General features: G+C 69.1%; 101 protein-coding genes, 1 other RNA gene and 1 pseudogene (2 of these 103 only partly in view). 68 read left to right on the plus strand and 35 right to left on the minus strand.

Annotation, left to right across the window (positions count from 1 at the left end; translation table 11 throughout):
* Nucleotides 1-7,889 carry the 3' portion of an amino acid adenylation domain-containing protein gene (locus ACIBL3_RS35080; RefSeq protein WP_396358164.1) on the plus strand. 2,707 nt of this gene lie to the left of the window's left edge, so only the last 7,889 of its 10,596 coding nucleotides appear in the window; its start codon lies off the left edge, out of view; its stop codon occupies nt 7,887-7,889.
* Between the two features lie 73 nt (nt 7,890-7,962).
* Here ACIBL3_RS35080 and ACIBL3_RS35085 read toward each other — a convergent pair whose 3' ends face one another.
* Together ACIBL3_RS35085 and ACIBL3_RS35090 are read right to left on the minus strand one after the other, a co-directional pair.
* Nucleotides 7,963-8,358: a hypothetical protein gene (locus ACIBL3_RS35085; protein WP_396358165.1), complete on the minus strand. Its 396-nt coding sequence runs from the start codon at nt 8,356-8,358 to the stop codon at nt 7,963-7,965.
* 340 nt (nt 8,359-8,698) lie between these two features.
* Complete coding sequence (locus ACIBL3_RS35090) at nt 8,699-9,628, minus strand: ROK family protein (protein WP_396358166.1); 930 nt, start codon at nt 9,626-9,628, stop codon at nt 8,699-8,701.
* Nucleotides 9,629-9,921: 293 nt separating this feature from the next.
* Between ACIBL3_RS35090 and nagZ the strand changes: the two genes are divergently transcribed.
* On the plus strand, nt 9,922-11,412 hold the full coding sequence (gene nagZ / locus ACIBL3_RS35095; protein ID WP_396358167.1) for a beta-N-acetylhexosaminidase: 1,491 nt from the start codon (nt 9,922-9,924) through the stop codon (nt 11,410-11,412).
* Here nagZ and ACIBL3_RS35100 read toward each other — a convergent pair.
* A complete protein-coding gene (locus ACIBL3_RS35100; RefSeq protein WP_396358168.1) occupies nt 11,393-12,607 on the minus strand; it encodes an ROK family protein in 1,215 nt (404 codons plus the stop codon). The genes nagZ and ACIBL3_RS35100 overlap by 20 nt on opposite strands.
* Nucleotides 12,608-12,865: 258 nt before the next feature.
* Here ACIBL3_RS35100 and ACIBL3_RS35105 point away from each other — a divergent pair, with 258 nt between their 5' ends.
* From ACIBL3_RS35105 to ACIBL3_RS35130, 6 genes are all read left to right on the plus strand, one after another.
* Complete coding sequence (locus tag ACIBL3_RS35105; RefSeq protein ID WP_396358277.1) at nt 12,866-14,398, plus strand: glycoside hydrolase family 13 protein; 1,533 nt, start codon at nt 12,866-12,868, stop codon at nt 14,396-14,398.
* A 194-nt stretch (nt 14,399-14,592) separates the two neighbouring features.
* Nucleotides 14,593-15,735 carry a Nif3-like dinuclear metal center hexameric protein gene (locus ACIBL3_RS35110; RefSeq protein ID WP_396358169.1) on the plus strand — a complete coding sequence of 381 codons (1,143 nt, stop codon included), beginning with the start codon at nt 14,593-14,595 and terminating at the stop codon, nt 15,733-15,735.
* A 25-nt stretch (nt 15,736-15,760) separates the two neighbouring features.
* Nucleotides 15,761-17,248 carry a hypothetical protein gene (locus ACIBL3_RS35115; protein WP_396358170.1) on the plus strand — a complete coding sequence of 496 codons (1,488 nt, stop codon included), beginning with the start codon at nt 15,761-15,763 and terminating at the stop codon, nt 17,246-17,248.
* Between the two features lie 118 nt (nt 17,249-17,366).
* Nucleotides 17,367-18,080, plus strand: coding sequence for a zinc ribbon domain-containing protein (locus ACIBL3_RS35120; protein ID WP_396358171.1), 714 nt, complete (start codon nt 17,367-17,369; stop codon nt 18,078-18,080).
* A 76-nt stretch (nt 18,081-18,156) separates the two neighbouring features.
* Nucleotides 18,157-19,287 carry a bifunctional RNase H/acid phosphatase gene (locus ACIBL3_RS35125; RefSeq protein WP_396358172.1) on the plus strand — a complete coding sequence of 377 codons (1,131 nt, stop codon included), beginning with the start codon at nt 18,157-18,159 and terminating at the stop codon, nt 19,285-19,287.
* Nucleotides 19,288-19,483: 196 nt separating this feature from the next.
* Nucleotides 19,484-20,920 (plus strand): RNB domain-containing ribonuclease, encoded by a 1,437-nt coding sequence (locus ACIBL3_RS35130; protein ID WP_396358173.1) that lies wholly within the window; start codon nt 19,484-19,486, stop codon nt 20,918-20,920.
* Here ACIBL3_RS35130 and ACIBL3_RS35135 read toward each other — a convergent pair.
* On the minus strand, nt 20,917-21,486 hold the full coding sequence (locus ACIBL3_RS35135) for a TetR/AcrR family transcriptional regulator (RefSeq protein WP_396358174.1): 570 nt from the start codon (nt 21,484-21,486) through the stop codon (nt 20,917-20,919). The two genes, ACIBL3_RS35130 and ACIBL3_RS35135, sit on opposite strands and share 4 nt — an antisense overlap.
* 52 nt (nt 21,487-21,538) lie before the next feature.
* Here ACIBL3_RS35135 and ACIBL3_RS35140 point away from each other — a divergent pair, with 52 nt between their 5' ends.
* Nucleotides 21,539-22,024, plus strand: a complete 486-nt coding sequence (locus ACIBL3_RS35140; protein ID WP_396358175.1) for a GNAT family N-acetyltransferase — start codon at nt 21,539-21,541, stop codon at nt 22,022-22,024.
* Here the strand turns inward: ACIBL3_RS35140 and ACIBL3_RS35145 are convergent.
* From ACIBL3_RS35145 to ACIBL3_RS35160, 4 genes are all read right to left on the minus strand, one after another.
* Complete coding sequence (locus ACIBL3_RS35145; protein WP_396358176.1) at nt 22,021-23,157, minus strand: hypothetical protein; 1,137 nt, start codon at nt 23,155-23,157, stop codon at nt 22,021-22,023. The two genes, ACIBL3_RS35140 and ACIBL3_RS35145, sit on opposite strands and share 4 nt — an antisense overlap.
* A gap of 248 nt (nt 23,158-23,405) precedes the next feature.
* The gene (locus ACIBL3_RS35150) at nt 23,406-25,016 is read right to left on the minus strand and encodes a TROVE domain-containing protein (RefSeq protein ID WP_396358177.1); all 1,611 of its coding nucleotides are present in this window, start codon (nt 25,014-25,016) and stop codon (nt 23,406-23,408) included.
* Nucleotides 25,017-25,317: 301 nt separating this feature from the next.
* Nucleotides 25,318-25,714: RNase P RNA component class A (gene rnpB / locus ACIBL3_RS35155), an RNA gene on the minus strand.
* 9 nt (nt 25,715-25,723) lie between these two features.
* On the minus strand, nt 25,724-26,092 hold the full coding sequence (locus ACIBL3_RS35160) for a DUF952 domain-containing protein (protein ID WP_396358178.1): 369 nt from the start codon (nt 26,090-26,092) through the stop codon (nt 25,724-25,726).
* Between the two features lie 91 nt (nt 26,093-26,183).
* On the opposite strand from ACIBL3_RS35160, the gene ACIBL3_RS35165 reads away from it, so the two are divergent.
* The 4 genes from ACIBL3_RS35165 to ACIBL3_RS35180 all read left to right on the plus strand — a co-directional run bounded on the left by ACIBL3_RS35165 (nt 26,184) and on the right by ACIBL3_RS35180 (nt 30,078).
* On the plus strand, nt 26,184-27,761 hold the full coding sequence (locus ACIBL3_RS35165; protein ID WP_396358179.1) for an alkaline phosphatase D family protein: 1,578 nt from the start codon (nt 26,184-26,186) through the stop codon (nt 27,759-27,761).
* 63 nt (nt 27,762-27,824) lie between these two features.
* A complete protein-coding gene (locus tag ACIBL3_RS35170) occupies nt 27,825-29,324 on the plus strand; it encodes a S10 family peptidase (RefSeq protein WP_396358180.1) in 1,500 nt (499 codons plus the stop codon).
* On the plus strand, nt 29,321-29,608 hold the full coding sequence (locus tag ACIBL3_RS35175) for a hypothetical protein (RefSeq protein ID WP_396358181.1): 288 nt from the start codon (nt 29,321-29,323) through the stop codon (nt 29,606-29,608). Before ACIBL3_RS35170 ends, ACIBL3_RS35175 begins: the two co-directional genes overlap by 4 nt.
* A complete protein-coding gene (locus ACIBL3_RS35180) occupies nt 29,608-30,078 on the plus strand; it encodes a GNAT family N-acetyltransferase (RefSeq protein ID WP_396358182.1) in 471 nt (156 codons plus the stop codon). The genes ACIBL3_RS35175 and ACIBL3_RS35180 overlap by 1 nt, the downstream gene beginning before the upstream one ends.
* Before the next feature lie 70 nt (nt 30,079-30,148).
* Here the strand turns inward: ACIBL3_RS35180 and map are convergent, their stop codons facing one another.
* On the minus strand, nt 30,149-30,997 hold the full coding sequence (map, locus tag ACIBL3_RS35185) for a type I methionyl aminopeptidase (RefSeq protein WP_396358183.1): 849 nt from the start codon (nt 30,995-30,997) through the stop codon (nt 30,149-30,151).
* 53 nt (nt 30,998-31,050) lie between these two features.
* Here map and ACIBL3_RS35190 point away from each other — a divergent pair, with 53 nt between their 5' ends.
* On the plus strand, nt 31,051-31,239 hold the full coding sequence (locus ACIBL3_RS35190; RefSeq protein ID WP_396358184.1) for a hypothetical protein: 189 nt from the start codon (nt 31,051-31,053) through the stop codon (nt 31,237-31,239).
* 134 nt (nt 31,240-31,373) lie between these two features.
* Here ACIBL3_RS35190 and ACIBL3_RS35195 read toward each other — a convergent pair whose 3' ends face one another.
* Entirely contained in the window at nt 31,374-31,976 is a 603-nt protein-coding gene (locus ACIBL3_RS35195; protein ID WP_396358185.1) for a histone H1-like repetitive region-containing protein, read from the minus strand.
* 330 nt (nt 31,977-32,306) lie between these two features.
* Here ACIBL3_RS35195 and ACIBL3_RS35200 point away from each other — a divergent pair, with 330 nt between their 5' ends.
* Nucleotides 32,307-33,056 (plus strand): helical backbone metal receptor, encoded by a 750-nt coding sequence (locus tag ACIBL3_RS35200; protein ID WP_396358186.1) that lies wholly within the window; start codon nt 32,307-32,309, stop codon nt 33,054-33,056.
* A gap of 80 nt (nt 33,057-33,136) precedes the next feature.
* A complete protein-coding gene (locus ACIBL3_RS35205) occupies nt 33,137-33,313 on the plus strand; it encodes a hypothetical protein (RefSeq protein ID WP_393153693.1) in 177 nt (58 codons plus the stop codon).
* 27 nt (nt 33,314-33,340) lie between these two features.
* Here the strand turns inward: ACIBL3_RS35205 and ACIBL3_RS35210 are convergent, their stop codons facing one another.
* Nucleotides 33,341-33,838, minus strand: coding sequence for an NUDIX hydrolase (locus tag ACIBL3_RS35210; protein WP_396358187.1), 498 nt, complete (start codon nt 33,836-33,838; stop codon nt 33,341-33,343).
* Between the two features lie 90 nt (nt 33,839-33,928).
* Here ACIBL3_RS35210 and ACIBL3_RS35215 point away from each other — a divergent pair, with 90 nt between their 5' ends.
* On the plus strand, nt 33,929-34,831 hold the full coding sequence (locus ACIBL3_RS35215) for an aldo/keto reductase (RefSeq protein ID WP_396358188.1): 903 nt from the start codon (nt 33,929-33,931) through the stop codon (nt 34,829-34,831).
* 114 nt (nt 34,832-34,945) lie between these two features.
* Here the strand turns inward: ACIBL3_RS35215 and panB are convergent, their stop codons facing one another.
* From panB to ACIBL3_RS35230, 3 genes are all read right to left on the minus strand, one after another.
* Complete coding sequence (gene panB / locus ACIBL3_RS35220; protein WP_396358189.1) at nt 34,946-37,300, minus strand: 3-methyl-2-oxobutanoate hydroxymethyltransferase; 2,355 nt, start codon at nt 37,298-37,300, stop codon at nt 34,946-34,948.
* Nucleotides 37,301-37,448: 148 nt separating this feature from the next.
* Nucleotides 37,449-39,290, minus strand: coding sequence for an NAD+ synthase (locus tag ACIBL3_RS35225; RefSeq protein ID WP_396358190.1), 1,842 nt, complete (start codon nt 39,288-39,290; stop codon nt 37,449-37,451).
* A gap of 65 nt (nt 39,291-39,355) precedes the next feature.
* A complete protein-coding gene (locus ACIBL3_RS35230) occupies nt 39,356-40,528 on the minus strand; it encodes a VOC family protein (RefSeq protein ID WP_396358192.1) in 1,173 nt (390 codons plus the stop codon).
* Between the two features lie 251 nt (nt 40,529-40,779).
* Here ACIBL3_RS35230 and ACIBL3_RS35235 point away from each other — a divergent pair, with 251 nt between their 5' ends.
* Entirely contained in the window at nt 40,780-41,022 is a 243-nt protein-coding gene (locus ACIBL3_RS35235; RefSeq protein WP_396358193.1) for a DUF418 domain-containing protein, read from the plus strand.
* Here the strand turns inward: ACIBL3_RS35235 and ACIBL3_RS35240 are convergent.
* Nucleotides 40,968-41,639: a peptidoglycan recognition family protein gene (locus ACIBL3_RS35240; protein WP_396358194.1), complete on the minus strand. Its 672-nt coding sequence runs from the start codon at nt 41,637-41,639 to the stop codon at nt 40,968-40,970. The two genes, ACIBL3_RS35235 and ACIBL3_RS35240, sit on opposite strands and share 55 nt — an antisense overlap.
* 64 nt (nt 41,640-41,703) lie before the next feature.
* Here ACIBL3_RS35240 and ACIBL3_RS35245 point away from each other — a divergent pair, with 64 nt between their 5' ends.
* Both ACIBL3_RS35245 and ACIBL3_RS35250 read left to right on the plus strand, forming a co-directional pair.
* Nucleotides 41,704-42,186 carry a hypothetical protein gene (locus tag ACIBL3_RS35245; protein WP_396358279.1) on the plus strand — a complete coding sequence of 161 codons (483 nt, stop codon included), beginning with the start codon at nt 41,704-41,706 and terminating at the stop codon, nt 42,184-42,186.
* The gene (locus ACIBL3_RS35250; protein ID WP_396358195.1) at nt 42,183-43,127 is read left to right on the plus strand and encodes a hypothetical protein; all 945 of its coding nucleotides are present in this window, start codon (nt 42,183-42,185) and stop codon (nt 43,125-43,127) included. The genes ACIBL3_RS35245 and ACIBL3_RS35250 overlap by 4 nt, the downstream gene beginning before the upstream one ends.
* Here the strand turns inward: ACIBL3_RS35250 and ACIBL3_RS35255 are convergent.
* Nucleotides 43,053-43,460 (minus strand): hypothetical protein, encoded by a 408-nt coding sequence (locus tag ACIBL3_RS35255; protein ID WP_396358196.1) that lies wholly within the window; start codon nt 43,458-43,460, stop codon nt 43,053-43,055. The genes ACIBL3_RS35250 and ACIBL3_RS35255 overlap by 75 nt on opposite strands.
* Nucleotides 43,461-43,576: 116 nt before the next feature.
* Here ACIBL3_RS35255 and glnA (ACIBL3_RS35260) point away from each other — a divergent pair, with 116 nt between their 5' ends.
* Both glnA (ACIBL3_RS35260) and ACIBL3_RS35265 read left to right on the plus strand, forming a co-directional pair.
* Nucleotides 43,577-44,917 carry a type I glutamate--ammonia ligase gene (gene glnA / locus ACIBL3_RS35260; RefSeq protein ID WP_396358197.1) on the plus strand — a complete coding sequence of 447 codons (1,341 nt, stop codon included), beginning with the start codon at nt 43,577-43,579 and terminating at the stop codon, nt 44,915-44,917.
* Nucleotides 44,918-45,479: 562 nt separating this feature from the next.
* Nucleotides 45,480-45,809: a hypothetical protein gene (locus ACIBL3_RS35265; RefSeq protein WP_396358198.1), complete on the plus strand. Its 330-nt coding sequence runs from the start codon at nt 45,480-45,482 to the stop codon at nt 45,807-45,809.
* A 55-nt stretch (nt 45,810-45,864) separates the two neighbouring features.
* Here the strand turns inward: ACIBL3_RS35265 and ACIBL3_RS35270 are convergent, their stop codons facing one another.
* Complete coding sequence (locus ACIBL3_RS35270; protein WP_396358200.1) at nt 45,865-46,311, minus strand: peptidylprolyl isomerase; 447 nt, start codon at nt 46,309-46,311, stop codon at nt 45,865-45,867.
* A 10-nt stretch (nt 46,312-46,321) separates the two neighbouring features.
* Nucleotides 46,322-46,810, minus strand: a complete 489-nt coding sequence (locus ACIBL3_RS35275) for a hypothetical protein (protein ID WP_396358201.1) — start codon at nt 46,808-46,810, stop codon at nt 46,322-46,324.
* Between the two features lie 254 nt (nt 46,811-47,064).
* On the opposite strand from ACIBL3_RS35275, the gene ACIBL3_RS35280 reads away from it, so the two are divergent.
* Both ACIBL3_RS35280 and trmB read left to right on the plus strand, forming a co-directional pair.
* Nucleotides 47,065-49,971: a bifunctional [glutamine synthetase] adenylyltransferase/[glutamine synthetase]-adenylyl-L-tyrosine phosphorylase gene (locus ACIBL3_RS35280; RefSeq protein WP_396358280.1), complete on the plus strand. Its 2,907-nt coding sequence runs from the start codon at nt 47,065-47,067 to the stop codon at nt 49,969-49,971.
* A 13-nt stretch (nt 49,972-49,984) separates the two neighbouring features.
* Complete coding sequence (gene trmB / locus ACIBL3_RS35285) at nt 49,985-50,695, plus strand: tRNA (guanosine(46)-N7)-methyltransferase TrmB (protein WP_396358202.1); 711 nt, start codon at nt 49,985-49,987, stop codon at nt 50,693-50,695.
* On the opposite strand, the gene ACIBL3_RS35290 is transcribed toward trmB, so the two are convergent.
* A complete protein-coding gene (locus ACIBL3_RS35290; protein WP_396358203.1) occupies nt 50,676-53,282 on the minus strand; it encodes a family 78 glycoside hydrolase catalytic domain in 2,607 nt (868 codons plus the stop codon). The genes trmB and ACIBL3_RS35290 overlap by 20 nt on opposite strands.
* 193 nt (nt 53,283-53,475) lie before the next feature.
* Between ACIBL3_RS35290 and ACIBL3_RS35295 the strand changes: the two genes are divergently transcribed.
* From ACIBL3_RS35295 to ACIBL3_RS35320, 6 genes are all read left to right on the plus strand, one after another.
* Entirely contained in the window at nt 53,476-53,562 is an 87-nt protein-coding gene (locus ACIBL3_RS35295) for a putative leader peptide (RefSeq protein ID WP_396358281.1), read from the plus strand.
* Nucleotides 53,563-53,619: 57 nt separating this feature from the next.
* Entirely contained in the window at nt 53,620-54,516 is an 897-nt protein-coding gene (locus tag ACIBL3_RS35300) for a sulfite exporter TauE/SafE family protein (protein ID WP_396358204.1), read from the plus strand.
* Between the two features lie 65 nt (nt 54,517-54,581).
* A complete protein-coding gene (locus ACIBL3_RS35305; RefSeq protein ID WP_396358205.1) occupies nt 54,582-55,652 on the plus strand; it encodes an ABC transporter substrate-binding protein in 1,071 nt (356 codons plus the stop codon).
* Between the two features lie 22 nt (nt 55,653-55,674).
* Nucleotides 55,675-56,481 carry an ABC transporter ATP-binding protein gene (locus ACIBL3_RS35310; protein ID WP_396358206.1) on the plus strand — a complete coding sequence of 269 codons (807 nt, stop codon included), beginning with the start codon at nt 55,675-55,677 and terminating at the stop codon, nt 56,479-56,481.
* Complete coding sequence (locus ACIBL3_RS35315; RefSeq protein WP_396358207.1) at nt 56,468-57,349, plus strand: ABC transporter permease; 882 nt, start codon at nt 56,468-56,470, stop codon at nt 57,347-57,349. Before ACIBL3_RS35310 ends, ACIBL3_RS35315 begins: the two co-directional genes overlap by 14 nt.
* Before the next feature lie 102 nt (nt 57,350-57,451).
* Nucleotides 57,452-57,889, plus strand: a complete 438-nt coding sequence (locus ACIBL3_RS35320) for a PLD nuclease N-terminal domain-containing protein (protein ID WP_396358208.1) — start codon at nt 57,452-57,454, stop codon at nt 57,887-57,889.
* A gap of 59 nt (nt 57,890-57,948) precedes the next feature.
* Here the strand turns inward: ACIBL3_RS35320 and ACIBL3_RS35325 are convergent, their stop codons facing one another.
* The 6 genes from ACIBL3_RS35325 to ACIBL3_RS35350 form a co-directional block, all read right to left on the minus strand.
* Nucleotides 57,949-58,242, minus strand: a complete 294-nt coding sequence (locus ACIBL3_RS35325; RefSeq protein ID WP_396358209.1) for a WhiB family transcriptional regulator — start codon at nt 58,240-58,242, stop codon at nt 57,949-57,951.
* Between the two features lie 201 nt (nt 58,243-58,443).
* Nucleotides 58,444-58,806, minus strand: a complete 363-nt coding sequence (crcB, locus tag ACIBL3_RS35330; protein ID WP_396358210.1) for a fluoride efflux transporter CrcB — start codon at nt 58,804-58,806, stop codon at nt 58,444-58,446.
* Nucleotides 58,803-59,201 (minus strand): fluoride efflux transporter FluC, encoded by a 399-nt coding sequence (locus tag ACIBL3_RS35335; protein WP_396358211.1) that lies wholly within the window; start codon nt 59,199-59,201, stop codon nt 58,803-58,805. The genes crcB and ACIBL3_RS35335 overlap by 4 nt, the downstream gene beginning before the upstream one ends.
* Nucleotides 59,194-59,748 carry a histidine phosphatase family protein gene (locus tag ACIBL3_RS35340; RefSeq protein WP_396358212.1) on the minus strand — a complete coding sequence of 185 codons (555 nt, stop codon included), beginning with the start codon at nt 59,746-59,748 and terminating at the stop codon, nt 59,194-59,196. Before ACIBL3_RS35340 ends, ACIBL3_RS35335 begins: the two co-directional genes overlap by 8 nt.
* A gap of 3 nt (nt 59,749-59,751) precedes the next feature.
* A complete protein-coding gene (locus tag ACIBL3_RS35345) occupies nt 59,752-60,084 on the minus strand; it encodes a hypothetical protein (RefSeq protein WP_396358213.1) in 333 nt (110 codons plus the stop codon).
* 63 nt (nt 60,085-60,147) lie between these two features.
* A complete protein-coding gene (locus tag ACIBL3_RS35350; protein WP_396358214.1) occupies nt 60,148-60,657 on the minus strand; it encodes a GNAT family N-acetyltransferase in 510 nt (169 codons plus the stop codon).
* Between the two features lie 261 nt (nt 60,658-60,918).
* Here ACIBL3_RS35350 and ACIBL3_RS35355 point away from each other — a divergent pair, with 261 nt between their 5' ends.
* From ACIBL3_RS35355 to ACIBL3_RS35370, 4 genes are all read left to right on the plus strand, one after another.
* The gene (locus ACIBL3_RS35355) at nt 60,919-62,013 is read left to right on the plus strand and encodes a 3-deoxy-7-phosphoheptulonate synthase (RefSeq protein WP_396358215.1); all 1,095 of its coding nucleotides are present in this window, start codon (nt 60,919-60,921) and stop codon (nt 62,011-62,013) included.
* Between the two features lie 9 nt (nt 62,014-62,022).
* Nucleotides 62,023-63,054 (plus strand): LacI family DNA-binding transcriptional regulator, encoded by a 1,032-nt coding sequence (locus ACIBL3_RS35360; protein WP_396358216.1) that lies wholly within the window; start codon nt 62,023-62,025, stop codon nt 63,052-63,054.
* A gap of 75 nt (nt 63,055-63,129) precedes the next feature.
* Nucleotides 63,130-65,136: a hypothetical protein gene (locus tag ACIBL3_RS35365; RefSeq protein ID WP_396358217.1), complete on the plus strand. Its 2,007-nt coding sequence runs from the start codon at nt 63,130-63,132 to the stop codon at nt 65,134-65,136.
* Nucleotides 65,137-65,146: 10 nt separating this feature from the next.
* Nucleotides 65,147-67,222, plus strand: a complete 2,076-nt coding sequence (locus ACIBL3_RS35370; RefSeq protein ID WP_396358218.1) for a phosphocholine-specific phospholipase C — start codon at nt 65,147-65,149, stop codon at nt 67,220-67,222.
* A gap of 1 nt (nt 67,223) precedes the next feature.
* On the opposite strand, the gene ACIBL3_RS35375 is transcribed toward ACIBL3_RS35370, so the two are convergent.
* Nucleotides 67,224-68,303 (minus strand): LacI family DNA-binding transcriptional regulator, encoded by a 1,080-nt coding sequence (locus tag ACIBL3_RS35375; RefSeq protein ID WP_396358219.1) that lies wholly within the window; start codon nt 68,301-68,303, stop codon nt 67,224-67,226.
* Between the two features lie 114 nt (nt 68,304-68,417).
* On the opposite strand from ACIBL3_RS35375, the gene ACIBL3_RS35380 reads away from it, so the two are divergent.
* From ACIBL3_RS35380 to ACIBL3_RS35390, 3 genes are read left to right on the plus strand one after another with little or no spacing between them, the layout of a single operon-like run.
* The gene (locus tag ACIBL3_RS35380) at nt 68,418-69,494 is read left to right on the plus strand and encodes a substrate-binding domain-containing protein (protein ID WP_396358220.1); all 1,077 of its coding nucleotides are present in this window, start codon (nt 68,418-68,420) and stop codon (nt 69,492-69,494) included.
* 31 nt (nt 69,495-69,525) lie between these two features.
* Entirely contained in the window at nt 69,526-70,557 is a 1,032-nt protein-coding gene (locus tag ACIBL3_RS35385) for an ABC transporter permease (protein WP_396358221.1), read from the plus strand.
* Nucleotides 70,554-71,369 (plus strand): ATP-binding cassette domain-containing protein, encoded by an 816-nt coding sequence (locus ACIBL3_RS35390; protein ID WP_396358222.1) that lies wholly within the window; start codon nt 70,554-70,556, stop codon nt 71,367-71,369. The genes ACIBL3_RS35385 and ACIBL3_RS35390 overlap by 4 nt, the downstream gene beginning before the upstream one ends.
* Before the next feature lie 18 nt (nt 71,370-71,387).
* On the opposite strand, the gene ybaK is transcribed toward ACIBL3_RS35390, so the two are convergent.
* Both ybaK and ACIBL3_RS35400 read right to left on the minus strand, forming a co-directional pair.
* The gene (gene ybaK, locus ACIBL3_RS35395; RefSeq protein WP_396358223.1) at nt 71,388-71,876 is read right to left on the minus strand and encodes a Cys-tRNA(Pro) deacylase; all 489 of its coding nucleotides are present in this window, start codon (nt 71,874-71,876) and stop codon (nt 71,388-71,390) included.
* Nucleotides 71,869-72,549 (minus strand): helix-turn-helix transcriptional regulator, encoded by a 681-nt coding sequence (locus ACIBL3_RS35400; RefSeq protein WP_396358224.1) that lies wholly within the window; start codon nt 72,547-72,549, stop codon nt 71,869-71,871. Before ACIBL3_RS35400 ends, ybaK begins: the two co-directional genes overlap by 8 nt.
* Before the next feature lie 75 nt (nt 72,550-72,624).
* Here ACIBL3_RS35400 and folE point away from each other — a divergent pair, with 75 nt between their 5' ends.
* A complete protein-coding gene (gene folE / locus ACIBL3_RS35405) occupies nt 72,625-73,236 on the plus strand; it encodes a GTP cyclohydrolase I FolE (protein ID WP_396358225.1) in 612 nt (203 codons plus the stop codon).
* A 5-nt stretch (nt 73,237-73,241) separates the two neighbouring features.
* On the opposite strand, the gene ACIBL3_RS35410 is transcribed toward folE, so the two are convergent.
* Complete coding sequence (locus ACIBL3_RS35410) at nt 73,242-73,541, minus strand: hypothetical protein (RefSeq protein ID WP_396358226.1); 300 nt, start codon at nt 73,539-73,541, stop codon at nt 73,242-73,244.
* A gap of 334 nt (nt 73,542-73,875) precedes the next feature.
* Here ACIBL3_RS35410 and ACIBL3_RS35415 point away from each other — a divergent pair, with 334 nt between their 5' ends.
* The 12 genes from ACIBL3_RS35415 (at nt 73,876) to ACIBL3_RS35470 (ending at nt 88,531) form a co-directional block, all read left to right on the plus strand.
* On the plus strand, nt 73,876-75,285 hold the full coding sequence (locus ACIBL3_RS35415) for a 3' terminal RNA ribose 2'-O-methyltransferase Hen1 (protein WP_396358227.1): 1,410 nt from the start codon (nt 73,876-73,878) through the stop codon (nt 75,283-75,285).
* Entirely contained in the window at nt 75,285-77,810 is a 2,526-nt protein-coding gene (locus ACIBL3_RS35420) for a polynucleotide kinase-phosphatase (protein WP_396358229.1), read from the plus strand. Before ACIBL3_RS35415 ends, ACIBL3_RS35420 begins: the two co-directional genes overlap by 1 nt.
* A gap of 395 nt (nt 77,811-78,205) precedes the next feature.
* On the plus strand, nt 78,206-80,062 hold the full coding sequence (locus ACIBL3_RS35425) for a glycoside hydrolase family 127 protein (protein WP_396358231.1): 1,857 nt from the start codon (nt 78,206-78,208) through the stop codon (nt 80,060-80,062).
* 10 nt (nt 80,063-80,072) lie between these two features.
* Nucleotides 80,073-81,767 (plus strand): ABC transporter substrate-binding protein, encoded by a 1,695-nt coding sequence (locus ACIBL3_RS35430; RefSeq protein WP_396358232.1) that lies wholly within the window; start codon nt 80,073-80,075, stop codon nt 81,765-81,767.
* Between the two features lie 3 nt (nt 81,768-81,770).
* The gene (locus ACIBL3_RS35435) at nt 81,771-82,232 is read left to right on the plus strand and encodes a hypothetical protein (RefSeq protein WP_396358234.1); all 462 of its coding nucleotides are present in this window, start codon (nt 81,771-81,773) and stop codon (nt 82,230-82,232) included.
* Nucleotides 82,229-82,744 (plus strand): ABC transporter permease, encoded by a 516-nt coding sequence (locus ACIBL3_RS35440; RefSeq protein WP_396358235.1) that lies wholly within the window; start codon nt 82,229-82,231, stop codon nt 82,742-82,744. Before ACIBL3_RS35435 ends, ACIBL3_RS35440 begins: the two co-directional genes overlap by 4 nt.
* Complete coding sequence (locus ACIBL3_RS35445) at nt 82,741-83,724, plus strand: ABC transporter permease (protein WP_396358236.1); 984 nt, start codon at nt 82,741-82,743, stop codon at nt 83,722-83,724. Before ACIBL3_RS35440 ends, ACIBL3_RS35445 begins: the two co-directional genes overlap by 4 nt.
* The gene (locus ACIBL3_RS35450) at nt 83,721-84,521 is read left to right on the plus strand and encodes an ABC transporter ATP-binding protein (RefSeq protein WP_396358237.1); all 801 of its coding nucleotides are present in this window, start codon (nt 83,721-83,723) and stop codon (nt 84,519-84,521) included. The genes ACIBL3_RS35445 and ACIBL3_RS35450 overlap by 4 nt, the downstream gene beginning before the upstream one ends.
* A complete protein-coding gene (locus tag ACIBL3_RS35455; RefSeq protein WP_396358238.1) occupies nt 84,518-85,342 on the plus strand; it encodes an ABC transporter ATP-binding protein in 825 nt (274 codons plus the stop codon). The genes ACIBL3_RS35450 and ACIBL3_RS35455 overlap by 4 nt, the downstream gene beginning before the upstream one ends.
* A complete protein-coding gene (locus tag ACIBL3_RS35460; protein WP_396358240.1) occupies nt 85,339-86,619 on the plus strand; it encodes an alpha/beta fold hydrolase in 1,281 nt (426 codons plus the stop codon). Before ACIBL3_RS35455 ends, ACIBL3_RS35460 begins: the two co-directional genes overlap by 4 nt.
* Nucleotides 86,620-86,683: 64 nt before the next feature.
* Nucleotides 86,684-87,358, plus strand: coding sequence for a GntR family transcriptional regulator (locus ACIBL3_RS35465; protein WP_396358241.1), 675 nt, complete (start codon nt 86,684-86,686; stop codon nt 87,356-87,358).
* A gap of 66 nt (nt 87,359-87,424) precedes the next feature.
* Complete coding sequence (locus tag ACIBL3_RS35470; RefSeq protein WP_396358242.1) at nt 87,425-88,531, plus strand: CapA family protein; 1,107 nt, start codon at nt 87,425-87,427, stop codon at nt 88,529-88,531.
* Here the strand turns inward: ACIBL3_RS35470 and ACIBL3_RS35475 are convergent.
* Complete coding sequence (locus tag ACIBL3_RS35475) at nt 88,518-89,498, minus strand: carbohydrate kinase family protein (RefSeq protein ID WP_396358243.1); 981 nt, start codon at nt 89,496-89,498, stop codon at nt 88,518-88,520. The genes ACIBL3_RS35470 and ACIBL3_RS35475 overlap by 14 nt on opposite strands.
* A gap of 93 nt (nt 89,499-89,591) precedes the next feature.
* Between ACIBL3_RS35475 and ACIBL3_RS35480 the strand changes: the two genes are divergently transcribed.
* From ACIBL3_RS35480 to ACIBL3_RS35525, 10 genes and pseudogenes are all read left to right on the plus strand, one after another.
* The gene (locus tag ACIBL3_RS35480) at nt 89,592-90,227 is read left to right on the plus strand and encodes an O-methyltransferase (RefSeq protein ID WP_396358244.1); all 636 of its coding nucleotides are present in this window, start codon (nt 89,592-89,594) and stop codon (nt 90,225-90,227) included.
* Nucleotides 90,224-90,865, plus strand: coding sequence for an ATP-binding cassette domain-containing protein (locus ACIBL3_RS35485; protein WP_396358245.1), 642 nt, complete (start codon nt 90,224-90,226; stop codon nt 90,863-90,865). The genes ACIBL3_RS35480 and ACIBL3_RS35485 overlap by 4 nt, the downstream gene beginning before the upstream one ends.
* Nucleotides 90,862-92,415, plus strand: coding sequence for a DUF6297 family protein (locus ACIBL3_RS35490; RefSeq protein ID WP_396358246.1), 1,554 nt, complete (start codon nt 90,862-90,864; stop codon nt 92,413-92,415). Before ACIBL3_RS35485 ends, ACIBL3_RS35490 begins: the two co-directional genes overlap by 4 nt.
* Before the next feature lie 85 nt (nt 92,416-92,500).
* A complete protein-coding gene (locus tag ACIBL3_RS35495; RefSeq protein WP_396358247.1) occupies nt 92,501-93,562 on the plus strand; it encodes an LLM class flavin-dependent oxidoreductase in 1,062 nt (353 codons plus the stop codon).
* A gap of 55 nt (nt 93,563-93,617) precedes the next feature.
* Entirely contained in the window at nt 93,618-95,495 is a 1,878-nt protein-coding gene (locus tag ACIBL3_RS35500) for a DUF222 domain-containing protein (protein WP_396358248.1), read from the plus strand.
* A gap of 265 nt (nt 95,496-95,760) precedes the next feature.
* Nucleotides 95,761-96,696 carry a hypothetical protein gene (locus ACIBL3_RS35505; RefSeq protein ID WP_396358249.1) on the plus strand — a complete coding sequence of 312 codons (936 nt, stop codon included), beginning with the start codon at nt 95,761-95,763 and terminating at the stop codon, nt 96,694-96,696.
* A 97-nt stretch (nt 96,697-96,793) separates the two neighbouring features.
* Nucleotides 96,794-97,246: a hypothetical protein gene (locus tag ACIBL3_RS35510; RefSeq protein WP_396358251.1), complete on the plus strand. Its 453-nt coding sequence runs from the start codon at nt 96,794-96,796 to the stop codon at nt 97,244-97,246.
* Between the two features lie 31 nt (nt 97,247-97,277).
* Nucleotides 97,278-97,583 (plus strand): pyrophosphatase, encoded by a 306-nt coding sequence (locus tag ACIBL3_RS35515; protein WP_396358253.1) that lies wholly within the window; start codon nt 97,278-97,280, stop codon nt 97,581-97,583.
* A 228-nt stretch (nt 97,584-97,811) separates the two neighbouring features.
* Nucleotides 97,812-99,046, plus strand: a pseudogene (locus ACIBL3_RS35520) (DUF2252 domain-containing protein).
* Between the two features lie 100 nt (nt 99,047-99,146).
* Nucleotides 99,147-101,027 (plus strand): glycoside hydrolase family 76 protein, encoded by a 1,881-nt coding sequence (locus ACIBL3_RS35525; RefSeq protein WP_396358254.1) that lies wholly within the window; start codon nt 99,147-99,149, stop codon nt 101,025-101,027.
* A gap of 66 nt (nt 101,028-101,093) precedes the next feature.
* On the opposite strand, the gene glnA (ACIBL3_RS35530) is transcribed toward ACIBL3_RS35525, so the two are convergent.
* Nucleotides 101,094-102,518, minus strand: coding sequence for a type I glutamate--ammonia ligase (gene glnA / locus ACIBL3_RS35530; protein ID WP_396358255.1), 1,425 nt, complete (start codon nt 102,516-102,518; stop codon nt 101,094-101,096).
* Nucleotides 102,519-102,709: 191 nt separating this feature from the next.
* Here glnA (ACIBL3_RS35530) and ACIBL3_RS35535 point away from each other — a divergent pair, with 191 nt between their 5' ends.
* On the plus strand, nt 102,710-103,171 hold the full coding sequence (locus ACIBL3_RS35535) for an RDD family protein (RefSeq protein ID WP_396358256.1): 462 nt from the start codon (nt 102,710-102,712) through the stop codon (nt 103,169-103,171).
* A 3-nt stretch (nt 103,172-103,174) separates the two neighbouring features.
* On the opposite strand, the gene ACIBL3_RS35540 is transcribed toward ACIBL3_RS35535, so the two are convergent.
* The 3 genes from ACIBL3_RS35540 to lipA form a co-directional block, all read right to left on the minus strand.
* The gene (locus tag ACIBL3_RS35540) at nt 103,175-104,470 is read right to left on the minus strand and encodes a class I SAM-dependent methyltransferase (RefSeq protein WP_396358257.1); all 1,296 of its coding nucleotides are present in this window, start codon (nt 104,468-104,470) and stop codon (nt 103,175-103,177) included.
* Between the two features lie 174 nt (nt 104,471-104,644).
* Nucleotides 104,645-105,340 (minus strand): DUF4191 domain-containing protein, encoded by a 696-nt coding sequence (locus tag ACIBL3_RS35545; RefSeq protein WP_396358258.1) that lies wholly within the window; start codon nt 105,338-105,340, stop codon nt 104,645-104,647.
* Nucleotides 105,341-105,357: 17 nt separating this feature from the next.
* Nucleotides 105,358-106,314, minus strand: a complete 957-nt coding sequence (lipA, locus tag ACIBL3_RS35550) for a lipoyl synthase (RefSeq protein ID WP_396358259.1) — start codon at nt 106,312-106,314, stop codon at nt 105,358-105,360.
* A gap of 57 nt (nt 106,315-106,371) precedes the next feature.
* Here lipA and ACIBL3_RS35555 point away from each other — a divergent pair, with 57 nt between their 5' ends.
* Complete coding sequence (locus ACIBL3_RS35555; RefSeq protein WP_396358260.1) at nt 106,372-107,760, plus strand: sensor histidine kinase; 1,389 nt, start codon at nt 106,372-106,374, stop codon at nt 107,758-107,760.
* Entirely contained in the window at nt 107,757-108,434 is a 678-nt protein-coding gene (locus ACIBL3_RS35560) for a response regulator (RefSeq protein WP_396358261.1), read from the plus strand. The genes ACIBL3_RS35555 and ACIBL3_RS35560 overlap by 4 nt, the downstream gene beginning before the upstream one ends.
* Here the strand turns inward: ACIBL3_RS35560 and ACIBL3_RS35565 are convergent.
* Nucleotides 108,392-109,576, minus strand: coding sequence for a low temperature requirement protein A (locus ACIBL3_RS35565; protein ID WP_396358263.1), 1,185 nt, complete (start codon nt 109,574-109,576; stop codon nt 108,392-108,394). The genes ACIBL3_RS35560 and ACIBL3_RS35565 overlap by 43 nt on opposite strands.
* A gap of 133 nt (nt 109,577-109,709) precedes the next feature.
* Between ACIBL3_RS35565 and ACIBL3_RS35570 the strand changes: the two genes are divergently transcribed.
* The 5 genes from ACIBL3_RS35570 to ACIBL3_RS35590 all read left to right on the plus strand — a co-directional run.
* Nucleotides 109,710-110,450 carry an SDR family oxidoreductase gene (locus ACIBL3_RS35570; RefSeq protein WP_396358266.1) on the plus strand — a complete coding sequence of 247 codons (741 nt, stop codon included), beginning with the start codon at nt 109,710-109,712 and terminating at the stop codon, nt 110,448-110,450.
* Nucleotides 110,447-110,647, plus strand: a complete 201-nt coding sequence (locus ACIBL3_RS35575; RefSeq protein ID WP_396358267.1) for a hypothetical protein — start codon at nt 110,447-110,449, stop codon at nt 110,645-110,647. The genes ACIBL3_RS35570 and ACIBL3_RS35575 overlap by 4 nt, the downstream gene beginning before the upstream one ends.
* Before the next feature lie 178 nt (nt 110,648-110,825).
* Nucleotides 110,826-111,707, plus strand: coding sequence for an ABC transporter ATP-binding protein (locus ACIBL3_RS35580; RefSeq protein WP_396358268.1), 882 nt, complete (start codon nt 110,826-110,828; stop codon nt 111,705-111,707).
* Nucleotides 111,704-112,876 (plus strand): ABC transporter permease, encoded by a 1,173-nt coding sequence (locus tag ACIBL3_RS35585; protein ID WP_396358269.1) that lies wholly within the window; start codon nt 111,704-111,706, stop codon nt 112,874-112,876. Before ACIBL3_RS35580 ends, ACIBL3_RS35585 begins: the two co-directional genes overlap by 4 nt.
* Nucleotides 112,877-112,985: 109 nt before the next feature.
* On the plus strand, nt 112,986-113,338 hold the beginning of the coding sequence (locus ACIBL3_RS35590) for a LysR substrate-binding domain-containing protein (RefSeq protein WP_396358270.1). The gene runs 613 nt beyond the window's last position; the window shows 353 of its 966 coding nt (coding positions 1-353); the start codon lies at nt 112,986-112,988; its stop codon lies off the right edge, out of view.

The raw sequence follows: 113,338 nt of genomic DNA on the forward strand, positions 1-113,338 counted from the left end.
ACGCCAACACCGAGCCACCCACCGTCGAGCCGGGCGATGAGCCCACGGAGCAGGTAGCCGCCCAGTTGGCCGATCAGGCCGCCGCACAGTCGGGCGAGGCCGAGGTGCCTGGTGAGGCTGAGGCGAGTGCAGAGTCGGCCGTCGTCGAGGCGTCGGCTGAGCCGGAACCTGCTTCCGCGCCCGTCTCGGAGGACGCTCGCGGCACGGACGGCGAGGTCACCGCCGAAGACGAGCCGGTCGCGACCGGTCAGGATCCCGAGTCGAGCGATCAACCCGTGGAGCCGGTGGCACAAGCTGCCGAGGTCGAGTTGCCCGGGGACGCGGACCTCAGTGCCGAGCCTGGGGCCGACGCCAACCCAGCCGCTGTCCAGGCGACCGCCGAGCCGAGCGATCAGCCCGTGGAGCCGGTGGCACAAGCTGCCGAGGTCGAGTTGCCCGCGGACGCGGACCTCGGTGCCGAGCCTGGGGCCGACGCCAACCCAGCCGCTGTCCAGGCGACCGCTGAACCGAGCGATGAGTCCGCCGAGCGGGGCGCAGACGAGGGAGCCGAGGACGAGGCATCTGAAGGCGAGCCGTCTGCAGAGCCTGAGGCCAGTGCCGAGTTGGCCGCCGTCGAAGCACACGCAGAGTCGAAGGAGGTCTCCGAGCCCGACTCGGAGGCCGCCCGGGTTGGGGACGAAGGGGTCATTGCGGAGGCCGAATCGGAGACTGGGACCCAGCTCGGCAACATCGAGCCCGGCGACGGGTCTGCGGAAATCGAGTCGAGCGGCGGGCCTGCGGAGCAGGTTGGGCAGGCTGCCGAGACATCCGCCGATGCGGCTGCGGGGTCTGCGATTGAGTTGCCGGCCGACCTCAACGCTGAGGCGGGAGCGGTGCCGGTCGCCGTACGGGCGTTGGCCGAGGAGGGCGATGCGTCCGCCGAGCAGGTTGCTGCACAGGCGGTGGAGGACGAGGGGCTTGATGGGCCGGAGGTTGTCTCCTGGCCTGCGACGGCGGATGACCAGGCCGCGGACGTCGAGGTTGCCGCGGACGTCGAGTTGGTCGCTAGCGGGGAAGGCGGCGAGTCGGGTGACCAGGCAGCGGGGCCGGTAGCGCAAGCTGCCGAGAGCGAGTTGCCTGTCGAGGTGGACCCCGGCGCTGAGGCTGAGGCGGGAGCTGAGCCGGTCGCCGTACCGACGTCGCCTGAGCCGAGCGATGCGTCCGCCGAGCAGGTCGCAAACGAGGCAGCAGAGGACGAGGCTGCTGAAGGCGAGGCGTCACCAGAGCCAAAGACCAGCGCCGAGTCGGCCGCTGTCGAGGCGGCGGCTGTCGAGGCGCGTGCTGGGGCGGAGGACGTCTCTGGGCCCGGCTCGGAGGCTTCCGAGGCTGAGCACGAAGAGGTCGCCGCGGAGGACGAGGCGGGCGGTGAGCCTCGGGTCGGCACGGTCGAGCCACAGCCTGAGTCGAACGACGGGCCTGGGGAGCAGGTTGCCGGGGCTGCCGAGGTTGAGTCGTCTGGTGAGGCGGAGCTGAGCGCCGCGTCCGAAGGCAGCGCGGAGGGTGAGTCGGGCCCCGAACCCGAGTCAGGTGCGGAGCTCGAGGCTGGCAGCGTCGAGCAGCGGATCGAGTCCAGCGACGTGCCTGCGGCGCAGGTCGTGGAGGCTGCGCAAGCGGCTGGCGGCGCGGAGGTCGCGGGTGACGGCGCGGCGGAGGATGAGCCCGCGGTGGTTAGCGAGCTCGCCGTAGAAGGCGAGTCGGTTGTTGGCACGCCAGAGCGTGAGTCGGGCGATGGAACTGCGGAGCTGGTTGCCGAGGGCGACGAGGTCGGGGCGCCTGCTGAGCAGGACGCGGCTTCGGAGTCGGCGTTGGAGGATGCCGACGTCGTCGCGGAAGGTGAGCTGGGGCGCGAGGCGCAGGTAGGTGGGGAGTCCGGGGCCGCATCGGGTGAGGAGTCGGGCGCGCAGGAGACCGCGCTCGCGGGGTCTGGGGTAGTCGCCGAGGCCGAAGCCGGTGAGCTGGACGCTGCCGCGGAGGTTCAGCCTGCGGTGCCTTCTGGGGGGAAGGGGAAGGCGGCGGTTGTTGAGCCGGTTGCGGTGGTGGGGTTGGCTGGGAGGTTCCCGGGCGCTGAGGGGTTGGAGCAGTTCTGGGACAACCTGGTGGGTGGGGTCGAGAGTATTCGGCGGTTTTCGCCTGATGAGGTGAGTCAGGCGGGTGGGCATCCGGATGACGGGCTGGTGGCGGTCAGTGGGGCGCTGGACCAGGTGGAGTCGTTCGATGCGCGGTTCTTCGGGTTGGGGGATCGTGAAGCGGAGTTGATGGATCCGGCTCTGCGGTTGTTCCTCGAGGTGTGCTACCAGGCGCTGGAGCACGGTGGGTACGCCGGAACCTCCAGCCGCGTCGGCGTCTTCGCGGGTTCCGGCATGAACCTCTACGCCAAGCAGAACCAGTCCCGCGACTCCCTGGCCGCCCGCGTTGCCTACCGGCTCGGGCTCACCGGCCCGGCGATCGGGGTCCAGTCGGCCTGGTCGTCGTCGCTGGTCGCCGTACATCTGGCGTGTCAGGCCCTCAGGTCCGGTGACGCGGATCTCGCGCTCGCCGGCGCCGCCGCCGTACAGGTGCCGCAGGCAACGGGTTACCACCCGTCCCCGGAGTCGATCCTGTCCCCGAGCGGCCAGGTGCGCGCGTTCGACGCCACCGCAGACGGCACAGTCGGCGGCAACGGCGTCGCCGCGGTTCTCCTCAAGCGTCTCGACCAGGCGGTCGCCGACGGCGACACCGTGTACGCCGTCATCCGCGGTACGGCGGTCAGCAGTGAGGACGCCCCCGCCGGCAACCAGGTCGAGCTCATCGAGCGCGCGCTGGAGCGGGCCGGTTTCGCCGCCGACTCGCTGAGCTACATCGAGGCCAACGCGATCGGGAGTACGACGGCGGACTCGGCCGAGGTCAAGGCACTCACGACCGCGCTGCGCCGGCACACCGACAAGGTCGGGTTCTGCACGCTCGGCTCGGTGAAGCCGAACATCGGCCACCTGGACAGCGCCGCGGGCATGGCCGGCCTGATCAAGACCATCCTGATGCTGCAGCACCGGACGCTGGTCCCGACGATCAACTACAGGGAGCCGAATCCGCAGCTCGCCCTCGACGGCAGCCCGTTCGTGATCGGTACCGAGGCCCGCGACTGGGAGGCCGGTACGACGTTGCGCGCAGGCGTCAGCGCACTCGATGCCGGCGGCACCAATGCGCACGTGATCCTGGAGGAGGCGCCGCGGCAGATCCGCCGTGGCGACGACGGACCGGTTGTGCTGCCGCTGTCCGCACCGGACCTGGACGCGCTCGCCGACCTGGTCGAGCTGTACCGCACCGACCTCGGCCACGGCACCGGTCACCGCCTCATCGACCTCGCTGGTACGGCGGCACTCGGCCGCCCGGCGTACCGGCACCGCATCGCGGTCGCGGGCTCGTCAGAAGCCGAGCTGGTCGACGTACTCGCGACAGCTCAAGCAGCGGAGGTGCCGCGCGGCGGACCCGGGCCACTGGGCTACGCCTTCACCGGACAGGGTGCTGCACGTCGCGGCATGGCTGCTGGGCTTGCGGCGCGCTTCCCGGTGTTCCGGTCGGTGCTGGACGAGTGCGACCGCGTGTACGCCGAGGAGTTCGGCGGCAGCCTGCTAGACCTGTTGCTGACGCCGGCCGGTTCGTCTGAGGGCGTGTGGCCGACCGAGACCGCGCAGCCGGCTCTGTTCGCGTTCGAGCTGGCGTTGGCGAGGCTGTGGCAGTCGTTCGGCGTACAGCCCGCGCTCGTGGTCGGTCACAGCGTCGGCGAGTACGCCGCATTGTGCGTGGCCGGTGCGTTGTCACTGGCGGACGGCGTGCGGCTGACGGCCAAGCGTGGCGAGCTGATGCAGCGTGGCACGGCGCCTGGCGCGATGGTCGCCGTACGGGCGGATGCCGACCGGGTTCGCGAGCTGGCGCAGACGCCGGGTGTGGAGATTGCCGCAGGCAACGGTCCGCAGTCGTTCGTGTTGACCGGGTCCGAGGTGATCGTCGGGCAGTTGGCCGCGCAGCTGGACCAGTTGCAGGTCGCGTGGCAGCGGCTGGACGTCGACCGGGCGTTCCACAGCTCGCTGGTGGACCCGATCCTCAAGGACTTCGCGGCGATCGTCCGCGAGATCACGCTGAAGCCGTTGCGTACGCCGATGGTCTCGAGCTGGTCGGGTGAGCTGCTGGAGTCCGGGACTGTGCTGGACGGGGACTACCTGGTCGGGCAGTTGCGGCAGCCGGTGCTGTTCGGCGACGCGGTCGAGGCGGTCACGGCGGCCGGGTGCCGGCGATTCATCGAGCTCGGGCCGGACGCCGTACTGAGTCCGGCCGGTCGCCGGATCGCGCCGAACAGCACGTGGATCCCGGCGCAGCGGCTCGGGCAGGACCCGGTGCTGGCGACGATGAACGGGCTGGCCGAGCTGTACGAGCAGGGCACCGAGATCGCCTGGTCCAAGGTGTACGGCGACGGCGGCCGGGTGCCGTTGCCGACGTACCCGTTCCGGCGGGTGCATCACCCGATCGACACGTCTGCCGCTGTCGCGGAGAGCGCCGACGGTGCCGCCCGGTTGAGTCCGTTCGAGCGGGCGGCGCGGGCGCAGACGGTGGTCTTCGAGCCTGCCAGTGGCACGGGTCCTGCGGTGAAGAAGATCCCGCTGGACCCGCCGGTCGAGGCGATCGAGTCTGACCAGAACAAGGCCGAGGTCGAGGCAGCGGATCAGTCGGTGTTTGCGCTGCCGGCCGAGACGCATGCGGTGGATGCGGACTACTTGGCGCAGGCTGGTTCGTTGTCGGGTGACGAGGTGTCGGCCGAGGTCTATCGCGAATCGCTCGATGTGGTGCTGGATCTGACGTGCGAGGAACTTTCGCTGGATCCGTACGACCTCACGGTCGACCACACGTTCGCGGAGTTGGGCGCGAGTCCGGAGTCGATGGCGCCGGTGGTCGAGGCGATCAACGCGCGGTTCGAGGTCGGCCTGACGGCGGAGGAGTTGTTCAGCAGCTTCAGTACGCCGCACAAGCTGGCGACCGCGGTCGCGATCCAGGCGCCCAAGCCGGAGCCTGAGGTGTCCGAAGTGGTTGCCGAGGGCTACGAATCGGCTGAGATGCCTGCTGTGGTTGAGGTTGTGGACGAGGCGCCGGTCACTGATGCGCGGGCGGCGTTGGCGGTGCTGGGCACCGGGCTGGCGGAGCTGGCTGCGAAGGTTGACGAGGCCGCGGCTGCTACGAGTGAGGCTGAGCTGCCGGGGTCGGGGATGGCGGCGTTGATGTCTCAGCAGTTGCGCGTTGCCGGGCAGTTGGTCGATGGCGTGACCCAGCTGATGCGTGAGCAGCTGGCACTGCTCGAGCCCGCGCAGGAGTCCGCGAGAGCTGAGGCGCAGGAGCCCGACGAGTCAGCCGACGACGAGGACCCCGAGCCGGCCGCCGAACCACGCGACGAGGCAGAAGCCGACGAGCACGCTGGTGGCGGGGTTGGAGAGCAAGCCGAGGCAGTCAAGCCAGCTGAAGCGCGCGAGTCCGCCGGAGGCGGGGTGGGTGACCAGGCCGAGGCCGGTGGGCAGGGTGTGGTTGCGGAGCTTGCGGCGGTTGGTGGGCCGGCGGGGGTTGAGGTTTCGGAGGGGGAGCGGGAGGCTCGGCGGCGGGATCTGGCCTATTGGGATGTGGCGTTGGCCGGGGCTGAGCCGTTGGTGTTGCCCGGGGATCGGCCGGTAGGGGAGCAGGGGGTCGGCTCGGTCAAGTTGGAGTTGGCCGAGGAGCTCGGGGACGCGATCTTCGTGTTCAGCCGGGAGCGCAAGATCAGCCCGCTGATGGTGATGCTGGCCGCCGTCGGCACGGTGCTCGGCCGGTTCGCGGCCCAGGACGACGTGACGATCGGGACCGCCCCGCCCCGGCCGCAGGGCGACACCTCGACCACGGCGCAGCGACCGTTGCCGATTCGCATCGACCTGTCCGGCGAGCCAGATCTGGGCGTGCTGGCGCACCGGGTCCGCGACGTCACGACCGGCGCGTTCGACCACGCCGGCACCGATCTCGCCGTACTGGAACGCGACCCGCTGTTCCAGGTGCTGGTCGAGTTCGAGGACGGCGACACCGACCTGCCGAAGCACCTCGACCTGCGGCTGCGGTTGACGCACCACGAGTCGAGGATCACCTGTACGGCGGACTACCGCACCGGCCTGTTCGAGCAGAGCACCGTCGACCGCCTGGTCGCGTACCTGGAAGCCGTACTGCGCCGCGCGACCACGCAACCGAACCTCCGCCTGCCCGACCTGATGCTGCCGATCGACTCCGACCTGCAGAAGCTGCACGAGCTGGAAGGCGACCTCGACCCGGCCGGTCCGATCGGCCGAGTACGGCGGAACGCGGTGGTCGCCGGTGAACTCAGCGGACTGCACACCCTCTTCGAGCAGCAAGTCGCCCGGACCCCGGATGCGATCGCCTTGATCCAGGGCGATCGCGAGCTCACGTACGCCGAACTGGACCGCCGATCCAACGCGGTCGCGTGGCAGTTGGCCGACCTCGGCGTGAAGCCTGGGCAGCTGGTCGCCGTACGGGTTGCCCGAGGCACCGAACTCGTGGTCGCGGTGCTCGCCGTCCTCAAGTCCGGTGCGGCCTACCTGCCGCTGGACCCCGGCGTACCCGAGTCGCGGTGGGCGTTCATGGTCGACGACGCGTCGGCGGTTGCGCTGGTCGGTGACGACGCGGCGCTGGCGGACCGGCTGGGGCTGCGGCTGGTTCCGGTCGCGGCGGTGGACGGCGACCCGCGGTCGCAGCAGCCGCCGCCGGTCCGGTCGGCTGCCGATGACGTTGCCTACTGCATCTACACGTCGGGCTCGAACGGCAACCCGAAGGGTGTGCTGGTTCCGCACCGCGGCCCCGTCAACCTGATCCGGCACTACTTGGCGACCAGGAGCTCGCTGCGGACGTTGCAGTGGACGTCGTTCGGCTTCGACGTCCACGTGCAGGAGATGTTCACTTCGCTGGCCTCTGGTGCTCCGCTGGTGCTGATCGGTGAGGACGACCGGTACGACCCGGACGCGGTGATCGCGGCGCTGCGGGACCACCAGGTCGAGCGGCTGTTCATGGCGTTCAGCCCGTTGACGGCACTGCTCGCGACGATGCGCCGCCTGCCGGAGCTGCCCGCGCTACGTGAGATCGTCGCCGGCGGCGAGGCGATGGTCCTGACGCACAAGGTGCGGGACTTCCTCGACGCGCACCCGGACTGCCGGCTGTTCAACGAGTACGGCCCGGTCGAGGCATCGATCGTGACCACGGTGCACGAGGTCGACCCGGCCGAGGACCGGCCGTCGATCGGGCGTCCGGTCGAGGGCGTCGTCGTACGCCTGCTGGACCAGGCGTTGCGGCCGGTGCCGGTCGGCGCGGTCGGCGAGATCCACCTCGGCGGCGCGGCCGTTGCCCAGGGCTACATCGGGCGGCCGGACGAGACCGAGCGGGCGTTCGTGCCGGATCCGGGGCACCCGGGCGGGCGACTGTACCGCAGCCGGGACCTCGGTCGCTGGCGGGCGGACGGCACGCTGGAGTACCTCGGCCGCGCGGACGACCAGGTGAAGATCCGCGGCCACCGGGTCGAGCCGGGGGAGACCGAGCACGTGCTCGCGGACCAGCCCGGCGTGATCGACGCGGTCGTGGTCGCGTGCGCGGATCCGGCCGGTGACACCTGCCTGCTCGGGTACGTCGTCCTGGCCGACAGCGATCCCGCGGTTCTGGCCCGGTTGATGCTCGACCTGGGCAAGGAGCTGCCGATCTACCTGGTCCCGGCCGACCTGATCCCGATCGAGGAGCTCCCGCTCGACGACAACGGCCGCCTGGACCGCTCCCGCCTCCCCGAACCCGAGTGGCTCAAGGGGTAGCCGGAAAGCTTGTTCTGCACCGTGGACGGGGGTTGGGCCGGTGGCAGCCCTCCCTGCAACCACCGCCGACCGTTCACGGTGCAGAACCCGCGACGATCCTCATCCCTCCCGAGGATCGATCGCACTCCCTGGTGGCTCGAAGCCACGTGCTCTGCCGCGGAACAGCGATGAGGCGCTGATCACGCAGACGAGCAGGGAGTAGATCGCGAGCGCGAATCCGTAGCGCGTACAGGTCGTCGATCCGCCCACCGGAACCCGAGCCGGAGCCCAGGGGCGAGCCCGGGCGCAGACCCGTACCGGGTTCCGGTGAGCAGACCGCGGCCGCGCCGGCGACGGTCGCGGCGGGATCCGAGCCGGCGAGGGCTCGTCCGCGCAGGCAACCGTGCAGGGCGGCGACGCCGCAAGCTGCGGCGACGTTCAGCAGTAGCAGGAGGAACGCGGCGAAGAGGAGGACTAGCGCGACGTCCATCAGGACTTGTCCCTTGGGTCGAGCGTTGCCTCGGACAACGCTGGCGGACGTTGCTACCTCACCTGATCACCTACTACGCGATGGCGGCGGAGAGTCTCCTCTCCGCCGCACTCGCGTTCTGGCCGGTCCACCCCCCTGACCGGCCGTTCGGTCGGTCCGAGCCCCCTCGACCGACCCTGGATGACGTGCCCCCACCCCATCCACCCGTTGCATCGGAGACGGCGGCGCGGTCGTTACACACTTCCGGGCAACTTCGTAAAAATTGCGCAAAGCTGCTCGTGACGCCCGTTTGCGGACGCCTTAGGTGTGTGCTAAGGCTCCCCAGCGCTAGAAAACGGCCTCAGCGAAGGGCGGACCAGGCCAGGTGGGCGGCCCCGAGGAGGCCGGCGTTGTCCAGCTGGGCGGGCTCGACGCTGAGATCGGTGACGAAGGGCAGCTGGGCGAGCCGCTTGACCCAGGCCTGGACCGGGTCGAACAGGACCGAGCCGGCCTTGGAGACGCCGCCGCCGATGACGACGGTGGTGAGGTCGACGGTGACCGCGGTCGCGACGATGCCGGCGGCGAGCGCCTGCGCGCCGTCGTCGAAGGCTGCCAGCGCGAGCTCGTCCCCGGCGGCAGCGTCGGCAGCCAGTACGGCGGCGTCCACGTCCTCATCGGCTCGCCAGCCCCGGCGCTTGGCCCGGGCGACCATCCGCGGCCCGCTCGCGTACGCCTCGACGCACCCGAACGACCCGCACGCACACGCCTCGCCGTCCAGGTCGACCACCACGTGACCGATGTGCGCGGCGTTGCCCGACTGCCCGATCATCGGCTTCCCGTCGACCACCAGGCCGCCGCCGACGCCGGTCGACACCACGATGCCGAGCAGCGTCTCGGCCTCCCGCCCGGCACCGGTCCAGAACTCACCGAGCGCGAAGCAGTGCCCGTCGACCCCGAGCGTTACCGGTACGTCGCCGACCAGTTCGCGCACCCGGTCGACCAGGGGGAAGTTCCGCCAGCCGGTGATGTTCACCGGCGACACCAGCCCGTGCTGCTGGTCCAGCGGTCCGGCCGAACCGATGCCGACCGCCAGCGGCTCGGCATCGCCGCGGACGCGGTCGAGCAGCTCGGCCAGCGCGGCGAACACCTGGTCGGCGTCGCCGGGCGGGGTCAGGATCCGGTCTCCGGTCAGGATCCGGCCGTCCGCAGACACGAGAGCGGCGGCCATCTTCGTGCCGCCGATGTCGATCCCGAGAACCGTGTCCTGCGTGGTCACCGCAACGTCACTCATCGTCCCCCCGGGTCAGTGGCGGTTGTCTGCTGGGCTTGCGGTCACGGTGGCGGGCTCCGTCGACAGCGGTCAGGTCGAGAGACAACGTTATCTGTAGTCGGGCCGGACAGCGAGGGGTAAGTCGCACAAATCCGTCCGGAAACCGTCCTTGCACGCTCAAAATCGGTCTGACAATCAGCTGACAACGATCGCCCTGATCTGGTCACACGGCGCTAATTATTAGCTGTCCGTGACGGCGCACCCACAGCGGTTTCGGGTAGCGCCTGCCCCCACCGGGGCGAGAGGGTGTCTGGATGAGCGCTCACCTGGAACGTGATGCCGCCGGCGCGCTGGTCGTCGGCTTCGACGGGACCACCGCCTCCGACGACCTGCGGCGCGCGGTCGCGGCCGGGCTCGGCGCGGTCATCCTGTCGACCCGCAACGTCTCCGACGCCGAGCAGGTCCAGGCCCTGACCGCGGCGCTGCGATCGGAGCGGCCGGACCTGGTCGTCTCGATCGACCACGAGGGCGGCGAGTTCAGCCATCTCGCCCCGGCGAACCCGTGGCCGCTGGCCTCGCCGCGGATCCTCGGCGACCTCGACGACGTCGACCTGACCCGCGCCTCGGCCCGCGACGCCGCCGCCACGCTGGCGAGTCTCGGCATCGACCTGATGCTCGCGCCCTCGGTCGACGTGAACAGCAATCCGGCGAACCCGATCATCTCCACCCGCTCGTTCGGCACCACCGCCGACGTGGTCTCGCGGCACGGGGTCGCGTTCGTCGAGGGTGTGCACGAGGCCGGGATCGCCGCCTGCCCGAAGCACTTCCCGGGCCACGGCGACGTCACCGTGGACTCGCATCTCGACCTGCCCCGGGTCGACCGCTCGATCGCCGAGGTGACCGACGTCGAGCTCGCGCCGTTCAAGGCCACCATCGCGGCCGGCGCCGACGTGATCATGAGCGCGCACATCGTCTTCTCGGCGTACGACGACCAGCCGGCCACCCTCTCGCACCGGATCCTCACCGGGCTGCTCCGTGAGGAGCTCGGCTTCACCGGCGTGATCACCACCGACGCGCTCGAGATGCAGGCGATCACCAAGACCCAGTCGATCGAGGACGCGACGGTCGCGTCCGTCCGGGCCGGCGCCGACCTCGCCATGGTCGCGCTCGCCGCTGCCGATCCGCGGACGCTCGCCAAGAGCCTGGTCGATGCGGTCGGCGCGGGCACCCTTGACGCCGAGCGGCTCGCCGATGCGGCCGGCCGGGTCCGCGCGCTCGCCGAGAAGTTGCGGACTCGTCCGCGTCAGCCCGGCCTCGACGGCGCCCCGGTCCGCGAGGTCGCCACTCGGGTCGTCGCCAGCCAGACCCTGCCCGCGCTCGGATCCCAGCCGTACGTCGTCGACCTGACACAAGGCCTGCACCCGGCCTGGAACCCCTACTTCAGTGGGCTTCCGGAGGTCTTCAGCCGGATCGCACCCGGCTCGGACGGCGTGGTACTGCGCGGAGAGCACCGCGTCCTCGACGGCGCCAACTCAGAGTCCGAAGGGGCCATCGAGCGCGCCGCGGCGGCAGCGGCCGGCCGGCCATTGGTGATCGCGGTGCAGGACGCCGTACGCACGCCGTGGATGCGCGAGGCGCTGGCCAAGTTGCTTCAGGGCCGCGGCGAGAACACCGTCGTCCTGTGCACCGGTATCCCCGAGGATCGCGAGCTCGTCCCCGAAGGGATCGCGGTCGGTACGACGTCCGGCCGCAACGTCATCGTGCTCGAGGCGATGGCCAGGGCGCTCACCCGGGACGGCAGCTGAGACTCAGGTCGAGCGCGTTCTGCTCCACGTAGTTGAGGGCGTGCCGGACAGCGCCGACTGACACGATCGCGTCGCCGAGTGACGAGACGGCGACGCGTGGCGGCGTACTGGTGAAGCCGGCCAGTTGCTGCTCGATGTCGGGCAGCAGCGACTTGGCCGCTTCGGCGACCGCTCCGCCGATCACGACGAGCTCGGGGTTGAACAGGATGGCGAGCGTGGCGACCACCCGGGCGGTCCGGGCGGAGATCCGCTGCAGGATGTCCAGGGCGACCTGGTCACCGGCGTCCGCGGCGGTGAAGACCAGCTCCGCGGTCACCGGCCGGTCGCCGGCCAGGGCTCGCAGCGCCGTCTTCACGGCCGGGTCGGCGACCGCCGCGGCGCCGTCCTCGCGGGCGATCCGCGCGATGCCGTGGGTGTCCCCGACGCCCTCGACGAGCTTGAGGTAAACCATCTCGCCGGCCCCGCCGCGGCTGCCGTGCAGCAGTCGGCCGGAGTCCATCAGGCCGGAGCCGAACCGCTCACTGGCCAGCAGTACGGCGAGGTCGTCGACGTTGCGGCCTTCGCCACGCCAGTGCTCGCCGAGCGTTGCCAGGTTGGCGTCGTTCTCCAGCAGGACCGGCCAGCCGTGCAACTCGGTCAGCCGGCGGCCGAGCCCTGCGTCGAAGCGCCGCCAGAACTCGTCGTCGGCCAGGAGGTTGCCGCCCCGGTCGACCGGCGCGGCGACACCGGCGCCGGCCGCCAGCACTTGCGCGTCCGGCACCTCTGCGGTCTCGAGCGCCTCGACGACCGTCTCGTGCACGATCTCGGTCCGCTCGGCCGCGGTCGAGTCGCCGGCGACCGCGTGCACAGCCTTGGCCATCGTCTCGCCACGCAGGTCCGAGACCAGCACGGTGGTCTTGCCCGCGCCGATGTCGATCCCGACCACGTAGCCGGCCCGGCTGTTGAACTCGAACCGGCGCGACGGCCGCCCGACCGCGCTGTCGTCCCGGCCGGGGTCGTGCTCGACCACCCAGCCCATCGAGATCAGGTCGTTGCAGACCGCGTGCACGGTGGCCCGGGTCAGGCCGGTCGCCTCGATCAGGCCGGTTCCCGTCATCACCCCGGCCCGGGACAGCACGCCGAGTAGCTTCCCGGCGTTGACCCGGCGCAGCATCGGCGGCGTCGCGGTCGGCGGAGTGGCCGATGGCTTCGCCATGAAACCCCCTTGACCTGTCGTGGACTGAAGCGCAGAATACTGCAGAATCTAAATTTAGAGTATATATAAATCAGCAGGAAACATCCCCGCAACCGCCTGGACATCCGCAACCGCCTGGACATCCTGGACCCCGCGCCTTCCGACCCAAGTGAGGCTCTCTTGACCAGCACGCAGCCGCCGACCGACCGAGACTGGTGGCGCCAAGCCGTCGTCTACCAGATCTACCCGCGCAGCTTCGCCGACTCCAACGGCGACGGCATGGGTGACCTGCAGGGCATCATCAGCCGTGTTCCGTACCTCACGTCCCTGGGTATCGACGCGGTCTGGCTGAGCCCGTTCTACCCGTCTGCCCTGGCCGACGGTGGGTACGACGTCGACGACTACCGCAACGTGGACCCGCGGCTCGGCACCCTCGACGACTTCGACGTACTCGTCGGCGCACTGCACGACGCGGGCATCAAGCTGATCGTGGACATCGTCCCGAACCACACCTCCAACCGGCACGAGTGGTTCGCCGAGGCGCTGGCCGCCGACAAGGGCGCGCCGGCCCGGGACCGGTACATCTTCCGCGAGGGCGAGGGCAACGAGCCGCCGTCGGACTGGGACTCGGTGTTCGGCGGGTCCGCCTGGGCGCAGGTCGAGGACGGGCAGTGGTACCTGCACCTGTTCGCGGCCGAGCAGCCGGACCTGAACTGGGAGCACCCGGAGGTTCGCGCCGACTTCCTGCAGACACTCCGGTTCTGGTCGGACCGCGGGGTCGACGGCTTCCGCGTCGACGTCGCGCACGCCCTGGTGAAGAACCTGAGCGAACCGTTCCCCTCGAAGACCACGCTGCCGCGGCAGTCGGAGTCCAACGGAGCGCACCCGCTCTGGGACCAGGACGGTGTGCATGAGATCTACCGCGAGTGGCGCACGGTGCTGAACGAGTACGACCCGCCCCGGTCGGCGGTGGCCGAGGCGTTCGTGCCGGCCGCGCGCCGGGCCCGGTACGCGAGTGCCGACGGGCTCGGGCAGGCGTTCAACTTCGACCTGCTGCAGGCCGACTTCGAGTACGCGAAGTTCCGGCAGGTGATCGAGGACAACCTCGCGCTGGCCGAGCAGAACGGCTCGTCCTCGACCTGGGTGTTCTCCAACCACGACGTGGTCCGGCACGCGACCCGGTACGGGCTGCCCAAGGACCCGTCCGGCAGCTGGCAGGACGGCAAGGCGTGGCTGCTCAGCAACGGGACCGAGCCGACGGTCGACGTGGAGCTCGGCCTGCGGCGGGCCCGTGCGGCGACGCTGCTGATGCTGGCGCTGCCGGGCTCGGCGTACCTGTACCAGGGTGAGGAGCTGGGGCTGCAGGAGGTCGGCGAGCTGCCGGCCGCGAACCTGCAGGACCCCGCGTACTTCCGGTCCAAGGGGGCGGAGAAGGGCCGCGACGGCTGCCGGGTGCCGATCCCGTGGACGGTCGGCGGACTGTCGTTCGGCTTCGGCTCGGGTGGTTCGCACCTGGTCCAGCCGAAGTGGTTCGGCGGCTACTCGGTCGAGGCGCAGGAGGGTGACCCGGAGTCGACGCTCAGCCTGTACCGGAAGGCTCTCGCTGTACGGCGTGGGCTGCAGACGGGCAACTCGCTGACCTGGGTCGAGGGCGGCGACGACGTCCTGCACTTCATCCGGCCCGGCGGCTGGCAATCCATCACCAACTTCGGCGCCGCACCGATCGAGCTGCCCGAGGCCGCTGTGGTCCTGTCCAGCGGCCCGCTCGAGGGCGACAAGCTGCCGAGTGCCACCACGGCCTGGCTGATCTGAGCCCGTGCCGGTCATCCCGGTCGTCCCCCTGGCGGCTGTGGCTTGGCCGGGACGAACCGCCGGAACGAGTGCGGTGGCGGCGGCGGGGCGGTCGCCCCACCGAGCCGGCACCGGCGGGTGTGGTTGTGGCGGGGGCGCCGGGCGGTTGCCCCCGTCACAATCCCTGATGCCCTCGCGGTGGAAGGATGGGCCTCGTGACTCCGAGGCTTGCTGACGTGATCGCCGTACTCGACCGGCTCTACAACCCGGCGTGGGCGGAGAGCTGGGACGCGGTCGGGCTGGTGACCGGGGATCCGGACCAGCCGGTACGGCGGATCCTGTTCGCCGTCGACCCGATGCGTGCCGTCGTGGACGAGGCGATCGCCGGTGACTTCGACCTACTCGTCACGCATCACCCGCTGCTGCTGCGCGGGGTCAACAGCGTTGCCGCGACGACGCCAAAGGGTCGCGTAATCCACGACCTCATCAAGAGCAACACCGCCCTGCACGTCTGCCACACCAATGCCGACAACGCGAACCCGGGTGTCAGCGATGCGCTGGCCGCGGCGCTCGGTCTGCAGGACACCCGCCCGCTCAAGGCGATGCAGGCGGAGCCGACCGACAAGCTGGTTGTGTTCGTCCCGGTCGAGGAGACGCAGGGCATGCTCGACGCGCTGTCCAAGGCAGGCGCCGGCCGTATCGGAGACTACGACCGCGCTGCTTGGAGCGGGACCGGCGAGGGCACCTTCCGGCCGCTCGCAGGCGCGAACCCGACGATCGGGCAGGTCGGCGACATCGAGGTGGTCGCGGAGAACCGGCTGGAGATGCTCGTCCCGCGCCGGAACCGGCGTGCCGTGGTCGAGGCCTTGAAGGCAGCCCATTCCTACGAGGAGCCGGCCTTCGACATCTACGAGCTGGCCGCTCTGCCGAGTGAGCGCGGCGGTGGACGGGTCGGCGTACTCCGCGAGCCCATGCCGCTGCGGGACTTCGCCCGGCTGGTCGCTGACAACCTTCCGCGGACGGAGCACGGCGTACGAGTGTCGGGCGATCCCGACCGGATCATCGAGACTGTCGCGGTGGTCGGGGGAGCGGGCGACTCGGAGTTCGACCGGGTCCGCGCCGCCGGTGTGGACGCCTACGTGACCGCGGACCTCCGGCACCACCCGGCGACTGAGGCTCGGGCGTACGACGTGGGGCCCGCGCTAGTCGATGTCGCGCACTGGGCGAGCGAATGGCCGTGGCTGCGGGACGCCGACCGGCTGCTGCGCGAGCAACTGGAGGGTGACGTCGACACGCACATCTCCACCATCTGCACCGACGCATGGACGCTCCGCGTCGGCCAGGACCCGCAGGCCTGAGCTTCGGCGTCTCTAGGCTGAGCCGGTGATTTCCCGGCTCGGCCTGCTCTCGCTCCTACTCGTCGCACTGATCGGTTGTGACTCGCTCGCTGAGTCGGGACGCTCTGCCAGTCCGGCACCGCTGCCGTCGCCACTGCCGAAAGCTGTACATCCGCCCGCGGCCAAGCCGACCGATCGCGACCAGGCGCGCGTGATCGCCGGCCTGACGCAGGTCGATGCCTGTGCCTTGCTGGACCCAGCCAAGGCGAAGGCCCCCGGCTTCACGGTCCGCGACCGGATTCGCCGTACGGATCCTCACGAGTGCCGGATCGAGCACGGCAGCGCCTGGGTCCGGGCCGAGCTCGGCCTCGCCGATCCGTTCCGGTACGACAGCGCGGTGCGCACGCTCGCCGGTGCCAAGGCGTACGTGAAGCGGGACCAGGACTCGTGCCAGGTAACGCTGCCGGTCTCCTTCGAGCGGTCGGTCAGCTTCTACGGACACTGGCCGGACAAGGCCGCCCCGCTCGACTGCCGCACGGTCGAGGCGTTTGCGACTGCCGCCGTACCGGTGCTGAGCCGGCCGAGCCCGGCCGAGGCGCCGCTCGCGGGGTGGAGCGGGTGCGTGGCGCTGGAGAAGCTGGTTGGGCGCGCCGGCGGCCGCTTCAAGGTGGGCAGCTATCCGACGCACACCATGGATGGGTGCACGTCCTCGGCGAACGGGCAGAGGGGCACCGAGGTCAGCCTCGGCTACGGGCCGGACCTGGTGCTCTCCGAGTTCCCCAAGACCGTTCGCCTCGGCGGACGGACGGCAGGTTTCACGTACGGCGACGGGCAGTGCTGGCTGACCTGGAACCAAGGCCCGTCCGCGCAGCCGGATCCGCGCGAGCAGTGGGTGCAGATCGTGCTGCGATCGCCGAACTGCGGGACCAGCAGACGGCTCGCGGTGAAGCTGATCGCGATGCTCGACGGTCCGGTTCCGAGCGGAGCCAAGCCGCAGGCACCGCTGCTGATGAAGCCGACCGACCACGACTCGAAGCAGCCAGGGGCCTGTATCGATCTGGAGGTCACCAAGGAGTTCCCGGTGTGCGAGCGGTACGTGGCGGTGCAGCAGCCGAAGGGTGCGGTCGAGGTGTACCGGCAGGGGAGCCAGGACGGCAACGTCGTGTGCTCGATTAGTCAGGACGCCGTACGGCGGGTGCTCGGCAACGGGCTCCGGCCAGTCGTCGAGGGTTCCGCCTGCGTGTACGTCGAACCGAGTCATGCGCTCGAGGTCAGGGTCGGGGTGACCGATCGGAGGGTTGGTGCCGGAATCGCGCCGCGCAAGGTCGAGCTGGCCGGGCGCCAGGCTTTGGTCTCGACGCGGCAGTCGGACGACGACAGCAAAGAGGTCTATCTGCGGGTCGAGGACAGTACTGGTGTGGTGCTGACCGTCCAATTCACCTTCAAGCGACCGCGCGGGGGTGGCGACCTGGACACCGGGCGTGAGGCCCAGCTCGAGCCGGTGGGCCGGCAGATCCTCGAACAGTCCTTCTGACCACCATCCCGGCTTGTGGCGGCGAGGCAGTAGCGTGGAGACTCTCACAACTGAAAGCTGTTGTAGCGCCTGATCGAAGGAGCCGACCCTGAACGCCGAGCCCGCTGTCCAACGCCGGTTGCTGGACCTGCAGGAACTCGACCTGCAGCTGGATCAGGTCGCCCACAAACGCAAGTCGCTGCCCGAGCACCAGGCCCTGCACGACCTGGTCGCGGAGAAGTCGGTGGTGGACCGCGACCTCGTCACCGCCGACACCGAGGTCAGTGATCTGCAGCGCGAGCAGAAGAAAGCCGACAGCGACGTCGAGCAGGTGCGCCAGCGCAAGGCGCGCAACCAGCAGCGGCTCGACTCCGGCCAGGTCACCTCGCCCAGAGACCTGGAGAACCTGCAGCACGAGATCGGATCGCTGGACCGGCGGATCTCCGACCTCGAGGACGCCGAGCTCGAGGTGATGGAGAAGCTGGAGGCCGCCGAGGCGGTCCAGGCCGACCTGCGCACCCGGGCCGAGGCCTTCGCCGGGCGGCAGGCCGAGCTCGAGACCACGCGGGACGCCGCGATCAAGGAGCTCGACGAGCAGCGCGCTCAGATCGGCGACAAGCGGGCTACCGTCGCTGCCGAGTTGCCGGAGACGCTCGTCACGCAGTACCAGCGGCTCCGTGAGCACAACGGCGGCATCGGCGCCGCGCCGCTGGTCGGCAAGCGCTGCATGGGCTGCCGGATGGAGCTGGCGCCGTCCGACCTGAACCGCATCAAGGCTGCCGCGCCGGACGCCGTACTGCGCTGTGAAGAGTGCGGCCGGATCCTGGTGCGCACGTCGGAGAGCGCCGCATGAGGGAGCGAAGCGAGCTCATCATCAAGCACAGCGCCTCCCGTACCTCATCCGCGCCCGCAGCGAAGCGAGGACGTGGATGAGCTTGGACCACGTGATCGTGGAGGCGGACGGTGGATCACGGGGTAATCCAGGGCCGGCGGCGTACGGCGCTTTGGTGCGCGATCCCGCGACCGGCGAGGTGATCGCGCAGTCCGGGAAGACGCTCGGGATCGCGACCAACAACGTCGCCGAGTACTCCGGACTGGTCGCCGGGCTGGAGTTGGCCGCGGAGTACGCGCCGAACGCCTCGATCGAGGTGCGGATGGACTCCAAGCTGGTGATCGAGCAGATGGCCGGCCGGTGGAAGATCAAGCACCCGGACCTGCAGCCGCTCGCGCTCAAGGCACAGGGGCTCGCGCCGTTCGGCACCGAGTGGACCTGGGTGCCGCGCGCGCAGAACGCGGCCGCGGACGCGCTCGCGAACATGGCGCTGGACGGCGTGCCGATCCCGCTGACGCCCGAGGCGACGGCGTCCGGGCCGGTGGTGCCGAGAGAGCCGTCGGACCTGCAGAAGGCGTTGCAGGGCTGGGGTGCGCAGGCCGAGCCGCCGACGCAGCTCATCTTCCTGCGCCATGGCGAGACCCCGCACACGGTGGAGAAGAAGTTCTCCGGATCCGGCGGCGACAACCCTGGGCTCAGCGACACCGGACGGGCGCAGGCGCAAGCGGCCGCGGAGTACCTGTCCCGGATCGGCGGTGTGGACGCCGTCGTGACGTCGCCGATGCTGCGGACCCGGCAGACGGCCGAGATCGTCGGCTCCAATCTCGGGCTCGAGCCGATCGTCGACGAGGGCTGGGTCGAGGTCGCGTTCGGGGACTGGGACGGGCACACGTTCGCCGAGATCCAGCAGAAGTGGCCGGACGCGCTGAACGCCTGGCTGGACTCGACCTCCGTCGCGCCGCCCGGCGGCGAGTCGTTCGACGTCTGCGCGCGACGCGCCCGGTCCGCGCGGGACGGGCTGCTGGCCAGGTACCCGGGCAAGACGGTGGTCGTGGTCACCCACGTCACGCCGATCAAGCTCATGGTCCGGTCGGTGCTGCAGGCCCCGATGTCGTCGCTGTTCCGGATGGAGTTGCGTCCGGCAACGGTGACCGAGATCCACTGGTACGCCGACGGCCTCGCGTCACTCCGCTCCTTCAACGTGCAACCCTCGCTGAGCCGTGTCTGACGGTCCCACGCCTACTGCGCGGCACTCGGCACGGCATCTCGCCGCACTGGAGCAAAGACCACGATGGAACCACATCGAGGCCTTCACTCCAGCACGCCGAGCTACCGCGCCGAGCACCTGCTCGCTACGGCGTGGGACCGTCAGACACGGCTAGTCTGAGGGTCCAACGCACCGCTGAGAAGGACGGAGAGCGCCCGTGCCGTTGCAGAGGGTCCACTTTGCCGAAGCCGTGCCCGAGGTGTTCCGGGCGTCGCTGCAGGACATCCGGCGTGAGCTCGACGTACCGGCCGAGTTCCCGCCCGAGGTGGTCGCGGCGGCGCTCGAGGCGGCGCGGAACCCCCGGCTGCCGGAGCTGGACCGGACCGACATCGAGTTCGTCACGATCGACCCGCCGGACTCGATGGACCTCGACCAGGCGCTGCACATCGAGCGGAACGGCGACGGCTACACGGTCCACTACGCGATCGCCGACGTCGCCGCGTTCGTCCAGCCCGGCGACCCGATCGACGTCGAGGCCCGCCGTCGCGGCGAGACCCTCTACGCGCCGGACAAGCGCACCCCGCTGCACCCGCCGGAGCTGTCCGAGGGCGCGGCGTCGCTGCTCGCCGACCGAGTCCGTCCCGCACTGCTGTGGACGATACAGCTCGACGCGTCCGGCGAGGGCACCGGCGTCACCTGCGAGCGCGCCCTGGTGAAGTCACGCGCGAAGCTGAACTACGCCGGCGTCCAGAAGGACCTCGACGCGGGTACGGCGCGGGAGTCGCTGCAGCTGCTTCGCGAGGTCGGCCAACTGCGTGAGCGGCTGGAGCTCGAGCGCGGAGGCGTGAACCTCCCGATCCCGGACCAGGAAGTCGTCACCTCCAACCACGGCTGGGGCCTGGAGTTCCGCGCGCCGCTCCCGGTCGAGGGCTGGAACGCGCAGATCTCGCTGCTCACCGGCATCGCCGCGGCGGACCTGATGCTGAGCGGTCAGGTCGGGATCCTGCGCACTCTGCCGGAGTCGCACGAGGACCTGCGTCGCAAGCTCGGCAACACCGCCAAGGCGCTCGGCATCTCCTGGCCGGACGGGACGTCGTACGCCGAGTTCATCCACGGACTCGATCCGAAGGTGCCGGCGCACGCCGCGATGCTGGCCGCGTGCACGGTGCTGTTCCGCGGCGCCGGGTACACCGCTTTCGCGGGCGCGACGCCAGATCGACCGGAGCACGCGGCGATGAAGGCCGAGTACGCGCATGTCACCGCGCCGCTGCGCCGTCTGGTCGACCGCTGGACCGGAGAGATCTGCCTGGCGTTGTCCGCGGGGACCGACGTACCCGAGTGGGCCCGCGAGTCGCTGGACGAGATCCCGAAGATCATGGACGACGCCGATCGCCGGGCAAACGCGTACGAGCGGTCGATCGTCAGCATGGTCGAAGCCGGGCTGGTGGCTGAGCAGGTCGGGTCGGTGTTCGACGGCGTGATCACCGAAGTCGACAAGCGTGAGAACACGCGCGGCATCGTCGTACTGTCCAAGATGGCGATCGAGGGACGGGTCACGAGCGCGACGCCGCTGCCGCTCGGGCAGGCGGTTCGGGTCACGCTGGTCGAGGCCGACATCGCCAAGCGGTCGGTCTCCTTCGAGCTAACTTCCTAGGAGCTACTCAGGTAGTCCTCGACTGCTTTGGTTGTCCGCTCGAGGTCGCCGGTCGCGAGGAGGTCGAGGAGGGCGCCGCGGAGCATGGCCAGTACGGCGGTGCGCCGCGCCTCGGCCTCGGCAGTGCCTGGATCAGGCTGACTCGCCTTCAGGAGCTCGAGCCAGTCGTCGACGGTCGAGCGGCCGTAGTCCGCCCACGGTCCCTTCGGCGCGACCAGTGAACGCCCGTACGCCTCGACCCAGAACTTCATCAACGGCCGCCGTTCGGGCGCGGCCAGCCAGGTCCACAACTCCCGGGCGACCGCGGTCAGTCCGGGTGGTTCGTCGTACTGCTCGTCGATCTGCCGGAGCAGCTCGAGCTCGTCGACGCGGGCGCGGGCGAGCAGGGCCCGGATCAGGCCGTCCTTGCTGTCGAACAGGAACAGCAGCACCCGTGGGCTGGAGCCGATCGCGGTGGCGAGCGGGCGCAGCGACAGGTCGGCCAGGCCGTGGCTGAGCGAGTACGCGTAGGCGCGCTCGAGCAGCTCCTGCTGGCGCGCGGACGGGGCTGGCTTCGTGGTCGGCACCCCGCTAGTATCTCTTACTGAAACAGTCGTGTCAGTGGATTGGGTAGGGTTGATGCCGAAGCTGATCAGGAAACTGGGGGAGCCGGGTGACCTCGGCTGGGTGGTGCAGTCACACGCCGAGATCTACGCGGCGGAGTACGGATGGGGGTTTGCCTACGAGGCGTTGATCACGCAGATCGTCTCGGCGTACGCGACCGAGCACGACGACTCACGGGAGTCGGCGTGGATTGCGGAAGTGGACGGGAAGCGGGTCGGGAGCATCTTCTGCGTGCGCGGTCCGGACGAGGCCACGGCGCAGCTCCGGCTGCTGCTGGTGACGCCGGACGCTCGCGGGCTCCGGCTCGGTGTCGAGCTGGTCGACACGTGTCTGGCGTTTGCTCGCGAGGCCGGCTACAAGCGGATGGTGCTGTGGACGAACGATCCGCTGGTCGCCGCGCGGCACATCTATCTGTCGCGTGGCTTCCGGTTGACCGGCTCAGAAGCGCACAACATGTGGGGCACTGAGCTGACCGCGCAGACTTACGAGATCGATCTTTAGGTGCTGCAAGCAGGGGCGCCTGATGCGGGGACGTTGTAGATGGCGTGGGCGAGGAAGGTGCTGACGTAGCCGTTCTGCACGCGGAGTGCGTGCCGCGGTCCGGCGCTGCCGAGCGGTAGGTACTTCCGTAGCGGCAGCGCCAGGTAGTAGGCGCCGTAGTCAGTGAAGTTGTAGTGCCGCGTCCCTGGGACCGTCGCGCACCACGACGTACCAGTGCTTGCCTTGAGCAACGACAGGGCGCGGTCGCGGCCGTCGTCACCACGGGCGTCCGGGCCGCAGACGCCGGTGATGCAGGAGTCGTCGGCGCCGAGCAGCAGGATCGGCGCATGCACGCCCTTGGTGACGGCCTCGCCGTACGGACTGCCGTCCAGGTCCACCGCCGCCGCGCACCGGTCGGTGGTCCGGCAGGCTTCGAGCGCGGCCGCGCCGCCGAACGAGTGGCCGACGTACGCCGTACCGACGCTCGGCTCGGCGCTGTCCGGCAGTTGCTTCGCCACCATCGAGCCGGCGAACCGGGCGTCGGCCGCCCAGGTGTTCACGAGGAGGTCGCCCTGCTTGTCCAGATCGTCCGGCTGGGCGTCCTCCTTGGCCTCGACCTTCTGGCCGCCCAGCACGGTGAGGTCGGCGCTGTACGTCGGCGTCACGCCGGCGACCAGGTAGCCGTGACTCGCGATGTCCTCGGCGAGGCTGGCGTACATCGGCGCCGACAGGCCTAGGCCCGGCATGAGTACGACGACCGGGTACCGTCCGGGCGCGACCGCGACCCGGTCGAACGCGGGGTCCTGCAGGGTGTCGAACGGGCCCTGGAAGACCGACGCCGGCGCCTTCAGGTGCAGGTCGCTCCACAGACCCGGCGCGTACTGCACCTTGCGGCCCGTGACGTCCTTCGCGACCGGGTGCCAGAGCCACACCGAGAGCTTCCGCTGCCCGTCGCCGTACGGGTCCTTGCGGGTCGTGTCAGTCCACTCGAACGTCCGCCGGCCGACCTGGAAGTTCCCGGTCGGGTCCGGCAACGCCACCGGCTCGGACCGCTTGACCGCGATCCACCCGACGTACCCACTCCCGGCGAGCAGCGCGAACAGCACGGCAATCACAACCGCCGTGCGAACCCGTCGAACCCCGCTCCGCGCCATACCCCAAGCCTGCCACCTCGCCGGTGCCGAACCCCGCAGAACAGCTGTGGTTTGCTCACCCAGGCGACACGGGCTGCCGGCTGTCGCGGCATCTCGCGCGGTGCCGCGCGCTCCCTCGCGACTGCGAGGCCACTCCACAACGGTCCACGACTGCTCATCACGCCGGTGGCGGCTCTCGTGGTCGCTGGCAGGTTGCAGCACGTCAGCGGTCAAACAACCTGCCAGCCGACCGGCCTGGTGGCCGCGGGTTAGGGGGCTTGGGTGAAGGTGGTGATCAGGGCTGGTACTGCGGAGTCGAAGCCGGAGATGTCGAGCATGCCGGGGTCGGTGGGGTCGGCGATGGTGCTGCCGGTGGCGGTCATGGCGACGACGATCAGGCGGGCGTCGATTCCCATCGTCCGGCGGTACTCCTGGAGTGCCTGGTGCGGGTGGATGTCGCCGTACCAAGTCTCGTTGTCCGTGTAGATGACGAACGCGTCGACCGGGATCTTCCGGCGCAGCGCGTACTGCATCGGCAGGGAGCAGTCCGTGCCGCCGAAGGGCAGGTTGGACACCGACTGGATCGCGTCGTTCAGGCGCTGGCGTGGGCTGATCGCGAGGGGGAGCAGCTCGGACTTCCGGTAGTCGCCCTTGCTGGTGAACCCGACGATCTCGTACGACGACTCGGTCGCCGCCGTGACCAGCGCCAGCGCCGCACTCGCCTCCCGGCAACTGATCGGCAGACCCGACACCGACGCCACCATCGAGCCGGACACGTCCAGCGCCAGCATCAGCCGCTTCCCGGTCGGCTCGACCGCGTCGTACGCCGCGTAGAACGCCGCATCGAGCGCGTCCACGATCGGCTGCGACGGCGTCCACGTCTGACCGCCCCGCGCGCCGCGCCCCGACGCGTAGGTGCGCTGAGCAACGAGCACGTTGATCGGGTGCACGCGCGCCTTCTTCAGCCGTACGGCGTCCGACAGCTGCCCGGCCACGATCGGAGCCCACGAACCGAGCGGCTCCAGCAGCCCCAGTCGGGTCAGCCGGGGGAGCTGCCGGAGCAACGCGGTCTGTGGGAGACCGTTCGCGAGCAGCGCGTCCCAGACCTTCGGCTCGTTCAGGAACCGGTCCGGGATCATCTCCCAGGACAGTCCGCGGTTGAGCGCGATGACGTCGGCCACCTCGGTGACGTCCGTCGCCGCCTGGACGCGCTCGAACGCGGCGAGCAGAGGCAGCCCGGACAGTTCCGCCGGCCGACCGTGGATCCAGTCGAACAGCTCACGCCGTACCGGCTCGGTCGTCTTCGGGTGCGACAGGCGCAGCAGGTCCGCATGCGACCAGCCTTCGCGCTGGCGGTACTTCAGCACCTGGTAGGCGACAGCGTCGACGTCGCGCTCGGCGTCGACGTACCAGTTGCCGATCGCCCGGCGCGTGCCTCGGCCCCAGCCGCCGAACTGCTGCAGGTAGCCCGCGAACAGGAACAGGTGCGTCCCGGTTCGTGCAACCAGCGGTACGGCGGCCAGCGCGGCCCGGCGCCCGTCGTCGTCACCGAGCTTCGCAGCGGCGGCGAGGGCGAACAGCGCAGGGTTCTGCTTCGGAGCGCGGCCGGCCAGGGAGATGTCCAGTACGGCGGCCACGACGTCGGCGGCACGCTTCGTCGCCAGCTCGACGACCAGTCCGGCCGTCTCCCGGGTCAGCTCGCGTTCGGAGGCGTAGTACGTGCCTCCGGTGGTGCCGAGCGTGAGGAACCGGTGCAGCCGGGCGAGATCGTCCAGGACGAACGCGTACCCGCCGGCGCGGTTCTTCCGCTGCCGTGGGTCGGCCTGCTTGTGCTGGGGCGTCTGCCGGGTGCTGATCAAAGCCAGCGGGTCGTTGGACATTCCCTTCTCCTGTCGTCTGGGCAAACAGAAGACAGGCCTGGGCGGACGTGGTGCGCCGACCGGCGTTTAGCTGCTTTAGCCGCCTGAGCTACGCCGGACCGAAGCCCGACGGCGGGACTCGAACCCGCGACCCGCCCATGAGAGTGGTAACCGATCAACTCCGGCCCACCCAGGTCTGTCTTGCTCAAGACCATAGCCAGTTTCAGGTCGCGCTCGCGAAGCATTTTGAGACTTGTGGACAACGTGCCGGCCCTCGGTTGAGGCGCGAGTCGGTTGCCTTCACGGATGGCGAGCCGCGGGGGGAACGGGTCGGTCTGTAAGCCGGATTCTGTGGTGGCGATCATCCATCTACGGTGACCGTTGCCGGGCACCTCCAGCGGCCTACCCGCGAGCTCGGGCGGGCAGCCCTCGGACGCTCGCGCGGACGGTGGTTGCCCGCCGTCCTTCTTGGCCTTGCTCCACGTGGGGTTTACCGAGCCTCCGCAGTCACCTGCGGAGCTGGTGGTCTCTTACACCACCCTTTCACCCTCACCCGCACTTCGGTGAACCACGGGGTTCACCGAAGCCGCTGGCGGTCTGCTTTCTGTGGCACTGTCCCGCGGGTTGCCCCGGGTGGGTGTTACCCACCACGCTGCCCTGTGGAGTCCGGACTTTCCTCGGCGCCCCTCAGGGGACGACGCGATCGCCCGACCGACCCGTTCCAGCTCTCAGGATACGGCGTCCGCGGTCACTTCCGGCCATCGACCGTCTGCGCCGCGCTCATAGCGCCGTACGTCGACCACCGCATCGAGGTTCAGGGGTCCATAGATGTGCGGGAAGCTGATGCCGATCCCGTCCAGGTCCTCGTCGCACAGCGCGGACACCAGGCGTTCGGTGTCGATCACCAGCAGGCACAGCGGCTCGGGTACGTCGTCGTACACGAAGTTGGCCACCATGCCGACCTGCTCCGGGCGGGAGGCGTGGATGAACGTCGCCCCGTCGTCGAGGCTCTTGCCCCGCGTCGACCATCGGTAACACCCCGCCTCGACGGCGGCTTCCCACTGGTCCGGAAACGCGAGATGCAGAATCGTCGCCATCCTCGGAGGGTATCCGGGCCGCCGGTCCGGACCTCCGATGCGACACCCGTACGTCGTTTCGATGTCACTCGCCGGCGCTAGCGTGCCGCGCATGACACCGCCCACTTCAGAACTCGACCGTCGCAAGTTCCTCGGTGCTGTCGCAGGTGTTGCCGGCGCGGCGACGCTTGCACAGTTGCCGGTGGGTCCGGCGAACGCGACACCGCGGCCGGCCGGCGGGAACTACCCGTTCACGCTCGGCGTGGCCAGTGGCGACCCGACCTCGAGCGGTGTCGTCCTGTGGACCAGGCTCGCGCCGGACATGTTCGTCCCCGGCGGCGGGATGCCGGCCACGAGGGTGCCGGTGGAGTGGCAGATCGCGCTCGACGCCGGCTTCCGCCGGGTCGTCCGATCCGGTACGACGTGGGCCCTGCCCGAGCTCGCTCACTCGGTGCACGTCGAGGTCGAGGGCCTTGCTCCGGATCGCGAGTGGTTCTACCGGTTCAGGTACCGCTCCGACGTGTCGCCTGCCGGACGCACCCGGACCGCGCCGGTGCGGACCGGACGGCACGCCCAGGTGAAGTTCGCGTTCGCGTCCTGTCAGGAGTGGTCGAGCGGCTACTACTCCGCGCTGCGGCACCTCGCCGACGAGGACCTCGATCTGGTCCTGCACCTCGGCGACTACGTCTACGAGGGCGGTATCCCCGCTGACGGCGGCTACCGGAAGACGCCGGTGCCGGAGGCGTTGCGGCCGGCCCCGCGTGATGTCGAGCGCTGGCGGATGCAGTACGCCCTCTACCGCAGCGATCCGGATCTCCAGTTGGCCCACGCGCGTTTCCCGTGGATGGTGACCTGGGACGACCACGAGGTCCAGAACGACTACGCCAACACCCAGTCGCAGTACGAGGGCGACATCAGTGCCCTGCGTGCGGCGGCGTACCAGGCCTGGTACGAGCACCAGCCGGTACGTCGGCCCGCGCGGCCGACCGGTGAGGGTCCCCGGATCTACCGGCGGCTGCAGTGGGGCGATCTCGCCCAGTTCGACGTGGTCGACGGCCGGCAGTACCGCAGCGTCCCGCCCTGCGGCTGGGGCGAGGCCGACGCCTGTGCGGGCGGCTACGACCCGTCGATCACGATGCTGGGCCAGACCCAGGAGAAGTGGCTGTACGACGGTCTGAAGCGATCGCGGGCGCAGTGGGACGTACTGGCCAGCAACGTGATGCTCGGCCGGCTCGACCACGACGGAACCGCCGGCGACCTGCTGTGGCACGACGCGTGGGACGGGTTCCCGGGCGCGCGGCAACGGCTGATCGGGGCCTGGGACCAGGCGAACACCCGCAACCCGGTTGTCGTCACCGGTGACTGGCACTCCACGTTCGTCAACGACATCCACGCGGACTTCGACCGCCAGGGGACGCCGGTGGTGGCGACCGAGTTCGTCGGCACGTCGCTGACCAGCAACGGCGACGGCGAGGTGTACGGGCCGTACTACGGACCGATGATCAAGTACAACCCGCACATCACGTTCTTCGACGGCGACCGGCGGGGCTACGTCCGCTGCACGATCGATCGCGACGAGTTTCGTACCGACCTGCAGATGGTCACCACAGTGAGCCGGGCCGACGCCCCGAAGTACACGTACGCGTCATTCGTCGTCGAGGACGGCCGCCCCGGTGCCGTGAAACTCTGACCACCTGGTCGTCGCACCGGAAACCTGCACTGGTGGTTGAAGGCTTGGTTTAGGGTGCTCGACATGGCTAAGGATGAGAGCACCGAGTCCACGTCCGAGGCGGCGGCCGAGGAGCAGAAGCCGGCTGCGGCCAAGACGCCGATGGACGATCTGGTGTCGACGGAGCATGTGCTGTCGATCGGCCGGAAGAGGCTGAAGTACACCGCGACGACCGGGCGGATCGTGCTGCGGCAGGAGGTGCTGACCGAGGGCAAGTTCGACGGGCACCAGCCCAAGGCCGAGGTGTTCCTGACCGCCTACACGCTGGACGACGCCGATGCGAAGAACCGGCCGGTGACGTTCGCGTTCAACGGCGGCCCGGGCTCATCGAGCATCTGGCTGCACCTCGGCCTGCTCGGCCCGCGCCGGGTGGTGTCCGGTGACGCCGGTGAGCTCGCGCCCCCGCCGTACGGGCTGGTGGACAACACCGAGTCGCTGCTGCAGCACAGTGATCTGGTCTTCATCGACCCGGTCTCGACGGGGTATTCGCGCGCGGTCGAGGGCGAGAAGCCGGGCGACTACCACGGGTTCACCCGCGACCTGGAGTCCGTCGGTGAGGTGATCCGGCTGTGGACGTCGCGCAACGGGCGCTGGATGTCGCCGAAGTTCCTGGCCGGTGAGTCGTACGGTACGACGCGTGCCGCCGGACTGGCCTCGCACCTGCAGGAGCGGTACGGCATGTACCTCAACGGGGTGATGCTGATCTCGGCCGCGCTCGAGTTCGGCACGCTCGATTTCACGCCGGGCAACGACCTCCCGTACACCCTCTTCCTGCCGTCGTACGCCGCCATCGCGCACTATCACGGCCTCGTGCCGGACCGGACCCTCGACGAGGTGCTCGCCGACGCCGAGCGGTTCGCGGCCGGCCGCTACCCGAATGCGCTTGCCCAGGGCAACCGCATCCCGGCGGACTACCGGGCCGAGGTGGTCACCCGGCTGGCGTCGCTGACCGGGTTGAGCGAGGACTACCTGGACCGGGTGAACCTGCGGATCGAGCACATGCGGTTCTTCGCCGAGCTGCTGCGGTCGCGCCGCCAGGTGGTCGGCCGGCTGGACGGCCGCTTCACCGGCTGGGACGCGGACTACGCCGGCGAGACGCCGGGCAAGGACCCGTCGTTCAGCGCGATCATCGGTCCGTACACGGCTGCGCTGAACCACTACGTGCGGGTCGAGCTCGAGTACGAGAACGACCTGCCGTACGAGATCCTGAACGTGGACGCGGCCAAGAACTGGTCGTTCAAGGAGTTCGAGGGTCAGCAGATCACCGTCGCCGAGAAGCTCGCCGACGCGATGCGGGTCAACCCGCACCTCAAGGTGCATGTCGCGTCCGGGCACTACGACGGCGCCACGCCGTACTTCGCGACCGAGCACACGCTGGCGCGGCTGCAGATCCCGAGCGAGCTGGTCGGCAACATCGAGACGAAGTACTACCCGGCCGGTCACATGATGTACCTGCACGAGGAGTCCCGGATCCAGCAGTCCGAGGACCTGGCCGCCTTCATCCGCTCCGCCTCCAACCGATGACTGTTCCGGCTGAGGCCGCGGCGATCACCTCGGTGCTCGTCGGGTGGATCATCCCTTGGTACGTCCTGGGCATCCCGCGCCTCCACGCACTCCTTGCTACCGGCAACATCATCTCCAAGACCGCCGCGGGCCGGCCCGCCGCCGCCACGTTCCCGTCGTACGCCGACCTCTGCACCCGAGCCCTCAACCACCGATCCGGCCACCCCACCGACTTCACCACCGCCGACGCAACCCCCACCGTCACCTTCGGCCGAGCCGTAATCACCTCCACCCAACACCTCTGATGCTGACCCTCATCCGCCCAGCCGGCCCCATCGAGGCAGTCATACCGCCGGCTGGCGTCGTACTGCGCGCGCCGTCGCCGGACGACACCTTGGAGCTCGGGCGGTTGTACTTCGCGTCCTACGAACCAGGCGCGGCGTCCGCCACCGAGGATGAGGCGATCGACGACATCAACCTCAGCTTCGCCGGCGAGTACGGCCCGCTCAACCTCACCATCAGTCAGTTGGCGGGCGTGGGCGAGCAATTGGTTGGTGCGCTGCTGGTGGTGGAGCGGGCGCCTTGGCCGGATACGCCTGACTGTCCGTTCGTCATCGAGCTCTTCACCGCACCTACTCACCGACGGCTGGGCATTGCCAGCGCATTGCTCACGCACGCGGTCGCCGTCAGTTCAAGTCCACTGGCCCTCAGAGTCGCACCGACGAACACAGTTGCCCGCGGCTTGTACGAGCGTCTCGGCTTTCAGGAGGGGTAGATGCGGAAGCCGGTGTAGGTGCGGTGGGGGAGCACGCCCGGTAGGTGGGTGTGCTCGCACTGCGTGAGGATCACGGGAGGGTGAGGACTTCGGCGCCGGTGTCGGTGACGACCAGGGTGTGCTCGAACTGGGCGGTGATGGACTTGTCCTTGGTGGTGGCGGTCCAGCCGTCTTCCCACAGGTCGTACTCGTAGGTGCCCAGCGTCAGCATCGGCTCGATGGTGAACGTCATCCCGGGCTCGATCACGTCGTCGAACCGCTCGTCGTCGTAGTGCGGGATGATCAGGCCGCTGTGGAACGACGTCGCGATGCCGTGGCCGGTGAAGTCGCGGACGACGCCGTACCCGAACCGCTTGGCGTAGGACTCGATCACCCGTCCGATGATGCTGACCTGTCTGCCCGGCTTGACGGCCTTGATACCGCGGTTCAGCGCCTCGTGCGTGCGCTCGACCAGCAGCTTGACCTCCTCGTCGACGTCGCCGACCAGGAACGTCGCGTTGGTGTCACCGTGCACACCGTCCAGGTACGCCGTGATGTCGACGTTGACGATGTCGCCGTCCTCGAGCGGCCGGTCGTCGGGGATGCCGTGGCAGATCACCTCGTTGACCGACGTGCACAGCGATTTCGGGTAGCCGCGGTAGCCGAGCGTCGACGGGTACGCACCGCGCTCGACCAGGTACTCGTGGCCGACCGCGTCGAGCTCGTCGGTGGTGACACCGGGCTTCGCGGCAGCACCGACCGCGTGCAGTGCCTGCGCGGCCAGCTTGCTCGCGACCCGCATCCGGTCGACGACTTCCGGCGCCGTGACGTAGGAACCGTCGTACGGCGTGGGGCCCTGCTTCCCGACGTATTCGGGACGCGGGATGGACGCGGGGACTTCGCGGCGCGGCGAGATGATGCCGGGAGTGAGAGGCGACATGGTGGGAACATTGTAGTGAGCTGCGGCAAGACTCCCGGGAGGCGGTCATCCAGATGAGCGACGATCACAGCAACGAGTGGTACTACAACACCAGGACCGGCAAGGTCGAGCCTTACCAGGGCGGAAAAGCCGGCGACCGCCTCGGACCGTACAACTCCCCGGAAGAGGCGGCCCGCGCCTTGGAGAAGGTCCAGGAACGCAACGAGGAATGGGACAACGACCCCAAGTGGGACGACGACTGATCGTCACCGCTGCCCGACCCCAAAGCCTGACCCGAACGCCTGCGCCAGAACGCCCGACCCTGAACGCACCGAGGGGCACCACCGTCGACGGTGGTGCCCCTCGGTCTTTTGTTCAGCAGGTACAGACGGCCGGTTCAGCGAGCGACCCGGCGGGCGGCGGTCTTGCGGGCCGGAGCCTTGCGCGCCGGCGTCTTCTTGGCGGCGACCTTGCGGACCGGAGCCTTCTTCGCCGCGGTGCGCTTCGCCGGCGCCTTCTTGGCGGCGGTCTTCGTGGCCGTGGCCTTCTTCGCCGCGGTCTTCTTGGCGGGCGCCTTCTTCGCGACCGTCTTCTTCGCCGCGGTCGTCTTCTTGGCCACGGTCTTCTTGGCGGCCGTGGTCCGCTTCGCCGGGGCCTTCTTCGCGACGGTCTTGCGGGCCGTCGTCTTCTTGGCCGGGGCCTTCTTCGCGACCGTCTTCTTCGCCGCCGTGGTCTTCGTGGCGGCGGTCTTCCTCGCAGCAGTTGTCCGCTTCGCGGCCGTCGTCTTCTTGGCTGCGGCCTTCTTGGCGGGCGCCTTCGCTGCGCTCTTTGCTGGCGCCTTCTTTGCCGCACTCACCTTCTTCGTCACTGTCTTCTTCGCTGCGCTGACCTTGCGCGCGGACGTCGTCTTCGCGGCGCTGGTCTTCCTGGCGACAGTCTTCTTGGCGGGAGAAGCCTTTTTGGCTGTCGCCTTCCCTGCGGCTGCCTTCTTGGCTGGCACTCTGCCTCCTTGGTGCGGCTGAGGAAAACCACGGTGGATTCCTCGTCGTCATGATGATGACAACACTTGGTGCCTACGTAAAGCACCCGAAACGTCCGCAGGTTAAGGCGTCCTGGCCGCCGATCGGCGCGAAAATGCCGAAAATCCTTGTGCAGAAGGGATTCCGCCGCGCTAAGAGGATGCCCGACGGCCCGAAGAATTTCTTGGCGACACGCGCACAAAGTTCGTGTCGAACCGCCGTTTCGGCGAGTGTTGTCCTCGGCAACGGCCTGCGATCCGGAGGTGGTGAGCACCGATGAAGAGTGCACGAGACGACGTCGGGAAGGTGTGATGAGACAGCTCGCCGACGACGTCGGGAACGTCGTCGTGATGCCTTCGGAGGTGACGCGCGTGGTGAGCATCGTGCCGTCGTTGACCGAGTCGATCGCGGCGACGCACGAACACTTGCTGGTCGGTGCGACGGACTGGTGCACACATCCACAGCACCTCGACGTGACGCGTGTGCGCGGCACGAAGAATCCCGATCTCGATCTCGTCCGCGCACTCCAACCCGATGTCGTCGTCGCGAACGCGGAAGAGAATCGCGGCGTCGATCTCGACACGTTGCGCGCGAGTGGAATCGCGGTCTGGACCACCTCGCCGACCACTGTCGACGAATCACTCGGCTCACTCGAACGCATGCTGTCCGCGATCACCGGCGCCGTACCGGAGTGGTTGCGGCAAGCACATGAGGTGTGGAGTACGCCGTACGACGGAATTCGCCGGCGGGCCGTCGTACCGATCTGGCGGCGACCGTGGATGGCATTGGGACGCGACACCTTCGCGGGCGATCTGTTGTCCCGGATCGGCGTCGACAACGTGCTCGGTGATTCCGGTGAACGCTATCCGCGGATCGACCCGGATGCGTTACCCGATCACGATCTCGTCGTACTGCCGGACGAGCCTTATCCCTTTTCATCCGACGACGGTCCGGAGGCATTCACGCAGCCGGCGAAGTGTGTGTCCGGGCGGCACCTGACCTGGTACGGACCGTCACTGGTCGAGGCCCGCGACCTGCTCAGTCGTCAGCTGCGACCCTGAGCGGACGGCTGCCGTGACGTGCGCCACGATGCCTGCCCGGTCAGCTAGACGGTTAGGTATGCCTCACCTACACTCGCTGCGTGCCGTCGATGACCGCGAAGAAGAAGTGCTGCAAGGACAAGCCGAGGTGCAAGAAGTGCCCGGTGGTCCTCAAGCGGCTGGCCGATGCCGGCTGCGCGGAGCGGCTCGATCGCGTGCACTACGTCGTCGACAAGAAGATCAAGAAGAAGGTCCTCAAGGAGGCCCGCAGCCGCTGAGCGCTCGTTGCGACCGACGGCGGTTGCTCAGGAGGCGCGGCGCAGGGTGATGGCGTCGGCGGCTTGGCGGAGCAGGCCGGGGATGGTGACGTGCGCGGCCTGACCGGTCGCCTCGAGATCGTCGCCGTACCACCAGCCGTGCGCGCTGATCGTCTCCAGCTCGAGCTGCTCCTGGTTGGCGAACGTGACGTCGACACCGTCCACCGCGACCGCGAAGAACGTCTGGTGCTGGATGATCGGGCACCCGCCCCACTCGAACTCGATCGTGTTCGTCGCCACCGGCGTCCCGAGCGCGTCGATCGGCAGCTGAATGCCGACCTCCTCACGCAGTTCCCGGCTCGCTGCCTGCACGACCGTCTCACCGGCTTCCACGCCGCCACCGATCGTGAACCAGTACGGCGTCTGCGGTTTCAGCGGATCCCAGCCGTGCAGCAGCAACACCTTGCCGTCCGGTCGGACCGGCAGGACGCGGGCCGTCGTACGCCGTACGACGGTGCCAGGTGGTGGCAGACGAGGATCGCTCACACGACAAAACGCTAGACGACAAAGGGCATCCCGCGTCGGCTGATGCGGCGCGTCTCACAGTGGTTGCCGGGGACACCTAGGATCGACAGCATGACGGCGAGCATCGGTTTGGGCCTGGCGGCACTCGGCCGGCCCGGGTACATCAACCTCGGTCACGACGAGGATCTGCCGCCGGCGCGCGCGGTCGACGATCTGAGAGAGCGCACCCACGAACTGCTCGAGCAGGCGTGGAAGGCCGGTGTTCGCTACTTCGACGCCGCGCGTTCGTACGGTATTGCCGAAATCTTCCTCGGCGAGTGGCTGACTCCCGAGCGACGCGAGCACCTCACGATCGGTTCGAAGTGGGGCTACACGTACGTCGCCGACTGGCGGCACGACGTGGACACGCACGAGGTGAAGGACCACTCGCTCGCGACGTTCGAACGGCAGTGGCCGGAGACCCTTCAAGCGCTTGGTGGAGCGCCTGACTTCTACCTGATCCACAGCCTGACATCGGACAGCCCGGCGCTGGGTGATGCGAGACTGCTGGATCGTTTACGGCAGCTCGCGGACGACGGCGTACGGGTGGGGTTGTCGACGAGCGGACCGCATCAGGCGGAGACGTTGCGGGCGGCGCTCGCGTTGAACGGGCCGTTCACTGCGGTGCAGGCGACGTGGAATGTGCTCGAGACCTCGGTCGGCCCGGCGCTGCAGGAGGCGCACGACGCGGGGTGGTTCGTGGTGGTCAAGGAGGCGGTCGCCAACGGACGACTGACCGCCAAGGCCGGCGATACGCCCTTCAACGCGTTTGCTCAGCAGCATGGGGTTGCTCCTGATGCGCTGGCGATTGGTGCTGCGGTTGGGCAGCCTTGGGCGGATGTTGTATTGAGTGGCGCGAGTACGGCGGAGCAGCTTGAGAGCAACCTGGCGTACCGGGTGGCCGGCCCACTCGACGAGTTCGTCCAACAGCCCGACGAGTACTGGACCGAACGCTCCGCGTTGCCCTGGGTTTAATCACCCGGTTGTGGGGGCTTGGACAGGATCTGGTGGGCTCGCACAGGGCATGTCATGTGCGAGCCCACCAGATGGTGTCCAAGGTTCCGAGTCCCGTCAAGTTACGCGTGGGGACTAGAAGGTGTGTTCGTCGGTGGGGAAGGCGCCGGAGGCTACTTCGGCGGCGTAGGTGGTGGCTGCGGTGGTGAGGATGCCTCGGAGGTCGGCGTACTGCTTGACGAAGCGGGGCATGGTGCCGGAGCGCATGCCGGCCATGTCTTGCCAGACGAGGACCTGGGCGTCGGTGTCGCGACCGGCGCCGATGCCGATGGTGGGGATGGTGACTCGTTTGGTGATTTCGGCGGCGACGTCGCCGGGGACCATTTCGAGGACGACCGAGAACGCGCCGGCTTCGGCCAGGGCGATGGCGTCGTCGATGAGGCCGGCCGCTTGGTCGCCGCGGCCCTGGACCCGGTAGCCGCCGATGCTGTGCTCACTTTGCGGCGTGAAGCCGATGTGCGCCATCACCGGGATTCCGGACTGGGTCAGTTTCTCCACCATCGGTACGACGGTCCGCCCGCCCTCGAGCTTGACCGCGTGCACGCCCGCTTCCTTCATGAAACGTACGGAGGTGTGGAAAGCCTGCTCGGGGGAGGCCTGGTACGAGCCGAACGGCAGGTCGGCGACGACGAGTGCGCGGTCGACCGCACCGGCGACGGCGCGGGCCAGCGGGATCAGTTCGTCGACGGTGACGCGCAGGGTCGTCTCGTAGCCGAACACGTTGTTCGCGGCGGAGTCGCCGACCAGCAGCACCGGGATGCCGGCGTGGTCGAAGATCTCGGCGGTGTACTGGTCGTACGCCGTCAGCATCGCCCACTTCTCGCCACGGTTCTTCATGTCGCGGAGGTGATGGATGCGGTACCGGCGCGGCCGCTTGCTCTGCCCCGGGCCCTCAGGGGATCCGGAAGCCGGACCCGCCCCAGGCGCGGAACCCGTCAACGGCCCCGCACCCGACATCGGCCCCGCACCCGACATCGGCCCTGCACCCGACATCGACGCTGAGCCAGACGACGGCGCTGAACCAGACGACGGCGCTGAACCAGACGACGGCGCGGCAGGACCCTGCGGCGCGCCGGCAGCCGGACGCTCTGCCGAGCCCTGAGCCGAAGGGGCCGAAGAGCCCGACGGAGCCGGAGCAGGCGCGTTGCCGGCCGCGGCTTCGGCAGCGGCTTGGGCAGCCGCTTGGGCGCGGCGGGCGCGGTGGGAACCGGTGTGCTCGTTCGACACCTGGCTGGGGGCGTCCTGCTGGACGTCCGCACGCCGTCGCGCGCCGATTCGCTTGGGTTCTTCACTCACCGGTGTGTTGCTCTCGTACTCCGCGCTCGGGTCGGACGGGTAGCCGTTGTCCGACTGCTTTCCGGACTCCATCATCTCGGGCATATACGCCGTGATGGTCGGCGCGTCCAGCGAGTAGTTCCCTTGCTGCGCGGGCGCGGGCGCAGGCGGCTGCTGCTGGTTCTGGTGCTGGCTCTGCGGCTGCGCGGGAGCCGGCGGCGGTGTCGGCGCCTGGCTCGGTGGCTGCTGCTGAGTGACGCCGTTGTTGTGTGCCGCACCGTTCTGGGCGGGCGTCGGGGCGGGTCCGCTCCACGTGCCGTTGGCCGAGCCGTTCGAGGCGTGCGGCGCGGGCGGGTGCGGGGTCACGCCGTTGCTGGCGGCCTGCGGGGGAGCAGGCGGGCGCTGCGGCTGCTGTTGCGGTGCACCGGGTGCCTGCCGGTTCGGAGGTACGCCGTTGCTCCCCGGACCGAACGGGCTCGGACGGCCCTGCTGCGGCGGCGGCCCGACCGGGTTGTGCTGCGGCCGGAACGGACTCTGCTCCTGGTACGACGCCGGCCCGAAAGGCGACTCCTCGCCACGACCCGGCTCCCCACGACCAGGCTCACCCCGACCAGGTTCACCACGACCGGGTTCACCACGCAGGGCCTCACCCCGCGACGGCTCACCACGACCCGCGTCACGACCCGGCTCACGGCCCATGTCACGACCCGGCTCACGGCCGATGTCACGACCCGGCTCACGACCCATGTCACGGCCCGGCTCACGACCCGGTTCGCCGTAGTACTCCGCCCGCTGCGGCTCGCCGTACGGCCGCCCTTGGGGCTGCTCGCCGTGCGGAGGCTGCTGCGGGCGCGGCTGCTCGCCGTACCCGCGCTGCTGCTGTTGCCCGGCCGGTGGCGGCGGGGGTCCCGGCAGGTACGGCGGCTTCGGCACGTAGGGCTGCTGGGGCACCGGCCCGCGTTCGTAGGCCCTGGGGGCGTTCGGCAACGACGGCGACGGGTCGAGACCGAGGCCGTTGCCGCGGTCCCGCCAAGAGTCGTCGCCGTAGTCCGAGCGGCGGTGCTCCTCGGTTGTCCGGTTCTTCGGTCCGGTCCCGTACGGCGACGGCAGCTCGTCGTCGTCCTGGGTACCGGCCGACAGGAAGTTGTCAACCATGCCTTCATCGTCCCACCGATGCGGAGGGTGAGCGCTACCGGCTGCGCCTGAGCGATCGCTCACATCGTTCGCGGGCAGGCCGGAGCGGTCCGTGGGCTCCTCGGGGGTGCCCCACGGGGTGTCGGAGGTCGGGCGGTACCGCCACGAATCAGTCAGTGCTCTCCGCCACCTTCCGTGCCTCCTCACCGGTCGCCGGCGCCTCAGGTCCGGCGGCGGTCTTCACGTGCGCGGCCTTGCGCGCGTCCTCGCGCCAGGCGTTCGTGATCGGTAGCCGGCGATCCCGGCCGAATGCCTTGTGGGTGATCTTCGGGCCCGGCGGGTACTGCCGTCGCTTGTACTCCGCCTTGTCGACCAGCTGGATCACCTTGGACACCAGTTCGGTCTCGAACCCGGCCGCGACCAGCTCGGCGCTGCCGCGGTCCTGCTCGACGTAGTCGTCCAGCATGTCGTCGAGCAGGTCGTACGGCGGCAGCGAGTCGGTGTCCACCTGGCCGGGCCGGAGCTCGGCCGACGGCGGCTTGGCGATCGAGTTCTCCGGGATCGGCGGCTGCTGGCCGCGCGCCTTCGCGTCCTCGTTGCGCCATTTCGCCAGCCGCCAGACGACCGTCTTCGGGACGTCCTTCAGCGGTGCGTACCCGCCGACCGCGTCGCCGTAGATGGTCGAGTAGCCGACGGACAGCTCGGACTTGTTGCCGCAGGCAAGGACCAGGTGGCCGTCGGCGTTCGACAGGCCCATCCAGATCACCGCCCGGACCCGCGCCTGCAGGTTCTCCTCGGCCAGGCCGGTCAGCCCGAGGGTGTCGATGAACGGCTGCACCATCGGCTGGATCGGGATCACCCGGTAGTTCAGCCCGGTCCGCGCGGCGAGCTCGGCGGCGTCGTCGCGGGAGTGCTCGCTGGAGTACACACTCGGGTTGGAGATGCCGAAGACGTGCTCCGGCCCGATCGCGTCACACGCGATCGCGGCGACCAGCGACGAGTCGATGCCGCCGGACAGCCCGAGCAGGACGGTCTTGAAGCCGTTCTTCTGCACATAGTCGCGCAGCCCGGTGACGATGGCGCCGTACATCTCGGCCTCGTCGGCCAGTCGGGGCGCGACGGCGGAGGCGATCGGTTCGTAGGATTCCAGGGCCTCGTCGTGGAGCACGGTGTGGACGATGTCGATGCCCTCGTGCGTGCCGGACGGCGTCCCGGCCGGCGCGGGCAGGTCGAGGTCGACCACCATGCTGCCCTGCTCGAACTGCGGGGCGCGGGCGAACACCTTGCCCTCGGCGTCGGCGATCAGTGAGTCGCCGTCGAAGACGAGCTCGTCCTGGCCGCCGACCAGGTTGACGTAGGCGAGCGGGCAGCCGGCCTCGCGGGCGCGGCGGCTGACCAGCGCACCGCGGACGTCGTCCTTGTTGGCCTCGTACGGCGAACTGTTCACGACGAGCAGCAGTCCGGCGCCGGCGGCCTTGGTCACCGCGACCGGGCCACCGTCCTGCCAGAGGTCCTCGCAGATGACGACGGCGACGTCGACACCGTGGACCCGGACCACCTGGAGGGTGTTCCCAGGAACGAAGTGCCGGAACTCGTCGAAGACGCCGTAGTTCGGCAGGTGGTGCTTGACCGCGCTGGTGACGACGCGACCCTGGTGGATCACCGCGGCGCAGTTGGTCGGGGAGCCCTTCGGCCGGCCGAGCCGGTCGATGCCCATCGCCGTACCGGTGGCGCGGTCGAGGTAGCCGCAGACCACCACGATGTCGCCGAGACCCTCGTCGGCCAGCCGGGTGGCGAGATCGTGGATGCGGGCCTGCGACGCGTCCACGAACGACGCCCGCAGGGCCAGGTCCTCGACCGGGTAGCCGGTCAGCGCCAGCTCCGGGAAGGCCACGACGTGGGCGCCCCGCTCGACGGCATTACGGGTCCACGCGACGATCTTGTCGGCGTTTCCGTCGATGTCACCGACGGTCACATCGAGCTGAGCGAGGGCTACCCGAAGCTGAGGCACGGGAGCACATTACTGGTTCGTTGGCTCGAACCCACGCTCGATGTGCTCCTTGATCAAACCTGGCATCAAACCCGGCCCGCGACGAGGTCCAGTTCGTTGTTCTCCGGATCGGCCACCGTGGTCCGGCCGGGCTGCTGCCGAACGACGCGTCCGCCGATCGCGACAGCCGCTCCGAGGCGGTCCTCGAAGCGGTCCGACGGGACGACGAGCTCGAAGCGGATCCGGTTGCGTTGCCGGCGCCGGGCCTCGTCGGCCGCATCCATCTGCTGGAAGAACAGCGGCGGGTTGAGCCAGCGCGGGTCGTAGATGTCGGTGACGTGCTGACGCGTGTCTGCGGCGTACCCGAGCACCTCCTGCCAGAACGCCCGGACCGCCGCAACGTCGACCGCGTCGATACCGAACTGCACGAACCGCAGCCGGCTGGGGTCCGCGGTGAGCCCGAGGTCGTGCGCGGCAGCCTGGGTACGGCGGGCCAGGTCGGCGAACCGGTCGTCCTCCCACAAGTCCTTCCCGGTGTCGAGCGCAACGCCGTCCGGTCGTACGTCGACCATCAGCGGCAGCCCGGATTCGTCGACCAGACCTGCGACGGCGGTGACCAGGTCGACGGTCACTGCGGGCGACGTGGTCGGGTAGAAGGTCATCCCACCGAACAGCCCGCGCCAGTCGGCGGCGTCCTCGAAGTCCGCGCCCCCGACGATGTCCACCTCGTTGCCTTCCGCATCAGCTACCGTGCTGTAGTAGTCGCCGGCGAACGCTTCCCGTCCGCCGGCCCCGGCGGCCGTCTCCCTGGCCGCCGTGAGCGTCCAAGGACGCACGACATCGACATGCACGCGGTTGCGGAGCGGTCGCTCCTCATCCAGCCGCCCGAAGGTGAAGCCCGGATCCCGCCGCAGCGGATCCGCGAGACCGCCCGCGTCGCGCGCTTCGTACCCGAGTACGGCGCGCCAGAAGGGCACCACCGATTCGTCAACGGCATCGATCCGCACCTGAAGGGCCTGCAGAGCAGCGGGGTCGGGGAGGAGGTCGAGGTCCAGAGCGGCGGTCGAGACCGCCTGCGTCGTCACCGCATCCACCGGACCCCGGAACCGCACCTGCACCCCGCGGTCCCGCAGGTTCACATCCGGCAGTTCGCCGGTCAGCTCCTGAAGCCGGCCGACCAAGGCTGCGCCGGCGCTCTGCGACGACGCGCCGAACCAGGCACTCGTTCCGAACGGGAGGTCCCACCACTCGCGGCTCATGGCGACGACAGTAGCGACGAAGGTTCCACCCGTCGCTGACTTTCGGTGGATGTGACCGGCTTTGGTGACCGATTCACTGAGAGACATGACATCTCAGGGTGGGCCGACGGGGTTGAGCGAGCGGGCGCTGGGTCCGGATCTCGCTCGCGGCTTCATGCTGCTGTTCATCGCACTGGCGAACTCGCACTACTTCGTCCACGGCGCCTCGATCTTCGGCGCCGATCCGCAAGCTGCTCCGGCGGCGCAGCTACTTGGCCCAGTCGGTCGTCTGGGCTGTCGTGTTCACGCCGTACTTGCTCGATCTGTCCAGGACGCTGAGCACGACCACGACGGCACTGCTCGCCGTCGCGACGTGGCTGGCGATTGTCCTGCTGGCCGAGTGGATGCGGCAGTCCGGTTACCGCGGACCGTTCGAGATCCTGATCCGGCGGTTCACCTATCAGCCCTCCAAGACCGCGGCTACCCGGTCGCGCAACTCCGGCAGCCTGGCGTAGAAGACGTTGCCGGGGCACTGGGTCGCGTTGTAGTCGCGGTGGCCGACGATCGCCGCGTGCGGATCGAGGTTGTACTTCGTGCACAGCCAGGCGCACGTCAGCACGGACATGTCGAACAGCGCGACCGGTACGGCGGCAGTCGTGTAGAGGCCCTCGTGCTCGATGCCGATGGTGTGGCTGTTGTGGTTGGCCGTCTGGGCGCCGAGGACGTTCTGGCCGTTGTTGATCGATGACAGCGACTTGCTGCGGCCCTCCATCAGGTACCCGCCGCGGCTGATCGTGAGCTGGTTGCCGATGCCGATCCAGCCGTTGTCGTCCATGTGCAGGTCCTGGATCCAGTGCTGGACCCGGTACGCCGCCGCGAGCGAGTAGTCGGTGACGTTCGCGCTGGCGGTGTGGTGGATGACGATGTGGTCGGGCTTGCCGATCACCTGGGTGGCGGAACGGGGTGGCCGGGCGGACCACTCGGCGCGGGTGTAGCAGCGCGGTGCGGGCGCCGCGTGCGCTGCGGTCGTCGGGAGGGCGACGCCACCGAGCAACACGCCTCCGGCGGCGGCGCCGCGTAGGAGGGTGCGCCGGGACATCCGGGCGCGTTGGAAACTTTCTGGGGCGGTCATGTTATAGAAAATTCTCTACATGGGAGCCGGTGAAACCGCGGCCGGCGGTCGGGAGTGGTGTGTAATGGCGGGCGTGACGAGTGGGCAGGAGCCGGCGGGGGACATTCGGCTGGGACGGGTCGGCAAGGGGCTGCGAGTGCTCGTGGCCGTGGTCGGGATCGGGTTGCTGATCAACGGGTCGGTCCGGGCGACCGACGATGCGTGGCCGTTCGGGCCGATGTCGCAGTACGCGATGTCCGTGCCCGACGACGCGTCGATCACCTACACCCGGGTCAGCGCCCAGACCGACGCCGGCACGACGGTCGACGTACCGCTGAACATCGAAGGCGCCGGCGTCGCCCGGGCCGAGATCGAGGCGCGGACCGGGGAGATCGTCAAGGACCCGTCGCTGCTCCAGCAGGTCGCGGACGGGTGGGCGCGGAAGCATCCCGACGAGCCGAAGTACGTGAAGCTCGAGCTGATCCGGGACACCACCCAACTGGTCAAGGGCCGCGTCGAGGGCCCGCCGACGTCCGAGGTGCTGGCGACCTGGGAGGTACGGCGATGAAGGCCATCGACTGGTTCACGCCGAAGATCGCGCTGGCCCGGGTCGCCTGGCTGCGGACGATCCTCTACCTGTTCGTCATCCTCGACATGCACGCGTTCGTCCGCGACACCCGGCTCAAGGGCGAGCACCCAGGCCTGTACCAGCCGTTGCTGCTGGCCCGGATCTTCGACCTGCCCAAGCCGTCGGTCCTGAACACGACGATCCTGTACGTCGTTCTGATCGTGGCCTGCCTGGTCGGCGCGACGAACTACTTCCCGCGGATCGCTGGCTGGATCGTCGCGCCGGCGTTCACCTGGTGGGTTCTGATCGGGATGAGCGACGGCAAGGTCGACCACGATCACCTCGCCCTGGTGATCGCGCTCTGGGTTCTGCCGACCGTGAAGACCGGTAGCCGCGGGATGGCGTCGTACGGCGACCAGACCCGGTCGGAGGCGGCCGGCTGGGCGGTCCGGTGCGTGCAGATCTGCGTGATCGCGACGTACTTCCTGTCCGCGGTTGCGAAGTTGCGGAGTGCCGGGTGGGCGCTGACGTGGCCGGGGAGCGCCGTACTGACCTGGGCGATCGTACGGCGGCCGCACCCGGTCGGGGAGTGGTTGCTGCACCACCCGTGGATGCTGCACGTGATGCAGTGGGTCGGGATCGTCGCGGAGTTCCTGTCGCCGGTGATCCTGTGGCTCAAGGGGCGGTGGCAGTTGCTCGGAGCGCTGTTCTTCCTCGGGTTCCACGCGGCGAACACGGCGATCCTGCTGATCCACTTCCTGCCGACCGTGGTCTGCTGGCTGGCGTTCGCGCCGATGGAGCGGATCGTGCCCTGGTTCCGGCGGCGCCGGGACCGGCGGGCGTCGGGTGGCGACGCCGCAGAGGCGTCAGACGGCGACGCCGGAGAGGCCGAAGACCAGGCCGAAGAGGGCCGGCAGGCCAAGGAGCAGGCTGGCGCGTAGCCGGAACCGGCGTCCGCCCGGGCCCGGTGTGCGGACCACGCGGGACAGCACGGCGCCGGCGTACCCGAAGACCAGTGCGGCGAGCAGAATCTGCTGGGTCGGCAGGTTGTCGGCCTCCGGGTGGGTCAGGCCGAGCGTGACCAGGCCGGTGCAGCAGAACGCGCACATGCCGAACCCGAGCTCCGGAACCGGGAGCCAGCGCCGCCCCAGGACGTCCCGCTCGGCGGGTCGCCGGCCGCGCAGCGACTGGGCGAAGCGCGCGGTACCGAGGATCAGGTCGCTGGCACACAGGATCGCGGCCACGATCAGCGCGGCGCGAAAGACTGTCTGCACCCGGCAAACGGTAGGCCCTGATCGGTGCGTTGTCCGCACCAGCACGTAACGTCTGCTTAACAGACCGGGGGCAGACTGTGTGAGGGGCCCCGAAGTACCCGGCGAGAGGTGGACTGATGGACAAGCAGCAGGAGTTCGTACTGCGCGCGCTCGAGGAGCGCGACGTACGCTTCGTGCGGCTCTGGTTCACCGACGTGCTCGGGTTCCTGAAGTCGGTGGCGGTGGCGCCGGCCGAGCTGGAAGGCGCGTTCGCCGAGGGGATCGGGTTCGACGGTTCCGCGATCGAGGGGTTCGCCCGGGTGACCGAGGCGGACATGCTGGCCAAGCCGGACCCGTCGACGTTCCAGATCCTGCCTTGGCGGGGCGAGACGATGGGCACCGCGCGGATGTTCTGCGACATCAACATGCCGGACGGATCCGCCTCCTTCGCGGACCCGCGGTACGTGCTGAAGCGGACGCTGTCGAAGGCGGCGGACCTCGGCTTCACCTTCTACACCCACCCGGAGATCGAGTTCTACCTGTTCAAGTCGCTGACCGGCGAGCCCGGCACGAAGCTGGAGCCGGTCGACCAGTCCGGGTACTTCGACCACACCCCGCAAGGCATCGGCAACGACTTCCGCCGCGAGGCGATCACGATGCTCGAGTCGATGGGCATCTCGGTCGAGTTCAGCCACCACGAAGGCGGGCCCGGCCAGCAGGAGATCGATCTGCGGTACGCCGACGCGCTCACCACCGCGGACAACATCATGACCTTCCGGGTGGTCGTGAAGGAGGTGGCGCTCTCGCAGGGCATCTACGCATCCTTCATGCCGAAGCCGCTGTCGGACCAGCCCGGGTCCGGGATGCACACCCACATGTCGCTGTTCGAGGGTGACCGGAACGCGTTCTTCGAGGGCGGGGCGCAGTACCAGCTGTCCAAGACCGGCCGCGCCTTCATCGCCGGCCTGCTGCATCACGCGGCCGAGATCACCGCGGTCACCAATCAGTGGGTGAACTCCTACAAGCGGCTCGCCGTCGGTGACGAGGCGCCGTCCTTCATCTCCTGGGGCCACAACAACAGGTCCGCGCTGGTCCGGGTCCCGATGTACAAGCCGCACAAGGGGCAGTCCTCGCGAGTCGAGTTCCGCTCGCTGGACTCGGCGGCGAACCCGTACCTGGCGTTCGCGCTGATGCTGGCGGCTGGACTGAAGGGGATCGAGGAAGGGTACGAGCTGCCCCGCGAGGTCGAGGACGACGTGTGGTCGCTGACGTCGCGCGAACGCAAGGCCCTCGGCATCAAGCCGCTGCCGAGCAGCCTGGCTGAGGCGATCAGCGCGATGGAAGACAGCGAGCTCGTTGCCGAGACGCTTGGGGAGCACGTCTTCGACTTCTTCCTCCGCAACAAACGCGCCGAATGGCAGGACTACCGCCGCCAGGTAACCCCCTTCGAACTCAACAAACTCCTCCCGGTCTTGTAAGTCCGTCCCACGCGTGCTGCGCAGCCGCTCCGTCGTCGCTGCGCACCTCGTCACGGCCGCTACGCGCGCTCCCACCCGCCCCCCGGCCTAGCGCCGTACTTCCTCGTCGGCTTCCGCCGGATCTCCGGGCTGCCGCCCGGCGGTGTGCGCTTATCGCGCGGTGAATGCGCTGGCTGCTGTCACAGCGTAAACGTGACTGTGGTCGTGGGAGACCGCGGTGAGCGGGCGGGGACGCGGATGGATGACGCCGACGGTGCCGGGTGCGTGACGCGAGCGGATGACGCAGCTGGGCGACGCCGACGGGGAAGGGCGGAACGCGGACAGGCGACGCGGACCGGGACCGGCGGGAACGCGGACCGGGGGACGCGGACAGGACGAGAGGGGTGACGCGGATGGGTACATGGCGGGGTGGACGTACTGACCGGACGCGGTCGAGGAGCTCCGCCGGGGGCTCATCGGCACCACAACCAGCACGATCGCCCGATTCCAAAGCCGCAAACCCGAACCGCCGCGAGGCAGCGCAAGTTTGCCTGCCCCTCCGGGCGGATGCTGAGATCACCCCATGACCTCGCCATGGCCGACAGCCCTGCTCACGGCACTGCGCCGCGGGCAACTCCTGGTGGCGGAGGTCCCTGCCGCGATGTCGGACCACCGCGCCTGGATCGCCGTCTACCCGCTCGGTCACGCAGCCGCCGGCGGCTTCAACGTCTTCCACCGCGAATTCGACCGCGCCTACCTAGACAACGGCTGGTGCACCGGCCCCGACGACGGAATGATCGAGGTCCGAACGGCTCACGCAGCAGACGAAGCCGATCTGACCCAGCTCCTCACTGACTGGAACGTCACCCCTGATGAACTGAACTACGTCCATAGGTCTGACTACCCGGTCTGACATCAATCGGGCATCAGCAAAACCACCTATCGCAGAGATCATCTAGCCGGGCGTGTCACTCAGGTCCTGAGACTCGACTGTCACGGACGTCCTGAGACCCCGACGTCCTGCTCTGGCCCACGAGCACGTTGAGGATCTGGAGGGGTGGTTGTGATTGGTCCAGCACAGGCAGGCCGTTGGTGATGGTGCCGATGATGGTGGAGGTCTTTGGGAGGTCAGCCGGCATGTGGACGAAGAAGAAGGCGGTGCCGTTTCCGTTGTCGTTGCGTAGGGCAACTACGCCGCGGTGGTAGGACTCCTTGCCGGTTAGCTCCGGGGTGAAGCGGTAGCTGGGCCGGCCCGGGTCGCACTCGAGGGTCGCCCGGTTGTGGTGCGGGCACGGGGTTCCGTTGTAGGAGCGGGTCAATGCGAGGTGGGTGAAGCTGTGGACGGCGCACGGGGCGTCGCGTCGGTCTAGGCGTAGGACCAGCGTGCCGCGCCGTACGGGTGTAGCAGAATGCAACAGAGTGTGTTCAGAGGTTGGCGAGGTGGTCGTCGGAGGCGTGTTTCGAGGCCCAGCGTGAGGCGGCGGTCGAGTGCCGGTACGGCGGATCGATCGGTGGCGGCGTGGGCACGGTGAACTCGGCGAGAGCGGGGGTGGATGCCGGCAGGATCGGTGAGCCGTCGGGTGCCAGGGCGTGCACCTCCTCGACGGTGAGCAGACCGACCGGGCGGGTGCCTTCGGTGATCACCACCAGGCAGCCGGGGATCACCTGCTGGGCGCGATTTCCCTTGGCAGGCACGAGAATTCCCTCGGCTGCGGTGCGCCAGGCGCCGGGGACGAACTCGCGTAGCGCGATCCCGGCTTGGCCGTCGTCCGCCGTCCGTGGCGGGAGGTAGGCGGTGGCTGTGTAGTCGTAGTCGTAGTCCGGCTCAGGCGGACCCGACACTCGCCCGCCCTGCTGGGGCGTCAACCAGACCACCGTGCCCCGAACAGCGAGCGACCCCGTCATCATGACCATGGACAGCCATCATGCCGACTACGGAGCGAATCCGCTACACGACGCCGTGTACTGATCGCAATCTGGCTGCGATCCGGCTGAGATCCGACTTTGTGCATGAGACGAGCATATTCCGCGGCGAGAAACGCTCGGTAGGTGCACAAAGTCGGGGCCGGCGGGCGGGCGGGTAGCCTGCGGGGGTGGCTGAGGCGCGCGGGTCTTGGGAGGGGCGGCTGGTTCGCCTGGGGTTTGCGGATCCGCAGCGGGCCGGGCTGATGCTGGAGCAGTTGGACCAGCTGGAGTCGCACAGCCCGATGGCCACCGAGCAGCTGATCACCTCGCTGTCCGAATCCGCCGATCCGGACCTCGCGCTGCACGGACTCCTCGGTTTGGCCGAGGCGCTGCACCGCAACCAGTACGACGTCGCTGCGTTCGCCCGGACGCTCGAGGTCGACGACGACTTCCGGCGTCGGCTCGTGTCGGTCCTCGGTGCGAGTGAGGCGCTCGGTCGGCACCTCGGCGTGCACCCGCGGCACTGGTACGACCTGGCCGACCCGGCGCTGGCCGGCGTACGTCCGTCGGCCGAGGATGTCCGCGCCAAGCTCGCCACCGCGGTCGACGCACCGAACCCGGTCGACGCGCTGCGGGTCGAGTATCGGCGGCTGTTGCTCCGGCTCGCCTCGCGTGATCTCGCCGAAGGGCTGCTCGTCGACGAGGTGGCCGCCGTACTGGCCGATCTCGCCGGGGGAGCACTGGAGACTGCGCTGCACATCGCGCGCAACGAGTACTTCGCCGCGCACCCGGCCGCCGCCGAGTGCCGGCTGGCGATCATTGCCATGGGCAAGTGTGGCGGCCGCGAGCTCAACTACGTCAGCGATGTCGACGTGCTGTTCGTCGCCGAGCCGCACGACGGCGAGCCCGAGGCGCCCGCGCTCAAGACCGCGACGCAGCTGGCCGCCGCCGCGATGCGGATCTGCTCGGCGCACACCGCCGAGGGCACGCTCTGGCCGGTCGACGCCGCGTTGCGCCCGGAGGGCAAGTCCGGCCCTCTGGTCCGCACCCTCGAGAGCCACCTCGCGTACTACCAGCGCTGGGCCAAGACGTGGGAGTTCCAGGCCCTGCTCAAGGCGCGCCCGGTCGCGGGTGACGCGGAGCTCGGGCAGCGGTACGCCGAGAAGACCGCCGAGTTGGTGTGGTCCGCCGGAGACCGGCCGGGGTTCGTCGACGACGTGCAGGCGATGCGGCGGCGCGTGATCGACCACATCCCGGCGGCCGACGTCGATCGTCAGCTCAAGCTCGGACCCGGCGGTCTGCGGGACGTGGAGTTCGCCGTACAGCTCCTGCAACTCGTGCACGGCCGCAGCGACGACGCGGTCCGCAGTGGTACGACGCTGGTCGCGCTCGAGCAACTCACCACGCACGGGTACGTCGGCCGCACCGACGGCGCCGTACTCGCCGACGCCTATCGCTTCCTGCGGTCGATGGAGCACCGCATCCAGCTGTACCGGCTGCGCCGTACCCATCAGGTTCCGAACGAGGAAGCCGACCTGCGCAGGCTCGGCCGGTCTCTCGGGTTCACGAAGAACCCGGTCAAGGACCTGACCGCGGCCTGGAAGAAGCATGCGCTGGAGGTACGGCGCCTGCACGAGAAGCTGTTCTACCGGCCACTGCTCGCGGCCGTGGCGCGGATCCCCGGTGGTGAAGTGCGGCTGACGCCGGAGGCAGCCAAGCAGCGGCTGACCGCGCTCGGGTACGCCGATCCGTCGTCGGCGCTGCGCCACATCGAGGCGTTGTCCGAAGGCGTGTCCCGTCGGTCGTCGATCCAGAAGGCGTTGCTGCCCGCGATGCTCGGCTGGTTCGCCGAGTCGCCGGATCCGGATGCGGGCCTGCTTGCGTTCCGGACCATCTCGGACACGCTCGGGTCGACGCCGTGGTACCTGCGGCAGCTCCGTGACGAAGGCGCGTCCGCCGAGCGGCTCGCGCACTTGCTCGCAAGCGGCCGGTACGCCGTCGACCTGTTGCAGCGGGCACCCGAAGCGACCGCGATGCTCGCCGATGAACGCGAGTTGGTGCCGCGGACGCAGGAGGGCCTGCTCGCCGAGATGTCCGCGGCCGCTGGTCGGCAGGAGCAGCCCGAGGCGGCGGTGGCCGCCATTCGTGCGGTCCGGAGACGCGAGCTCTTCCGGGTCGCCGCGGCCGACCTGTCCGGAGTGCTCGATGTCGAGACTGTCGGGGAGGCATTGACCACTATCTCGGTCGGGACACTGACCACCGCGCTCGACGTGGCCCGGCGCGCCATCGCGAAGGGGGAGCCCGAGCCGACCCGGATGTCGATCGTCGCAATGGGACGGTTCGGCGGACACGAGCTCAGCTACGGCAGCGATGCGGACGTGATGTTCGTCCACGACCCGGTGCCGGGGGCTGACGAGAAGGCGGCGACTGACTTCGCCACCCAGACCGCCACCGAGTTGCGTCGGCTGCTTGCCCTGCCAGGTGCCGATCCCGCCGTCCAGGTCGACGCGGACCTTCGTCCGGAGGGTCGTCAGGGCCCGTTGGTCCGGACGTTGGCGTCGTACGCGTCCTACTACGCACGCTGGTCGGCTGTCTGGGAAGCGCAGGCGTTGCTGCGAGCCGATCCGCTGTGTGGCGACGGCGACCTGTGTGAGTCGTTCCGTGCGCTGATCGATCCGCTGCGCTACCCGGAAGACGGTGTCAGTGAGCACGACGTACTGGAGATCCGCCGGATCAAGGCCCGCGTGGACGCCGAGCGTCTCCCGCGCGGCGCCGACCGGAGCACGCACACCAAGCTCGGTCGCGGCGGTCTCGCCGACATCGAGTGGACCGTGCAACTGCTGCAACTGCGTGAGGCCCACAACGTTCCCGGTCTACGTACGACGCGCACCCTCGGCGCACTGCGGACAGCGGTGGAAGCCGGCCTGTTCCAGGCGACGGACGCCGACACGCTCCGGATCGCGTGGGAGATGGCGACCCGGATCCGCAACGCGATCATGCTCGTCCGCGCCCGTCCCGGCGACTCGCTGCCCCGCGATCCCCGCGACCTGGCCGCCGTCGCCCAGATCTGCGGCTACCCGCCCGGCGAGACCAGCCGCTTCTCCGACGACTACCTCCGGATCACCCGCCGGGCCCACAACACCGTTGCTCACTTGTTCTGGGACGACTAATAGACTCCTGTTGGTGGAAGCGGTGGATCAGGTCAGGCAGGCCGGGGTTTTCAGCCACGTCCGGCGCAGTGTCCGGATGACGGTTGGGCAGAAGCGTGTCTGGGAGACGCACTGGCCGTCGCTGGGCCGCAAGCTCGAGGATCTGCCGCCGGGCGCCGTCGATCTGGCCGACTGGTTCGGGCGGGAAGCGCCTACCGTGCTCGAGATCGGCTCCGGGATGGGAGACGCGACCGCCCAGCTCGCGGTGGGAGCGCCGGAGGTGAACCATCTGGCCGCCGAGGTGTACCCGGCCGGTCTGGGCCAGTTGATGCTGTGGGTGGAGAAGTACGACCTCGACAACGTCCGGCTGCTGCAGGGTGACGCGCTCGACTTCCTCCGGGACCACGTCGCACCCGGCGCGCTGGCCGGCGTACGGATCTACTTCCCGGATCCGTGGCCGAAGAAGCGGCACCACAAGCGGCGCCTGGTCACGCCGCCGTTCGTCGCGCTGGTCGCGTCCCGGCTGCAGCCCGGCGGAACGTTGCACCTGGCAACGGACTGGGCGGACTACGCGGACCGCATGCGCGAGGTGTGCGAGGCGGAGCCGCTGCTGCGCAACCAGTACGACGGCTGGGCCCCGCGACCCGAGTGGCGCCCGATCACGAAGTTCGAGGCGCGCGCCCAGGCCGAGGGCCGCGTGTGCCGGGATCTGCTCTACACCCGGGTCACGCCGACCGGCTCGTGAACGTCCACAGCCCAGCCGGCACCGTGTAGATCGTGTAGCCGTCCTCGTACGACGGCTCACCCACGTAAGGAGCTGGTACGGCGGTCACGTCCGAAGCCGCCGCGGACGGTACATGGACCTCCGCCGTCACGCCCACCGGGACCTGCACATCCAGCGACAGGACCCGGCTCACCTGCTTCCACGCCACCGAGACCCGGCCGCGGATCGTCTCGGTGTGGATCGCCGCCGAGTCGACCTGACCGCGAGCATCCGGACGGACCAGGATCCGCTCCCAGCCCGCGTCGAGATTGCGCAGCCCGGCGACGTTCTCGTACACCCACTGCACGACGGTGCCCTGGAAGTAGTGGTTCCGCGACCGTGAGTCCTCTTCCCACTTCTCCCACATCGTGTCCGCGCCGAGGTCGAACCAGTAACCCCAGCTCGGGTACGACCGCTGCAACGCGACCTTCGTCGCCGCGTCGGCGTACCCGTGGGCCGTCAGCACCGGCAGCAGGACGCCGACGCCGAGGCAGCCGGTGTTGAGGTGGAAGCCACGCGCCTCGACGTCCGCCGCCAAGTTGGCGGCGACACGCTCGGCCAACTCCTCGGGCACGATGCCGAACGCGAGCGGGACCGCGTTGGACGTCTGCCGGTAGTCCGGATCCTCGCCAGACTTGTAGACCGCGGCCTCACGATCCAGGAACGCGCGGTTGAGCCCGTCCTTCAGCTCGACCGCAGCCTTCCGGTACTCGTGCGGCTTGCCGATCAGGTCGCCGATCTCCGCGGCCGCGATGATCGCCCGATAGAGGTACGCCGTACCCGTGAGCCGCCGGTCCTCCGGAGCCGGCCCGCTGCCGAAGCCGGGTGGGAGCCAGTCGCCGAGGACGCTGACGGACAGGCCGTCCTCGACCCGGTCGAGTTCCCAGGACAGGTAGCGGGTGAGCGAGTCCCAGTGCTCGCGTAGCAGGCGCTCGTCGCCGTACGTGCGGTACAACTCGCGGAGCAGGAACGGGTAGACCGTCGGCCATTCGGTCGCGGGGGAGAGGTCGGTGAAACCCCAGCCGCTGGACGGCACGATCACCGGCAGCTGCCCGGACTCGGCCTGGCTGTCGCGGATGTCGCCCAGCCACTTGGTGAAGAACCTCGCCAGGTCGAGCGAGGCCAGCATCGTCGGCCCGCCCACCTGCGCGTCACCGGTCCACCCGTTCTTCTCCATGAACGGGGTGTCGGTCGGGATGCCGTGCAGGTTGTTCAGGATCGTTCGCCGCATCGCCCGGTCGAACTGCTCGTACGACGACTGCGCCGAGGTGAACCGCGTCACGGTGCGAACATCGGAGTGCACCTCCCGCATCAGCACATCGGGCCTGGTGCTGGTCCCTTCGATCTGGACGTAGCGGAAGCCCTTGTAGGAGAACCGCGGCTCCCACTCCTCGACCCCTTTGCCGGCCGCGATGTACTCGTCGCGCTGGATCCGGTCACTCTCGACGTGCACGTTGACGGCCACCACGTTGCCATCGGCAACAGTCTCGCCGTGGGTCAGGGTGATCACGGTCCCGGCCTCGGCGGTGACTGCGAGCTTGGTCCAGCCGGCCGTGGTCCGGCCGAAGTCGGCGATCCACACTCCGGGCCGCACCTCGGTGACGTCCACCGGCTCGACGGTCTCGATCACCCGGATCGGTTCGTGGGCCTGAGCGACGAGCTTGCCCTTCGGAGCATCGACCACGACAGCGGCGTGCCAGGACGAGTCGTCGAAGGACACAGTGTCCCAGCCGGGGAGCGCGCGACGGGCGTCGTACGTCTCGCCGGTGTAGAGGTCGTCGGAGACGGTCGGGCCGCCAGTGACGCGCCAGGACTCGTCCGACACCACCTCGACGCTGCGGCCGTCGTCGTACTCGATCACCAGCCGGGCGAGGAGTTGCGGCTCGACGGTCCACGGGGTCTGGTGCCAGCGCCAGGCGTTGGGAGTGGTCAGGCCGAAGAACCCGCGACCGAGCTCAGCGCCGACCACGTTGTCGCCGGACTGGACCAGTTCGGTGACGTCGTGGATGACGTAGAGGACGGTGTGGTCGTAGTCGGTGAAGCCGGGATCTAGTACGGCGTCACTCACCGACCGGCCGTTGAGTCGCAGGTCGGCGTACCCGAGTCCGCTCGCATACAGGCGGGCTCGCGTCACGGTGCCGTCGGCGGTGAACGACTTGCGGAGCATGTTGGCGCCGCCGATCCAGCGGGCGGCGCCGAAGCCCTCGTCGAGGAGTGCGGTCTCGAACCACTCGGGCTCGGCCCAGTCGCCTTCACGGTCCAGCCCGTCCCACAGGCGGACGGTCCAGTGGTACCGAGTGCGGGCTGTCAGCGGCGGGCCGTCGTACTCGATGCCGAAGCTCCGGGGCGCCGGCACCTTGCCGGAGTCCCAGACGTCGCCGAGACCGGGCTCGGAGCCGACCCGGACCTGGTACGCCGACTGCGTCGCGCCGTACCCGGGAGCGGCGGCGATCCACCCGAACCGCGGTCGCCGCACGTCGGTCCCCAGCGGGCGGACGGCGTACTCGGTCTTGAGCGTTGCGGCGGTCAAGGGACCACCGGGTGTCCATCCGTCCGGCAGCTCGTGCATCAGGCGGCTCCTCAAGCTCGTCTCGGCACCCCGAGGACGGTAGGCAGCCGACCGGCGCCGTTTCAACACCATGACCAGAACCGGCCGTAGTCAGGTCCTGATCGAAAATGATCGTTTGTCCCAATAAATGATTTGTCGTCTCGGATCGTGAAACCTGAGCATCTTGCTCGACTTTGTCCGCTTTCATGGACGCATGCAGGTCACCACGAAGGCACCCGGCGACGCCCTCACGCGGCGCCGGCATGTCGACCTGCTCCGCGTGAACTCCGCTTGCTGTTGACCTTCGGCGCACCACCTCGGTCCCGTCCACCCTGTCCCCGCCCGAAGGAACAGTTCCGTGCGTCGTCTCATCCTGATTGCCTTGCTGGGCTCGGTCGCCCAGCTCGTCGACGGCACGCTTGGCATGGCCTACGGCGTCACCGCCACCACGGCCTTGCTGATCACCGGCATCACGCCGGCCGTCGCATCCGCTTCCGTCCATCTCGCCGAAGTCGGCACCACTCTGGCCTCCGGCGTGTCGCACTGGCGGTTCGGCAACGTCGACTGGCGCGTCGTCGCGCTGATCGGTGTGCCTGGTGGTGTCGGCGCGTTCGCCGGCGCGACGTTCCTGTCCAACCTGTCGACCGAGTCGGCCTCGCTGTGGGTCGCCGCGCTGCTGCTCCTGCTCGGCATCTACATCCTGGTGCGGTTCGCGACCGGCAAGGTCCGGGCGGTCCTCGAGGGTCGGCCGGCCGGTAAGTTCCTCGGCCCGCTGGGGCTGGTGGCCGGGTTCATCGACGCCACCGGCGGTGGTGGCTGGGGCCCGGTCGCGACCTCGACGCTGCTGAGCAGCGGCAAGCTGGAGCCGCGCCGCACGGTCGGCTCGGTGAGCGCAGCCGAGTTCATCGTCTCGGTCTGCGCCAGCATCGGCTTCCTGCTCGGGCTCGGCAAGGAGAACCTGCCGCTCGGTATCGTCGGCGCGCTCCTCACCGGTGGTGTCCTCGCTGCGCCGCTGGCCGCCTGGCTGGTCTCCCGGCTGGCGACTCGCTGGCTCGGGGTCGGCGTCGGCCTGGTGCTGGTCCTGACCAACGCCCGCACGCTGCTCAAGGGCATCGGCGTCGCCGAGAACCTCCGCTACCTCGCGTACGGCGTCCTGGTCGTCGGCTGGGCCGCAGTCGTCGCCTACAGCGTCCGCACCACCGGTCGGCGTGCCGACGCTCGCGTAGAGCGCGAGCGCGAGCTCGAAACCGTCTGACCCACACCACGTAATCCGCCTGCGGTCGCAAGAACGACCGCCTGCACCACCAAAGGTGTTCACGCATGCCCAGAATCCGTCCTGCCCGTCTGCTCGCCGCCTCCGCCGCGGCCCTGGCCCTGGTCGCCGCCGCGGCCGGTTGCTCCCGCGCGGAGAGCAACGACGCTCCCGCTGCCGCCACAGACAAGGGTCCGGCCACCGAGCTGCGGCTCGGCTACTTCCCGAACGTCACCCACGCCGCCGCACTGGTCGGCCTGGACAAGGGGCTGTTCACCAAGGAACTCGGCAGCACCAAGCTGGTGCCGACCAAGTTCAACGCCGGACCCGAAGCGGTCGGCGCGCTGCTCGGCGGCTCCCTGGACGCCTCCTTCATCGGCTCCGGCCCGGCGATCAACGCCTACGCGAAGTCCAACGGCGAGGCGGTCCGCCTGATCGCCGGTACGACGTCCGGCGGCGCCCAGTTGGTCGTGAAGCCGACGATCACCAAGGCCGAGGACCTGGTCGGCAAGACCGTTGTCACGCCGCAGCTCGGCAACACCCAGGACGTGTCGCTGAAGAAGTGGCTGGCCGAGAAGAACCTCACCGGCAAGGTCAAGGTCACCAACCTGGAGAACGCGCAGACGCTGGACGCGTTCAAGAAGGGTGACGTCGACGCCGCGTGGCTGCCCGAGCCGTGGTCGTCGCGCCTGGTGCTCGACGCCGGCGCCAAGGTGCTGCTGGACGAGAAGACCCTGTGGCCGGACGGCAAGTTCCCGACCACCGTGCTGATCGTGCGGACCCAGTTCCTCCAGGAGCACCCGGAGAGCGTGAAGGCTCTGCTGACCGGTCTGGTCGCGGCGATCGACTTCTCCACCAGCGACCAGGCGGCCGCGAAGACCGTGGTGAACGCGCAGCTCAAGGAGCTCACCGGCAAGGCGCTGAAGCCGGCTGTCATCGACCGCGCCTTCGCCAACATCGAGATCACCGCGGACCCGATCGCGTCGACGTTCCCGCAGCTGGCCAAGGACCAGGTCACCGCGGGGATCGCCAAGGAGGCGCCGGCCGTCGCCGGGTTCGCCGACCTCGGCCCGCTGAACGACGTACTCACCAAGGCAGGCAAGCCGACCGTCGACGCGGCCGGTCTGGACACGAAGTAGCCGAGGAGCCGGGAGGCAGACCATGACCGCGACGATCGAGGTCGATCAGACCCACACCGATCCCGGGGCGCGACCTGTGCGGTTCCACCAGGTCGGTAAGGCGTTCGGGCACGGCCGCACCGCGGTCGTCGCCCTGGAAGGCGTCGACCTCGACGTCGCGGCCGGTGAATTCGCCTGCCTGCTCGGCGCGTCCGGGTGCGGGAAGACCACACTGCTGAACCTGGTGGCCGGTCTGGACCAGCCGACCACCGGGCGGATCGAGCTCAACTCGTCACGACCGGCGGTCGTATTCCAGGAGCCTGCGCTGATGCCGTGGCTCACGGCAGCCGGGAACGTCGAGCTGCCGTTGCGCATGGCCGGCGTAGCGAAGGCTGCACGTCGCGCGAAGGCTGCTGAGCTGCTGGAGCTGGTCAGGCTCGCGGGACTCGGTGACAAGCGGCCGCACGAGCTGTCCGGCGGTATGCGGCAGCGGGTCGCGCTGGCGCGGGCGCTGGCGTCCACCGACGACAGCACCGGCGGCGACGCGGACAAGCCCTCGCTGCTGCTGATGGACGAGCCGTTCTCCGCGCTGGACGCGATCACCCGCGACGTGCTGCAGGGTGAGCTGCTGCGGATCTGGCGTGCGACCGGTACGGCGATCCTCTTCGTGACGCACGACGTACGCGAGGCCGTGCGGCTGGGGCAGCGCGTCGTACTGCTGTCGTCTCGGCCCGGTCGGGTCGTGCGGCAGTGGGATGTCGACGGCCTGACCGGTGCGGACGAGGCCGGGGCCGTGGACGAGATCAACGGCGCGCTGCGAAAGGTGATCAGCAGTCATGCCGCAGCCTGAGGTCCAGGAGGACCTGCACGCCGTCGAGGCCGGTCTCGACGCGCTCGACACACCCGTCAACCCCAGTGAGGGCTCGCTGGCCCGGCGGATCGCCGGACGGCTGTTGCCGCCGGTCGCTGCGATCGCTCTGCTCGTTGCGGTGTGGCAAGCGCTCTGGGCGGCTGCGTTCTGGCCGGAGTTCAAGCTGCCCGCGCCGATCGACGTCTGGGGTCAGATCTGGCAGCTGGTGACAACGGGGGAGATCCTCGAGCTGTTCTGGGTCTCGGTGCACCGGGCCGTGATCGGCTTCGCGATCTCACTGCTGATCGCGGTTCCACTCGGCCTGGCGATCGCGAACATCACCGTCGTCCGGCGGGGGATCGGGCCGCTCGTGTCCGGCCTGCAGAGCCTGCCGTCGGTGGCCTGGGTACCGGCCGCCATCCTCTGGTTCGGGCTGAACGACCGCGCCATCTACTGGGTCGTGCTGCTGGGCGCCGTGCCGTCGATCGCCAACGGGCTGGTGTCCGGTCTGGACCAGGTGCCGCCGATCCTGCCGCGAGTCGGCAAGGCGCTCGGCGCCGGGCGGCTCGGCGGGATCCGGTACATCCTGCTGCCGGCCGCGCTGCCCGGGTTCCTGGGCGGGCTCAAGCAGGGCTGGGCGTTCTCCTGGCGGTCGCTGATGGCCGCGGAGCTGATCGCGACCTCGCCGGAGCTCGGTGAGGGTCTCGGCCAGTTCCTGCACAACGGCATGTCGCTGTCGGACATCTCGATGGTGTTCGCCGGCATCCTGCTGATCTTCGTCGTCGGCGTCGGGATCGAGCTGCTGGTGTTCCGGCCGCTGGAGAACTCGGTGCTGCGCGCGCGAGGCCTGACCGTCACCGCCCGCTGATCCTGGCCGGCCCAGGCTGATAAGGACTGACATGGGTTACGGCTTGGCCACTGGCGGACCCGGAGGTGCGGTGCGTTCGGCGTCGCGCCGTACTGTTGGAGCGTGGTTCGATTCCTGCCGTTCCTGATCAGCCTGGCGCTCAGCGTGTACGCGCTGTTCTCCTGCATCCAGACACCCGACGAGGACGTGCCGCACCTGCCCAAGCTGGTGTGGATCGTCCTGATCGTGTTCGTCCCGTTCGTCGGGCCGATCGTGTGGCTGCTGATGCTGCGTGCTCAGCTCGGCCGTCGCGATCGCGCCGTGCGGCAGCCGAAGCCGCCCACCCGCCCGGTCGCGCCGGACGACGATCCGGACTTCCTCAAGTCGCTGGACCGCTTCCGCGACCCGCGCACGACCGTGAAGCCACCCGAACCACCGAAGGACCCGGAGCCGGAGTCCTCGTCCGAGCCGGACGAGAAACCCGAGCCCAAGAAGCCCAAGAAGCCACAGAAGCCACAGGACGAGAACACCTCGTCAGAGCCCGACGACGGTAAGGCCTGAACTTTCGCGCAGGCCCTACCGATTCCGTCTGGGTTGTCAGTGGTGAAATCGCGACCCGGTCACGCCGATTTGCGGTGCTCGGGCAGGAGGGTGTTGTCGCGCTCGGACTCCGTGGTGCCGCCCCAGACGCCGTACGGTTCGCCGACCGACAAGGCGTGCTGACGGCACTCGGGCCGGACCGGGCAGGTCCCGCAGAGCGACTTCGCCACCATCTCGCGGGCCCTTTTGCGGACGCCACGCTCCGATTCGGGCGAGAAGAACAACTCTGGGTTGACGTCGCGGCACGCGGCTTGCGACTGCCAGTCCCACAGATCCATGAGCGGGCGGGGCAGGCGAGGCATCCCTCTCGACATGGCAACCTCCTTGACTCACCGTAAGCGCGGACGGGCGCTCGGTGAAAACTATGCTCAACTCACGCCGAGTTCAACCCTTGTTGTCTCGAACTTCGGTCCATTTGTTATCGGCAGGTGGCGTCGCAGCCCGTGATCGGGCCCTGTTCACGCGGTGAGCGTGTTCACGTCATCACCTGGTGTGACATGAGTCACTCGGTTGCCTCAGGTCAGCAGAGCGCCGAGGACGGCGGCCGCCAGACCCACACCGAGGTTGAGCACCACGTTCAGCAACGCCTTCCCGCGATGTCCGGAACTGGCCAACGCGGTCGTCTCGGCGGCGAAGGTGCTGTACGTCGTGAACGCCCCGCAGAACCCGACTCCGACCAGCAGCGTGGTCGTCCGGTCGGTCACTCCGGTCAGCAGCCCGAGCACGAAGCTGCCGAGGATGTTGACGGCGAAGGTTCCCCAGGGCAACGGTGGCTCGGTCTGCCGGCCGAGGAGCAAGCGTTCGACCATGTGCTTGTCGACGAGGAATCGCAGCGGCGCACCGACGGCGGCGCCGAGCGCGACCAGCAGGATGTTCACCGCGGCCGCCCGGCGTACTCGCCGAGGGTTGCCGCCAGCAACGCGGCCGCCAGCGTCCCGAAGAAGTAGACCAGGGCAACGACCACGTGCTCGGGCAGGAGCCTCTCGGTGTCCACGGCAAACGTCGAGAAGGTCGTGAAGCCGCCGAGGATCCCGGTGCCGAGGAACGGTCGCAGCAGCGGGTGGGATCGCGGAGTCAGCCGCGCCAGCAGGACGCCGATCGCGAAACAGCCGAGCACGTTCGTCGCGAACGTTGCCCAGGGAAACTCGCACGAACCGTGCGGCTGTGCGAGTTCGCGGGAGAAGGCCTCAGCGAGCCCGTAGCGGGCCAGCGAGCCGATGATCCCGCCGACCGCTACGACGCCCAGGATGCGAGGTAGCTCACTGTCAGACATCGTCCGCTGGATCGTAGCGGTAGTACTCATGCGCACCGTGCGCCGTACCCGTCTCGCCGGTCAGCGCACGGATCACCATCGCGTGGGTGACGGCGAGCGCCGGCCCGTCGGTGGTCGCCGCAAGCCGGCCGAGCGCGGCCCGGGCTCGTTCGCGGATCTGGGACAGCGGCTCCCAGCGACGCCGGATCCCGTCCGGCCACTCCCCGCCGTACGTGTCGAGCTCCGCCTGTGCGGCCCGAACGTCGGCCACCCCGCGCCACAACCCGGTGTGGTCCGGCAGCCAGTCCCGCAGGTCGTAGTCGACCCGGACGCCCAGCGCCAGCCGGTGCCCGATGATCGCGGCACTCTGCAGGGCGCGGGTGAACGGCGAGCTGACCAGGTACGTCGCTCCGATGCCGCTGAGCAGGTCCGCGAGCTCCTGCGCCTGCCTGGCGCCGAGTGCGGTGAGCGGGGCGGTGTCGGCCGCCGGCCCGGGCAGTCCGCGGGCGTCGACCGGTCCGTAGTCCGGCTCTCCGTGCCGGACCAGGTAGATCTGCGTCACTGGCATGTTCTACCTGAGATGGCGAGCGCCTGCCCATCCCCGGGCGTGGCTGCCCGGGAGCGGATCGGCGATCGAGGTGGGCGGACGTACTTGGTGAAGCTCGTCGAAGAGGCTGGACTTGGGCTGCTGCTCGATCCAGCGCACCTCGGTGGCGCCCTGATGGCCGTGGACCGCGAGCACGGAGTCGATGTCCGGCCAGACCGCGGTCGCCGGGTTGCTGCCGCACCAGCGCAACGCCACCGACCCGTCGCTGAAAACACATCCCTCAGCCACCACGCCGGTCCCGGACACACCACTCGGATCCCGATAACGAACCAACTCGAAGGTCCGCGGCCTCACCACGTGATGCACTCCTCGCTGTCTCGACCCGTCTTGCAGCCCTCAACGAGCCCACACCACCCGCGGTTACTCGCGAGCAACGACCCGGCGCATGAAGATCCGCTCAGCCGGATCCAGTCCCAGCGCCGCCTCTTCGGCCTGAATCGCGACCAGACCCGGCGTCAGCTCACCGAACTCCACGAACCCGAGCCGGGCGTAGTACGGCCCGTTCCACGGCACGCTCCGAAACGTGCTGAGCGTGAGCGCGTCCAACCCCTGCCCTGCGGCCCACGACCCCACGTGCTCGATCAGCGCACGGCCCAGCCCCTGCCCCTGATGCTCCGGATGCACGCTGACCTGCTCGATGTGCGCAGCCCCATCGACCAGCTTCACGAAGACGAAGCCGGTCGGCCGGTCGTGAGCGTCGGCTGTCACCCAGAGGCGGCCCGCCCGCCGGAAGTGCTCGAAGACCTCCAATGACGGTGGTGGATGCGCCGCGACGTCGGTCATGCCGATGTCGCGGAACAGGACGCCGGCGGCGACTTCGAGGGCCTGGAGGAGGGGGAGCTCGTCCTGGTGGGCGATGCGGATGGTCACCGGACGAGACAAGCAGGTCCGGGTGCTGGTTGCCAGTGCAATTCGGCGGGGGTGCTATCGTCGTTCTCGTGAAGCGTAGCTATTGGCGATTTTTTGAGTGGCCGGCCTTGGTGCCGGGCGACTCAGCCGCCTGCTGACGCCCAACCGAAGACACCAGAGCCGGCCCGAAGGCAAGGACATGAGTCCTTGCCTTTTCTCGTTCCCGCCGGCGCTGCACAGGATTCTCCTGGCGAGGCCGGCCAGACCTAAGGATCCCAGCAGATGAACACCCTCCCGCAGCGAACCAGCCAAGCGGCCGTCGTCGACAGACGGATCGAGAAGACTGTCCCGTTGATCACCCCGCTCGCGCTGCACGACGAGCTGCCCCTCAGCGACGCCCTGGCCCAGCGCGTCGTCGACGGTCGCCAGGCTGTGAGCGACGTACTGAACGGCGTGGACGACCGCCTGCTGGTCGTCGTCGGCCCGTGCTCGGTGCACGACGCCAAGGCGGCCCTGGAGTACGCCGAACGCCTGCAGCCGGTCGCTGAGCGGCTCTCCGACGGTCTGCTCGTGGTGATGCGCGTGTACTTCGAGAAGCCGCGCTCCACCCTGGGCTGGAAAGGCCTCATCAACGACCCGGGTCTGGACGGCTCCGGTGACGTGAACCGCGGCCTGCGCACCGCCCGTCAGTTGCTGCTGCAGGTTCTCGAGCTCGGCCTGCCGGTCGGCTGCGAGTTCCTCGACCCGATCACCCCGCAGTACATCGCGGACACCGTCGGGTGGGGTGCGATCGGCGCGCGCACGGTCGAGAGCCAGGTGCACCGCCAGCTGTCGTCGGGCCTGTCGATGCCGATCGGCATGAAGAACCGCCCGGACGGCAGCATCGGTACGGCGGTCGACGCGATCAAGGCCGCCTCCGTGCCGCACGTCTTCACCGGTATCGACCACGACGGCGCGCCGGCGATCCTGCACACCCGCGGCAACCCGGACTGCCATCTGGTACTGCGCGGATCTGACAGCGGACCCAACTACGACGAGGACTCCGTGGCCGGCGCGATGGAGCTGCTGCGCAAGGCGGGACTGCAGGAGCGTGCGGTCATCGACGCCAGCCATGGCAACAGCCGCAAGGACCACCGTCGCCAGCCGGTGGTCGCGGAGGAGACCGGCCGACAGGTGGCGGCCGGAAACCACGCGATCACCGGCGTCATGCTCGAGTCCTTCCTGGTCGAGGGCCGCCAGGACCTGGACCCGACGCAGGAGCTCACCTACGGCCAGTCGATCACCGACGCCTGCATGGGCTGGGACACCACGGAGTCGGTGCTGGAAGGCCTGCGAGCCGCTGCGCTGCAGCGTCGTACGGCGAGGAGCGACGGCTAGGCTCTCGGCATGGCTTCCGGACGGGATCGGTCGCTGCCGACCAGCAAGGACGTCGCCGCGCTCGCGGGTGTTTCGCAGAGCACGGTCTCGTACGTTCTCAGCGGCAAGCGGCCGATCTCGCCGGAGACCCGGCAGCGGGTCGAGGCGGCGATCGCGGAGCTGACCTATCAGCCCAACGCGGGCGCTCGGGCGCTGCGTGGCCGCCGTACCAACGTCATCGCGTTGGTGGTCCGGTTGTCGGGACACACCGACGTGCCGGACACGCTTCCGTACGTCGACACCGTCGTCGAGGAAGCCCGGAAGCGGGACTTCGACGTCATCCTGGTCACGTCCGGCGACGGACCCGAGGAGCTGACGCGGCTGGCGCGCCGGTCGATCTGCGACGCCATCGTGCTGATGGACATCAGGCGCAAGGACGACCGGGTCGCGACCGTGGCGAACCTCGGGGTGCCCGTCGTGCTGATCGGGACCACCGACGACAACCACGGGCTCGACTCGGTCGACTACGACGCACGTCGCGCCGGTGAGTCGATGGTGGCGGAGCTGGTCGCCACCGGGCATCGCCGAGCCGTCTTGATCGGCGAGAAGCCGCAGAAGCAGCGGGAGTTCTTCTTCGCGGGGGAGTTCCATCGCGGAGTGACCCGCGCGGCCAAGGCGGCAGGGCTCGACCTGCTGGAGTTGCATCGATCGGGTCCGGGATGGGCCGGCGTCAGCGATCTGGCCGATGAGCTGTTCAGCGGCGACCGGCTCGGCATCATCGCCCGGACGCCCAACGTGATCGGCTGGATCCTGCAGCTCGCGGCGCTGCGGCAGCTCGTGCCCGGACGGGACTTCTCGCTCGTCGGGCAGTGCACCGACGACACCGCTGTCGCCTACAGCACGCCGGTCAGCAACGTGTCGACCGAGCCCAAGGCCGTGTCCAGGTTGGCGATGTCGATCCTGTTCGACCAACTGGAGGGCGAAGCCGCGGCAAGCGGCAAGCACCACGTGGTCGAGCCGCAAGCGCTCACGCGCCGGGCGAGCACCGCCGACTTCTCCTGATCGCCTCCGGCGCAGCTGTGTTACGGTCGATGTCGATACGTATCGACGATTCGTTGACATCAGCATGGAGGCGACGTGAGGCGAGCGTTCGAGTTCGGCGGTGGCCGGGTGCTGCTCGGCCCGGACGGTGGGCCGGTGGCGTTCGAGCACCCGGCGGACGCCGGCCGGATCTACCTGCTCGACGAGACGCGAGAGACCTGGCACGGCCCCGATCACTTCTGGGGCACCGGCTTCGTGATCACGTCGCACGGATCCGGCCGCTGGCAGACGGCAGCCGGCCTCGACTGGACCGCCGACGGCGTCACGGTGCGGCACGCACCACGCCCCGACCTCGACCTGACCGTCGTACGACGAGCAGCCGGCGACCGCTTCACCGAGTCCTACACCTGGACCAACATCGGCGACGAGGCGATCGACCTCACCGGGCTGGCGATCAACGTGCCGATCCGCGACGTGTACGACGGAGCCGCACCGGCGCTCGCGCAGAGCTGTCACGCGCATGTCTTCACCGGTGGAGCGTGGTCGTGGCTCCTGGCCGAGCCGATGTCGGCGACTCCGCCGCTGCTCGGCGTGATCGTCCGCGAGGGCGGTCTGTGGGCGTACTCGATCGAGTCCCGGAACCGGAACACCTCGTCGGACGTGCGCGGCCACGTCGTCGTCCATCCGACCGACCACGCGCGGAACCCGGAAGCGTTCGGCGGTCAGCCGATTCTCACGCTGGCGCCGGGCGCGAGCTACACGCTGTCCTGGGAGATCGGCTGGTTCGGCAGCCGGGACGAGTTCATCAGCGCGACCGACGCGCCCGCCGTGTTGCCGGAGTTGACTGCGTCCGTCGGCGCCGCCGTACCGGTGGAGCTTGCCGAAGGGGCGAAGTTGCTGGCCGAGCCGACCGCTGAGGAGCATGGCGTGAAGCTGATCGAGCTTGAGCGGGACGGTCGGCGGAGTCGGACGGCGGTGGCATTGCTGGCGCCGGTTCGGGAGCTGGTCGAGGCTCGGATCGAGCGGATCCTCGCCGAGCACCGGCCGGTCGAGCGGCCGGAGCCCGAGCGTTTCGCGTTCCTTCCGGTGGACACCCGCACCGGGCTGCGGCAGACCGAGAACGCCTGGCCGGACTGGACCGACGGCGCCGAGCGAGTCGGAATGGCCGTGCTGCTGCAGCAGGCCAAGATGCGCGGCTGGGGTGACGAGGCGGCGATCGACGAAGCGCTACTCGGTTACGCGCGGCTCGCCCGTGAGCGCTTCATCCAGCCCGACGGGTCCATTCACCGGAGCAGCAAGCCAGGAGTCGAGCCGCTGCGGCTCTACAACACTCCTTGGGTCGCGCACTTCTTCGCGGACCAGTTCGCGCTGTTCGGCGACGCCGACGATCTCGACCTGGCGGCGTCGTTGCTGGAGTCGAGTTACGCCTTGGGCACTGCCGATCACCTCTCGATCGGGCATCCGGAGGCTGTCGTCGCGGTCGCGACGGCGCTGGAGCATGAGGGTGACGCGGCCCGGGCGAGCGCGCTGCGGGCGGCACTGCTCGACCATGCGCACCGATTCGTTGCTCTAGGCACTGATCTGCCGGCCCACGAGGTCAAGTACGAGCAGTCGATGGTCGCGCCGCTGGTCAGCCTGCTGGCGATCTCGTACGAGCTGCAGCCCGACGACCAAGCCCTCGGCGCGCTGCGGACGGCGGTCGGCTGGCTTCGCGCCTTCGGTGGGCCGCAGCCGCACGTCCGGCTCCGCGACGTCGGGATCCGGCACTGGGACGGGTACTGGTTCGGCATCGACCGGCAGTGGGGTGACACGTTCCCGCACTACTGGAGCGTGCTGAGTGCGATCGCGTTGCGGCAGCTTCCCGCCGCACTGAAGACCGCGGAGAACCAGCGGGCCGCGGACGGGATCTTCGCGGCCAACCTGATCGATTTCAGCACCGAGGGTGCTGCGACCTGCGCGTTCCTGATGCCCAGTTGCGTCGACGGTCGCCCGGCGCACCGTGCGGACCCGCTGGCCAACGACCAGGACTGGGCGCTGGCGCTCCTACTCAGGTCGGACGGTTGTTCATCTCCTGGCAGTTCGGCGGCTACAAGCCAGTCCTAGTGTCCCGGGCATGACTGAGATTTCTCGGCGCCTGGTGCTTGGGTCTGCAGCCGGGGGAGTGGCGGCTTCGCTGCTTCCTCCGTCGCTGCACACGGCGATGGCGCAACCGGTGAGGCGCGGTGGTCTGCGGGCGGTCGAGCACGTGATCGTGCTGATGCAGGAGAACCGTTCGTTCGACCACTACTACGGGACGCTGCGCGGCGTGCGCGGCTACGGCGACCGGCAGCCGCTGCGGCTGCGCAACGGCAAGTCGGTGTTCCATCAGCCGAAGACCGGCGGTGGTGAGGTGCTGCCGTTCTCGATCCGGAAGGCCGCCGCGGACGCGGGTCGCGCACCGGACGACATCCAGTACCTCGGCGACCTGCCGCACGGGTTCAACGACGCCACCCAGGCTTGGGGCAACGGCTGGAACGACGACTGGGTCCAGGCCAAGACGGCCGCCACGATGACCCACTACGAGCGCCGCGACATCCCGCTGCAGTACGAGCTCGCCGAGACGTTCACGATCTGCGACGCCTACCACTGCTCCGTCAACGGCTCCACCAACCCGAACCGCAACTACCTCGTGTCCGGGACCACGGGCTACGAGCCCGGTACGACGCAGCGCGCGGTGACGAACGCGGCGTACTCCTACGACCACAAGGGCTACGACTGGACGTCGTACCCGGAGCGGCTCGAGCAGGCCGGGGTCTCGTGGCAGATCTATCAGGAGTGGGACAACTTCACCGACAACGCGGTCGAGTACTTCAAGACGTTCAAGGAGCTCGGGCACCGGATCCTAGCGTCGGTGCCGGGTGGTTACCGGACCACCGAGGAGTTCTACGACAAGCTCTTCGCCAAGACTCCGGCCGAGCGGACCGAGGCGCTCAAGCAGTTGGAAGCGGCGGTCGCCAAGCAGCCGGCCGCGGACCAGAAGCTGTTCTACAAGGCGATGTACCGGTCGGAGCCGGAGTCGTTGGTCCCGCGGCTGCGGGACGACATCAAGGCCGGCAAGCTGCCGCAGGTCAGCTGGCTGGTGCCGTCCGCGGTCGACTCCGAGCACCCCGGCGCGTCCACGCCGGTCGGCAGCGCGAACCTGGTCTACGACCTGCTCGACGCGATCGCCTCGGACCCGGAGACCTGGTCCAAGACCGTGCTGCTGATCAACTTCGACGAGAACGACGGGTACTTCGACCACGTCCCGCCGCCGGTCGCTCCGCGGCCCTCGTCGGGCACCGGCGACGACTGGTACAACGGCCGTCCGATCGGCCTCGGCCCGCGGGTCCCGATGACGGTCATCTCGCCGTGGTCGGTCGGCGGGCACGTGAACTCGCAGGTGTTCGACCACACCTCGGTGATCCGGTTCCTCGAGCGCTGGACCGGTGTCCAGGAGCCCAACATCAGCAGCTGGCGGCGGACCGCCTGTGGTGACCTCACCTCGGCGTTCGACTTCGGCCGCGGGTACAAGCAGCCGTCGGTGGACACGCCCGGCCCGGTGCCGGCGCCGATCGCCCGGTGGCGGCCGACCCCGCCGGCCGACCAGGCCGTGCCGGGGCAGGAGCCGGGCCACCGGCTGGCCCGCGCACTGCCGTACCGGCCGTCGGTCTCCGGTTTCGTTGCTGACGGCAAGTTGACGTTGGCCCTCGGCAACAGGGGCGCCGAGTCCGCGCACTTCGCGATCTACTCGTACGGCGGTGAGCTGCCGGCTCCCGAGCATGTCGACGTACGGCGGGAACGCGTCGAGTCGATCGCGGTCGACGGCCCGTACGAGTTCGCCGTACAGGGTCCGAACCGGTTCTGGGCCGAGCTGGCCGGAACGGCGGACGGCGCCGCGGCCGGTCTCGACGTACGCGCGAAGCAGGATGGCGACTCGCTCGAGCTCGCGCTGGTGAACACGTCGCGGAAGCCGCTGATGTTGAAGGTGAAGGCCCGTGGGTACGGCAGCAAGACCGTCACCGTGGAGCTGCGCGGCAAGCAGACGCGTGAGCTGGACTGGCCGACGGACCACGGCTGGTACGACGTCGAGGTCACGGCGGCCGAGGACACGTCGTACCGACGCCGGCTGACCGGCCACCTGGAGACCGGCAAGCCCAGCATCACAGGCTGACCTAAGGCCGCGGCAAGGACCGTTGAGGCAGTCGAGGTGGGATCTCACCGCTGCCGCGCTGAACCAGGGTGGGCTCGATGACGAGATGGCGGGGTGGTCCGCCGGCTCCGTTGAGCCGGTCCAGCAGGATCGCCCCGACCTCGGCGCCGATGCGTTGCACGTCCTGCCGGATGACGGTCAGCGCGGGCTCGACCAGATCGGCCAGCGGAAAGTCGTCGAATCCGACCACGGCGATCTCGCGGGTCGCCCCCGCCGCGCGCAGCGCGCGCACCGTTCCGACGGTGATGATGTTGCGCCCGGCAAGGATGGCGGTCGGCGGGTCGGCCAGGTCGAGCAACTCCGTCACGGTGCGGGCGGCCTCCAGATCGCTGCGGACACTGTGGACGAGAAGTTCGGGGGCGAACTCGATACCCGCAGCGTCGAGCGCCGCGCGGTATCCCGCGCGGCGCTCGACGGCCGTCTCGATCTCTTCGAGGTCGCTGAGCATGGCGATCCGCCGGTGTCCGCCCGACAGCAGATGGGTGGTCGCCAGCTTCGCGCCGCCGTGGTTGTCGACGGTCACGGAGTCACAGTCGAGGCCGTGTGGCCGGCGGTCGACGAAGACCATCGGCAGTCCGGCCCGGCGCTCGCTGAGCAGGTACTCGTGGCGGTGGGTGGCCGGCATCAGCACCAGGCCGTCCGCGCGGCGGGCGACCAGATCGGACACGATGCCGCGTTCCCGCTCCGGTTCCTCGTCCAGGCTCGCGGCCAGCACCGACAGGCCGGCCGGCCGGAGGGCGTCCTCGAGCGAACGAAGAAGCCCGGCGGAGTAGCTGTTCCCGACGTCCTGGAGCAGCGCGCCGACGATGCCGGACCGGGCGTCCTTGCGGCGCAGCGTGCTGGCGCCGAGGTTGTGCCGGTAGTCGAGCCGTTCGGCGGCGTCCAGTACCCGCTGCCGTACGGCGGTCGACGCGCCCGGTTCTCCGTTGACGACTCGCGACACCGTCTTCACGCTGACACCGGCCAGCCGGGCGACGTCCTTCATCGTGGCCCGGGCCGGCCGCGGGCCGTCCGAATCGGACTGCGTCATCGTTGTCGTCACAAGGCGCAGTGTTTCTCATCGAGGCCTTGACTACAAGCGTAGCCGGATGTTGTCTTGCCCTACGTCAACGTTGACGTAAACACAAACCTCGCTGCTCGGAGAGGGACCCTGGACATGCATCTCACTTCCCGTACGACGCGCCTTGGTGTCGCCGTCGCCGCGACGGCAGGCCTGCTCGCGCTGGCGGCCTGCGGCTCGGACGACCAGCCGGCTTCCTCGACCGACAAGGTCGGTGTCTCGCTCATCACCAAGGACTCGACGAATCCGTTCTTCGTCGCGATGCAGAAGGGGGCCAAGGAAGACGCCGCCAAGAACAACGTGGAGCTGACCGTGGCCTCGGGCAAGGCCGACGGCGACGAGCAGGGCCAGGTTCAGGCGATCGAGAACGCCATCGCCCAGGGCCAGAAGGGCATCCTCATCACCCCGAACGGGCCAGGGGTCAACTCCGCGATCAAGAAGGCGCGCGACGCCGGCCTGTACGTGATCGCGCTGGACACCCCACCGGATCCCGCGGACACCGTCGACATCACCTTCGCCACCGACAACTTCGAGGCCGGGAAACTGATCGGCCAGTGGACCGCCAAGCAACTTGCCGGCAAGCCGGCCACGATCGCGCTGCTCGACCTGTTCAACGACAAGGTCGTCTCGGTCGACTACAACCGCGACCAGGGTTTCCTCACCGGCCTGGGGGTCGACGTCAAGGACGCCAAGAAGAACGGTGACGAGGACAAGTCCGGGAAGTACTCCGGCGGTTCCTACTCGATCGTGTGCAACGAGCCCACCCAAGGTGCCGAGGACGGCGGCCGGTCGGCGATGGAGAACTGCCTGACCAAGAACTCGAACATCAACGTCGTCTACACGATCAACGAGCCGGCGGCGGTCGGCGCGTACAACGCCTTGAAGGCGGCCGGAAAGGAGAACGGCGTCGTCATCGTCTCCGTCGACGGCGGCTGTGCCGGGGTGAAGTCGGTCAAGGACGGCGTGATCGGAGCGACGTCGCAGCAGTACCCGCTGAAGATGGCCTCACTCGGTGTCGAGGCGATCGCCAAGGTCGCCCGCGGTGGTGAGAAGCCGAAGACGAGTGATGGCCTGGATTTCTTCAACACCGGTGTCGCACTGGTCACCGACAAGAGCGCTGACGGCGTCGCGAGCATCGACACCACGAAGGGAACGTCGTTGTGCTGGGGCTGACCACCGAATCACCCGGCCTCCGGGTGACACGATGACCGTTCAAAGCACGACGCCTGGCGCCGCCGCACAGGAGCTCGCACGTCGCGAGCACACACTCAGCCAGCGGATGCAGCACCTGCTGCACCAACGGCCTGCGCTCAGCCCGGCGATCATCCTGCTTCTGACAGTGGTCTGCTTCACCGCGGTGAACAGCCGATTCTCGAATCCGGCGGCACTGTCACTGCTGGTGCAGCAGACCGCCGTGGTCGCCGCGCTGGCGGTCGGGCAGACGCTGATCATCCTGACCGCGGGGATCGACCTGTCGGTCGGCGCCATCACCATCTTGTCGACGATGGTGATGGCCACGCTGGCGGCCGAGAACGGCTGGCCGGCCGTTCCGGCCCTTGCCGTGGGCATCCTCCTCGGCTTGGCCGCCGGCGCACTGAACGGGACCCTGGTGACCCGGATCGGCCTGCCACCGTTCATCGTGACGCTGGGCACGCTGAGCATCTTCACGGCGATCGCGCTGCTCTATTCGAGCGGTCAGAGTATCCAGAACAACCGGCTGCCCGCGCTGCTCAACTGGACCGGCGAAAGCTTCGCGATCGGCCGGTTCCGGATCACCACCGGGGTCGTTCTCGTCGTCGCCCTCTATCTGGTGCTGGGCTACGCGCTCAGCCAGACCGCCTGGGGCAGGCATGTGTACGCCGTTGGCGACGACCCGGAGGCGGCACGCCTCAGCGGCATCCGCTCCGGCCGGGTGCTGTTCAGCGTCTACGCCGTGGCGGGCCTGATCTACGGGATCGCCGGCTGGATCCTGATCGGCCGGGCGGGAGCCGCGAGTCCGAATGCGATCGTCGACGCCAACCTCGACAGCATCACAGCCGTGGTGATCGGCGGAACCAGTCTGTTCGGCGGCCGCGGTGGCTTGCTGGGAACACTCCTCGGCGCCCTCATCGTGCAGTCCTTCACGGTCGGACTCTCGCTGGCCGGTGTCGACGCGCAGTACCGCTTGCTGGCGGTGGGGATCCTGGTCATCGTCGCGGTCTCGGTCGACCAGTGGATCAGGAAGGTGCGCTCATGACGGCAACGGCCAGTCGCGCGCAAGACACCCGGTTGCGTTCACCTGTCCTGTCCGCGCGCGGCCTGGTCAAGACGTTCGGGCGGGTCATCGGCCTGGACGGGGTCGACCTCGACCTGTACCCCGGGGAGGTGCTCGCGGTCATCGGCGACAACGGTGCCGGGAAGTCCACCCTGATCAAGTGCCTGACCGGGGCGCTGGTGCCGGACGCCGGCGAGCTCCTGCTGGAGGGGCGGCCGGTGACGTTCCGGCGGCCGCAGGATGCTCGCGCCGCCGGGATCGAGACCGTCTATCAGACCTTGGCGGTCGCACCGGCGCTGGACATCGCCAGCAACCTGTACCTCGGCCGCGAGGAGCGACGTCGTGGCGTTCTCGGCTCGGTCTTCCGGATGCTCGACCACCGTGGCATGCGCGAGCGCGCGGCGACCGCGGTGCGTGACCTCGGTATCCAGACGATCCAGAACATCCAGCAACCGGTGGAAACCTTGTCAGGTGGCCAGCGGCAGGCGGTCGCGGTCGCCCGAGCCGCCGCCTTCGGCAGCAAGGTCGTCGTCCTCGACGAGCCGACGGCCGCGCTCGGTGTGAAGGAGTCGAACCAGGTGCTGGAGATGATCAAAGGCCTGCGGGAACGGGGCCTTCCGGTCATCCTGATCAGTCACAACATGCCGCATGTGTGGGATGTCGCCGACAGAATCCACATCCAGCGGCTGGGCCGATGTGCCGGAGTCATCACCCCGGCCTCGCACACCATGAGCGAGGGTGTGGCGATCATGACGGGTGCGACCAACCTGCCCGACGCCGAGCCGGCCGACTGATCAGGTGCCGGACGGCGGTCAGCGGGCGATCGCTGCGGTGCGGGCCTTGGTGACGGTGATCAGGTCCGTGGGGGACAGGCCGATGTCGAGGCCGCGGCGGCCGCCGGACACGTAGACCGTGGCGTGGTCGGTGGCCGTCGCGTCGATGACGGTGGGAAGGGCGCGCTTCTGGCCGATCGGGCTGATGCCGCCGACGACGTACCCGGTGGTGCGTTCGGCGGCGGCCGGGTCGGCCATCACCGCCTTCTTCCCGCCCGCGGCGGCCGCGATCGCCTTCAGGTCGAGCTGCTTGTCGACCGGTACGACGCCGACCGTCAGCTTGCCGTCGACCTCGACGAGCAGCGTCTTGAACACCTGCTCCGGCGCCAGCCCGAGTGCCTCGGCCGCCTCCAGCCCGAACGACTTCGCCGCCGGGTCGTGGTCGTAGGTGTGGGCGGTGAACTCGACCTTCGCCTTCGTCAAAGCCACCGTCGCCGGCGTGCCCTGACTCTGCTTGCTCTTAGCCACGCGCCGAGCTTAGGCCCTCCGGAATCAGGCGGACGCAGCAGTTGCCGGGGGAGGGCTCGAGGCGGGCTTCGTAGGGGATGCCGAGGGCGCTGACGAGGCCGGCGAGGAGGTGCAGGTTCATGCCGCAGACCAGGTGTGGCTGATCCTTGGCGATCCGCTGGAACGGGCAGTTGGCGAGCGCGATGCCGTCCTTGTCCGGTCGCGGCTCGAAGCCGTGCGCCTTGAGGATCTGGTCCACCGACCCCTCGCCGGCGGTCCTTCCGAGGGATTCGCCGTACTCGCGGGCTCGTCGGTTCACGGCTTCGCGGGGTGAGCCACCCGACGCCTCGGCGTCCTCGACGGCGGCGGCGAGCAGTCGGCCGGCGACGGCGTACTGGCGTTCGGGGAGGGTGAGGTCGATCTCACGGTCCGAGCGGTGGTAGAGCTTCGCGGGCCGGCCGGCGCCGGGTCCGGAGCGCCCGCTGCGGCGTTCGAAGCAGGTGGCCAGCAGGCCTTCCTCGGTGAGTTTGTCCAGGTGGAACGCCACGGTCGTGCGGGGGATGCCGAGCGCGGCCACGGCCTCGTCGCGTCCGACGGGCTCCGGCTGGGCGACGACGTACTCGTAGAGCCGGCGCCGGGTCGGTTCCTCGAGCACGGCGACCGCCTGAACCTGCGCGTCCCACGACGAGTCCACGCCACGATTCTATCGACAACATCGGTTGGTGGAACAGTATGATGGCAGTTCGTTGAGTTTTCAGGGAGTGTGTTGATGGCGATTTCGGCCGATCTCGAGTCCGTCCCTCTGCACATCGTCGCCGGTCGCGCGGAGATCGATCTGCCCGCCGCCCAGCGTGCGGTCGCCGACCTGCTGGCCGCGCTCGGGCGGGACCCGCACAGCGCGCACCTGGCGGACACCCCACGCCGGGTGGCGCACGCGTACGCCGAGATGCTCACCCCGCGCGAGTTCGAGCTGACCACGTTCCCGAACGACGAGGGGTACGACGAGCTCGTGCTGGCCAAGGACATCCCGGTGCAGTCGCTGTGCGAGCACCACCTGCTGCCGTTCACCGGCGTCGCGCACGTGGGCTACCTGCCGGGGGAGCGGATCCTGGGGCTGTCGAAGCTGGCGCGGGTCGTGGAGTTGTTCGCGCGCGACTTCCAGGTGCAGGAGCGGCTGACCAAGCAGGTCGCCGACTGGCTGCAGGATCACCTGGCGCCGAAGGGCGTCGGCGTCGTGATCGAGGCCGAGCACCAGTGCATGTCGCTGCGCGGTGTTCGGGCCACCGGGTCGCGCACCGTGACGTCGTCATTGCATGGCATCCTGCGCGAGAACCTCAGTTCCCGCCAGGAGTTCTTCGCCCTGACCGGCTTGACGCCGTAAACCCGTTAGGCCGAGAACACCGCCGGCGGGTGGTGGTTGGTGTGCCGTCCGGTAGCGAGGATGTGGGCGACCTCGCCGGGGAGCAGGTCGGTACCGGGGACCGGCTCCATCTCGGACACGTCCAGCCAGCGGACGACGGTCGCGCCGTCGTGGCCGTGGACGGCGAGGATGGAGTCGAGGTCCGGCCAGACGGCCGTGGACGGATTCGCGCCGTGCCAGCGCAGCGCGACCGAGCCGTCGGTGAAGACGCACCCTTCCGCAACGACGCCGGTACCGGAAACTCCGCTGATGTCGGTGAAACGCACAAGTTCGAACGTCTGTGGTTTCACCGGCGGACCTCGCCGGGACGGTCTGGTTGATGGGGACTTCGGTGGCCTGAGCCTGAGGGTGCTGCCATGGTCCTTCCCGTGGTCGGCGTGGGTGGGCGCTCGCCACAAACCGGGACAATTACCGACTGTCAACGGGGAAGGACGGTCTGTAGCGACTCATCTCCTGTAAATCAAGCTAGATCCATTCCGGGCAACACGCCAGACCCACGGCAGCGTGTCTCACCGTTCGATCGGGGCCGCACGCCTGAAACGCCTGTAACTCCTGACAAATCGGTGGGTTCCTGAACGTCCGGCGTGATCGAATACGGACGTGTTTCTGACCCTGACCACCGACCTGGCCGGCGCCGGTCTGCCGGCCGCCGACTTCGGCTTCCTGCTGCACAAGAATCCGGCCCGGCCGCAGGGGGTCGAGATCACCGGTGGCACCGCGCAGGTGTTCTACCCGGAAGCAACCGACGAGCGGTGTACGGCGGCCGTGCTGCTCGAGATCGACCCGATCGCGCTGGTCCGTTCCCGCCGCGGGAAGGCGCCGGAGGGATTCACCCTCGGGCAGTACGTGAACGACCGCCCGTACGCCGCCTCCAGCCTGCTTGCGGTTGCGCTCGGCAAGCTCTTCCGGACCGCGATGAACGGCCGCTGCGACGCCCGTCCGGAGTTGGCCGCGCGCCCGATTCCGCTGCAGATTCACATCCCCGCGCTTCCGTGCAGCGGGGGCGCGGAGTTGGCCGAGCAGTTGTTCGCGCCGCTCGGCTGGACCGTCGACGCACGCCCGGTGCCGCTCGACCCGGAGATTCCCTCGTGGGGTTCGTCCCGGTACGTCGATCTGCGGCTGACCGGCGTACTCCGGCTGGCCGATGCACTCAACCACCTCTACGTCATGCTGCCTGTTTTGGATGACGCGAAGCACTACTGGGTCGGTCCGGACGAGGTCGACAAACTCGTCCGCGCCGGCGAGGGCTGGCTTGCCGCGCATCCGTCGAAGGAGCTGATCTCGCGGCGGTACCTGGCTCACCGTCGCTATCTGGCCGACACCGCGCTCGAGCGGCTGGCCGAGGCTGACGGTGTGGCTGAGCCGGAGGTGGCGTCGGACGAAGGTGGGCCGGTGTCGCTTGCGGTAGAGCGTCGTACGACGGTTGCCGCCGTCCTGAAGGAGCTCGGGGCGCGGCGGATCGCGGACCTCGGCTGCGGTGAGGGCGCATTGGTCGGCGAGCTGCTGAAGGACCCGATGATCGGCGAGCTCATCGCGACCGATGTGTCAGCGCGTTCTCTGATCAGCGCGAAACGCCGCCTGCACTACGACGACCTCCCGGACCGCCAGCGCGACCGCCTCCGCTTCCTGCAGTCCTCAGTCACGTACGCCGACCACCGCCTGACCGGCCTGGATGCCGCCGTCCTCATGGAAGTCGTGGAACACGTAGACCCACCCCGCCTCCCCGCCCTCGCCAAGTCAGTCTTCCAAACAGCCCATCCAGGAGCAGTAATCGTCACCACCCCCAACCGCGACTACAACCCCCGCTTCGAGTCCCTCCCCGCAGGCAAGTACCGCCACCCCGACCACCGCTTCGAGTGGACCCGCACCGAGTTCCACGCGTGGGCGACCCAGGTCGCCGATCTGTACGGCTATTCGGTGGAGTTCCGCCCGGTGGGAGTCGTCGATCCAGAGCTTGGTCCGCCCACCCAGCTGGCTCTCTTCAAGCTCCGGGAGAAGGTGACCAGCTGATGGGTGCGATTCAGATCCCGGCGCTCAGCCTGGTGGTTCTTGTTGGGGCCAGTGGGTCGGGGAAGTCGACGTTTGCGCGGACGCACTTCAGAGCTACTGAAGTGCTCTCCAGTGACTTCTGTCGCGGGCTGGTTTCGGATGATGAGAATGATCAGGGGGCCAGTAAGGACGCGTTCGAGGTGTTGCACTTCATCGCGGGGAAGCGGCTGGCGGCTGGACGGTTGACGGTGATCGACGCGACCAACGTCCAGCCCGAGGCGCGCAAGGAGCTGGTGGCGCTGGCGCGGGAGCACGACGTGTTGCCGGTGGCGATCGTGCTGGATCCGCCGGAGCGGGTCTGCGTCGAGCGGAACGAGCAGCGTCCGGATCGGCAGTTCGGCGCGAAGGTGATCACCCGGCAACGGTCCCAGCTCAAGCGTGGCCTGCGCAGCCTCAAGCGTGAGGGCTTCCGCACCGTGCACGTCCTGGACAGCGTCGAGCAAATCGATGCCGTGAGCATCGAACGGACCCGGCTGTTCAACGACCTGACCGACCAGACCGGCCCGTTCGACATCGTCGGCGACGTCCACGGCTGCCGGGCCGAGCTCGAGCAGCTGCTCACCAACCTCGGCTACAGCATCCTCCGTGACGACACCGGCCGTCCGATCGACGCCGTACACCCGGACCGTCGCGCGATCTTCGTCGGCGACCTGGTCGACCGCGGTCCGGACAGCCCCGGCGTACTGCGGCTCGTCATGGGGATGGTTGCCAACGGCCACGCCTACTGCGTGCCCGGCAACCACGAAGAGAAGTTGCTCAAGGCACTCAGGGGCCGCAACGTCAAGATCAGTCACGGTCTCGAGACCACGCTGGAGCAGCTCGCCGCGGAGCCGCCGGAGTTCCGGGACACCGTCGAGTCGTTCATCGACGGCCTGATCTCGCACTACGTCCTAGACGGCGGCCGGCTGGTCGTCTCGCACGCCGGCCTGGTCGAGCGGATGCACGGCCGTGCCTCCGGTCGGGTCCGTTCGTTCTGCCTGTACGGCGAGACGACCGGCGAAACGGACGAGTTCGGTCTACCGGTGCGCTACCCGTGGGCGAACGAGTACCGCGGTCGCGCGATGGTCGTCTACGGTCACACGCCGACGCCCGAGCCGGAGTGGATCAACAACACGATCTGCCTGGACACCGGCTGCGTGTTCGGTGGATCGCTGACCGCACTGCGTTACCCGGAGCGCGAGCTGGTCACCGTCCAGGCAGCCGAGGAGTACTACGCGCCGGCCAAACCGTTGCATGCGGCAACCGCATCGGCGCGCGAGCCCGACGTGCTCGAGCTGACCGATGTCACCGGTCGACGGGTGATCGAGACGGCGACGCACGGGCGGCTCAGCGTGCGGGCCGAGCAGGCGGGCGCCGCGCTGGAAGTGATGAGCCGGTTCGCGATCGATCCGCGTTTCCTGCTGTACCTGCCGCCGACGATGAGCCCGGTCGCGACCTCTCCAGAGCCTGGTGTACTCGAGCACCCGCTGCAGGCTTTCGAGACCTATCGCGCGCAGGGCGTCACCGAGCTCGTGTGCGAGGAGAAGCACATGGGGTCGCGCGCGGTCGTGCTGCTGACGCGTGACGACGACGTCGCCGAGAAGCGCTTCGGCCTGGCCGGTCGCGGCGCGATCCACACTCGCACCGGGCGCTCATTCTTCGACGGGCCGCTGACGGACGAGCTGCTCGCCCGGCTGCGTGCGGTCGCGTCGGCTGCCGGTATCTTCGACGAGCTCGACACATCGTGGCTTCTGCTCGACGCAGAGCTGCTGCCGTGGAGCGCCAAGGCCGAGGACCTGCTGCGGAACCAGTACGCCGCCGTCGGCGCGGCCGCCCGTACGTCGTTGCCAGCGGCAACCGCAGCCCTGGAGGCGGCCGTTGCGGCGGGCCTCGACGTGGCCGATCAGCTGGCCCGGATCCAGCGCCGTACGCAGAATGCGGAGCGCTTCACCGAGGCGTACCGACGCTACTGCTGGCCGACTGACGGCCTCGACGGCGTGCGGCTGGCGCCGTTCCAGGTGCTGGCTTCGGAGGGCACGACGTACCACGAAAGGCCGCACGCCTGGCACCTCGGAATCGCGGACCGTCTGGTCGACGCGGACCCGTCGCTGATCACGGCGACGCGGCGGCTGTTCGTCGATGCCGGCAACTGGGACGCCGGGGTGGGGTGGTGGGAGGAGCTCACTGGCGCGGGTGGTGAGGGGATGGTGGTGAAGCCGGCCGCCAACCTGACCCGGACCGCGAAGGGTCTCGCGCAGCCGGGGCTGAAGGTGCGCGGGCGGGAGTACCTGCGGCTGATCTACGGTCCCGACTACACCGAGCCGGCGAACTTCGAGCGTCTCCGCGAACGCAACCTCGGTCACAAGCGCTCGCTGGCGCTCCGCGAGTACGCCCTCGGCCTGGAAGCCGTCGAGCGCGCCGCCCGCGGTGAACCACTCTGGCGGATCCACGAGTGTGTCTTCGCCGTTCTTGCCCTGGAGTCGGAGCCGGTCGACCCGCGCCTCTAACGCAGCCGCCGCATCATCACGAGCACAGCCGACCCGGCGAACATCACCGCGGCCAGGCCGTTGTAGAGGCCGTCGAGCACGAGGATTCCGCTGACCACGCCTGAGGGCAGGAGGCCGAGCAGAATCAGTACGGCGGACCGCGGGTCGGCACGACAGCGGTGACGCGAAACAGCCCGACGGCCGGGTGGCGGGTCGGGCGGCGGAGGTCGAGGGGCGGGCCGGTCATGCCGACCACTGTGGCGTACGCACGGGGGCAGAACAGTCCCGGCCGCCGCGCACGCTCGGTGCGTCGGGGCCGGATGTGTCCGGCGTGTAAACGTCTTCCCGAATCTCTTGGCAAGGTGTGACATTGCACTTAAGGTCTGTGCAATGTCACACGGTACTGGAGATGGTGAATGAGCGGCGTGGTGGTCCCGGTGGACCGGGTCGAGCTGACGGGTGGGCTGCTGAGCGGTTGGCAGCGGCGGAACCGGGAGGCGACGATCCCGCACTCGATCGGCGAGCTGCGCAAGGCGGGGAACCTGGACAACCTGCGACGGCTCGCCGACCCGTCCGTCGGCGCGTACCGCGGGCGCTACCCGTTCCTCGACACCGATCTCTACAAAACGCTCGAAGGGCTCGCGTACGAGATCGGGCGGAACGACGTGCCCGCCGGAGCGCGGGAGTTCTTCGACGAGGTGGTTGGGCTGCTCGAGCAGGCGCAAGCAGAGGACGGCTACCTGAACTCGTACTTCCAGGACCCGGACCAGCCCAAGCAACCGTGGTCCGACCTCGGCTGGGGACACGAGCTCTACAACCTCGGTCACCTGATCCAGGCAGCCGTCGCGGCCAACCGGCGTCTCGGTGACGGTCGGCTGCTGGCGATCGCGACCCGGTTCGCGGATCTCGTCGTACGGAAGTTCGGCAAGGACGGCGAGGAGGTCGTCGACGGGCATCCCGAGGTCGAGATGGCGCTGGTCGAGTTGTATCGAGAAACCGGCATCGCGGACTACCTGACGCAGGCGCAGTTGTTCGTCGATCGGCGCGGCCAGGGGAAGCTGAAGCACACGATCTTCCCGGCCGAGTACTTCCAGGACAACATGCCGTTCCGCGAGCTCCCGTCGGTCACCGGGCACGCCGTACGGATGGCGTACCTGGCCGCCGGCGCCGCGGACGTGCACCTCGAAACGGGCGATGCGACGCTGCTCGCGGCGCTCGAGCGGCTGTGGGACGACATGGTCGCGACCAAGCTGTACCTGACCGGGGGACTGGGCACCCGGCACTCCGACGAGGCGATCGGCGACCGCTACGAGTTGCCGTCAGAACGCGCGTACGCCGAGACGTGTGCTGCGATCGCGACGATGCAGTGGGCGTGGCGGATGTTCCTAGCCACCGGCAAGGCGTCGTACCTGGACGTCTACGAGACCGTGCTCTACAACGCTTACGCCGTTGGGCTTTCGGCCGAGGGTACGGCGTTCTTCTACGACAACCCGCTGCAGCGGCGGCCGGATCACGAGCAACGGTCCGGAGCCGAGAGCGGCGGGGAGGCGTTGCGGCGCTCGTGGTTCGGCTGTCCGTGCTGCCCGCCGAACATCGTCCGCTGGATGTCCGAGCTCCAGGACCACGTCGCGGCGCACACCGCGGACACCCTTTACCTCGGTGTGTACGCCGATGCGCACGTGTCCAAGGACGCGTTCGCTGTCTCGGTGCGCACCGACTATCCATGGGACGGCGAGATCGTCGTTACTGTCGACAAGGCGCCGGACGAGCAGCGAGCGATCGCGCTGCGTGTCCCGGCGTGGGCGACCGGCGCCCAGGTGGACGGGGTGGACACCGAACCGGGCTGGGCCGTGGTGCGGCGGCGGTTTGTTGCCGGGGACACCATTCGGTTGACGTTGCCGATGGCACCTAGGGTACACGGGTCGCACCCGTACCTGGATGCGACGCGAGGGGCGATTGCCGTTGCTCGTGGTCCGCTTGTCTACTGCATCGAGCAACAAGATGTGGACGCGAAGGTCGACGACTTGCTCGTCGCACCGGGGGTGGTGGGGGCGGCGTCGGCTCGGCCGGAGGCGATCGCCGGTGTCGAGGCCGTCGTACTCGACGCAACCGCCGGTGTGGCGGCTGCGCCGGCGTACGAGCTGTATCCGGTGGTCAGCGAGCTGCAGGCCGCGACCGCCGTCCGTGAAGTGCCGGTGACGTTCGTCCCGTACTTCCTCTGGGGGAACCGTCAGGCACTGGCCATGCGTGTGTGGCTGCGCGCCGCGAACTGAAAGAAGGCAAATGAAGCGAACGATGCTGGTGGGGCTCGTGCTGTCCGGTGTGCTGGCGCTCAGCGCCTGCTCCGGTGCCGGCGGCGCGACCGGTACGGCCGAGTCGGCCGGTCCGGGCGGCAAGGCCGCGCAGGGCGGAACACTCCAAGTGCTCGCGAACGCGGGCTTCTCGCACCTCGACCCCGCCCGGGGTTTCGACGGTGGTGTCAACAACTTCTACCGGCTGATCTACCGGACCCTCACCACGCAGGGCGCCGCGCCCGGCGCCGACGGCACCAAGATCGTCCCCGACCTCGCGACCGACACCGGCAAGCCGTCCGACGGCGGCAAGACCTGGACCTTCACGTTGAAGGGCGGGCTGTTCTTCGAGACCGGTGCGCCGATCACCAGTGCGGACGTGAAGTGGGGCGTGTCCCGGGCGTGGGACCCGGAGCTCGGCATCGGGTCGCCGTACGCGAAGCAGTTGATCGACGCGCCGGCGACGTACCAGGGCCCGTACAAGTCGGGTGACCTGGCAACGATCGAGACCCCGGACGCGAAGACCGTCGTCTTCCACCTGAAGAAGCCGTACGCCGACTTCGGCAGCGTGGTCGCGCAGAACTCGTTCGTCCCGGTGCCGAAGGGCCAGGGCGCGGGCAACCAGCTGGACAGCAAGCCGATCGCCTCCGGCCCGTACAAGCTCGCCGAGTACAAGCCGGGCGCGTCGCTCAAGCTGGTCCGCAACGACAAGTGGGACAAGAAGACCGACGACGTCCGGGCCGCGAACCCGGACGCGTTCCAGTGGACCTTCGGGCTCGACCCGGCCACCATCGACGAGCGGATGATCGCCGGTCAGGGCACCGACGCCGACGCGATCGCGGGCACCATCCAGGCCGCCAGCGTGGCCCGGATCCAGACCCCGCAGCTCAAGCAGCGCACGATGACCGGCCTCGGCGGCTGCACGACGTACATGGGCCTGAACACCACGAAGAAGCCGCTGAACGACGTCCGCGTCCGGCAGGCGATCAACCTGGCAGTGAACAAGCAAACGGTGCGGGACGCGGCCGGTGGCTCGATGCTCGCCGACATCGCGACCAGTATCCAGCCGCCGACCGTGGCCGGCCGGGTGGACTACGACCCGTACCCGAGCCCGGACCACAAGGGTGACATCGAGGCGGCCCGCAAGCTGCTCACCGAGGCCGGGGTCGCGGACGGGTTCACGCTGACGCTCGACACCCGGACCCAGCCGAAGCTGCAGGCGATGTCGGTCGCGGTGCAGCAGGCGCTGGAGCCGTTGAAGATCACGGTCAAGATCAACCCGATCGACACCTCGACGTACTACGAGGTGATCGGTACGCCGTCGCAGCAGAAGGACATGGCGATCACCGGCTGGTGCCCGGACTGGCCGTCCGGCGCCACCTTCCTGCCACCGCTCTTCGACGGCCGCAACATCACCGCCAAGGGCAACTCGAACCTGGCCCAGCTGAACGACAAGGGCGTCAACGCCAAGATCGACGAGATCGCGAAGCTGACCGACGTGACCGCCGCGAACAAGGCGTACGGCGACCTGGACAAGCAGATCATGGAGCTCGCCCCGGTCGCACCGCTGCTGTACGAGAAGGTGCTGATGCTGGTCGGCGGCAACATCGCCGGCGCCTACCTGCACGACGGGTTCTCCGGTGGGATCGACCTGGTCTCGGTCGGTCTCGCGGACGCCGGGAAGTAGCCGATGACTGCTACCCCGCTCGGGGGGACCAGCACAGCGCTCGAGGTGGAGGAGGTGGGGACCCCGGCTCCGGTCGCGGGTCCCCCGACCTCGAGGCGGCGGATCCTCACCACCATCACCCGGGACAACGGCGCGCTGGCCTGCGTGACGTTCCTGGCGATCGTCGTCCTGATGGCGGTCGCCGCGCCGCTGATCACCAAGCTCAGCGGCTGGGGGCCGTACGAGTTCGACTCGGCCGCGATCAACTCCGACCTCGGCGGTGTGCCGCACGGCGCGCTCGGCGGGATCAGCGCGGAGCACTGGTTCGGTGTCGAGCCGCAGAACGGCCGCGACCTGTTCGCCCGGATCGTGTACGGCGCCCGGGTGTCGATCACCATCTCGCTGTCCGCGACCCTGCTGACCGGGATCCTCGGCGTCGTGCTCGGCATGCTGGCCGGGTTCTACCGTGGCTGGGTCGATCGGTGATCTCCCGGCTGATGGACTTCCTGATGGCGTTCCCGGCGCTGATCTTCATGATCGCGATCCTGTCCTCGCTGCCGGCCGGGAACCGCCCAGTGCTGCTGGTGGTCGTGATCAGCGCGTTCGGCTGGCCGTACCTGGCCCGGGTGATCCGCGGGCAGACGATGACGCTGGCCAACCGGGAGTTCGTCGAGGCGGCCCGGGCGTCCGGCGCGAAGGACTCGGCGGTGGTGTTCCGGGAGATCCTGCCGAACCTGCGCGGCTCGATCATCGTGATGACGACGCTGGCCATCCCGGGCTACATCGGCACCGAGGCCGGGCTGTCCTTCCTGGGGGTCGGCGTCTCGCCGCCGACCGCGTCCTGGGGCCAGATGATCTCGAGCTCGGTGAGCTGGTACTCGGTCGACCCGATGTTCTTCGCGATCCCGGGCACGTTCCTGTTCCTCACCGTGCTGTCGCTGACCGTGCTCGGCGACAAGATCCGCTCGGTGGTCGACCAAGGCGAGGCCGCGGCATGACGCGTTACGTGCTGGGCCGGCTCGGCGGGGTGGTGCTGATCCTGCTGGCGGTGTGCCTGTTCACCTACCTGATCTTCTTCAAGCTCTCGCCGGATCCCGCGGTGATGATCTGTGGCAAGACCTGTACGCCGGAACGCATCGACTCGATCCGCGCCGTGCTCGGGCTCAACCAGCCGATCCTGACCCAGTTCTGGGAGTTCCTGCAGGGCATCTTCGCCGGTCGCGACTACGGGTCCGTGCACTGCTCGGCGCCCTGTCTCGGCTACAGCTTCCAGACCAACGAGTCGGTGTGGGCGATGATCACCGCGCGGCTTCCGGTCAGCATCACGGTCGCAGTCGGCGCCGCCGTACTGTGGTTGCTCGCCGGTGTGATCGGCGGTCTGATCAGCGCGATCCGGCAGGGCACCTGGTGGGACCGTACTGCGATGGCGCTCGCGCTCGGCGGGGTCAGTGTGCCGAACTACGTGCTGGCGCTCGTGCTCCAGTTCGTGCTCGTGGTGAAGCTGCAGATCCTGCCGTTCCCGTCGGCGCCCGCGTTCGCGGACGATCCGATGCTGTGGTTCGAGTCGTACCTGATGCCGTGGACCGTGCTCGCCGTCGGCTACGCCTGTTTGTACGCGCGGCTGACCCGGGCCAACGTGATCGACACGCTCGGCGAGAACTACTTCCGGACCGCGCGGGCCAAGGGGCTGAGCCGACCGTTGATCCTGCGCCGGCATGCACTGCGGCCGGCGCTGACGCCGATCACCACGATCTTCGGGATGGACTTCGCCGGTCTGCTCGGCGGGGCGCTGATCACCGAGACCGTGTTCGGGCTGAACGGGATCGGCAAGATGGCCGCCGACTCGATCGCGAAGAACGACCAGCCGGTGATCATGGCGGTCACCCTGCTGGCCGCGTTCTTCGTTGTCATCGGCAACGTCGTGGTCGACCTGGTGTACACCGCCCTCGACCCTCGCGTGAGAGTGACTGCATCATGACCGACCTGTTCGTGGTGGAAGACCTCACGGTCACCTTGCCGACCAGTCGTGGGCCGGTGGATGTGGTGAAGAACGTGTCGTTCACAGTCGGCCGGGACGACACGCTCGGCATCGTGGGCGAGTCCGGCTCCGGCAAGTCGATGACGGCACTCGCCGTACTCGGGCTGCTACCGCGGGGTGCGCGGACGACCGGCAGCATCCGGCTGGACGGCGCGGAGTTGCTCGGGCGGACCGAGCGGGAGCTGCAGTCGGTGCGCGGCAACTCGATCGCCATGGTGTTCCAGGATCCGTTGTCGTCGCTGAATCCCTACTACACCGTGGGTCTGCAGATCGAGGAGATGTACCGGGCGCATCGCGGCGGCTCGGGCCGGGCGGCGCGGAAGGTCGCGATCGAGGCGCTGGAGCGGGTCGGCATTCCCGATCCGGGCCGGCGCGTCGACCACTACCCGCACCAGTTCTCCGGTGGCCAGCGGCAACGGATCATGATCGCGATGGCGTTGTGCTGCTCGCCGTCGCTGTTGATCGCGGACGAGCCGACGACCGCGCTCGACGTCACCGTGCAGGCGCAGATCCTGCAGCTGATGGCCGAGCTGCAGTCGACCACCGGGACCGGGCTGATCTTCATCACCCACGACCTGGCGGTGATCAGCTCGATCGCCCAGCGGGTGCTGGTGATGTGTGCCGGTGACGCGGTCGAGTACGGCACCGCCGAGCAGGTGTTCTCGGACCCGCGGCACGAGTACACGCGCACGCTGCTGGACGCCGTACCGAGAATCGACGACGAGGTGGCGTTGTGAGCTTGCTCGAGGTCCGGGGTGTGACCAAGCAGTTCGTCTCCTCCGGTGACGGGGTGATGGGCCGGAAGGCGGTGTTCACCGCGGTCGACGACGTCAGCTTCGACGTCGAACTGGGCGAGACGCTCGCGATCGTGGGTGAATCGGGGAGCGGGAAGTCCACCACCGCGCGGATCGCGGCTCGGCTGCTGGAGCCGACCGAGGGGACCGTGACGTTCGACGGGCAGGACGTGACCCGGGCCAAGGGCAAAGACCTGGCCCGGTTCCGGAACAACGTGCAGGTGGTGTTCCAGGACCCGTTCTCCTCGCTGAACCCGCGGTATCCGGTCGAGCGGATCGTGACCGCGCCGCTGACCTACCAGGGCATCACGCCGAAGGGCGGGCGGCGGGCGTTCGCGCAGGAACTGATGGAGCGGGTCGGGCTGAACCCGGACCACTGCCAGCGGTACCCGGCCCAGTTCTCCGGCGGTCAGGCGCAGCGGATCGGGATCGCCCGGGCGCTCGCGGTGAACCCGAAGCTGGTGATCTGCGACGAGGCGGTGTCCGCGCTCGACGTCTCGATCCAGGCTCAGGTGCTCGAGCTGCTGATGCGGCTGCAGCGGGAGAGCGGGTTCAGCTACGTCTTCATCGCGCACGACCTGGCCGTGGTCCGGCAGATCTCGCAGCGGGTCGCGGTGATGAACAAGGGCAGAATCGTGGAGCTGGGATCCCGCGACCAGGTGTTCGGCGAGCCCCGCGACGACTACACGAAGACGCTGCTGGCCGCCGTACCCCGGATCAACCCGGAGTGGGACCGGAGGCGGCGGGCGAAGGAGGCTTCATGATCAGCTACACGATCCCCGGGATGCATGTCCGGGACCACACGGTCGAGGTGCCGCTGGACTGGGCGAATCCGGGCGAGACGATCACGGTCTTTGCGCGTGAGTTGGTCGACCCGCTGCGACGGGACGACGACCTGCCGTGCCTGCTCTATCTGCAGGGCGGTCCCGGCGGCAAGGGCCCGCGTCCGGTCGAGCCTTCCGGGTGGATCGGGCAGGCGCTGAAGACCTACCGGGTCGTCTTGATGGATCAGCGGGGCACAGGTCGCAGTACGCCGATCTCCGGCCGGCGGATGGCGTCCTTCGCGACCGCCGAGGAGGGCGCGGACTACCTGGCCTGCTTCCGGGCGGACTCGATCGTCCGCGACGCCGAGCACCTGCGGACGACGGTCTTCGGCGGCGGCACGTGGTCGACGCTGGGCCAGAGCTACGGCGGGTTCCTGACGCTGACCTACCTGTCACAGGCGCCCTCAGGGTTGACCGCTTGTTATGTGACGGGTGGGCTGGCCTCGATCGATCCGTCGGCGGCCGAGGTGTATCGCCGTACATATCCCCGGGTGGCCGCGAAGAACCGCGAGTTCTACAAGCGGTACCCGCACCACGTCGAGACGGTCGGCGCCATCGCGGACCGGCTCACGGCGTCCGACGTACGGTTGCCGGACGGCGACCGGCTGACGGTACGGCGGTTGCAGTCGCTCGGGATCGACTTCGGGATGAAGCCTGGGTACGAGCGGATGCACTGGCTGCTCGACGAGGCGTTCGACGGTGACGAGTTCTCGGACACGTTCCTGAGCCAGGTGATGGACCGGTCGTCGTACGCGCACGGGCCGCTGTTCGCGGCGTTGCAGGAGAGCATCTACGGGTCCGGCGATGGCGCGACGGCGTGGGCGGCGGAGGCGGAGCGAGCGCTGCACCCGGAGTTCGGCGAGGACGCGCGGCCGCTGCTGTTCACCGGCGAGATGATGTACCCCTGGATGTTCGAGGAGATCCGGATCCTGCGGCCCTTCCAGGCTGCGGTCGAGGCGCTGGCGTCGCGTCCGCAGTGGTCGCCGCTGTACGACCTGGACCGGCTCGCGGCGAACGACGTACCGGTGGCGGCCGCGGTGTACTTCGACGACATGTACGTCGACTCCGGGCTGCAGCTGGACACCGCCTCCCGGGTGGGCAACCTGCAGGCCTGGGTGACGAACGAGTACGAGCACGACGGGCTGTCGGCGGAGCGGGTGTTCAACCGCTTGACCGAGCTGGTCCGCTCGGTGGGCGGCGGCGTACGGGCGGGTTGACCGTCCGGTTCAAGGCGTGGTGCTTCAGAATGGGGGCCGACGATGCGGTGAGGGAGGTGAGCGGATGTCGGCCGACTCGATCGGGCCGTTGCCGAGTGTGCGGCGGCTGGCACAGCGGGAGAACCTGCGCGACAGCGTGGCCAACGCGCTGCGAGCCGCGGTGATCTCCGGCGAGCTGGTGCCGGGGGAGGTGTACTCGGCGCCGATGCTGGGCGCGCGGTTCGGGGTGTCCGCGACGCCGGTGCGCGAGGCGATGCTGGACCTGGTCCGCGAGGGCCTGGTGATCTCGCTGCGGAACAAGGGCTTCCGGGTCACCGAGGTGTCCGACGCGGATCTGGACAACCTGGCGTCCCTGCGGCAGCTGATCGAGCCGCCGACGATTCGGGACGTCGTACCGGTGATTCCCGAGGCGGACTTCCCGCGGTTGCGGGCGCTGGCCGAGGAGATCGTGGTCGCGGCCGAGGCGGGGGATCTGATCGCCTACATCGAGGCGGACCGGGTCTTCCACGTCACCCTGCTCGCATACGCCGGCAACCAGAAGCTGGTCGACGTCGTGTCGGACCTCCGCTCCCAGACCCGCCTGCTCGGACTCACTCCGCTGGTCGAGAGCGGCCGCTTGGTCCAGTCCGCCTCCGAGCACCACGAGCTGATGGACCTGGTCGAGTCCCGCAACGGCGAAGGCGCCGAGCAACTCATGCGCCGCCACATCAGCCACGTCCGAGGCCTCTGGGCCCGCTGATGGCAGCAGGTTAGCCGGTGCCGCCGGGGACTCTGGCCAGGCGGGAGGCCGGATTAGGGTGGGGAGGTGGCCGGTGGCGGTCTGAGGTTGTTTCTGGGTGGGGATGTGATGCTGGGGCGCGGGGTCGACCAGATCCTGCCGCACCCGGGGGATCCAGCGTTGTGGGAGCGGTCGGTGTCGGATGCCCGGACCTATGTCAGGCTGGCGGAGCAGAAGAACGGGGTGATTCCCGCGCCGGTCGGCTTCGACTGGCCGTGGGGAGACGCGCTCGGTCTGCTCGATCGGTTCGCCCCGGACGTCCGAATGGTCAATCTGGAGACCAGCGTGACAACGAGCGATCGCGCCGAGCCGGGCAAGGCCGTGCACTACCGGATGAACCCCGGCAACCTTCCCGCGTTGACGATCGCCGAGCCCGATGTCTGCAGCATCGCCAACAACCACATCCTCGACTTCGGCGCCGGAGGATTGGCGGAGACGCTCGAGGTGGTCGGCCGTGCGGGCCTCCGGACGGTCGGCGCGGGTCTGACCGTGGCCGACGCCCTCCGGCCGGCTGTCGTCACCATCGGATCCCGCCGCGTCATCGTGTTCTCCTTCGGTACGGCGAGCAGTGGCGTGCCGACGTACTGGTCGGCCACGACGAGTCGGCCGGGGGTCGCGTTCCTGCCTGACCTGTCCGACGACACCGCAGCCGACGTCGCCGCGCGAGTACGAGCGCTCAAGCGACCCGGCGACCTCGCCGTACTGTCTGTGCATTGGGGATCGAACTGGGGGTACGACGTACCGTCAAGCCACCGCCGGTTCGCCGACCGGGTCATCCGCGGCGGGATCGATCTGGTCTACGGGCATTCCTCGCACCACCCGCGGCCGATCGAGATCTGCCGCGATCGGCTCGTGCTGTACGGCTGCGGTGACCTGATCGACGACTACGAGGGCATCGCCGGCTATGAGCAGCACCGCGACGATCTGCGCATGCTCTACTTCGTCACCCTGGATCCGGCCGGCCGGCTCGCCGACCTTCGGATGGCGGTGCTGCAAGCCAGCCGTATGCGGTTGCGGCCCGCCCGCCCAGAGGATCGTGAGTGGACCTGCCGAACGCTCGACCGGGTGAGCCGGCGTTACGGCACGCGGCTCACCGTTGCTCAGGACGGGATGCTCCGGCTCAAGACAGCTTGAGGGCCTGGGCCGTGGCAGCCGCGGCCGGGGCGCCGTACGCCGCGGAGAGGCGCTCTAGGAAGCTGGGCCGGTCGAGGGTGTACTCCTGGGTGCCGACGGTCTCGAGGACTGTGGTGGCCAGGGTGCAGCCGACCTGGGCGGCGGCCTCGTGGTCGAGGCCGGCGGCGCGGCCGCTCAGGTAGCCGGCCCGGAAAGCGTCACCGCCGCCGGTGGGGTCGACCAGACCTGGCGCCGGGACGGCCGGAATCTTGGCCAGGATGCCGCCGGTGTTCTCGATCACCACGCCATCGCCGCCGTGCGTGGTGACGCGTACGCCGACCCGCTCGAGGATCTCGTCGTGGCTCCAGCCGGTCTTCTGCACCATCAGGCCGGACTCGTACTCGTTGCTGAACAGGTACTCCGCGCCGTCGACGAGCCGCTTGATGTCGTCGCACTCCATCCGGGCCAGCTGCTGCGACGGGTCCGCGGCGATCGCGATCCCGTTCTCCTTCGCCAGCCTGGTGTGCTTGAGCATTCCCTCCGGGTCGTCCGCGCCGATCAGCACCAGGTCGATCCCGCCCGTCGCGGCGTGGATCGCGCCCAGGTCGAGCTCCCGTGCCTCGGCCATCGCACCCGTGTAGAAGGAGGCGATCTGGTTCGCGTCCAGGTCCGTCGTACAGGTGAAGCGGGCGGTGTGGACGTTCTCGCAGATGCGGACATGGGACACGTCCACGCCGGCTTCGGCGAGCGCGGCGCCGTACTCGGCGAAGTCGGCGCCGACCGAGCCGACCAGCAGCGACGGCTGGCCGAGTTGGGCCATCCCGTAGCAGATGTTCGCGCCCACGCCGCCGCGGTGGACCACCAGCTCGTCGACGAGGAACGACAGCGAGACCTTGTGCATTTGTTCCTCGAGGAACTGGTCCTTGAACCGGCCCGGGAACGTCATCAGGATGTCGGTCGCGATCGAACCGGCGACGGCGATGCGCATACGGGGTGCTCCTCGGTGGGGTGGGTGCGCGGCGTTCGGGCAACCCATAGAGACTACAGGCGACCGATCTAATACACCGAAGGCAGGATTTCGATGGGTAATCAGGTTCTGGTGACCGACGAACTACACGACTACATGGTCGCCCACGGGATGCCGCTGGACGAGATCGCCGCCGACCTGGTGGCCGAGACCCGGCAACTCGGCGACGTCTCCGTCATGCTCACCACCGCGGACCAGGCGGCGCTGCTGACCACGCTGACCCGGTTGATCTCCGCACGCCGCGCGGTCGAGATCGGCACCTTCACCGGGTTCTCCGCGCTGGCCATCTCCCGCGGGCTGCCGGACGACGGGAAGCTCATCTGCCTCGACGTCAGCGACGAGTGGACCTCGATCGGGCGCCGCTACTGGGAGCGGGCCGGGGTGGCGTCCAAGATCGAGCTGCGGATCGGCGACGGGCACGAGCTGGCGGCCGCTCTCGACGGCTCGTTCGACCTGGCCTTCGTGGACGCCGACAAAGCCGGGTACGTCGACTACTTCGAGCGCCTGGTGCCGCTCATCCGGCCGAACGGGCTGATGCTTTTCGACAACACGCTGGCCGGCGGCCGCGTGGTCGAGGCGGACGGTCCGGTCGACCGCAAGGAGTTCAACGCGCACATCGCCAAGGACGACCGGGTCGACGTGGTCATCCTCGGCATCGGCGACGGACTCACGCTGGTCCGCAAGAAGTGAGCAAGGCCGCGGCGCGGTTGAGCGTCAAGGAGTTGCAGCACAAGTACGGCGACCGCCCGGTGATCGAGGGCCTGACGTTCACGCTCTCGGCCGGTCAGGCGATCGCACTGGTCGGCCCGAACGGCGCCGGCAAGACCACGGTGCTCAAGTGCATCGTCGGCTCGGCCGAACCGGCGGCGGGCACGATCCTGCTCGACGGACTTCCGATCGACGAGCGGGCAGACGCCGTACGGCGGGATGTCGCCACGCTGCTGGACGACCTCGACTTCTTCCCCGACCTGACCGCGGCCGAACACCTCGACCTGCTCGCCCGGGCGCACGGAAACCCATCTCCGGAGGATCTGGTCGACACCACGCTCGACGACATCGGCCTGCTGCCGGCCGCTGACCAGCTGCCCGGATCGCTGTCCTCGGGTCAGCGCCGCCGCCTCGCGCTGGCGACGGCGCTGGTTCGCCCGCGCAAGCTGATGGTTCTCGACGAGCCCGAGGCGCGGTTGGACACCGACGGCGTGCAGTGGTTGTCGAACCGGCTCATCGAGGAGAAGCAGGCCGGTACGTCGATCCTGTTCGCCAGCCACGACCCCGCGCTGGTGGAGGCCGTGGCCGACTCCGTCGTCACCCTGACCCCGCTTCCATGAGTGCTGCGGACGGGCCGGTCGTCTTCGACCCGGCCGACTTCGGCGCGATCCCGTCGCCGCGCTCGTTGCGGTCGTGGATGCGCACGACCCGCCGCCGGCGCGCGGACCGGTCGTTCTGGCAGATCTTCGAGGATGTCTACCTCGTGCTGTTCACGCTGGCGATGGCGGGCGCGTCCGGCGGGAACGTCGTACGCCAGCTGAACGAGAACGCGGCCGGCTGCACGGCGTTTGCCTGCGGCGAGCTGACGTTCTGGATGCCGTGGATCGTGCTGCCGTTGCTGGTGGCAACCACGTTGCGGGTGTCACTGAGTGTGGGGCCGGTGTCCGCGTCCCGGGCCGCCGGGTTCTGGTTGCTCGCGTCACCGGTGAACCGGTCCGGCTTGCTGCGTCCGGCGTACTGGGCTGTGACCGCTGTGGTCGCGGTGGTTGGGTTCCTGGCGTCGGCGCTGGTGTGGGCGCTGCTCGGCTCGATGTGGTCGGAGGTGCTGTCGGCATCGGTCGTCATCGCCGCACTGCTCGTCTGCACTGCCTGCGTGGCCGTGTGGGTTCAGCAAGCGGCGCGGCGGTCCCGCTGGGCGCTGAGGGTGGCAGACCTGCTGCTCGTTGCCGCGGCGATTCCGACTCTGTTGCTGGCTCTGCAACAGCCCCAGCAGGCCACGGTGACCTCGGAGTTCATCGGCTTTTCGACCATCGGGCCCCACCAGGAGCCTCCGCTGCTGACTCCTGAGCAGACCCGCCTGCTCTTCATTCTCGTGGTCGCGGTGCTCCTCGCCGTGGTGCTCGTGGTCGTCACGGCGCAGACGTTGGACAAGCTCAGCCGGACCAGCGTGATCGCGGGCGGCGAACTGCTCGCCGGATTGGCCGGTGCGGCCAGCAGCCTTGACATCAGCATGCTGGCCGACGTGGTCTCCGGCCGGCACTGGCGATTGAAGGGACGCATGCGGTCGCGGCGGGGTCGCGGGTCGCGTGGCGGGGCTCTCGTCTACCGGGAGTTCCTGCGCATCCTGCGCTGGCCGCGGCGGCTTGTGATCGGGTTCGCGCTACTCGTCGTCCCGTACGCGGTCGCGGGCACCGGAGTCGACGAGCTCGTGCCGATCGCCGCCGGGTTCGCCGGGTTCGTCGCCGTTCGTCCGATGATGGACGGGTTGCGGTCGGTGTGCCGCTCGACCGGGCTGGCGCGGGCGCTCGGGATGGACCTCCGCGAGCTCCGCGTCGTGATGGCCGTCGTCCCCGGACTCTTCGCCGCCGTGTGGGCTTTGCTGGCCCTGCCGGCGCTGAACAGTGGTCCGGTGGCGTTCGCGGTTGCCGCTGGCGTCATCTCCGGCGCCGTCCGCCAGGCCTCTGCACGACCTCCGTCGTACGCGGGCCCCTTGGTTGCCTCGCCGATGGGCGCCATCCCACCGGGCATGTTCTCCCAGCCGATCCGGGGCTTCGACCTCCTGTTTCTCTGCCTGGCCCCGACCCTCTTCGACCTCAGCTCCACCTGGATCCTGGCCGTCCCCACCTTCGTCCTCGCGGTGATGTTCGCGATCCGCCCCAAGACGGACTAGTCCTTCCGGTCAGTGAGACGGCCAATCTGTAGTAGATCAGGTGGAATACAGTCCTTTGGGTCGGTCGTCTGCCTGGAGGGTTCTGATGAGTGTCGAGGCGCTGTGGTACATCCCGAATCAGGTCGATCCGGGGCATCGGGGCGACGATGCCGTGGAGGGGCACAACAGTCTGGATCGGCTGACGGAGCTGGCCCGGCTGACCGAGGACCACGGGTGGGGCGGTGCGCTGCTCGGGACCGGGTGGGGCCGGCCCGACACGTTCACGGTGGCTGCGGCGCTGGCCGCGCGTACGACGTCCTTCCAGCCGCTGATCGCGATCCGGCCCGGGTACTGGCAGCCGGCGCACTTCGCGTCGGCCGCGTCGACGCTCGACCAGCTGTCCGGCGGGCGGGTGCTGGTCAACATCGTGTCCGGGCAGGACAACCTGGCCGCGTACGGCGACTCCGAGGGCGACCAGGCGCAGCGGTACGCGCGGACCAAGGAGTTCCTCCAACTCGTACGGCGGTTGTGGACCGAGGAGGACGTGACCTTCGCCGGGGAGCACTTCTCGGTCACCGGGTCCACGGTCGCGACGCGTCCCGTTGTACGTAAGGGAAGGGCGCATCCGCGGTTGTACTTCGGCGGTGCGTCCGACGCCGCTCAGCGGGTCGCGGCGACCGAGGCGGACGTGCAGCTGTTCTGGGGTGAGCCGCTGGACGGGGTCGCAGAGCGGATCGGCAAGCTGCGGGCGCTGGAGTCGGAGCTCGGGCGGGAGCATGCACCGCTCGAGTTCGGGCTACGGATCACCACGTTGGTCCGCGACACATCCGAGGAGGCGTGGGCCGACGCGGAGGCGAAGGTCGCGAAGATGGCGGAGGCGCAAGGCGCGGCTCCGCTCGATCGTCGCTGGTTCAAGGCGGTCGGCCAGCAGCGGCTGCTCGATCTGGCCGAGCGCGGTGAGGTGCTCGACGACAACCTCTACACCGCCCCCGGCAAGTACGGCGGTGGCGGCGCCGGCACGACGTGGCTCGTCGGCTCGGCGCAAGACGTCGCGAAGTCGCTCCGCAAGTACCAGGACCTCGGCATCACCCATTTCGTGCTGTCCGACACGCCGTACCGCGAAGAGATCATCCGCGTCGGCGACCAACTCCTCCCACTGCTCCGTTGAGGCGGGCAGGGAAGCGGATTTTGCTGGAGTCGAACATCTGTTCTATTATATTCGCATGATTGCAGCCCTGGTAGACGCAACCCCCGGCGAGCAACAACTCGCCGGGGCGTGGGTGTCTGCAGCGCGGCATGCGTCCGCCCCGATTCCCGCCGCAGGCTCCGAGATCTCGGATGAGTTGGTCGCACGGTTCAATGCCGAGTTGGCGGCGGAGTCGGACGCCCTGCAGGCCCTTGGTGCGTTGGCGCCACCGGATGACCTGCGTGATCCGGACGATCCGGACGGTCCGATCGTGCTGAGTGAGGAGGATCTGTTCGACGATCTCCCCCCGATGTCGCGGATCGACGCGATCGAGTGGGAGCTATGGTCCGGGGCGGATCAGGACGAGTCGGAGCGGGAGATGCTGCGCCGGAAGGCGCCGTCCTGGGTCTTTCTGCCGCCGGGCGCGGAGCTGGCCACCGCATTGGAGCCGGTCCGGCCGCAGTGCGAGTCGCCGATCGCTTTGATCGAGTTGATGAAGGCAGCAGCCCGGATGGTGGCTTGGGCCGAGTCGATCAAGACCGCAGCGATGGCCTCGTTCTACCGTCAACGCAAGGCCCAGGCGGTGGATCGCCCACGCCCGAGTGAGATCGACACCTCCGGCCGCCCAATCGACCCCGAACGCTCCTGGGCTGCCGAAGTCGGCGCAGCCCTGCACCTGTCGACGAACACAGCGGCCCGCCACCTCGAGACTGCCCTCCACCTGACCGGAACGCTGCATGCAACCCAGACCGCGCTGCGTTGCGGCGCTTTGACCTGGTCCAAGGCGTTGGCGATCTCGGAAGCCACCCAACCCTTGTCGGACGATGCCGCACAGGCCGTCGAGGGCCATGTCCTGCGCCGCGCACCCTCACAGACCCACGCGAATCTGAACAGATCGCTCCGCACGCAGCTCGCCAAGTACGCCGCCGAAACCGAAGCCGACCGCCACCGTGAAGCCGTCGGCGAACGCACCTGCAAGATCGTGCCCCTTCCCGACGGCATGGCCGGGCTCTGGGTCGTCCACACTGCCGACAAGGTCCAGCAGATGTGGGTCGTCGTCCAAGCCATGGCCGACCTTGCCAAGCGCAGCGGCCCCTCGCCGTCGCCGGCACCCGCCCCCGGGTCAACGCCCACGGCACGCACCACCTTCGAAGGTGGGGTACCGACGTCCTGCCCACCGTCGGCAACCGTGATCGGCTCGATGAAGGAAGCAGTCGAGGCGCGATCGCGGGATCAGCGAACCGCGCCGCAGCGGCGCGCCGACGTGGTGGCCGACGTCTTCGAGCAGATGCTGCGCAACGGACTCGACTGCCTCGGTCGCCGGCTCCCCGATCAGCACCGGCGACGCCCACACATCGAAGTCCTGATCTCCGCCGCCACGCTGCTCGGACTCGACGACGACCCCGCCGAACTCACCGGCTACGGGCCGATCCCCGCCGACCTCGCACGACGCATTGCCGCGGACGGCACCTGGCGAAGGCTGCTCACCGATCCGATCAATGGCGCCGTACTGGAAGCCTCCACGAGCCGCCACGACCCCGGCGCGCTCGTCAGCGAGACATTGCTGGCTCGTCACCCGGTCTGCGCCTGGCCCGGTTGCAGCAAATCCGCGCGCGAATGCGACCGCGACCACGGCACTCCGTTCGCCCGGTCCGGTCGAACCAGCCTGGCCGGGCTCGTCCCGTACTGCGAGTACCACCACGTCATCAAGGACACTCCGGCCTGGGGCTGGTCCACCACCAACAACCCTGATGGCTCCGTGACTCTGACCGCCCCCACCGGCCACCGCTACACCACCGCCCCACCCGCCCGCGGCCCGATCACCCCGCCCGCGAACGCACCGCCGCCATCGAAGCCGTCGCCATCGAAGCCTTCGCCCAGGTCAGGGGTCCCGGACGACCGGCCGCCCTTCTGATTGAACCGGGGACGCCAGCCTCCACGGTGCGGTGCGACGGGTGCGGTGCGGTGCGATGGATGCGGTGCGATGACGCGCGGTGCGATGACGCGCGGTGCGGTCGGAAGTGGGTGATGGACCGGCGCTGGCCCCTCTTGCTGGTGGGATGGACGGCGTGCGCTCCGTCGGGCGGTTTCACTTGACGATCGCCTGCCGGTTGTGATCGGTTGATTACCGAGCGCCAGTGGCGGGTAGGGGTGCTCAGTAGGCAAGTGAGGGAGCACTGATGGTCGAATACTTACCGCGGTCCGCCTGGAACGCCCGGCCGCCGAACGGCGGTCCCGGGAACCTGACGGTCTCGCGGGTGCAGGGCGCGGTGATCCACTGGCCCGGCACCGGGACGACAACCGGCATCCACAGCATGGCGGCGGTGGCGTCCGCGCTCCGCGGCTGGCAGAACTACCACATGGACGACCGGGGCTGGTCGGACATCGCGTACCAGGTCGCGGTCGACCAGGCCGGCCGGGCCTGGACGCTGCGGGGGCTGCGTACCCAGTCCGGTGCCAATGGCAACAATGATCTGAACGAGCGGTACGGCGCGGTGCTGCTGATCCTGGTCACCGGGGAGCAGCCGACCGCCGCCATGAAGTCCACCACCCGTGGGGTGATCGCCGACTTCCGCCGCATCTATCCCGCCGGTACGGCGATCCGGCCGCACTCCGCGGTCCGGCCGGACGGCACCGACTGCCCCGGCCCTGCCGCCCGTGCCGCGATCGCCCGCGGCGACTTCACCCCGACTTCCTCGGAGGACACCATGACTCCCGCTCAGATGCAGGAACTGAAGAACTTCATCGAGGCTCGCAGCCAGGCCTACGCGCTCTGGGTGCACCGCCAACTGCGCAGGGACCTGTCGGCGGTGGTCCAGGCCTACGCGCTCGACATCAAGAACTATGAGCGCCAGACCGACGCGGCCGATGCCCAGCGCGCCGCGGCCGCGGTCTGGGCGACCGCGCCGGACAACCTGGTCAGCGGCGAGCCGAAGCCCGCCCCGGACCCGCAGCCGGAGCCCGAGCCCGGCACCGCGCCGTACCTTCTGCTCCCCGAGCCCGAGCCGATGCCCACCGTTGACACCACCCCCGACGCCGAGCCCGCCCAGCCCTCGCCAGACGGCCAGCCCGAGACCGGTACCGACCCCGAGCCCAACCCCACGCACCTGCAGTAGCCAGAATCCTTTCAGCGCCCCGCGACCAGCAAGACTCGCGAGGCGCTGGAGGTGCGGCCAAGGCGGCGCGTCGTACTGTCGGTCTTGGGAGGCAGTCATGGCCAACGATGAGGCGCAGTACCTGATGCCGCCGACAACACCCGCCCAGGAAGCAGCCCAGGTGCTGGTCGGCTGGATGCAGCGGAATCCGGACCCTGAGAACGAGGGCGGTCTCAAGGTCAGCCGGGATGATCCCGGGGTTGTGATCGTGTACTGGCGCGGCGCCCCGCCGACCGGCTTGCGTGAGCTGGCAGCGCAGCAACCGGTGCCGGTGATCTTCTTCCAGGCCGCCTACTCGCAGCAGGAGTTGATCTCGGCTGTCCGTACGCTCATGGACGACAACCCAGACCTGATCAGCTCCGGCGGACCATCTCCTGACTGCACTGGCGTCGGCGTCACGTTATGGACCACAGCACCTGCGAGTGCGCTCGAGAAGTTGCAGGCGGCGTCCGGAGTGCCGATCGTCTTCAGGGGCTTTGTGGATCCGCGGCCGCTGGCTGGGGCCACGTGATGATGTCGGTGCCTGCTGGTTGGGTGGGCGGGTGGATATTGCAGAGCTGTCGGAGCGGTTGGAGAAGTTGTCAGTGCGGTACGGCGAGGCGTTCGGCTTCGACCGGGATCCGGACTGGTTCCTGCTGAAGCTGCAGGAGGAGATGGGGGAGCTGACGCAGGCGTATCTCCAGCACACCGGTCGCGCGCGGACCAAGGGCCAGACCGCCGACCAGATCCGCGCGACCTTCCACCAGGAGTTCGCCGACGTCTTCTGCCAACTGGTCCTGCTCGCCCGCCAGCACGACGTCGACCTACCCCGCGAGATCGAGCACAAGTGGCTGGCTCGGGAGGTCTAGTCGCTTGCGGGCTGGTCAAGGGGGCGGGGGTGGGTGGACGCTGGGTATATGGCTGCGGGGGAGTTGAGCGCGGCGGAGTGGGCGGCTCAGGGGAAGGCAGTGCGGAAGCAGGTGCCGCTGGAGGGGCACGCCGAGTTCCGGGCGGGCAGCGGGCGGGACCCGATCGGGCTGCTGCTCGGCCAGGCCAAGGGGCGGGTGCCGGAGCTGGTGCCGATCCGGCACGGCCGGATGCTGGTGTCGCCGTTCACGTTCTATCGCGGTGCGGCACTGGTCATGGCAGCCGACCTCGCACAGACAAGCTCCACGGAGTTGACCGTCCAGTTGTGCGGTGACGCGCACCTGTCCAACTTCGGCGGTACGCCTCGCCGGACCGCCGGCTCGTGTTCGACATCAACGACTTCGACGAGACGCTGCCGGGGCCGTTCGAGTGGGACGTGAAGCGGCTGGCGGCCAGCTTCGTGGTGGCCGGGCGCGATAACGGCTTCAACGCAAAGAAGTGCCACAAGGTCGTGCTGACCGCGGTGCGGAGCTACCGCGAGTCGATGCGCGCCTTCGCGGAGCAGCCGATCCTCGCGGTCTGGTACGCGCGGCTGGACGTCGAGGAAACGGTCACGCAGTACAAGGCCACGATGTCGTCCAAGGAACTGAAGCGGCGCAAGGCCGATCTCAAGGCGGCTGAAGGGCGGCTCGCGAAGGCCTACAGCCGGGACAGTCTGCAGGCGATCGGCAAGTTGACCACGGTGGTCGACGGGCGGCGGCAGATTGTGTCCGACCCGCCCCTGATCGTCCCGCTCACCGAGTTGGCCGGTCTCGACACCGCCGACGTACTCGACCGGTTGCAGAAGCTGATCACGAGCTATCGCGACACTCTGCAGGCGGATCGGCGGCGGCTGCTCGATCATTTCCGGCTCGTGGACGTCGCCCACAAAGTGGTGGGTGTCGGCAGTGTAGGCACCCGGGCGTGGATCCTGCTGCTGGCGTCGACCGTCGAGGACGAAGCCCTTGTCCTGCAGGCCAAACAGGCAGGCCCGTCGGTGCTGAGCGAGTACGCCGGTGCTTCGGAGCACGTCAATCAGGGTGAGCGGGTGGTGGCCGGTCAGCGTCTGATGCAGGGCGCCAGCGACATCTTCCTGGGGTGGCTGCGAGCTGACACTGCGGACGGCGAGCAGGACTACTACGTCCGCCAACTCCGCGACTGGAAGATGTCCGCCGACATCGAAGCCATGACCCCAGCCGCCATGGACCTGTACGCCCGGCTTTGCGGCTGGACGCTGGCCCGGGCTCATGCCCGCTCAGGTGATCGCTACGCGATCGCGGCGTACCTGGGTCAGTCCGACCGCTTCGACCACGCGGTCGCGGACTTCGCCACGACGTACGCGGACCAGAACGAGCGCGACCATGCCGCGCTCGCCGCCGCGGCCAGTTCCGGCCGGGTGGCGGCTCAGGACCCGCTGGAGCATTGACATCGTTGTCTGCTGCGACGACGATACTGCCGCGGGACCCGATGAAACGTTTCCAACCTCGGTCAGCCGAGCCGCCCTGAAGCACTCGAGGAGATCCGTCATGAGTCGTTCGCGCGTTCTGTGCGCATTCCTGGCCGGCGCGGTCGCGCTGACCGTCGGGCTGGTGTCGCCACCGGCTGCCGGAGCCGATTCGGCGGGAGGTGCCGCCGGCCCGACTGCCACGGCGCGGGCCCGGGTCGCCGCCGATGTCCTGATGAGTTCGTACGAGCCGGTGAAGGCGTGGTTTCCGTCGAGCTGGTGGAACTCCGCCGTCGCGCTGCAGACGATCGGCGACTACATGCAGCGCACCGGAGATCGCCGGTACCTGCAGCAGCTGGACAACACGTTCGAGAAGGACAAGGGCGTGTTCCCGGCCGGCTACCTGTCGGGCGACCCGCTGCTCGGCAACTTCACCAGCCGCGCCATCGACGACTCCGAGTGGTGGGCGCTGACCTGGATCCAGACGTACGACCTCACCAAGAACCCCAAGTACCTCGACATGGCGGTCACGATCGCCGAGTACGTCGAAGACTACTGGGACGACACGTGTGGCGGCGGTGTCTGGTGGGACGCCGAGCGGACCTACAAGAACGCCGTCACCAACGGACTCTGGATCCGGCTCACCGCCGAGCTGCACAACCGGATCCCCGGTGACCAGCACTGGCTCGGCCGCGCGCAGGAGGGCTGGAACTGGTTCACCGGCAGCGGCATGATCAACTCCGCCGGCCTGGTCAACGACGGCCTGAACAGCGGCACCTGCCAGAGCAACAACGACACGGTGTGGACCTACAACCAGGGCCTGGCGATCGGAGCCGGTTTCGAGCTCTACCGGGCGACCCGAAACCCGCAGCTGCTGACCACCGTACGGCGATTGGCCGACGCGGCGATCGGCACCGGGGGACTGACCTCGAACGGCGTTCTGACCGAGTCCTGCGAGGCTCCGGGCCGGTCCTGCGACGACAACCAGAAGCAGTTCAAGGGCATCTTCCTGCGCTACTGGATGGACCTCACCGACACCACTGACGACCCCCGGTACGACGCCTTCCTGGCCAAGCAGGCCGCCTCCGTCTGGGATCAGGACCGCGATGCTGCCGGACGGCTCGGCCTGCGATGGGCCGGCGGCAGTTCGAACGTCTTCGACTGGCGTACTCAGGCCAGTGCGCTCAGCGCCCTGATTGCCGCCGTACCGACGCCGGCGCCGACGCGATCGCTATCGGCAACAGTGACGCCGGCCCAGCCGGTGGTGATGCCCGCGACCGGCAGCGCGACGCATGTCGAACTCCAGGCTGGGCTCCAGGCCACTGCGCCGGCAGGGCAGTCGATCACGGCCGACGTGCGGGCCTCGGGTCCCTCCGGTTGGACCGTGACCCCGAGCCGGAAGACCGTGACGCTGCGCCCGAGCGGGAACGCCGTACCTGCTCGGACGACCGTTGACCTGGATGTGGCGATTCCCGCCGGCACGCCGGATGGCCGTTACCTGGTGAACGTGACCGCTACGTCCGGCCCGCTGCTGTCGTTCACCACGCAGGCCGAGATCCTGATCGCGCACACCGTGGACTTCGACACCGGTACGGCGGCCGAGAACCCGTGGTTGTGGGACGCCGACGGCTCCCAGAGCAATGGCGTCCAGAACCGCTTCGCTGACGGCAACTCGTACTTCGTGTACCGCTTCCCGTTCCCGTCGGACACGACCTCGGCCTCGGTGACGCTGACGATCGACAACGAGTTCGTCGTCCAGGCGAGCGGCGACGGTCAGCAGTGGACCACGGTCGGGATCGAGACCCAGCAGATCCACGACGGCGAGAACAAAGCGGCCCGCACGTACGACCTCACGCCGTACCTCGGCCCGTCCAAGACCGGCTACGTCCGCATCGCCGACTCCTTCCCCAACGACGGCTGGGGCGGCCGCGTCTACCACGTCACCGCGACATACACCGGCTGACCAACAGCAACAAGACGGCCGGCCCGGGACTCGCGTTCCGGGCCGGCCGTTGTGGTGCGGGGTAACTCAGACGTCGTAGTAGAGCTCGAACTCGTGCGGGTGCGGGCGGAGCTGGATCGGGGCGATCTCCTGCTCGCGCTTGAGGTCGATCCAGGTCTCGATCAGGTCCTCGGTGAAGACGCCACCCTCGAGCAGGAAGTCGTGGTCGGCCTCGAGGGAGTCGATTACGGCCGGCAGCGAAGTCGGCACCTGGGCGATACCCGCGTGCTCCTCCGGCGGCAGCTCGTACAGGTCCTTGTCGACCGGCTCGGCCGGCTCGATCTTGTTGCGGATACCGTCCAGACCGGCCAGCAGTTGGGCCGAGAAGGCCAGGTACGGGTTGGCGGACGGGTCGGGGCAACGGAACTCGATCCGCTTCGCCTTCGGGTTCGAGCCGGTGATCGGGATCCGGATGCAGGCGGACCGGTTGCGCTGCGAGTACACCAGGTTGACCGGCGCCTCGAAGCCCGGCACCAGGCGGTGGTAGGAGTTCACCGTCGGGTTGGTGAAGGCCAGCAGCGACGGGGCGTGCTTGAGCAGACCGCCGATGTACCAGCGGGCCACGTCGGACAGGCCGCCGTACCCGGACTCGTCGTAGAACAGCGCCTCGCCGTTGGAGAACAGCGACTGGTGGCAGTGCATGCCCGAACCGTTGTCACCGAAGATCGGCTTCGGCATGAAGGTCGCGGTCTTGCCAGCCGCCCAGGCGGTGTTCTTGACGATGTACTTGAACTTCTGCAGGTTGTCCGCGGTCTTCAGCAGCTCGTCGAAGCGGAAGTTGATCTCCGCCTGACCCGCGGTGCCGACCTCGTGGTGGGCGCGCTCGACCAGCAGGCCGGACTTCTCCAGGTTCAGCGTGATGTCGTCACGCAGGTCGCCGAAGTGGTCGGTCGGCGCGACCGGGAAGTAACCGCCCTTGTAGCGGACCTTGTAGCCGCGGTTGCCGCCGTCCTCGACCCGGCCGGTGTTCCAGGCGCCGGCGACCGAGTCGATCGAGTAGTAGCCGGAGTTCTGCTTGGTCTCGAACCGGACATCGTCGAAGACGTAGAACTCGGCCTCGGGCGCGAAGAACGCAGTGTCGGCGATGCCGGTCGACTTCAGGTACTCCTGCGCCTTGCGGGCGATGTTGCGCGGGTCGCGGCTGTAGGCCTCGCCGGTCAGCGGGTCGTGCACGAAGAAGTTGATGGCCAGCGTCTTCGTCCCACGGAACGTGTCGAGGAAGGCGGTGGTCGGGTCGGGCAGCAGCTTCATGTCGGACTCGTGGATCTGCTGGAACCCGCGGACCGACGAACCGTCGAACATCAGGCCCTCTTCGAAGACCTCAGGGCCGAACGACGACACCGGGACGGTGAAGTGCTGCATGATGCCCGGCAGGTCAGAGAACCGGACATCGATGATTTCGATGCCTTCGTCCTTGACGTAGGCGAGCAGCTCCTCAGCGCTGGAAAACATACGTACTCCTCGGGGTGGCTCAGAGATTGCATCTGAACGTAGGGCCCCCCGGTTTCCCCGCGGTGACCCTGATGTTTCGCGGATGTTACGCCCAGCGTGTCCGCTCTGACCCACTGGTGTACGACGGTTACGCCCTGAGATATCCCGGTCCGCTGTGACCGGCGTCCGGACGTGTCCGTAGGCTAGCCATCATGGCACCATCCGCGCAGCCTGGCACAGGACCCACCGAAGAATTCCGGTTTCCGGGCAACCGCCTGGGGCTGCCCGAGGACGGCCCGGGCGCGGTCGCGGGCTGGGGCCGCCGCGTCCTCGCGCTGTTCGTGGACTGGCTGATCGCCGGGCTGGTCGCGTCCGCGATCACGTCCAAGCCGATGTGGGCGGGCGGCAACGACTACACCACGTCGCAGCTGATCACGTTCTTCGCGATGACAGCGATCCTGACCGGCCTGCTCGGCTACACGATCGGTCACCGCATCTGCGGACTCCGGGTGGCGCCGGTCCGCGGCAACACCACCCACACCGCGCCACCGGGGCTGGTGGCCGGCCTGATCCGCGCCCTCCTGCTCTCCCTGCTCATCCCCGCCGTCGTCTACGACCGCGACCGCCGGGGTCTCCACGACCGGGCTGCCAGCACAGTCGTCGTACGGCGGTAGGCGTCAGCGCCTCGTCAGCCGGAGTTGCACGTCGTCCAGGTACCCGGTGCGGAAGCCGGCCTCGGAGTACGCCAGGTAGAACTCCCACATCCGCCGGAACGTCTCGTCGAACCCGAGCCGGGCGATCTCCGGCCAGCGCTCGATGAACCGGTTCCGCCAGATCCGCAGCGTGCGGGCGTAGTCGGCGCCCAGGTGCCGGAGCACCTCGGGGCGAAGCCCGGTGTGCCGGGCGGTGACGTCCTCGATCACCTTGATCGACGGGATCAGGCCGCCGGGGAAGATGTACTTCTGCACCCAGGTGAAGGTGTTCCGGGTGGCCAGCATCCGCGCGTGCGGCATCACGATCGCCTGCACCACGGCCACCCCGCCGGGCGCCAGCCGCCGCTCGATCGCGTCGAAGTAGACCGGCCAGTACTTCTCGCCGACCGCCTCGATCATCTCCACGCTCAGCACGGCGTCGAACTCGCCGATCTGGTCGCGGTAGTCACGCAGCGCGACCTGCACCCGGTCGCCGACCCCGGCTTCGGCAACCATGCGCTGCGCCAGCAACGCCTGCTGCGAGGCGATGGTGATCGCGGTCACCCAGGCTCCGCGCTGGGCGGCGCGGATCGCGAGGCTGGCCCAGCCGCAGCCGATGTCGAGCACCCGTGACCCGGACACGACTCCGGCGGCGTCGAGGATCGCGTCGAGCTTGTTCAGTTGCGCTCGGGTGAGTTCGTCGTACGACGCCGTCGCGAGCTCGGCCGCGGACGTGCCCAGCCCGGGGTCGCCGAAGTACGCCGCCGAGTAGGTCAGGGTCGGGTCGAGGAACTCCGAGAACATCGGGTTGCTCAGGTCGTAGTGCCGGCTGACGTTCTCCCGGGCGCCGGCCCGGTCGTTCTCCTGGTCGCCGGGCTGGGACCGGGTGACCAGCCAGCGCAGCGACTGGGCCCATTTCGGCAGCAGGTGCCGGGTCTCCTCGTTGCTGAACCGCTCCGCGAACGGGACCAGCAGGTCGGCCAGGTCGGTCCCGGGCTCCGGGTCCCAGTCGCCGGCCAGGTAGGCCTCGCCGAACCCGGACCCGGCGTCGTGCCCGAGCCGGTCGAGGAAGGCGGACGTCCGGTGCACGCGCATCGCCGGACCGCCCAGCCCGTACGACCGATTGCTGTCCAGGTGGATCGTGGCCGGCAGCTCCTTCGCGATCATCCGGATCGCGGCCGCCGCGCCGGCCCGGCGGACCGGGTTCGACCGCGGGCGGGCCAGCGTGGGCCACGTCTCGGTCGCCGGCTGGTGCACAGCCACCGGCAGGAGATCCGTCATGGTCGTCAACCTCGTGTCCTCGATCCGTTCTGGTCGCACCTTAAGGCCAACCAGCCACCCCACAGCGCGACACGAAGGCACACACGTGCCACGTCACGACAGATCAACTGCTGAGCGGCTGCCGAGTTACCGGCAGCTCACTCAGAGAGAGCCCCCAGCCCTCCTTGGCCCGACTCAGCGGCCCTTCATGGCCTGGCGGGCGCCCTTCAGACTGGTCGGAATCGGGCCCTTCGGCATCGGCACCTGCGGGCGGACGGCGTCCAGCGCCTTGAGCCGCTGCAGCAGGTCGGTGATCTCGGACGGCTGCAGCGCGGCCGGCAGCTTCATCACGTGCTTGGTCAGCTTGCGGATGTCGATCTCGTCCTCGCCCTGACCGGCCACGATCTGGATCACCGGCGCGCCGCCGGCCACCCGGGTGTGCTTCTTGCCCTCCGCCTGCAGCAGGTTCTTCACCCGGCTCGCCTGGCCCTCGCCGACCAGCACGATGCCCGGCCGGCCGACCACGCGGTGCACGATGTCGGCGTTCTTGGTGACCGCGACCGCGGGCGTCACGTTCCAGCCGCGGCGCAGCGTCTGCAGCGCGGACGCGGCCGCACCGGCCTGCCCCTCGATCTGGCTGTAGGCCGCCTTCTCCACCCGGCGGCCGAAGATGATCGTGGTGACCAGGAACGCGATCGCCACACCCAGCGGCAGCCAGACCAGCAGCGGCCCGACGAAGACGGCGAGCACCGCGAACACGGCGACGATGCCGAGGAAGATCCCGGCGAGCACCAGTCCGATCTTCGGGTCGGACTTCTTGGTCAGCTGGTACGCCGACCGGATCTGCTTGAGCCGGCTGGTCTTCTCGGCGGGCGCGTCGTTCTTGGCCATCTCTCCCGGATCCCTGTTTATGCGTTCTGTGCGGCGTTGGAGGCCGCGGAGCTCATCCGCGACTCCACAGCCTGACGGTACAGCCGACCGGCCCGGTACGACGAACGCACGAGCGGACCGGACATGACGCCGACGAAGCCGATGGCCTCCGCCTCGGCCTGCAGCTCGACGAACTCCTCGGGCTTGACCCACCGCTCGACCGGGTGGTGCCGCACCGAGGGGCGCAGGTACTGGGTGATGGTGATGATCTCGCAGCCGGCGTCGTGCAGGTCGCGCAGTGCCTGGCTGACCTCGTCGCGGGTCTCGCCCATGCCGAGGATCAGGTTCGACTTGGTCACCAGGCCGTAGTCGCGGGCCTGGGTGATGACGTTCAGCGAGCGCCCGTAGCGGAACCCGGGTCGGATCCGGCGGAAGATCCGCGGCACCGTCTCCACGTTGTGCGCGAACACCTCGGGCCGCGACGAGAACACCTCGGCCAGCTGCTCGGGGACGGCGTTGAAGTCGGGCGCGAGCATCTCGACGCCGGTGCCGGGGTTCAGCTCGTGGATCTGGCGGATCGTCTCCGCGTACAGCCAGGCGCCGCCGTCCTCGAGGTCGTCACGCGCGACGCCGGTCACGGTCGCGTAGCGCAGGCCCATGGTCCGGACCGACTCGGCGACCCGGCGCGGCTCGTCACGGTCCAGCGCCTCGGGCTTGCCGGTGTCGATCTGGCAGAAGTCACAGCGCCGGGTGCACTGGTCGCCGCCGATCAGGAAGGTGGCCTCGCGGTCCTCCCAGCACTCGAAGATGTTCGGGCAGCCGGCCTCCTGGCACACCGTGTGCAGCTGCTCGGACTTCACCAGCTTCTGCAGTGCCTGATATTCCGGGCCCATCTTCGCCCGGGTCTTGATCCACTCGGGTTTGCGCTCGATCGGGGTCTCCGCGTTGCGCACCTCGAGCCTGAGCAGTTTCCGTCCTTCTGGGGCGATCGTCACGCCCTCCAGAGTACGCGTCCCTCGGACAGCACCGATCGGCCCGTAGGGTGATGGACTATGTCGACCACGGCCGAGTCCCCGGCCGAGCGCCGTACCGGGGAAGTGAAGGTGTCCGAGCCGGGGACGCCGCCTGCGACCGGCACCACCGTCCGGGGCTGGATCCGGCCCGCGCCGACGGCCAAGGAGCAGAGGTACGACGTCCTGCTGGGGCTCGGGATGGCGGTCGCGGGCGTGATCGGGGCCGAGTTGGCTCGCGGGGTAGCGCCGAACCCGGTCAGCCTGGGCATCGGCGGGGTCGAGGCGTACGTGCTGAGCGCGGCGATCGCGCTGCCGCTGTGCTTCCGGCGCCGCTGGCCGATCCCGGTGCTGCTGATCGTGTCCGTGCTCTTCGTGGTCGCCGGTGAGCGGGCCACCTTCGCGTTCGCCAGCAACCTGGTCACCCAGGCAGCTCAGTTCATGGCGATCTACGCGGCGGTCGCCTGGTCGCGGGACCGGCGGCTGATGAAGGCCGCGGTCGGTCTCGTTTTCGTCGGGATGTTCGGCTGGCTCGTGCTCAGCTTCGTCAAGGCGCTGCAGAACGACGACTTCAAAGGCGCCAACGACGGCGTGCTCTCGCCGTACGTCTCCGGGGTGATCCTCACCCTCGCCCTGAACGTCCTCTACTTCTTCGGCGCCTACTTCTGGGGGCGGACGGCGTGGGGTACGGCGCGGCAGCGGTACGAACTGGAGCAGCAGGCGGCGGAGCTCGCCTCGCAGCAGCAGGCCAACGCCCGGCGCGCGGTGATCGACGAGCGGCTCCGGATCTCGCGGGAGTTGCACGACGTCGTCGCCCACCACATCAGCAGCATCGGCGTCCAGGCCGGGGGAGCACGACGGGTGATGGACACCGATCCGGATGCCGCCAAGAACGCGCTCAGTGTGATCGAGGACTCCAGCCGTACGGCGGTCAACGAGATGCGTCAGCTGCTCGGCATGCTCCGTGCGGCCGACCCCGACCTCGACGTCGACTCGCCGGCCGCAAAGGAACCGCAGGCCGGCGCCGACCGGCTGCCCGCGCTGATCGCCGACGTCAACGGCGAGGGCCTGTCGGTCGGGTTCCACCAGATCGGCCAGCCGGTGCAGTTGCCGGAGACGGTGTCGGTCTCGGTCTACCGGATCGCCCAGGAGGCGCTGACCAACGTACGACGACACTCGACCGCCCGGAGCGCCCACATCACACTGCGTTATCTCGGTGACTCGGTGGAGTTGGAGGTGATCGACGACGGCCGCCCGAAGCACGCGCCGGTCGGCAGCCGGCTCGGCCACGTCGGCATCCGTGAGAGGGTCGGACTCCTCGGTGGCGAGACCGAGATCGGACCGCGCCCGGTCGGCGGCTTCCGGGTCCGGGTCCGGATCCCGCTCGACCCGCAGAACCGCCCGCTGGCCCAGGAGGAGAACCCGGCATGACTGAGACCGCCGCCCCGATGCGCGTGCTGCTGGTGGACGACCAGGATCTGGTCCGCGCCGGGTTCCGGATGATCCTGTCGGTCGAGCCGGACATCGAGGTGGTCGGTGAGGCCTCCGACGGGGAGAAGGCGATCGAGCTCGCGCTCGGGCTGCGGCCGGACGTCGTCCTCATGGACGTCCAGATGCCCGGCATGGACGGGATCACCGCGACCCAGCGGATCGTCGCGGCGGACGCCGGCAAGGTCGTCATCCTGACCACGTTCGACCGCGACGACTACCTGTTCGAGTCGCTCGGCGCCGGGGCCAGCGGGTTCCTGCTGAAGAACACCGCGCCGGAGGACCTGGTCGACGCGATCCAGGTGGTGCACTCGGGTCACGCGCTGCTCGCCCCCGAGGTGACCCGGCGCGTGATCAAGCGGTTCACCGGCGGCGGCGAGCGCGTCTACCGGCCGGACCTGCTCGAGGAGCTGACCGACCGCGAGCGCGAGGTGCTCGGCCTGATCGCCCGCGGCCTCACCAACACCGAGATCGCCTCCCAGCTGTACGTCGGCGAGGCCACCGTCAAGACCCACGTCTCCCGGGTCCTGCTCAAGCTCGGCCTCCGCGACCGGGTCCAGGCCGTCGTCTTCGCCTACGAGTGCGGACTGGTGACCCCGGGCGACGACGCCGGCTGATTCGCGCGGACGATCACCAGGGCGGCGATCAGTACGGCGACGCCCGAAACCGCAACCACCACGGCGACCGGCGGCAGGACGAGCGGCAGCAGCAGGATGATCACGACGCTGCTCACGATCAAGGCCGGTGAGATGACCGGCGGGTCGATGATCGGCGCGTGCACCAGCCAGAGGGTGAGCAGGTAGACCGCGACCGGGATCGCGACGGCGAACCCGACGGTCGTCGAGGTGGTGTGGTGCGCAGCCTCCTCGACGGCGACCTCTAGCCCGGCGCCGACCGCGGCCAAAGCGGCGAACAGGAAGAAGTGACCGTAGCCCCACCGGTACGACGCGGTTCGTCGCTTGCTCAGACCGTGGCCGGCGGGGTGCAGGAAGTACAGCCACCACAGCGCGAAGAGCAGGACCAGCCCGGCAGCCGCGACGAGGATGAACGAGCTGCTCATGTCTCCTGCCGCGAGCGCCCGCTGGACGCCGCGACTGGCCGCGAGGACGCTCTCGCCGAGCAGGATGATCACGAACAGGCCGTAGCGCTCCGCGATGTGGTGCGGATGCCAGTTGGTGGCCCGCGGTCGCTCCGCCCACAACGGTCCGGCGAGCTCCAGCGCAACCAGCAGGACGAACAGCCACAACGCCATGTGGGTCAGTAGCAGCGTCAGGATCCAGCACACGTTGAGGATCAGGATCCCGCTGCCGTAGCGGAACGCCGTACGGCGCCGCTCCGGGTCCTCGTAGCCGGCCCGGAACCACAGGGCGGCCAGGCCGATCCGCATGATCAGGTAGCCGAACGGCACGGCGCGGTAGTCCGACTCCGCGATCGCGGCCGGGACGCCGGCCGCCAGCACGAGCACCCCGGCCATCTGGAGCATCGTCAGCAGCCGGTAGAGGACGTCGTCGGTGTCGTAGGAGGAGGCGAACCAGGTGAAGTTCATCCAGGCCCACCAGATGCAGAAGAACACCATCAGGAACTCGACCGCCGCGGGGTGACCGTCGGCGATGCCGTGCGCGAACTCGGCGGTCACGGCGGCGACCGCGACCACGAAGGTGAGGTCGAACAGCAGCTCCAGCGGGCTCGCGGTGCGGTGCGGTTCGTCGATCGGCCGGGCCGTCATCCGGATCCGGAAGCGGCTGGGTGCAGTGGGCAACGTTCTGGGTCCTCTCCGTCTCCGAACGAAGACCGGACAGGGTCGCCGAATGTGACCGTCACAAGCCGGCGGGCTGTCTTGTCATAGCTCGCGACGGGTCGCCAGCGGGGTGCCCGGGGACAGGAGAGTGGCTGTGAAGATCGTGGTGATCGGTGGCACGGGGCTGATCGGTTCGAAGGTGATACGTCGGTTCGAGGCACACGGGCACGAGGCCGTCGCGGCGGCGCCGAACACCGGGGTGAACACTCTCACCGGCGAGGGGCTGGCCGAGGCGCTGGTGGGCGCTTCTGTGGTTGTCGACCTCTCCAACTCGCCGTCGTTCGAGGCCAAGGCGGTGATGGACTTCTTCACCACGTCCACCACGAACCTGCTCGCCGCGGAGGCCGAGGCTGGCGTGGGCCACCACGTCGCGTTGTCGATCGTCGGCACCGAGCGGATGCCGGAGAACGGCTACTTCGCCGCCAAGCTGGCGCAGGAGAAGCTCATCAAGGAGTCCGGGATCCCGTACTCGCTGGTGCACGCGACCCAGTTCTTCGAGTTCGTCAAGGCGATCGCGGACAGTGCGACGCAGGAGGACGGCGTGCACATCCCACCGGTGGGGTGGCAGCCGATGGCCGGTGACGACGTCGCCGACCAGGTCGCCAAGACGGCGGTCGGCGAGCCGCTGAACGGGCGCCGCGACATCGCCGGACCGGACCGGTACCGGATGGACGAGTTCTTCAGCAAGGCGCTGGCCGAGATGGGCGACAAGCGAGAGGTGATCACGGACGCCGACGGAACCTACTTCGGCTCCAAGGTGAAGGAGGACTCGCTGGTCCCGATCGGCGAGGCCACGCTCGGCCGGATCCACTACGGCGAGTGGAGCCCGTCGTGAGCGGCGACTTCCTGAACGAGCTCCAGCACGAGGTCGAGGCAGACCTGAGCATGGTCGAGGCCAGCCACCCGGAAGAGCAGGCCGCGCTGCCGCCGACCGAGTGGACGACCGACCCGGCGGAACTCGCCTACGAGCAGGCCGCCGAGCGCAGCCTGCTCGGCGCCGTCGAGACGCTGGAGGGCGACGCCACAGCCTGACCTCCCCCGGTCGGCCCCCACCGGTGGTGACCAGGTCCGCCGTACGGATGACCTGCGTGATCACCCTGGGGGCCGACGTGTGTGTGGGCACCGTGTCACTAACTTTGAACTACTTCCGAGCGGAAGCGGTCAGGCGTGGGCCTGGCCGAGGGGGCCGAGGTGACAGGAACGGTGACGGATGCTGAGGGTGGCTGGGCTGACCCGGCGATTCGGTGAGCAGCTGGCGCTGGACGACGTGAGTTTCGACGTCGTGCCAGGACGGATGACCGGGTTCGTCGGGGCGAACGGGGCCGGTAAGACGACGACGATGCGGATCATCCTCGGCGTGCTGGGCGCGACCGCGGGGACGGTGCACTGGCGCGGCGAGACGTTGACCAACGAGGTACGGCGTGACTTCGGTTACATGCCGGAGGAGCGCGGGCTGTACCCGAAGATGAAGATCCGCGACCAGCTGGTGTTCTTCGGCCGGCTGCACGGGCTGGACCCGGACCGCGCGGCCGAGCGGACCGACAAGCTGCTCGAGCGACTCGGGCTGGGGGAGCGGGCGACCGACGTACTGGAGACGCTGTCGCTCGGCAACCAGCAGCGGGTGCAGATCGCCGCGGCGCTGGTGCACGAGCCGATCGCGCTGGTCCTCGACGAGCCGTTCAGCGGCCTCGACCCGCTCGCGGTCGACGCGATGGTGGACCTGCTCCGCGAGGAGGTCACCGCCGACGTGCCCGTGCTGTTCTCCAGCCACCAGCTCGAGCTGGTCGAGCGACTCTGCGACGACCTCGTCGTACTCTCCCGCGGCAAGGTCGTTGCCGCAGGCCCCGTTGCCGAGCTGGCCGCCGGGCCGTCGCTGACCTACCGGCTCGTGGTCGACGGCGACGCCGGCTGGCTGCGCGACCTCCGCGGCATCCAGGTGCGCGACGTGGCCGGCGGTACGGCGCTCTTCGACGTCGACGACGACGCGGTCACGCAGCACGTTCTGCAGCAGGCGGTCAGCCGCGGACCGGTGCTGGAGTTCGGCCCCGAGCGGGTGGCACTGAGCGACGTCTTCCGGGAGGCGACCCGATGAACGACCGGACCCTGGACCGGGCCTGGGTGCTGATCGCCGAGCGCGAGATCACCACCAAGCTGCGGGACAAGACCTTCCTCGGATCGACCGCGGTGATGCTGGTGCTGGTCCTGGCCGCCGTGATCATTCCCGCGCTCATCGCCGGCAACGGCGGGCCGGACAAGATCGCCGTGATCGACGACGGCGGCGCGCGCGTGGTCCAGCAGGCATCGACCACCAAGGGCGGCGACGGCTACGAGGTCACTCGGGTGGCCGATCGCCCGGCGGCGGAGCAGCTCATCACCGACGGCGAGGTGAAGGCGGCGCTGCTGCCCGGCGCCGACGGGTACGTCGTACTCGGCAAGGACCGGGTCGACAACAGCCTCGAGAGCGCCTTGCGTGAGGCGGCGGTGAACGTCGGGATGGAGCAGAACGCGGCCGAGGCAGGTCTGACGCCTTCGGAGCTGCGCGCCGGTACGAAGGTCGAGCTGGAACTGCTGAAACCTGGGCCGTTGCCCGACGTCGTCGCCGACTTCGTCAACATCGGGCTCGCGCTGGTGTTCTACATGACCGCGCTCGGCTTCGGCATGATGATCGCGCAGAGCGTCGTCCAGGAGAAGGAGAGCCGGGTCGTCGAGATCCTGGCCGCCGCCGTACCGATCCGGTCGCTGCTGTGGGGCAAGGTTCTCGGTAACACCGCGCTCGCGCTGTCCCAGATCGTGGTGATCGCCAGCGCCTCGGTGATCGGCCTGGTCGCGACCGACCAGCTCGACATCCTGAAGGTGGTCGCGCCGGTGGCCGGCTGGTTCGTGGTGTTCTTCGTGTTCGGGTTCGTCGCCCTGGCCGGGTTGTGGGCGGTGGCCGGCTCGCTGGCCACCCGGCAGGAGGACCTCGGGTCGACCACGCTGCCGGGCCAGATGATCCTGATGATCCCGTTCTTCTTCGCGGTGTTCGCCGGGTCGTCGGCCAAGACGATCGCCTCGTTCGTGCCGATCGCGTCGTCGATGGCGATGCCCGGCCGGATGCTGACCGAGAACGTGCCGGTCTGGCAGCCGCTGCTGGCGATCGCGATCCTGCTGGTCACCACGGTCCTGATCGTCCGCCTCGGCGCCCGCCTCTACGAGCGCACCCTGCTCCAAACCGGCCGCCGCCTCGGCTACCGAGAGGCTTTGGCTCTCAAGTCGTCCTGACTTATCGTGATGGCCGGGGCCGGCGTTACAGGTTTGGTCCCGGCTGAGACGAAACCGCAACACTCGGCAACTGTGTGCTGTGTGTGCACCTGGACTACGGTCTCGATGCATGAACGTCGAGCTGCGCCACCTGCGGGTGGTGGTCCTGGTGGCTGAAGCGGGGTCCGTCGGACGGGCCGCCCGCTGGCTGAAGGTCAGCCAGCCGAGCTTGACCGCGCAGCTCAAGCGGATCGAGGCCGCGTTCGGCGGTGAACTGTTCGAACGGTCCCGCACCGGCGTCACCCCGACCGCACTCGGCCGGTACGCCGTCGACCGCGCCCGGGCGATCCTGGTCGACGTCGACCACCTGTCCGCGACCGTGTCGGCGATGACAGCAGTCGAGTCCAGCGCCGTACGGCTCGGTGGGTTCCCGACCGCACCGATGTCCGGCATCGCGTCGCGGCTGCGCGAGCACGGTGAGAT

The organism is Kribbella sp. NPDC050124 (assembly GCF_044460355.1).
GTDB lineage: Bacteria > Actinomycetota > Actinomycetes > Propionibacteriales > Kribbellaceae > Kribbella.

What these genes read in the sequence shown, in the direction of transcription:
- ACIBL3_RS35175 (WP_396358181.1), top strand. Translation starts at nt 29,321, where the DNA reads ATGACTGTTCCGGCTGAGGCCGCGGCGATCACCTCGGTGCTCGTCGGG.
- ACIBL3_RS35500 (WP_396358248.1), top strand. Translation starts at nt 93,618, where the DNA reads ATGATTGCAGCCCTGGTAGACGCAACCCCCGGCGAGCAACAACTCGCC.
- ACIBL3_RS35335 (WP_396358211.1), bottom strand. Translation starts at nt 59,201, where the DNA reads ATGTCTGACAGTGAGCTACCTCGCATCCTGGGCGTCGTAGCGGTCGGC.
- ACIBL3_RS35160 (WP_396358178.1), bottom strand. Translation starts at nt 26,092, where the DNA reads ATGGCGACGATTCTGCATCTCGCGTTTCCGGACCAGTGGGAAGCCGCC.
- ACIBL3_RS35315 (WP_396358207.1), top strand. Translation starts at nt 56,468, where the DNA reads ATGCCGCAGCCTGAGGTCCAGGAGGACCTGCACGCCGTCGAGGCCGGT.
- ACIBL3_RS35370 (WP_396358218.1), top strand. Translation starts at nt 65,147, where the DNA reads ATGACTGAGATTTCTCGGCGCCTGGTGCTTGGGTCTGCAGCCGGGGGA.
- ACIBL3_RS35170 (WP_396358180.1), top strand. Translation starts at nt 27,825, where the DNA reads ATGGCTAAGGATGAGAGCACCGAGTCCACGTCCGAGGCGGCGGCCGAG.
- ACIBL3_RS35085 (WP_396358165.1), bottom strand. Translation starts at nt 8,358, where the DNA reads ATGGACGTCGCGCTAGTCCTCCTCTTCGCCGCGTTCCTCCTGCTACTG.
- ACIBL3_RS35360 (WP_396358216.1), top strand. Translation starts at nt 62,023, where the DNA reads ATGGCTTCCGGACGGGATCGGTCGCTGCCGACCAGCAAGGACGTCGCC.
- ACIBL3_RS35525 (WP_396358254.1), top strand. Translation starts at nt 99,147, where the DNA reads ATGAGTCGTTCGCGCGTTCTGTGCGCATTCCTGGCCGGCGCGGTCGCG.
- ACIBL3_RS35535 (WP_396358256.1), top strand. Translation starts at nt 102,710, where the DNA reads ATGGCACCATCCGCGCAGCCTGGCACAGGACCCACCGAAGAATTCCGG.
- ACIBL3_RS35490 (WP_396358246.1), top strand. Translation starts at nt 90,862, where the DNA reads ATGAGTGCTGCGGACGGGCCGGTCGTCTTCGACCCGGCCGACTTCGGC.
- ACIBL3_RS35240 (WP_396358194.1), bottom strand. Translation starts at nt 41,639, where the DNA reads ATGACCGCCCCAGAAAGTTTCCAACGCGCCCGGATGTCCCGGCGCACC.
- map (WP_396358183.1), bottom strand. Translation starts at nt 30,997, where the DNA reads ATGTCGCCTCTCACTCCCGGCATCATCTCGCCGCGCCGCGAAGTCCCC.
- ACIBL3_RS35450 (WP_396358237.1), top strand. Translation starts at nt 83,721, where the DNA reads ATGACCGACCTGTTCGTGGTGGAAGACCTCACGGTCACCTTGCCGACC.
- ACIBL3_RS35190 (WP_396358184.1), top strand. Translation starts at nt 31,051, where the DNA reads ATGAGCGACGATCACAGCAACGAGTGGTACTACAACACCAGGACCGGC.
- ACIBL3_RS35230 (WP_396358192.1), bottom strand. Translation starts at nt 40,528, where the DNA reads ATGAGCCGCGAGTGGTGGGACCTCCCGTTCGGAACGAGTGCCTGGTTC.
- ACIBL3_RS35510 (WP_396358251.1), top strand. Translation starts at nt 96,794, where the DNA reads ATGGCCAACGATGAGGCGCAGTACCTGATGCCGCCGACAACACCCGCC.
- ACIBL3_RS35555 (WP_396358260.1), top strand. Translation starts at nt 106,372, where the DNA reads ATGTCGACCACGGCCGAGTCCCCGGCCGAGCGCCGTACCGGGGAAGTG.
- ACIBL3_RS35560 (WP_396358261.1), top strand. Translation starts at nt 107,757, where the DNA reads ATGACTGAGACCGCCGCCCCGATGCGCGTGCTGCTGGTGGACGACCAG.
- ACIBL3_RS35340 (WP_396358212.1), bottom strand. Translation starts at nt 59,748, where the DNA reads ATGCCAGTGACGCAGATCTACCTGGTCCGGCACGGAGAGCCGGACTAC.
- ACIBL3_RS35100 (WP_396358168.1), bottom strand. Translation starts at nt 12,607, where the DNA reads ATGGCGAAGCCATCGGCCACTCCGCCGACCGCGACGCCGCCGATGCTG.
- glnA (WP_396358197.1), top strand. Translation starts at nt 43,577, where the DNA reads ATGGACAAGCAGCAGGAGTTCGTACTGCGCGCGCTCGAGGAGCGCGAC.
- ACIBL3_RS35275 (WP_396358201.1), bottom strand. Translation starts at nt 46,810, where the DNA reads ATGGTCATGATGACGGGGTCGCTCGCTGTTCGGGGCACGGTGGTCTGG.
- ACIBL3_RS35390 (WP_396358222.1), top strand. Translation starts at nt 70,554, where the DNA reads ATGACGGCAACGGCCAGTCGCGCGCAAGACACCCGGTTGCGTTCACCT.
- ACIBL3_RS35265 (WP_396358198.1), top strand. Translation starts at nt 45,480, where the DNA reads ATGACCTCGCCATGGCCGACAGCCCTGCTCACGGCACTGCGCCGCGGG.
- ACIBL3_RS35475 (WP_396358243.1), bottom strand. Translation starts at nt 89,498, where the DNA reads ATGCGCATCGCCGTCGCCGGTTCGATCGCGACCGACATCCTGATGACG.
- ACIBL3_RS35480 (WP_396358244.1), top strand. Translation starts at nt 89,592, where the DNA reads ATGGGTAATCAGGTTCTGGTGACCGACGAACTACACGACTACATGGTC.
- ACIBL3_RS35090 (WP_396358166.1), bottom strand. Translation starts at nt 9,628, where the DNA reads ATGAGTGACGTTGCGGTGACCACGCAGGACACGGTTCTCGGGATCGAC.
- ACIBL3_RS35215 (WP_396358188.1), top strand. Translation starts at nt 33,929, where the DNA reads ATGACGGCGAGCATCGGTTTGGGCCTGGCGGCACTCGGCCGGCCCGGG.
- ACIBL3_RS35420 (WP_396358229.1), top strand. Translation starts at nt 75,285, where the DNA reads ATGGGTGCGATTCAGATCCCGGCGCTCAGCCTGGTGGTTCTTGTTGGG.
- ACIBL3_RS35310 (WP_396358206.1), top strand. Translation starts at nt 55,675, where the DNA reads ATGACCGCGACGATCGAGGTCGATCAGACCCACACCGATCCCGGGGCG.
- ACIBL3_RS35430 (WP_396358232.1), top strand. Translation starts at nt 80,073, where the DNA reads ATGAAGCGAACGATGCTGGTGGGGCTCGTGCTGTCCGGTGTGCTGGCG.
- ACIBL3_RS35325 (WP_396358209.1), bottom strand. Translation starts at nt 58,242, where the DNA reads ATGTCGAGAGGGATGCCTCGCCTGCCCCGCCCGCTCATGGATCTGTGG.
- ACIBL3_RS35495 (WP_396358247.1), top strand. Translation starts at nt 92,501, where the DNA reads ATGAGTGTCGAGGCGCTGTGGTACATCCCGAATCAGGTCGATCCGGGG.
- ACIBL3_RS35140 (WP_396358175.1), top strand. Translation starts at nt 21,539, where the DNA reads ATGCCGAAGCTGATCAGGAAACTGGGGGAGCCGGGTGACCTCGGCTGG.
- glnA (WP_396358255.1), bottom strand. Translation starts at nt 102,518, where the DNA reads ATGTTTTCCAGCGCTGAGGAGCTGCTCGCCTACGTCAAGGACGAAGGC.
- ACIBL3_RS35540 (WP_396358257.1), bottom strand. Translation starts at nt 104,470, where the DNA reads ATGACGGATCTCCTGCCGGTGGCTGTGCACCAGCCGGCGACCGAGACG.
- ACIBL3_RS35245 (WP_396358279.1), top strand. Translation starts at nt 41,704, where the DNA reads ATGGCGGGCGTGACGAGTGGGCAGGAGCCGGCGGGGGACATTCGGCTG.
- ACIBL3_RS35460 (WP_396358240.1), top strand. Translation starts at nt 85,339, where the DNA reads ATGATCAGCTACACGATCCCCGGGATGCATGTCCGGGACCACACGGTC.
- ACIBL3_RS35250 (WP_396358195.1), top strand. Translation starts at nt 42,183, where the DNA reads ATGAAGGCCATCGACTGGTTCACGCCGAAGATCGCGCTGGCCCGGGTC.
- ACIBL3_RS35445 (WP_396358236.1), top strand. Translation starts at nt 82,741, where the DNA reads ATGACGCGTTACGTGCTGGGCCGGCTCGGCGGGGTGGTGCTGATCCTG.
- ACIBL3_RS35150 (WP_396358177.1), bottom strand. Translation starts at nt 25,016, where the DNA reads ATGTCCAACGACCCGCTGGCTTTGATCAGCACCCGGCAGACGCCCCAG.
- ACIBL3_RS35200 (WP_396358186.1), top strand. Translation starts at nt 32,307, where the DNA reads ATGAGACAGCTCGCCGACGACGTCGGGAACGTCGTCGTGATGCCTTCG.
- nagZ (WP_396358167.1), top strand. Translation starts at nt 9,922, where the DNA reads ATGAGCGCTCACCTGGAACGTGATGCCGCCGGCGCGCTGGTCGTCGGC.
- ACIBL3_RS35295 (WP_396358281.1), top strand. Translation starts at nt 53,476, where the DNA reads ATGCAGGTCACCACGAAGGCACCCGGCGACGCCCTCACGCGGCGCCGG.
- ACIBL3_RS35435 (WP_396358234.1), top strand. Translation starts at nt 81,771, where the DNA reads ATGACTGCTACCCCGCTCGGGGGGACCAGCACAGCGCTCGAGGTGGAG.
- ACIBL3_RS35385 (WP_396358221.1), top strand. Translation starts at nt 69,526, where the DNA reads ATGACCGTTCAAAGCACGACGCCTGGCGCCGCCGCACAGGAGCTCGCA.
- ACIBL3_RS35145 (WP_396358176.1), bottom strand. Translation starts at nt 23,157, where the DNA reads ATGGCGCGGAGCGGGGTTCGACGGGTTCGCACGGCGGTTGTGATTGCC.
- ACIBL3_RS35165 (WP_396358179.1), top strand. Translation starts at nt 26,184, where the DNA reads ATGACACCGCCCACTTCAGAACTCGACCGTCGCAAGTTCCTCGGTGCT.
- folE (WP_396358225.1), top strand. Translation starts at nt 72,625, where the DNA reads ATGGCGATTTCGGCCGATCTCGAGTCCGTCCCTCTGCACATCGTCGCC.
- ACIBL3_RS35180 (WP_396358182.1), top strand. Translation starts at nt 29,608, where the DNA reads ATGCTGACCCTCATCCGCCCAGCCGGCCCCATCGAGGCAGTCATACCG.
- ACIBL3_RS35290 (WP_396358203.1), bottom strand. Translation starts at nt 53,282, where the DNA reads ATGCACGAGCTGCCGGACGGATGGACACCCGGTGGTCCCTTGACCGCC.
- ACIBL3_RS35355 (WP_396358215.1), top strand. Translation starts at nt 60,919, where the DNA reads ATGAACACCCTCCCGCAGCGAACCAGCCAAGCGGCCGTCGTCGACAGA.
- panB (WP_396358189.1), bottom strand. Translation starts at nt 37,300, where the DNA reads ATGGTTGACAACTTCCTGTCGGCCGGTACCCAGGACGACGACGAGCTG.
- ACIBL3_RS35425 (WP_396358231.1), top strand. Translation starts at nt 78,206, where the DNA reads ATGAGCGGCGTGGTGGTCCCGGTGGACCGGGTCGAGCTGACGGGTGGG.
- ACIBL3_RS35505 (WP_396358249.1), top strand. Translation starts at nt 95,761, where the DNA reads ATGGTCGAATACTTACCGCGGTCCGCCTGGAACGCCCGGCCGCCGAAC.
- ACIBL3_RS35280 (WP_396358280.1), top strand. Translation starts at nt 47,065, where the DNA reads ATGCTGGAGCAGTTGGACCAGCTGGAGTCGCACAGCCCGATGGCCACC.
- ACIBL3_RS35305 (WP_396358205.1), top strand. Translation starts at nt 54,582, where the DNA reads ATGCCCAGAATCCGTCCTGCCCGTCTGCTCGCCGCCTCCGCCGCGGCC.
- ACIBL3_RS35465 (WP_396358241.1), top strand. Translation starts at nt 86,684, where the DNA reads ATGTCGGCCGACTCGATCGGGCCGTTGCCGAGTGTGCGGCGGCTGGCA.
- ACIBL3_RS35545 (WP_396358258.1), bottom strand. Translation starts at nt 105,340, where the DNA reads ATGGCCAAGAACGACGCGCCCGCCGAGAAGACCAGCCGGCTCAAGCAG.
- ACIBL3_RS35380 (WP_396358220.1), top strand. Translation starts at nt 68,418, where the DNA reads ATGCATCTCACTTCCCGTACGACGCGCCTTGGTGTCGCCGTCGCCGCG.
- ACIBL3_RS35580 (WP_396358268.1), top strand. Translation starts at nt 110,826, where the DNA reads ATGCTGAGGGTGGCTGGGCTGACCCGGCGATTCGGTGAGCAGCTGGCG.
- ACIBL3_RS35105 (WP_396358277.1), top strand. Translation starts at nt 12,866, where the DNA reads ATGGGTGACCTGCAGGGCATCATCAGCCGTGTTCCGTACCTCACGTCC.
- ACIBL3_RS35585 (WP_396358269.1), top strand. Translation starts at nt 111,704, where the DNA reads ATGAACGACCGGACCCTGGACCGGGCCTGGGTGCTGATCGCCGAGCGC.
- ACIBL3_RS35125 (WP_396358172.1), top strand. Translation starts at nt 18,157, where the DNA reads ATGAGCTTGGACCACGTGATCGTGGAGGCGGACGGTGGATCACGGGGT.